Origin of the sequence: Fluviicola sp. (assembly GCF_039596395.1) — a bacterium.
Classification (GTDB): domain Bacteria; phylum Bacteroidota; class Bacteroidia; order Flavobacteriales_D; family Crocinitomicaceae; genus Fluviicola.
The window spans coordinates 57,672-157,228 of sequence record NZ_JBCNJT010000005.1 but is presented as its reverse complement, the minus strand read 5'-3'; the positions used below and the strand labels follow the sequence as shown (position 1 = coordinate 157,228).

The following is a 99,557-nucleotide window of genomic DNA, read 5'->3' as shown; positions in this document are numbered from 1 at the left end:
ATAGCTTTAGGTGTCTATAGCAACGAGGTCCACCTCTTCCCATTCCGAACAGAGAAGTTAAGCCCGTTAGCGCTGATGGTACTGCCCTTTTGAGGGTGGGAGAGTAAGTCGATGCCACTTTTAATAAGCCCTGTCAGTTTACTGATGGGGCTTTTTTGTTGTTAGTAACTTTGCTATTTAGATTAAATACCTAAATTCGATGAGATGAAATTTCAAAAGCTAAACGATGATTGTTCCTGGTTATGGGAACTGAATGGACTTAAAATCATGGTTGATCCGTGGTTTACTGCTTCTCAGATCGATGGACATCGTTTATTCAGTGAGCAATTTCATCAAAGTCCGCAACCACCCGTTTCAAGTTTACCTGCTGTAGATTATTTGTTCATTTCAAATCGGTTTACGGATCATTGCAACAAAGAAACCCTGCTTCAGTTTGATTCATCAGTTCCTGTTATAGCGAAGAAAAGTATTTTGAAAAAGATAGCAAAATGGAATCATTTTAAACATTTGATACCGTTGCAGGATGCTCCTTTACCAATCAGGGAATACAAACCGGGAAAATTATCGGACCTTGTACACAGCGCCTACCTATTCGATTCGAAAGAAGGAAGTGTTTTATTCGCTCCGCATGGTGCTAAAGCGGCCAATTTGCCGAAAGCGGACGTGTTGATCACTACTACAACCCGTTACCATTTACCATTTTGGCTGGGAGGTACCGTAAACCTGGGAATTAAACAAGCGGAATTACTTTACAAACAATGTGGAGCGAAATTATTCCTTTCAACACACGATGAACAAAAATTGGGAAAGGGTTTTGTAGAAAAACTGGCGGTGAAGCATTATGTAACGGATGCCGATTTTGTGACCTACCTGAAAGCCAATGAAAGTATTTCCTTTTAAAGCATTTCAGCAAGAAATCCATGGAATTCTTCTATCGATTTACTCTTCTTTAATTTGCGGTATAATTGTTTTCCGTCTGAAAGCCCGTCGGATAAATATTCCCAATAGGATCTCATTTTGCTTAAAGCATACCCTCTATCCGGGTTACATTCCAATAGACTATCGGTTAAATGTGCCGAAAAACGAGCTAATTTATCCCGGTAAAGATCTCCCGGATCTACTATCCCGAATCTTATTTCTTCAAACAAGCTCGGATTTTTCATCGCTCCTCTTCCGATCATCCAATGTTCAATTCCTTTAAATCTCACTTGCAAGTCATCAAAGTCTTCTTTTGACTCAATGTCGCCGTTGTAAGTCAATCGATGGTTCGTCAGGGAAATACATTCCAGGAAGCGCTCGTGATCACAGCTGCCATTATACAGCTGTTTCGCATAACGCGCATGAATAATGATCTCTGTTAGTGGATAATCATTTAAACGTGGAAGGATTTCCAGTATTTCTGAAGTACTTTCCAATCCCATACGCATTTTGATTCCTAGGCCCATTTTGAGCTTCGGGAAAATAGTGTCGAAGAGCTGAAAGATTTCAGAAGGTTTATTTAAAATTCCGGCACCGAGGTTTTTGTTGGTGACCATCGGATAAGGACATCCCATATTCCAGTTTAATTCCGTGTATCCCAGCGATTCGATGTAATCAGCCATGATAAAGAATTCGGGTTCGCTGCAAGCCATGAGTTGTGGAATAACAGCAACATGTGGGTTGTTCTTCGGAAGAATATCGATTTTCGGAGCGTTCTTAATCGTTCCGTCATTGTTTAATTTTAAATAGGGTGCATAGAATTTATCGACTCCACTAAAGACAGCAAGGTGTGCATTTCGAAAGTGATAATCGGTATATGTTTGCAAAGGCGCTAAGGCTAATTGCATAAGTTCTTAAGGATTGGAGACACTCACAGGAATAATTTTCCCATGAAAGTACTTTCCGTTATTCAGGGCGAAATCTACAATGAATGCTGCAATCTCATCCGGCTGATGCGGAGCTTTGTATCCCGGAAAGGCTTCTTCCATCATTTCGGTTTGAACTGCTCCCAAACATAAACAGTTGATTGCGATTCCCGAATTCTTGAATTCTTCAGCCAATAACTCTGTCAGTGAAACCAAAGCGGCTTTGGAGGTCGAATAAGCTGCTAATCCCGGGAATTTTGAGCTTCCCTGGAAACCTCCGATGGAAGAGATCATGACAATATGCCCGCCCGGTTTCATTTTCGGGATGCAGATCTGCGTAATTTCCATTACTGACATGACGTTTACCTGGTAACAATTGTGAATGTCTTCGCGGGTTAATTCCAGGAATGGTTTGACAGCTATAAAACCGGCATTGTGGATCAGGTAATCGATCTGATCAATTCCGGAAATAGCCTTTTCGAAATCCGATTTAACGGTCGGGCTCAAAAGGTCCAGATGAATGTAACGGATATTGTTTTCAGAACGGGTTTGCAGACTTCTGGCAAAACCAAATGTTTCAAGCCCCTTGTCGGCAAATTGCTTAACCAATTCTTTACCGATTCCGCGGCTAGCTCCGATTACGAGGACATTTTCAGACATCAAAATCCAATTTTAAAACTTCGCTGGTCGGATGTGCCTGGCAGGTCAAAATATACCCTTCCTTCACTTCCTCATCCGTTAAAGCGTAATTGATGTTCATCTGGGCACTTCCTTCCAGGATTTTTGCCTTACAGGTACAGCAAACACCTCCTTTGCAGGAATATGGAACATCCATTCCGGATTGATCCAAGGCATCCAGGATACTTTTTCCGTTTGTAGCCAACTCAATGCGCTGAATTTCTCCGTCGAGAATAGCGCTAATCTGGGAAACGCCGGTGAAAGTACCGACAACCGTAGTTTCTTCCTGCTTCATCAAAACAGGAGTCGTAAACAATTCGAAATGAATCTTTTCTTTTGGAACTCCAAAAACCCCCAATACTTCCTGGATTCCCATGATCATTTCTTCCGGGCCACAGATGTAGAATCCGTCGGCTCTCAAAAGGGGTAATTCTGCTTTAATCAATTCACTGACGTGGTGCTTGTCCAATCTTCCTTCCTGATGCCCTTCATTTTTCTCCTGACTGAAGAAAAAAGTAGAATTAACGTTCGGAAATGCCTTGATTTCATCCATGAAAAATGCCGTATCCATTTTGGAATTTCCGTAGATCAAACGCATTTTTTGGTTCTGTCCCAATGATTTGGCAAAAGACATAAATGGTGTAATACCACTTCCTGCTGCGAAACAGACAATGTTTGGAGCCTTTTGATCCAATTTGAAATTTCCCATGGGAAAATCCAATTCAATCTGATCTCCTGCTTTTAATTCGTTTACCAAATAGTTTGAAACCAATCCCTTGTCAATTGCTTTTACTGCAACTGCCAGGTTTTTCTCATTCGGTCCGCTGCAAATAGAATAGGAACGCGTGTGTTTTGTTCCGTTCAGCGTTACATGAACATTGATATATTGCCCGGGCTCATACACAAACTGATCTTTTAAATCCGCAGGAATTTCGAAATGAATCCGGCTTCCAACAGCTGTGATACGTTCGTTATTTGCTACCGTAACCATTCCCGAACGAACTTTTTTCGCCCCGGAATCTTTTTTGAATTTGGAAAATAACCCCATAATTAATCGTCAAATGATACTGTTAATTTTTCGGAGGTCGGGTGAGCCTGGCAAGTTAGGATGTAACCTGCTTCCACTTCATCTTTCTCCAGTGCATAATTGACATCCATTACTGCACTTCCTTCAATAATTTTCGCTTTACACGTACAGCAAACGCCGCCTTTACAAGCGAACGGCAGATCTGCACCTGCTGCATAACCTGCCTCCAGGATAGATGTTCCTGCAGTGTTCAAATCTACTTCGATACGGTCTCCATCCAAAATGATAGTCACTTTTGCCAGTACGTCCTGGTCTTTCGGCACTACAATTTTTGCCTGTGAACCGGCTGTTTTTGTTCCGAAAAGTTCAAAATGAATCTTGTTTTCCGGAACTCCGGATTCCATCATGGCGTTTTTAACAGCGTGGATCATTTCTTCCGGTCCGCAGCTGTATACCGCATCGATGTTTTCTCCGCGAAGCAAAGTCCGCCCGATCAATTCCACCTTTTCTTTGTCGATACGCCCTTTTTGCAAAGGATTTCCCAAACTTTCGCGGCTTAGAACATGGATCAGCTGAAAACGGTTGATGAATTTATTTTTTAATGCTTCTAATTCTTCTCTGAAAATGATGCTTGCAAAACCTCTGTTTCCGTAAACCAGTGTGACAGTACTCATCGGTTCGTTTGCCAGGATAGTTTTTGCAATCGAAATGATCGGAGTGATCCCGCTTCCCGCCGCAAAAAGTGCATAATTCCGGGTTGCCGCAATATCAGGAACCAATTGGAAATGTCCGCTTGGTGTCATCACATCCAACGTTTCCCCGACTTTCAAATCCGATGTTGCCCACGATGAAAAACGACCGTCATCTACACGCTTAACAGCAACTCTCAGTTCACCGTCATGCGGTGTAGCACAAATCGAATATGATCTTCTCAATTCTTCACCGTCGATGATTTTACGGATCGTAATGTACTGACCGGAAATAAATTGGTATTCGTCAGTCAGTTCGGATGGAATCTCAAATGCAATGGAAACAGTGTCATCAGTTTCCTTTCTGATATCTTGAACAACTAAAGGATGAAACTTCGGAGTCATTTCTGAATTTTTTGAATACAAAAATAGAATTTAATTCGGCTTGGAGGCCACATATTTCGAGTGACTTTCGTCATTTCGAGCCATTATAAGTTAAATTTTGGAATCCATTGAAAAGCTGTTGTTTATGAATTTCGTTCAATAAAAAATGTGAAAAATTTGTCGGTCTTAATTTAAGTTACTAACTTTCTTCGTCACAAGTCTTTAAATTATGACACAGATTACCGCGCTTACGGAAGGAGTTTTGATCCGGGTTTCGACTCAGTTTCGGGCAGATGTTTCTCAAACAACGGACTCAAGCTATTTCTTCAGCTATCGAATTGATATTGAAAACCAAAATCAATTCACCGTTCAATTGCTTCACCGCGATTGGTTTATTTTTGATTCTTTGAATCCTACCATGCACGTAAGTGGTGAGGGAGTTGTTGGTCAACAACCTATTCTGGAGTCGGGAGAATTATACCAATACACCAGCGGATGCGAATTGAAATCCGAAATGGGTTCCATGCATGGATTCTATACGTTCAAAAACATGGATACAGGCCAGCTTTTCAAAGTGGATATTCCTGTTTTTCAATTGAATTTCCCGGGAAAATTGAATTAAATCAAACGTTCAAAATAACCACTTAAACTTATTGAACCTCTTTGAGCATTTTTTATTCCCCGCTCTTCTTCAGCTTAAACACCAAAAGCACCACCGTAATTCCCAAAGCTCCTGCAAGAATTAAAAGCATGTAAACCCAAAAGGAAGATTCTTTTTTAATTTCTGCTGTCTTCTGTTCTTCAAAATCTGTTCGCCAGATTTCATGTTGCAGGTTGGTCAGGTCTTCGTCATCTGCATTTTGCCGCAGTTTCAGTTCGTTTGAAATTGCCAATGCTTTTTCCATGTATCCGGTGGCTTCGTCAAATTGTTGCAACTCTTTGTAAACCCTTGCCATTGCCAGGAAACCATCTTTTTCTTCCTTCAAAAGCCCGTCTTTTTTGGCGAGGTCCGCTGATTTCTGATACCAGGAAAGCGCTTTCTGATATTGTTCGATGTAAAAATGATAATCACCCATATTGTACAGGCTTTCGGAAATCGATTTCACATCATTGACCGATTCCCTTAATTCCAATGCTTTTTGAAAGTGCAGCCGGGCATTGGTCGTATCACCCTTTTCAAAATATACGATTGCCAGGTTATTCAAGGCATGTGCTTTCGGGGAAGTCAGGTTTGTTTTCTGTGCCATCTGGTAAGATACTTTGAAGAACTTCTCGGCCAAACTGAATTTTTCCGAAATGCGGTAAATGTCTCCCAAGCGCGCATAAGCCGTACTCAAACCGCGGTAATTTTTGGATTTGGAGGCTCGTGAAATGTAGTCTTTGTAAGTTTCAATGGCTTGCTTCTCCTTATTTTGAAGTAAATAAGCTTCTGCCAAAGAGATCATTCCTTCGGTTTTATCGCGTGATTCTGTATTGCTCCGGTTGTAAGTGATCGCTTTTTTCGCCCAGAGCATGGAGGAATTCCCGTCATCGAGTTTCCGGTAACCAGACGAAATAATCTTACAAACGTTGGTCAGAAGGGCCATATCTCCGCGTTCCTGTAGTCGTGGAAGCGTTGCTTTTGCCATCACGATTCCGTCGTTGATACGGCCGTTCATGACATAAAATTCGGCAAGGGTAATTTTTCCGAATTCAATAGCCGGCTGATAATGATTGTCGATCCCATAAAAGAAAAGTGTTTCACCGACCATTCTCAAAGAGTCGATGGATTCCGATTGATAATAAAGACTGAGTTTTTTTGCTGCTTCGATCCGTTCGGTTTCGCTTCCGTTATTCAGCAGCTTCCATTGTTTCCGTGAATCGCCGTAGGATTGGGTGAATGACCAAAAATGAGAACTGATGGTAAAAAGAATAATGGCAGCAGAAGTCTTCATAGTGTGTTTAAATAACAATCACCCAAACATAAGAACAAATCTTTTAAATAACGATGGAAGTTCAATAATATCGCATCAATCTGATTGTTGAACTCCGAGCATTATGCGTACATTTGTAATGCAAAAATGTATACTATGTCAAACGCGTTATTTACGGTTCCGAAAGCAATCAATGAACCGGTAAAGGCTTATGTTCCGGGAAGTCCAGAGCATACGGCTTTGATTTCTGAATATCAAAGAATGTTGAACCAGGAACCAATCGATGTACCGATGTACATTGGTTCGGAATTGGTTCGTACAAACAATAAAAAACCGATGTCACCTCCACACGACCACAAACACGTGTTGGGACATTTCAATTACGGAGATGCATCTCATGTTTCCAAAGCGATCGATGCTGCAATGGATGCGCGCGAGCAATGGGCAAACCTGCCGTGGGAACAACGTGCTGCTATCTTTTTGAAAGCTGCGGATTTATTGGCAGGGCCTTTCAGAAATAAAATGAACGCTGCAACCATGTTAGGGCAATCCAAAAACGTGATGCAGGCTGAAATCGATGCTGCATGTGAGTTGATCGATTTTTTCCGTTTCAATGTTCAGTATCTGACTCAAATCTATAAAGACCAGCCGGAATCTTTACCGGGAATGTGGAACAGATTGGAATACCGCCCGCTGGAAGGATTCGTTTTTGCTCTTACACCTTTCAACTTCACATCGATTGCTGCAAACTTATGTGCTGCACCGGCAATGATGGGGAACGTAATCGTTTGGAAACCTGCTGAATCTCAAATGTATTCTGCACAAGTGATTATGGAAGTATTCCGTGCAGCGGGTGTTCCTGACGGAGTGATCAATATGATCTCTGTTGACGGGCCAGTTGCAGGAGATGTGATCTTTAAGAACAAGCATCTGGCAGGATTACATTTCACTGGTTCTACAGGAGTTTTCCGTCATTTGTGGAAAGAGATCGGAAATAACATCGAAAATTACAGAGCATATCCGCGCATCGTAGGAGAAACAGGAGGAAAAGATTTCGTAATGGTTCACAAAAGTGCAAATGCTGCTGAAGTAGCAACTGCATTATCACGTGGAGCATTTGAATTCCAGGGACAAAAATGTTCTGCTGCTTCCCGTTCATACATTCCTTCTAATTTGTGGCCGGATGTAAAAGAAATCTTGGTAAACCAGGTGAAATCCTTCAAAATGGGGTCGCCGGAAGATTCTTCGAATTTCATCAATGCGGTGATCGATGAGCGCGCTTTCGACAAAATTTCAGGATACATTGATTATGTGAAGTCTCAATCAGATGCGGAGATCATCGTTGGAGGTTCTTACGACAAATCAAAAGGTTACTTCATTGAGCCTACGGTTGTCGTTACAACAAATCCAAAGTTCAGAACATTGGTAGAAGAGATTTTCGGACCGGTTTTGACCATCTATGTTTACCCGGAAAATGAATTCGAAGCAACTTTGAAATTGCTGGACGAAACTTCCGAATATGCATTAACAGGTTCCATCATGTCGAATGACCGTTATGCGATCCAGTTTGCTACTAAGGCGTTGGAAAATGCAGCAGGAAACTTCTACATCAATGACAAACCGACCGGGGCAGTTGTTGGTCAGCAGCCATTCGGAGGAGCAAGAGGTTCCGGTACGAATGACAAAGCAGGAGCGGCAATGAACTTGTTGCGCTGGGTATCTGCAAGAACGATCAAAGAAACGTTCGTTCCACCGACAGATTACAAATATCCGTTCTTAGGATAAAACAAAATAAATAGAAGAGAAGGGTGTCGAAAGATGCCCTTTTTTATTTTACCACATAGATCATATAGGTACATAGCACACACATAGAAAAAACTTTATCATAGAAAACTATGTGACCTATGTTGCTATCCTGAAGTATCGGAACAAGTTGTGGTCAAAATAAAATGAGAGCGGAGTGAAACAAGAGATCAGCCGCGGCTGATCGATAAATACCTGCTATAGCATATTACAACTCGTTTTGAAAACAGTTCCATTACATTTCCAATGCATCAAAACCTCTGTGTTCTATGTACCTATGTGGTATTATCACCAAAGAGAAGGATTATTCAACCGGTCATCCAGATTGAACCGCAGGAAAACCTCAAATCCTCCGCGCGATTTTGAAACCGGCGTCAAACGGGAAAGATTGAAATCATAAGCCAAGCCAACCGAGAACTGGTGGTACTGGAAATATCCCTTTGCTACGAAAGCATCTTTATAGCGGCTGAATAAACCAAGCGCTGCTGCTACAGGTTTGATTGAGCCGGTGAAATGCGAAGACTCCCGGATATTATAACGCAGGTAAGTTCCGAATAGGATTTCCGAATACTTAGCCTGCATCTGTACATAAACCGCAGGTTGCACTGCTAATGGGGTATTCTGAATATTGAAAGAACTGTTGATGAATCCCGAGATGCGCATAGCTAACTTGTCTTGCGGCAAAGAAATGAAAGAAGAAGAAGGCTGATTGGCATGGTAAACCGCCAGGCCGAAATTCACGTTGTTATTGATATTGTTGTTGACCGAATACTTCATCTTGCGGAACGTATAGACAATCCCTGCACCTGCATCCATAAATACGTGATTGTAGGAGCCGAAATTCTCTCCGCTGCCGATATTGGTATTAATCCCATCACCATCAAACTGGCTTGCCCAGTTTCCACGGTTCGGATCAAGAATACGTTGGTTCATTCCGCCGTAAAGACCAATTCGCAATACGCTATACCGGCCCATTTTGATGTGGTAAGCCAGATCCAGGTTAAACTGGTTTGTTGTAACCTTCATGTCTCCGGCAACATCATTGAAAAAGTTGATCCCCAAAGCAACAAAACTATTGTTGTCCGCATCTCTGCGCTGTAATCTCACATCAAAAGAAGCAGCGATCGTTTGGTAAGGAGAAGCAATGCTGTTCCATTGGTTCCGGTAATTTGCAATAAGCTGCATGTGTGAAAAAGCTCCTGTCAAAGCTGGGTTTAACAGCATCGGGGCATATTCCGTTTGAGCAAAATGATTATCCTGCGCTGAAGCGTTTTTAGCAACAACCTGTGTCAGAAGAAATAAGTAAACAAGTAGCTTTTTCATATTATCTGACTAAAGTAAGGTTACCGGATTTCTTCACTTCTTCACCACCTACCAGTTTCATATCCAACCGGTAGAAATAAACTCCCGAATTTTGAGGCTTCCCTTTAAAAGTTCCATCCCATTGCAAATCCGTAGTCTGTGTCTCAAAAACCTGTTCTCCCCATCTGTTGAATATCAGTAACTGGTATGTTTCCAGGCAGGGAAGTGTTCCCAATAATCCAAAAGTGTTGTTGACTTCCGGACCGGTGTTATTGGGAGAGAACACATTCGGCAAAGTCAAATTGTGACAATCTACATAAACGGTAACCAAAACAGTATCTGTTCCTGTACAGCCATTCGGGTCTGAGCCGGTTACGATATAGTTGTTTGAAGTGGAAGGAATACAAACCGGATTTTCACAATCCACACAGGATAAATATTCAGCAGGCGTCCATTCGTATGTAGCAGCACCGGTAGCCGTAAAAGGAATTTCAGTTCCGATATTAACACTGATAGCATCCGGCGTGGCTTCCACAGTCAGGTTGCCGTCTGTTCCTAAAGTGAGTGTTTCAGTGAGTACACATCCGTTTGAATCGGTAATGTTGACGGTATAATTACCGGCAGGAACTCCGGTAAGAACCTGTTCATTGCTATTGACAGCCGGCCAGAAATACGAATACGGGGCAACTCCTCCTGATGCAGAAACACTTATTATTCCTTCATTTACTCCCGAACAGTCTACCGGAACAATAGATGGAGAATCAATAAGTTCGGTTGGTTGATTGATCTTGAATGTGTCGGAAGCAAAACACCCATGTTTATCTGTAATGTCTACAAAGTAAACACCTGCGGTAGCGTTTGTTAAATTCTGGGTTGTTGTACCGGAACTCCAGTCAAATGAGTAGGGAGGAGCGCCTCCTGTCACGTTGAGAACAACTTTTCCGGTGTGATCTCCATAGCAAAGTACGTGTTTCAGTTCAACCAGATTGATATTGGGGATATTCGCACTTGCTTCTACATAGATCTGGACCGAAGAAGATGCTGTTTCAGGAGCACATGCGTTGTTACTTGCAACGGTCAGTGTGAGTGTTACGATCGTTCCTAAATCTCCCGGTCCGGCGGTATAAGTTGGAGAATTAGTGTTTGCGTTGGTCAATGTTCCGGTTCCGTTATGGGTCCAGGAAGGAGTTCCGTATTGGGTCGTGATTCCCCCGATTGTTTTAGTAGCTCCCGGACAAAGTGTATCTAAAATATGGGCCATTTGAATGGATGGCGGTCCGTCGATAGTAAAGGTATAAGTAGCGAAACTGGTTGCGGGAATGCAGGTATTATTGCTCGTGACTTCCATGGTCAGAGTTACCGTACTTCCTATCTCTGTTGCATTCGGAAAATAAGTCGGAGATGTGGTGGTCGGATCCGAAATAGAACCCAAACCGTCACTTGTCCAGTTGATGGTTCCGTTACTTGCAGAAGCACCGTCTACAGTTCCGCCGCCATTGGCACAAATGGTTGAAGATCCACCCGCAACAGCAACAGGCAACGGATCAATTTGGATAGTATAAGCCGCAGATGCCGTTTGAGGGGCGCAACTGTTTGTACTGGTTACGGTAAGTATCAATGTGATCGTATTTCCAACGTCGGACGCCACCGGTTGATAAACAGGGCCCAAGGTGGTTGGATTGGTAAGTATACCACCGCCATTGTGGGTCCAGTTTATAGATCCGAAAGTTGCTGTTGCTCCGGTTACAGGCGCATTGGAAGTCACACAAACAGTAGTACTTCCTCCTGCAAGCGCCACAGGTGCGTGTTGTATGGTCAAGATCAGCTGGCTGCTAGTGACAGTTGGTGCACAGGCGTTGTTACTCGTAACATTCAAAAGTAATATGACGGAACTTCCGGCATCAGCAGGGCTGGGAGTATAAGTCGGAGATGCAGTGGTTCCATTGGTAATCGTTCCGGAACCATTGTGGGTCCAGTTTGCTGTTCCGTAGTTGAATGAAGCCCCGGAAACGGTGTAAGGATTACTTTCGCAAATTGTTACGCTACTGCCTGCATTTGCTGTAGGCAAGTGGTTCACAGTTACCGAGTAAATGGCCGAAACCGATGAAGGCGCACAGGAATTGTTGCTCGAAACGGTGATGGTCAGCGAAACCGTGTTTCCGGCATCCAATACGGATGGCGTATAAGTCGGGGTTAAAGTAGTTGGATTTGTAATGAAACCGTTTCCGTTGTGCGTCCAGGAGATGTTTCCGTTGGAAGCCGTTACACCTGAAACTGTAACGGAAGAATTGGAACAAATCGTGGAAGAGTTAGCCACGGTAGCTGTTGGCAAGCCTTGCACGGTGATCGAAAAATCATCGGTGGCATTTGCCGTTCCACAGGCGTTGTTGCTCGTAACGGTTAAAGTAAGTGTGACGATATTTCCCAAATCACCGGCATTCGGAGTGTATGTCGGGCTAATGGTCGTTGAATTGGTTAACGATCCGGTTCCGTTGTGGCTCCAGCTGATTGTTCCATAATTGGCCATAGCACCTGTAACTGTCAGGGAACTGTTTTGACAAACCGTTGCGATACCGCCCGAAACAGCTTGTGGTAAGGGTGTAATATTTAAAACATGGAATGCTTGCGCGGTTGCAGGTGCACAGGCATTATTGCTGGTAACAGTAAGGGTTAGGATTACCGTGTTGCCATTATCCAATATACTTGGGGTATAAGTCGGAGAAGCGGTAGTTGCATTTGTCAATGTTCCGTTCCCGTTGTGGGTCCAGCTGATCGTCCCGTATTGGGCATTGGCTGTAGTGATCGTAAAGCTGCTGGAGGAACAGACGGAACTGGTAACTCCGTCGGTTGCGATGGGATTTCCCTCTACAATAATGTTGTAAGTGGCTTGCGCTGAAGCCGGCGCACAGGAATTATTGCTGGTTGTGGTCAGCGTTAAAACAACCGTTTGTCCCGCATCAAAAGAAGCCGGAGTATAAGTCGGGGTCAGGGTATTTCCGTTGGTAAGAGATCCGCTTCCGTTATGGGTCCAGGAAATCGTCCCGTTAGAAGAAGTTGCCCCGCTCACTGTAACCGAACTGTTTACACAAATGACCGAGGTTCCGCCGGCAGTTGCGGTAGGTCCCTGTTGAACGGTAATTACGGACTGAACCGTGTTTGGACAACCGATATCATCAGTCGCAGTTAATGAGTAAGTACCGGAATTGCTGGAACTCGCATTGTTAATGCTTGGGCTTGAGTTGGTACTGGTGAAGCTGTTCGGTCCTGTCCAGCTGAAAGTGAGGTTGTTTCCTGTTCCTCCTCCTGTCAATTGAATATTTCCGCCCTGGCAAATAATTCCGGTTGGAGCAGTACTAGCTGAGACGGTATTCAGGGTGAAATTTCCGGGAGTAAAATTGACACATATCGAATTATTGGACGCCGTAACCATGTTGTTAAACAAGGTTTTGGAAGGTACCCAGGTATTTCCCGATCCGCTGATGTATTGCGCGTCTGTCGGAGAAAAACTCTCCATCAAAACAGAATAGGAAAAGTTTCCGGTTACAGGTAAAACAAAAGTATTGTTCGGATAATAAATAACCGGGGAAGAAAAATTCACCGTGGCACGAACCGGAACGGAACCATTGGTCACAAACACGCTCGAAGTATTTTGATAACGGTAGCTGGTAGTACCGGTATAAACAATGATTCCGGCAGCAAGATTTGACATTCCTGCATTGTATACCAGGTTTGACATACCGCTGCACGGTCCTCCCGAAGGAGTTGCATTGAACCCGTTTATCGCACTGAATAGTGTGTCATTCAATGTAAATGCGTAACAATTTGTATTAAAAGCAGGCCAGGCAGAATTGGTGTACGAATAGGTCAATCCACCGGTTAAAGCATAAGCTGAAGGATTGGCGGAACTTAACGACACAGTTGTTCCTGCCGGCGGAGATGCCGGAACCTGAGCAAAGATCGAATGCCCCAGGAATAAGTAAAAAGCTGCTAATAAGAAACTTAATCTGATCATACGATGAAAAAATTAAGTCCGGAATGTGAATGCGTAATTGAGATGATTTGCCGATTGATGCCTGCCATTTTTTCGCGAAGTGATAACTTGCTCAATAACAATTCAATAGCTTGCGTACGGGTAAGTATCGTCATCATAAATGTGCAGTCGATTAATCAATCGGCGCAAATATACGCATTAATGATAATAAATATTTGATAATCCACTAGTTGAATATTGTCAGTTACGAAGCGTAAACCACAAATAACACATTGGTAAAAATGCTTTAATTTTTGAACTTATCTCAGGCATTTAAAATAGTCGAAAGGCTCCAGGCAGTCATTGCACTGATAGAGCGCTTTACAGGCCGTACTTCCGAATTGGCTTAGCATTTTGGTGTTTTCAGAACCGCATTGCGGGCACTTTACAACCGGCGCATCACCAAACAAAATCAACTTGTCTGCTTCATTTACCGGAGGAGCAATTCCATAAGCCAATAATTTTTCTTTCCCGGCTTCGCTCATCCAATCAGTAGTCCATGCAGGAGAAAGAACCGTATGAAAACGAACGGTTTCAATTCCTTTCTCATGGAGAACTTCCAGGATGTTTTTTTCGATGTAATTCATGGCCGGACAACCTGAATAAGTAGGAGTGATGGTTACTTCAACTTCGGTTTCCGAGAGCACTTTTACCGCACGGACAATACCAAGGTCAATAACCGAAAGTACCGGAACTTCAGGATCCGGTACTTCTTCTAAATAATTCCATATGGTCGTTTCATTTACCATTCCATGTTTGGATATGCGCGTTGCATGTATTGCATTTCTGCCAATAAATGTCCGAAATGTTCGGTATGTCTTCCCAGTCTTCCGCCATTCAGTTTCCACTTCGAATCCGGTAATGAAAGTGTTGCTTCCTGTAACACATATTGAATGCGCTCATTAAATGTCGGACGCAATGTTTCCAGGTCGATGGCAATTCCCTGTGCAATCAATTCCTGGTCCACATCATCCATGTAAAACAGTTCGTCTGAAAATTTCCAAAGCAGATTCAGAGCATCTGTTACCCGTTTGTTGGATTCTTCCGTACCGTCTCCCATACGAATGATCCATTCCGAAGAATGTTTCCAATGGTATTTCGTTTCTTTCAAAGATTTCTCAGCGATAGCAGCAAGTTGTTTGTCTGCAGAACGCTGTAAGGCCTCATAAAACGGAAGTCTGAAAGAGTCGAAGATCCATTGGCGGACAATTGTCACGGCGAAATCCCCGTTTTTTTGTTCCACCAATTGGGTATTGAAATATTGGTTTTCAAATCTTAAGAAAGCCAGGTCATCAGCACTTCTTCCCTTGTCTTCAACTTGTGCGGCGTACTCCAATAAGCTGGTAGCCTGTCCGATCAAATCCAGGGCAATATTGGTCAAAGCAATATCTTCCTCGATAATCGGTCCGTGGCCACACCACTCCGAAAGACGCTGCCCTAAAATCAAGCTGTCATCAGCTATGCGTAAGGTATATGTAAATAAGTTGTTCATATTTTGATTTTAAGATAGTAGGACTTTAGAATGTTAAGAAGAGACTTATGAAGTCCTGAGATCTTATTGTCTTAAAGTCTTAAAATCCAATAAATTACATGTGTCCGACACCATCAGGAACTTCATAGAAAGTAGGATGACGGTAGATTTTACTGTTAGCCGGTTCGAACAATGCATCCGAATCTGCAGGGTCAGAAGCAAATACCTGGGAAGACTCGACTACCCAAATAGAGATTCCTTCACTGCGTCTGGTGTATACGTCGCGGGCATTTTCCACAGCCATTTCAGCATCAGCTGCGTGAATACTTCCAACGTGTTTGTGGTTCAAACCCACTTTACTTCTGATAAAAACTTCCCATAAAGGCCAATCTTTTCCTGCCATTGCTTGATAATATTAAGATGCTTTTCTTGCTTTTTTCTTTTCTGCGTGAGCCATTGCAGCTTCGCGAACCCACATTCCGTCTTCTTTTGCCTTCAAACGGGTGGCGATACGTTCTGCATTGCAAGGTCCGTTTCCGCTGACTACCTGCCAGAACTCGTCCCAGTTGATTTCACCGGAATCATAATGTCCGCGTTCCTCATTCCACTTCAAATCCTTGTCAGGAATAGTTAGCCCGATCAATTCAGCTTGTGGAACAGTTGCATCGATGAACATCTGACGCAATTCATCGTTTGTATGTCTTTTGATTTTCCAGTCAATCGACTGCTGGGTATGCGTGGAAGCTTCGTCGCTTGGTCCGAACATCATCAGTGCCGGCCACCAAAAACGGTTCAACGCGTCCTGTGCCATTGCTTTTTGCTCTTCCGAACCTTTCATCAGGGTGCACATGATCTCGTATCCCTGGCGCTGGTGGAACGATTCTTCTTTACAAATGCGAACCATTGCGCGTGCATACGGCCCGTAAGAAGTTCTGCACAACGGAACCTGGTTCATAATTGCAGCACCGTCAACTAACCAGCCCACTGCGCCCATATCGGCCCAGGTTAAAGTCGGGTAGTTGAAAATAGAAGAATATTTTGCTTTGCCTGAATGCATGTCATCGATGCTTTCCTCGCGGGAAGCACCCAATGTTTCCATGGCGCTGTACAAGTATTGTCCATGACCGGCTTCATCCTGAACTTTAGCCAATAAAACAGCTTTGCGTCTCAAATTCGGAGCGCGTGTGATCCAGTTTCCTTCCGGAAGCATTCCCACAATTTCAGAGTGTGCGTGCTGCGAGATCTGGCGAATTAATGTCTTTCTATAAGCGTCCGGCATCCAGTCTTTCGGCTCAATGCGGATATCCTGCTTTAGTTTTTCATTAAACGCAGCCTCTAAATCTGCTAAATTTTGTTCTTTCATATTGCTAATTATGAGAATCAAAGATAGTGAATTTTGCGCAATTTTACGCTATTCTCCTTCACACTCACTCTAAAAGAAAAAGCTATGGAAAACAGGGTGAGTGTGAGAGTGCGTATTGAGGAAAAAAGAAAAGCGAACTACTATCGTAATTCGCTTTTTCTTTTGAGATTGGTTATTGGATCTAAATTTTGATGTTCACATCAAAATGGGTTTGTTTATTGTGCACTGACGTAGTCCTGCAATTCGCTGTAGCTGGAAGAGAAGGTAAAAGTTTCTCTCAGCAGAAAATAGTTTCCTTTGTCATAACAGCTGTTGTATGCTGCTTTTGCCCAGTCCAGGCGATTGCTGTCGAAAGTGAAAGTTGCAGCGATGTCTTTGATCTGGCTTGCAGACAAGTTTGTTTTTGAAGCATATACTTTCGCGTTTTGCAAACGGTTGCTGTCAAAGCTTTCTGATTTCAAACTGCTCAGGAACTGGTTGAAATATTGGTTGTTATTACTTTGTCCCTGGTTGTAATATCCATCGCCCTGGTAGTTCGGGTAAGTTCCGCAGTGATTGTTCTGGTAGCCTCCGCCATAATAACCGCCGCCGTAATACCCGTTTCCGTTGTTGCCGTAGTTTACATTTCCTACGTTTCCGTTTCCGCTCCATCCGCCGTTGGTGTATCCGAGCGGATTGTTGGCAACAATTGTAAGGGTTCCGTAACTATCCAGTTCAGCTACCATCTGGGTGTTATCAGGAATATTCAGATTGTTTTTGAAAACCACCTGGCCGCTCATTTTGTCAACCACTTTTACCTGCGTATTTCCACCGTAAAGGTTGTAGAATCTGTAAGTGTTTACATTGTTCATTTGCGTTTGGCTGGAAGCGCTGACAATGAATTGCCCATTTCTGTTAACCCGCAAAACTAATTCAGAAGCATGTGCGAGTGTACAAGATATAAGTACTAGTGCGAATGTGAAGTAGATCTTTTTCATGACTTTGAATTTTATATAGAGACCACAATAAAATTCGTGCCAAAAAAACGGGGTTAAAAAAAACAGGAGTGAAAAATTTCTCACCCCTGTTTTCAATTATTTTGATAATCAGTTTGTTATCTGTTAATCATTACCGGCATTACCAGCATCAAAATATCTTCGTTTTCGTTGTCGGAAGTATTCGGCATCAAAAGACCTGCTCTGCTTGGTTCACTCATTGCGATTTTTACTTCAGGAGCATCGATGTTGTTCAGCATTTCCATCAGGAAGCGGCTGTTGAACGCAATCTCGATATCTGTTCCGTCGTAATTACAAGTCAGGCGCTCGTTTGCTTCGTTGGAGAAATCCAGGTCTTCTGCAGAAATATTCAATTCACTTCCGGCAATTTTCAATTTTACCTGGTGTGTTGTTTTATTGGCAAAGATCGAAACACGTTTGATGGCTCCTAAGAACTGCAAACGGTCAACGATCAGGATATTTGGATTTTCTTTCGGAATTACCGCTTCGTAGTTCGGGTATTTCCCATCGATCAAACGGCACATCAAAACGATGTCGTTGAAGGTGAAAATCGCATTGGAATCCGTGTATTCTACCTGAACTTCTTCGTCACCACGCAAGTTGGATTTCAACAGGTTCAATGGTTTTTTCGGAAGAATGAATGCGGAACCTCCTGTTGCTTGTCCGTCTGTTCTGCGGTAGCGAACCAATTTGTGTGCATCCGTTGCTACGAACGTAATGTCTGAAGGGCTGAACTGGCAGTACATACCGCTCATTACCGGGCGTAAATCATCATTTCCTGCGGCAAAAAGTGTTTTGTTGATTGCGCTGGAAATAATTTCACCGGAAATACGGATACTCGTACTGTTTTCAATACCCGGAGTTTTCGGGAACTCTTCACCGTTGAATCCGACCATTTTGGATTTACCGTTGTCGTACACAATCTCCACTCCGAAAGATGCAGGATCGATCTTGAAAGTACACGGCTGATCCGGAAGGTTCTTCAATACATCCAAAAGCATTTTAGCAGGAATGGCCACTTTGCCTGAATCCGTTGCCTCCACTTCCATGGTTGTCTGCATGGTTGTTTCCAGGTCGGAAGCAGAAATGATCAATTGACTGTCCGAAATGTTGAACAAAAAGTTATCAAGGATCGGCAAAGTATTGCTAGTGCTTAAAACACCGCTGATGCTTTGAAGATGACGTAATAAATTCGTACTGGATACGATAAAATTCATACTGATTGGTTATTTACGAGAACAAATATACCAATTATTCAAGCGATGAATCTTTGAAAATCCAACTCTTTAACGACAGTTTTCAACGAGATATTAACCTATTGGGTGGTTGCGTACCTGTTCGGATTGAAGTAGATATGCCCCATGAGTAAAGGGTTGAAGACGAAATACTGGCATTTAACAACTTGTCCGTCCGGAAGTTCACACCAGAATCTGTTAATATCGTAGGTCACTTTGTCGCCAAAGTCGTCCACTTCCCCTTCGCCGGTTGCTTTGATGCGGAACATGCGCAATTTTTTCTTTTCTCCTTTGGTTGTACGAACCTTTAATTCGCAGAAAGGTCTGGATCTTTTCAGGCTGTCCAACTGCTTGTCATTCAGTTCGTAATTCGGATTTTCGAAGTTGATACGTTTGAAGTTCAACAGGTAACGGTAAACCATATTGGTATCCAGGCTTGTTAAATATTTGCCTCCGAATTTCACCAAGTATTGGTTCTTAATCTTGCGCACTTCGAAGCTTCTGTCCGGTCTTTCCGTAAACTTTACGTTCACTTCTGCGATTTCCTGCATTTGGTAGGCAAAAATTCCGGAACACTGCCATTTTCTAGGATCGGCAAAGAAACGCGGTTCAATGATTCCTTTCATTCCCTTGATCTCTGCAATAACCGGCAAGTCACTTTTTCCGGCTTCTTCGGATTCTACCAGCATGTAAGTTCCGTGGTGGTCGGAAGTTGATCCGCCGATATACCAGGTTTTGCTCCAGTCGTCGTTCTGGAAATACTGTACTTTGATACCAATCGTTGAGATGCGGTTGATAACCGTTTTCACTGAGTTTTCCGGAACATATCCTTTGAATCGTACGTTGTAAAGTGCTTCCAGGATATTGAATACCTGAACCGGCTGAACGCATCCTCCTTTGTCATCTGTCCAGGAGTTTCCATGGCGTACCAACGTCATTTCCATCCCGTTCGGCTCGGTAATGATAATCTTGTTTACGGATGCCGTATCTTTGATATCAAAGTTGAAAGCTGCCAGCTTTTCATCCGATTTTCCTTTTTTGCTGATTAACTGGGAAGTGAAAATTCCTAATCCCACTAACAGGGCGATCCCCAAAATAACGATGATAATTCTTTTCATATAACTAAGAACGTGCGTAACGGCGTTTGCGCAAGTAGAATAATAAAATTGCCAATAAAATAATGAACAGGGAAGGAACAACTACATTGATTAACATGTACTTGGTCCGCTGGTCCTTGATTTTTTCCTTGTCGATCGGGTGAATGTCGATTTGCTTACTGCGAATATCCAGTACGGAATTGTCACCCATCATGTAATCGACCATGTTCTGGAAGAATTCCTGGTTTCCGTAAATCAACGGCTGCATGCGCATTTGTGCCATTACTTCATCGTAGCGCAGGTTATTGAACGAGATCGGACGGTACATCATCTGACCTGTTTTACTTGGCATCGAATCGTAGTAATTGGCAATGAACGAACCGTTCGCAACTACCAGTACTTTTCCTTCTTCTTTACTGCTGGTCAGGAATCCGGATTCCGGGTTTTTGGCGAATTCATCCGTCAAACGGTTTTTGAAATGCGAATCGAATTTCCCTTCCGACATTCCGGCCAAACAGATTTTGTTGTTTTCCGATGTCGGATTATCTGCCAGGATCGGAACTTTTCCGTAGTTCATTGGCATGGCAAGACTGATCAAAGGTGCCATACCGGTAACGCGTGAATTTGTTGAACTGGTCAAAACCGGAGAAACCAGGCGTGTTTCATTCGGGATTAATTGGATCTGTGATGCGTAACGAAGCATAACCGGTTCGATATTCCGTGCGATCGGATGTTTGGTCGGTGTTGCAGCTACGTAAAAGAACCACGGCAATAAACTTTGCTTGGCAAATGGTGTTTGGATAGGAGCACAGCGAACATCCATGACGTAGTTGTCGTCTGTTTTAATTCCGTAATCAAACAGCAATTTATCCAGTCCGAGTTCTGTTCTGACCGTGCTGACCATTCCGGTTTTGTTCAAAGAATCCTGCGGGAAAGTCAGTTTGTCGAAGAAACACATCAGTCTTCCTCCACGCATCACGAACTGATCGATGATGTAAAGATCTTTATCTGTATAAGCGGTTCTCGGCCTTGCAATGATTGCTCCTGTGAATCCGTCCAAAGCTCTCAAAGAATCTTTCATCACCACATCTTCTACCGAGTAGTATGGCTCCAGCAATGCACGTACACGTTGTGTTTCCGCAAAACGTAACTCTCCGTGTCCGCCGATGAAAGCAATGCGCGGCTTTTGTTTTTGAATGGTTCTTCTCAATGCCGAGATCAGCATGTATTCCAGGTTGTTGATGGAGTTCTGGATCGTCGTTTCGGAGAATTCTTTCGATAATTGTGCAGGTTGTCCCTGAGGGGAACCCGGCAATAACTGGATCTGGTTTTTGGTAGCTCCTTCGTATTCGATGTATGCTCCCGGCCACAAAGTCATTTGCGTTTGGGAACCGTCTTTTTGGTAAACGATTTCCAGTGGAATGATTCCTTTTCCTTTGGCATAAAGATCCTGGAAAAGTGCATTTTGTTCCGCTTCTGTTCCGTCAAGCGGATCGATGAATTCGTATTCGATGCGGTCTCCTGCAATTTCTTTGAATTCCGCCAGTTTATCTTCAACGGCATTTCTGAAGCGTTTGATCTCTGCAGGAAGTTTTCCTTCCAGGTAAATCTTCAGGTATAAGCGGTTGACTTTGTTATTGTTCTTGCCGTCTTCCTTCATTTTTTCCAGGAATTCAATAGAACCGGCAGAAAGCGAATAACGCTCGTCCTCGGTCATATCAATCCGTGAATACAGGAATGTTCCGATAATGTTCAGGAATACAACAACTCCTACAATGATTGCCAATACGATCCAATTGTAGAACTTCTTTACTTTGTGATTACTTTCAGCCATCGGATTAACGTTTCAAAGATTTAACAACTGTAAGGGTTGCAGCTAAGAAAATTGCAATCATCCCGAAAAAATAAATGAGATCGCTCGTATCAATAACTCCTTTTTTGATACTTGCATAATGCGACCAAAGTCCCAGGTACTGGAATACAATATCGAAATCGCCCATCAGGTTGAAGGATCCCAATTGGTCGAATCCATCGTAGAACAACCAGCAAAGGAACATGGCGATAATAAACGAAACGATTTGGTTACTCGTAATTGCAGAAGAAAAAATCCCGATTGCAATCAGGCAGGAACCCAGTAAAATTAATCCCAGGTAAGAAGTGAAAGTGGCTCCTTCGTCGATCACGGTTTTTGCAACGCCGTCTTCGTCAAAAGCATCTGCACCTAGACTTACCATGCTGTAGTAGTAAATCAGCGTGGGAAGCAGGGAAATCAGTAACAGTGTTACGCCGGCAAGGTATTTGGCGGCAATAATCTGGAAATCGGTAATCGGCCTGGTGAAAAGCAATTCGATGGTTCCTGTTTTTCGCTCTTCCGCAATCATCCGCATGGTAATCGCGGGGATCAGTACGCACAATACATAGGGAGCAACGTTGAAAAACGGGATCATATCGGCTTCTTCACCTTCCATCAAATTGGAAGGGCCGCTGACAAGCCAAAGCATTATTCCGGTAAACACGAGGAAAATGACAATGAAGATATATCCGATAACCGAGCCTAAAAAACTCCTGATCTCTTTCCAGTAAAGTGCTTTCATATCTAATTAACTTCGGCAAAAATAAGAACAATATTGAGAATCTGTTTAAATTCTGTTCGAGTAGCTATAAACGTTTATTCAGGCAGATGGTTGGGTTCAAACGAGCCATCTTCAAAATAAGTGTTTACACTCCAGGCTTCCGGTTTGCCACCGAACCAGGGTTTGATGGTAGACCAGACTCCGCCGAACAAATCCGAATCCCGGTACTTGTTTAACGCTGCCTCGTCCTTCCAGTTACTGTAAGTGAAAACAATGTTCGGGTGATGAATATCCTGCATCAGACGCATGCCGTAACAATTCTCGAACGTACTTACCCGTGTGTTGATCGTGTCAAAAAAAGCAAGGAAATCAGCTGTTTTTTCTTCCTGGAAAGTCAGTTTCACAATTCGTGTCAACATTTCATTTGGTTTAAAGAGTTCAAAAGTTCAAAGTTCAAAAAGTTCTAAGTTTCGATAGGTATCTGAATCAAAATGTTTGTGCTAAAGCGATTTTCATTTCATTAAACTATTTAAACTTTTGGATCTCATTGAAACTTGTTTTGGAGTCAAAACAAAGAGTCTATGGTTTTTGCCGATCCGCGCGGAGTGAATTCTATACGCACCAGATCGTTCACGCGTAATCCGAACAGGGAATCTGCGCCGCCGCCGTTTCCTGTGGCGCCTTTGTTAATGGCAATTTCCAGCAGGTTATTGTCGTTGAAAAAAGCCAGGCGTTCTCCCGGAGCTACATCGTTGTAAGTACTTGATATCTCATCGATGTAGTATTCGCGTTTCCGGAACAGGATCGTGAATGGAGCATCATCGAACCGGTTGAATATTTCTTTGGTAATATTGGTAATCGCATTTCCGTAATGGTCAATGTGAACAATGGAACCTTTGATGAGGTTTTCCTCGATCACAGCGTTTACGGTATGTGCAATGCGCCACGAAGTTTCTTCCGAACCGATGTCATTTAATGCTTCCCCGTTAAGAATTCGTACAGCCGTGGGAACAAAAATATTCTTGACCGGAAAACGGAATCCTTTCGGATTGGAAAGCACATTATCGATCCGCCAGAAACCTTCCGGTCTTTCTTCCCGAAGGATCAGGGCAAAAATACCGTTGTCGTTCGAAATGAAATAATGCCCCTTAAAAAGCATGATGCTCGGATAAGCTCCGTTGCTGGAATTGATGATCGGTTCACTGTCTACCCCAATGATGTGGATGGTGCCTTCCGGAAATTCCCGGAACGAAGCCTGGATGTAGTAACTGGCGTCTGCAATGTCGAACGGACGGACCTGATGGGTAATATCTACAACGGATGCCTGGGGAGCCAACTTGAATAAGTTTCCCTTCAAAACCGCTACATAATAGTCGGTCAATCCCATATCAGTTGTCAAAGTGATAATTCCCATTTATAAATCGGTCTGTATCCGTTGAAAAATTAATTAAATTTGTTTCAAAAATAAGGGTTAATAATACAACCGGAACTTACAAACAAAAGATTTATTCACATTGACAGAGAAGAAAATTGAAATCACAGGCGCCAATGTTGCTGAACTATTTGGAGTTAACAATTCCAACCTGAAGCACATCCGGTCTTTTTTTCCGAAATTAAAGATCAATTCGCGTGGTAACGAATTAACGATTGTCGGTGATCCGGAGGTCGTGGAGGAATTCGAACGGAAGTTTGAACTGATCCTGGCACATTTTCACCAATACAATATTCTAACGGAGAACAACATCGACAACCTCATGCTGGACGATGGTTCTGCCATGCTTTCTTCCGATGGAACCGAAACGCTTGTTCACGGGAACGGAGGAGTGAAAATCAAGGCTAAAACGTTGAACCAGCGAAAACTGGTACAGGCGGTGAACAAAAGTGATATGGTTTTTGCGGTCGGTCCTGCGGGAACGGGGAAAACGTATACGGCTGTTGCATTGGCTGTTCGTGCCTTGAAAGCGAAAGAGGTAAAACGCATTGTTTTAACACGTCCTGCGGTAGAAGCCGGTGAAAACCTTGGGTTCCTTCCGGGGGATTTGAAAGAGAAGCTGGATCCGTACTTAATGCCTTTGTATGATGCCCTGCGCGACATGATTCCACCGGAAAAACTGGCTGATATGCTGGAATTCGGGATCATTGAGATTGCTCCTTTGGCATTTATGCGCGGTAGAACGCTCGATAAAGCTTTTGTGATCCTGGATGAAGCTCAGAATGCCACGATGATGCAGATGAAAATGTTCCTGACACGTATGGGACAAACAGCGCAATTCGTGATCACGGGAGATATGTCGCAGGTCGATTTGCCTCACCGTCAGCGCTCCGGGTTGTCTTACGCCCTGGATATTCTGAACGATGTGGAAGGAATTGAGATCATTCGCCTGACACAAAGCGATGTAATCCGTCACTCGTTGGTGAAGCGCATCATTGATGCCTTCGATAAAGCAGAAGCAATTGAAAAAGCGAAGAAATTCGAAAAAGAGTCCGAAGCAGATTCCAGGACTTCAGAAGAGGAGGAAAAGAAACCAAAATCAAGAAGAAAATAACCAATTTATAGTTTATGTTGAACGAAACAATAACGAGTACCAATTTTAAATTCCCGAAACAAACGAATGTTTACAGAGGAAAGGTCCGTGAAGTGTATACCATTGATAACGACATTATGGTGATGGTTGCTACCGACCGGATTTCAGCTTTCGACCACATTCTGCCGAAAGGAATTCCGTTCAAAGGCCAGGTGTTGAATCAGGTTGCAACCATGTTCCTGGAAGCTACTCGCGATATTGTTCCAAATTGGTTGATCGGAACGCCGGATCCTTCGGTAGCGGTTGGCTATGCCTGCGAACCGGTGCGCGTTGAAATGGTGATCCGTGGTTACCTGGCTGGTCACTCTGCCCGTGAATATGCATTGGGCAAGCGTGTTTTGTGCGGTGTTGCGCTTCCGGAAGGAATGAAAGAGAATGACCGTTTCCCCGAGCCGATTATTACTCCGGCAACTAAAGCAGACGAAGGCCACGACGAAGACATTTCGCGGGAAGATATTTTGAAGAAAGGAATTGTTCCACCCGATATTTACGAAAAGATGGAAGCGTATACGCGTGCTTTGTTTCAAAGAGGAACAGAAATGGCTGCGGAAAGAGGTTTGATCCTGGTGGATACCAAGTATGAGTTCGGGATCCGCAACGGGGAAGTGATTCTGATTGATGAGATTCACACTCCGGATTCTTCCCGTTATTTCTATGCAGACGGTTATGAAGAACGCCAGGCAAAAGGAGAAAACCAGCGCCAGCTTTCCAAAGAATTTGTGCGTCAGTGGCTGATCGAACACGATTTCCAGGGATTGGACGGACAGGTAATGCCGGATATGCCGGATTCGTTCGTAGAAACGATTACAGAACGTTACATCGAATTGTATGAGAAAATCACCGGAAATACCTTCGAAAAAAGCGATACTTCGAACATCAACAAGCGCATTGAAACCAATGTAGCGGTGTTTTTGGCGGAGAAAGGAATTATATAAGACTTCAGGACTTTAAGATTTTAGGATGTTAAGACTTGAATTTTCCAACTTAGTAGAACCAAGTCTTAATATCCTGATGTCCTGGGATCTTAAAATCCTAAGTAGCGCTTTGCTTCGCAATAATCTTCCAGAATAATTTAGGGAAAAAACGTTTCAGCGTTACCGCATTGATTTCCTTGTTCCCGATCAGGATTTCTTTTTTCTTCTTTTCAACGGCTTTCAACAGGATGGCTACACATTCTTCCACAGGCATTCCTGTCTGTTGGTTGTGGTCCATTTCTCCGTGAGCCTTCCCGTCTTTCCCAAGAGCACTCATCGAAATCGGAGTGTTGATCTTGCCCGGGAAAGCAATCGTTACGGAAATATTGTTTTTGGCTTCTTCCAGCAATAAACTTTCAAAAAATCCCTGGATAGCGTGTTTGCTGGCGCTGTAAGCCGAACGCAGGTAGAAACCGAATTTCCCGGCGATGCTGGAAATGGCGATGATGTGACCGGATTTTTGCTCCTGCATGTATGGTAAAACCGCTTTCGTAAGCGCCACCGTTCCGAAGTAATTGATTTCCATGATGCGTCTGTCCACTTCCAGCGATGTTTCGCTGGCTTCGGCCCGCTGGCTCAAACCTCCGCAATTATACAGGAAGTCGATTCGTTTGGTTTCTGCTAAAACCTGTTTGACAACCTCCGGAAAATGTTCCGAATGCTCCAGGTCAAGCGGAACGATGAGGTGTTCCTCCGAATCGGGCAGGGAATTCTTCAAGTCGATCAGTTTGTCTTCGCTTCTGCTTGATAAGATCAATTTTAATCCTTTTTGCGCCAATTGTCTGCAAATTTCTTCACCGATTCCCGATGAAGCGCCTGTAATCCATGCTATCTGTTTCATCCGGGTACGAAAATACGCAATTATCTACTTTAAATTTCAGACAGGTTTCTATAAATCAGGAAGTCACGAAAACAAGGTTTCCGGATAACATAATTTGATCGGCAGTTTTTCTGTCGCATTGGAAAATTTGAGTATATTCGATTCATACTGCTATCAATTGAGAACATTAGAATCTGGCTCTATTCCCGACGAGGTCGTAACGTACCTCGAAGAATTGCGTGTGAAGCTCGCTTTTCGCATGTCCATCCTGTTTTTATGCGTTTTTGGTATTCTTTCTTATACCCGCTATTTTGAATCTATGGAAAGCTTCAGCATGATGGCTGTTGCTACGGTTATAAGTGCTGTCTGTTTACTCATTATGAGAATGAACAGCGCCAATTACATGCTGGTTTTTTACATCTATTCGATATGTGGTTATATCATCGTTGCTTTTTCCCTGATGATGTATCACGTAAGGATCCATTTGGTGGATGTATTATGGCTGATGACAGTGGTTTTTCTGGCGTTTTTCACTTTGGGACGCAGACTGGGACTAATCCTGTTGTTTTTCGCAGTCAGTATTATCGGAGTATTTGTTTTTCTTTACCTGAACAGGCAAATCAGGATCCAACAGGAATTGACTTCTTACCAGCAGGTATCTTTGCTGATTGAATTCATTGCTGCGTTTTCATTAAACTTCTACCTGTTTTACCTGTTTTTGGAGTTGAACCGTTACTCGGTGAATAAACTGCTGGAATTCTTTGACCGGATAAAAGACCAGAATACGCGGATTCTTCAGCAGAATGATGAAAAAACAATCCTGATACGCGAGGTGCATCACCGGGTAAAGAACAACCTGCAAATTGTGGTGAGCCTTTTACGTATGCAAAGCCAGGAAGTGGAGAACCCTGAATTCCGGATGTTGTTCCAGGAGTCCGTTAACCGCATTATGGCCATGTCTTTGATCCATCAGAAATTGTATCAGAATGACAACCTGTCCCAAATCCGGGTTGGAGATTACTTCAATGAAATGGTGCGCGAGATTATGAACCTGAGTATTACAGGCCAGGAAGTAGCATACGAAATCCAAACGGAGGTCGACCGGATCGGGTTGAAAACATTAATTCCTGTGGGGCTTTTAGTCAACGAACTGGTTTCAAATTCCCTGAAGCACGCTTTTGATGAAAACCAGCAGGCGCGCATTGATATCCGTATCCGAAAGTGTGAAGAAGGCTGGCTGGATATTACCTATTCCGATAATGGAATGTGGAAACCGGTGCAGGAAAACGAGGCTTCTTTCGGATTGGTTCTCATTGACACTTTGGTGGAACAGCTTGACGGAACAAAAGAAGTAAGGATGGAGCAGGAGGGAACTTGTTATCAATTCAGGCTGAAGAACCAGGAAGAACAGGACGTTTGGGCATAAAAAAATCCTGACGATGAATGTCAGGATTCCAATTTCTTATATTGATTACAAATCATCCGGCAAGTTTGCCTGTTTGTATGATTTTGCTTTTGGCTTTAATTTGTCGATAAATACTACTCTGAATTTTTCTCCGTCTACAGTGAAGATCATTTCAGAAATTCCGTTGGTAACTACCGGGTTTGTCTTCTTTTGGTTGTAAAACTTCTTCTCTAACAAATAATAAGTTCCATCATCGTATTGAAGGAAAACAGAAACGACACATCCGTTTTCAACGCGCGCTTTACCTGTCAAACATTCAGTGCCCTCAGGTGTAAAGAAACTAACAATTACATTTCGGTGCATATCATCGGCAACTGTGTAAGAACCTCTTTTTGCAAAAGCATCTTCCAATTTCTTAAAACAGTCATCTTGTGCTGATGCGCTATATCCTAAAGTTAAAGTTAGAATGGCAAGTAGAATATTTTTCATAGTTGTTTTTGTGTTAAGGAGCCAACTCCGATTTCAAATATAACAAGTTTATCCAAAATGGTAACTGCACTCAATAATTATTTATTTTTGACAAACAATCCCATTTGCAGAGGCATGAAACAAATAGCAGACCATTTTAACGAAGCGCTCGAAATTTTGCTAAAATTTAACAACGAAGCGAATCACCAACTGATCCGTGAGGCAGGTAATTTAATGGTTTCGGCTATCCGGTCAGGAGGAAAGATCATTTCCTGCGGGAACGGTGGTTCGATGTGCGATGCCATGCATTTTGCAGAAGAATTGACGGGAAGATACCGGGATGACAGAAGAGCAATTCCTGCTTTGAGTATTTCGGATCCGTCCCACATCAGTTGTGTCGGGAATGATTACGGTTACGACTTTATTTTCTCCCGATATGTGGAAGCACTCGGGCAAAACGGAGATGTTTTGTTAGCCATTTCGACATCCGGGAATTCAAAAAATGTACTTCACGCTATTGAAGCTGCAAAAGCCAAAGGAATGAAGATCGTTGGACTTACCGGGAAAGACGGAGGGAAAATGGCAGAGCTTTGTGACGTGGAGATACGTGCGCCGCATTCGAATTACGCAGACCGTGCCCAGGAAATTCACATCAAGGTCATTCATTCGCTGATCGATTACATTGAAAACGGAGTGAATGATTGATTTTTTGAAAACCAATATTCGAAAGATCACAAACCTGGTCATCATCACTGTATTTACACTGAATTTTTCCGCCAAAATCAATGATGTAGCCAAAGGGGAGTCGACCTGTGTCTGCGCCTATGACGGATACGGGTATTACATGTATTTGACACAATTTTTCCAGTACCGGAATTTGTACCTGCAACAGGAAGAACTCCAGGCTGTGCAGAATACTTATTGCGGAGATGTTCCCGTTTATCAGCTCAAGACAATGGATAACGGGCACAAGTTGAATATTTACCACATGGGACAGGCTTACCTGGAATTGCCCGCTTATACGGTCGGCCATGTGTTCGCGAAAGTGCTGGGATATCCGAAAGACGGTTTCAGCAAGCCTTATCACATCACGTATTTGCTCAATGCGCTCCTGTTTATTTTACTGGGAATTTACTTCCTGAATAAGGTGTTGAAACTGTTTTTCACCGATCAGCTGACAGCCTTACTTTTGGTACTTGTCTATTTCGGTACGAATTTCTATTCCACAGCAACACTTGCTTACCAGTTGCAGCACATTTATTTGTTTGCGCTTGTGGCACTGCTGTTTTACTGCCTCTTGAAAGTCCGGGAATCAGGTAAAAGAAAGCATTTGCTGGTCGCTGCTCTGACTTTGGGGTTGATTTCTGCCATCAGGCCGACACATGTTCTGCTTGGAATTCTTCCATTGCTGATGCTGCGCAACGTGTATACTTCCAGGCTGGCTTACTGGAAATCGCTTTTATTGTTTCCGCTTGCGGGTTTATTATTCAATCTTCCCCAGTTGATTTATTGGAAATTACTGGGAGGAAGCTGGTTTATCCTGAACATGCACGTGGAAGAAGTGGTTATAGTGGATCCGCATGTGATCGACTTCCTTTTCAGCTATAAAAAAGGCTGGTTGCTTTATTCTCCGGTGTTCCTGCTGCTCATCCCGGGATTCGTTATTCTTTACAAACAACGGAAATCCCTCTTTTGGCCTGTGTTCGGAGCGCTTCTGTTATGCATGTGGATTTTTTCTTCCTGGGAATGCTGGTGGTACGCAGCTTCGTTTGGTTCCAGGGCGATGGTAGACTTATATCCGCTTTTATTGGTGCCGTTGGGATTTGCTATTCTGACCATCGGAAGGTCAAAAGCAGGAAAACCGGCCTTATTGGTATTTTTGGTGCTTACCACCGGGCTTTCGGTTTTTCAGTCCGCCCAATACTCGAAAGGTATTTTGCACCCGGATCGCATGACCAAAGCACATTACTGGTACATTTTCGGGAAGTTGGATATGCCTGAATACCAGACTAACAGGCTGGAACTGGATCGCTCCGATACGAACTGGCCGCAAACCATTCATGCGGAAAAACTGAAGTTCGGCCGGGTAGAAACGATTGATTTCAGTCAAACCGGGAAAGTGAGAATTCCCGGGAAGATCAGTAAATTAGTGGATAAAAGACTGCTTTTTCCGAAGTTGAAAACCGACGAAACCTTGTTTGATGCAGAGATTATTTACCGCAATGGAGATAGTTTAATTCCCTCAATCATCCATTTCGAAGTGTTCAGTAAATACAATACGTATAATTGGAAAAATTATCCGTTGACCACGCAAAGAAAATCCGGTGATGCCGATACCTTGAAAGTTCGTTTCAATCTGCCCATTATTAATCATTCCGATGACAGGATCCAGATTTACGTGGAGAATCCGTCTGGGAAAGAAACGGTGGTTGAATCACTGAAAATAAAGGCATACAGTTTGATCCGGGATTAAAAATAAGTTCAAAGAAGGTTCAAAAAGTTCAAAGGGTTCAAAAAAATTAAAGTGTGGAACATTTGGAACATTTGGAACATTTGGAACATTTGGAACATTTGGAACATTTGGAACATTTGGAACATTTGGAACTTATTAAACTATTAAACATTTTTACACTATAAAAAACACTACCATGAGCTCATTTTCGCATATTTTCGATTCAGGAGAACAGGCACGTCAAAAAGGACATTTCAGAAACCTGATCATGCTGGCACGCATAGACGGAAACGTCAGTTTTGCTGAGAACCAGCTATTGAAAAAGATCGCAACGAAACTTTCTTTGACTGAAGAACAGGTTACTGAGATTTGCGAAAATCCGGATGATTATCCGTTTATTCCTCCGGTTACACGTGAAGAACGTTACGAGCGTTTTATTCAGTTGATCCAGCTTTTGGGAATTGACGGGAATATGGATAACAATGAGACCAAACTGGTCAGAAGATTGGGCGTTGAATTAGGTTTTACCCCGGAACGCATCGATGAAAAATTCCCGATTATCCTGGAGCATTTACGAAAAGGAATGGACCGCGAAGAAGTGTTGCGAATTGTGATTTAATCAGCGCTTTTTCTTGAGTTGGTCTTCAATGCGTTTGGTCATGAGCTGGAACAGGAGTTTGGAATCCTGCTGATTCAGCTTTCTGCCGAAGCGGATCGTTTTTCCGAGGTAATCGAACTCAATGCGTTCACCTCCGCGTATCCACGGAGAGTTTTCCCATGCCGCCTGGAAAGAGTTTTCCTTCGGAACGGAAACACGCACTTTTTTGATGTTTTCCAGGTAGTATTCTTTAGCTTTGCCGTAAGTTCCGATACTTGTTTTGATCGTTAACGAGATTTTATCGACCTTGATATACTCACGGCCATACATGATCCACAAAAAAGTTCTTCCGACACGGATGAAGTAGTAAAGCCAGAAGACCATGAAAACCCCGAGGATCACTTGTTCCTGCTGTGTGAATTTGAAGGTGAAAAGTGACCAGATAATGGTTGCCCCGATCGCAAACCACATAAAACACCAGGCACCCATGAGTGCTTTTACAAATCCGATTTGTTCGGGTGTGATGATGAACGTTGTTTTGTTTTGATCGTCGAGATAACTAATTCGGTTTCCAATCCATTTCATGCAACAAAAGTAGTAAAAAATAGTAAGGGCGTCCTGGCTTAGCCAGGACGCCCTGCGTTTTATTTCCCTGAATGAATTATTGGATAATCACTTTTTTCTGGGTAACTGCGTTGTTCATTTTTACATTTACAAAATAAACTCCCGCAGGTGTGTTGCTTGTATTGATCGTAATCACGGAAGCACCGTTCATTTGACCGTAGTTTTTGCTGGAAATTTCTTTTCCTGCAACATCCGTTACGGAAATGGTCACATCGCTTTGTTCCTTGATTTGAAGGTTCACAGAAACGCTTGTTGTAGCCGGGTTCGGATAAACCTGTACCAAATCGTCAATTTGTACCAAATCGTTCAATCCAGCCGTAACATCTGTTCCTGCTACAAATCCGTTTGCTACTGCTTCTGTAATAGTCGCTTTTCCTGCGTTGTCGATTTGTCCCGCAGGATTGAACAACAATCCAACGATGTGGATCTTCGTTTCGTCCCAGGTAGCCGGAATAGTAAATGTAGCTGTGATTGTATGTGTTTCTCCGGCGTTTACAGTTGCCGGGAAGCTATTTGCATATCCTGTGAAGCTTGGTTCGATAGCTCTGGCAACATGGTCGTAAACCATCTGTGCTGCCGGTACCGGGTTTGGCAATGATTCAAAACCGCCCATTGCTCCCTGGCCACCACCTGCATACGCATTTGCCTGGTTGTAGTTGCTGGAAGTTCCCGTTACTTCGTCTTCCGTAAGAACAATTCCCAATTTGTAGGAGCTTGTTGCTGAAGATAAGAAGTTTGCAGATGTTGATACTTTTAATTCACGTGTTGTTGCATTCCAGGTAGCACCGTTTTCGATCAATGCTTTCGGAGCAACCTGCACACGCGTTAAGAAATCACCTTCCATTTCCGAAGGATCGATTACGCTCATACGGTCAACCAAAGCTGAAGGATAACCGGAAACCAATCCTCCGATTCCGTCATCGTAAACTGTAACTGTCATAGGATCGCCGTTATGAACTGCAATTCCTGCCCAGTACTGGTCGTATTTTGTTTCCATCATGTCCATGAACACAGCTCCTCTCGGACACCATTGACACCAGGTTCCTGTTCCTTCTTCTCCAACTACCATTTTACCCATGGCTGGTGTTAAAGGATTTAGATCAATGGAAAGTTCGTCGTCGTTTGCATCCATGTCTGCTCCTGCATTATTGACATTGCTTACTGTTGCTGTCATCGGCATGTTGCTTCCTGTTAAAGTCAGGGTTCCGGTCATGGTAACAGTAGTTGTTGCCAAAGAAGCCAGGTTCAATCCTGTAACGGTTTGATGAATGTTGTTTCCGTTGTAATCCACGTCCAATTCGAAAGAAGTGATCGGAGTGGTTCCCAGGTTTCTGACAACTACTTTCGGAGTCACAGCATTTCCTGCCAGCATTCCCTGGTCGAATGACAATCCGTTTGCCGCCGCGTTCAGGGAAGGAAGTGAGTACGGAGTAATTACCGTATGAAAATCATCCATGAAGTATCCGCAGCTGTAAGGAGCATTTTGATCCGTCGGGTAAATATCGATAGACGCAATCTGGTTTACCGGATTCGCAAACGAACCTACCGAAACGTTGTCAATAAAAACTTCCCAGTTGTTGGTGTTGAAATTGATCGCAATGCGGAAGTTAAACCAGGTGTTTTGCGGATAAGACGCCCCTGTGAAATTTAACCCGTTTTGATTGTTGATCGTAATTGTTCCGTTGTCGTTGAAAAAACAATCCATCGCCCACACCTGGCCGATCGTTGCATTTCGCTGGAAGTTGAAGTAACCTGCTTTCCCGGTTTCAACCTTCATGTTGAAATCCATGTCGAATTGCCCGGTATTCAAAACCCCGAAGTTGCGTACCAAATCTGTTGGCCCGCCTGTTGACGAAGAAGTGGAGAAGTACAGCGAGTTGCTTCCCGAAGCTGCATCGGCATTGGAAACCATGACGTCTTCTGTTCCCCCGGGAGCATTACTCCAGGTTGTCCATGCGCCACCACTTTGCGGACATAATTTTTGTCCTGCGGTATAAGAGTCAAAATTATCGGTGAATGTCTGACCAAATGCCACAATACTTGATAAGAAACCAAGAGTGAGTAATTGTTTTTTCATAAAGTAAGAGTATAGAATATGCCTAAATATAGGCAAAGAAAAAGAGAAGAAGGTGTCCTTTTTCTCTTTAACTATTGAAATCTTAATAAAAACGTTTTTATTTCTTAACAAACTGGATGGTAGACGATTCGTTCCCTAAATCCATAACAAAGCGGTAAACGCCGTTTTGAAGGTTGGAAACATTGATCGGTTTCAAAACAATTTTACTTTTCGTATCCTCCAAAGGTATTTGTTCAATAAGTCTTCCTACTGCATCAAAAATATGCAATGTTCCCGGTTGTTTTGAATAATACGTTAGGTTTGTCAACTCCGATGAAGGGTTTGGAGATAAGGTGTTTGGACTAATACCCGATTTGCAGGTTACTGATTTTAATTCGGAATAATCAGATTTACCGTTGGAATGAATTTCTTTCAACCGGTAAAAAATCAGTTTGTCCTTTTCAAGGTCATCTCTGAATACGAACTGTTTCGAATCGGAAGAACCGGATGGTTCAGTTACATTTCCTATAATTTCCCACGTTTCACCGGTATAACTTCGTTGAACTTCATAGGTGCTTGAACTTTCAGTCGGGGCTTCCCAGGAGAGGGTTGCCTGGGTTGTTTCACAATCTGTTTTTACAGTAAAATTGGCCATATTTACGCCCAATGCAGAACAGCCCACCGTTGCCGTACCGTTGAATGCAATAGGTACCGTTGAAGTAGCTGAACTATAGTTGGAGAAACAAATAATGTATTGAGAATTGGCCGTAACGGCTAACGGAGGTTCATAATTTCCCCAGTCTCCTCCCGCCGGCAATGTAGAAGCCAACCCGGTTCCTCCTGAATTCACGGCATTCCAGTTGCATCTGACAGGTGCAAGAGAATTGCTTGAGATCGCGCCGCAGGTTCCCGGTCCGGTGTAAGGATACATGATCCAGTCGTAATAACCCGCCTGTGAGCCGCCGGCTCCGAATGAAAAGGCTAAATTTCCGGCCGTGTACACATTGATAACCATCCAGGTACTGTTCGATTCGCCGATTTGCAGGCATCCCATGTTTCCGCCTCCCCAGGGACTTGAAGGCCCAAAAAACGGATCGTATATCGGGTTTCCCACGGAACCGGCTGCAGGAATTTCATTGATGGAACCATATCCGTTCGGATCGATCTGGAAACCCGCATTGCTGCAAATATTTACATAATTCGGGCAATCGGAAGCGACTACAGGACCTGAATAGGTGCTTTGAACGGCGCAAATCGTTCCATTGGTTGCCTGGGTCGGAGGACCGGTATTTGCAGCATTGGTAGCAAAAATAACGGCATAGTACGTTTGACCTGCTACTGTCGAAAAACTCACACTTTCATTCACCCCGTTCCCGGTCTGTGAACAGCCAAGAGCGGTAAACGTTCCTCCACAGGTTCCCGATACGATCATCAATCCGGGATTTGGCCCGTTTGCAGTAGCATCGGTAATGGTTACAGTTGTGTAGTTCGATGTTGCCGTAAATTGGTAAAAACCATCTACATCATCCCACCCGCAGGAAGGTTCCGAACTGAAATTATCGGAAAAGGAGGTGGGAATGGAATAATTGGTAGCTGTACAAGTTGCTCCTACGGTTAATGTTGGGACTGTTCCGGTACAATTGTCTGATTGTCCGAAAATACTTGTGAGTTGGCAAAGAGTGAGTAGTAATAGTAAATTTTTCATGATCAGCGGCAGTTATTTTTGGATAATTCTATCATGCTGCCTTCCACATACGCGGCATCATAATAACAGGTAACCTCATATCCACGATTTATAAACCAATTCAAAAAAGTTTGGTCCGAAAGATTTTCATTCGGCGTATAAATACCCAGATAAATTCCGGTAGAATTGTCCATTCTGGAAGTCCTGACTCCCGGCATTTGTTTAAATGCTTGTGAAATTTCTGATTGAGCTTCCGGAGTAATCTCGGAATCGAGAATGATTTTGATGTACCTTTTGGAGTCTTCCAGATTACTTTGTTGTGAAAAAGCAGTAATTTGAAACGCAACTAGTGCAAGAGTAATAGCTAGAGTTTTGACCATTTTGTAGTAATAAGTTAGGCATAAAGTTAGAGCTAATTTTTACATAGGTCGTTAAAAACAAGTGTTTTAACATTTTGAGTTTACAAAACAATACTTTGAGTTCATAAATCGGTAATGTTGGCGGAATAAGTTCTTTATCCTGTTTTCAGGATGAAAGCATGGTTCGAATGTTCAAGACTCAACCGGTGTAAACCGTATTAGCGAATAAGTGTCACGTTTCCTTTGATGATCTTCTGTTCTCCCTGCACGCAGGTTGCTTCCAGGTAGTAGTCGTAGGTATCCGGTTTCAGGAGTTTGTCGCGGAAAGTTCCGTCCCATCCAATGTTTTGATCGGTTGTTTCAAACACCATTTCTCCCCAACGGTCAAAAACACGGAAGAGGATTTTAGTGGCAATGGCACTTCTGACGTACAACACGTCGTTTTCCAAATCCCCGTTCGGAGAAAAGGCGTTCGGTACGTAAACATAGGTGCGGTCACAAACAACTTCCAGTACATTTACTTTGACAGAAGCGGATTTGGTGCAGATTCCGTCTGTGATGCTAACAGTATACAAGGTCGTTTGTTCAGGAGTTGCCTGAGTGATCTGACTGTTTGGACTGGATAATCCTGCCTGTGGATACCAAACGTACGAATATCCGGAAGGTGATGCGGTTAACGTAGTGCTGTTTCCGGGAACCACATATTCCGGGTTTGCCTGTGCGCTTACGGATCCGGATAATGTTCCGACAGCAATGTAAATGGAATCTCTGTCAAAACAACCGTTTGAACCGTTTGCATCCACATAGACCCATTGGCTAACTGGAGGATTTGCGATGACTACATTTTGCTGGGCGGTAGCTGTCAGGATGCTGGTCGGGCTCCAAACGTAATTGAAAGTAACGCCCGGCACCTGTATATCGGCCGTTAATGTTGTCGGCTCATTGAGGCAGATGGAATCATTTCCGGTGATGGTCAGGCTTCCTCCAATAAAATAAACGGTGACGCTGTCGATTTTCGAACAGTAGGCATTTCCCGCCCGGACATAATAAGTGGTTGTTGCGCCAGGAGTAATGTTCAATACGGAATCCGCTACTGTTGCATTCAACGTGTCGGTGAACTGATCAGTGGAAGACCAGACAAAGTAATCTGCCGAACCGAATGAATTTGCAGTAAACACCAGGGGCATCGGTGAACACAAAATCGTGTCGTTTGAAACCGCCAGTTGAATGTCCGGCAAAACAGTGATCGTAATCTGGTTCGTATCAGTCAATAAACACACCGAATCGGTAACGCGCAATTGCACATCGTAAACGCCCGGCTCCGTATAAGTGACAGTCGGTGAGAATATCGTGGAAGTAACACCGTTCCCGAAATCCCATTCGTAGGAATCGGAAGGTGAGCTGGTATTGGTAAATGTAACGGTGAAATCTTCACAGCCACCCAATCCGGAAGGATTAAATTCCGCCTTCGGCAATAACTGGAAATCAAATTTGAAGACCACGTTGTTGCAATTATTATTTGATCCGGGATTTAAATCGGTATCGTTCAGATTCAGGTTCGACCAGGCATTCGGAGTCGTTGGGAAATCACTGTTTACATTCGGACAACCCCCACAGGTGTTACAGCCTGCACAAACACTTTGGTAAACCACCCCGTTTTTGTCAAATCGGGAAGTTCCTCCATCCACATGCTCTTCTGCCGAAACTCCTCCCATATAGCTTCCGTAAAGTAATCCCGAAAAGTCACGTTTGTAAACAAACAAGTAAAAATCGTAACCGGTAGTGGTATTTTGATAGGCATCCGCACTTAACGGCATTCCGCTTAACGGCGTCGATTGCAGGATATTTGCTCCCCATCCTGAAACGTACATATTTCCGCAAATATCAACCAGAAATGCTGCAGGAGAAATGTTGATTCCCGGGTTTCCGTTTCCGAAAACAGTGGAATTGACAATGGATGTGAGCGTTGGGTTCAATTTGGCGATAAACTGGCTGCTGCCCGGATAGCTTTGTGAATTGACTACGGGAAAATTTCCTCCCACGGATTGGCCCAGGACAAAAATCTCATCATTCCGGTTGATCTCAACGAAAAATGCCTGGTCGTATTGATTAGCCCCCAGATAAGTGCTTTGCAGTAATGTTTGTCCGTTGGGAGTCAGTTTCCCGACAAATCCATCTGCTTTTCCACCCAGGTAATTCGGGTTTAATCCGCCGGTTGTTCCCGGAATATTGAGGCTGGATGTTCCGCCTGAAAAGACCACATTGTAGCTGGAATCGATTTTTACGGAATAACAAGCATCGTTATTGCTTCCTCCGAAATAGCTCGACCAGATCAAGGTGCTCAGGTTGCTGTTCAGTTTGAAAAGTACGCCGTCCTGTTGTCCTCCCAATGTTGGTTGGAAAGCATTTAAAGTAGGGAAGTTGTTGGATCTGCTGCAGGAAGCGACCAGGCAATTTCCCAGTGAATCGATCATGATCTCGCCCCGGAAATTATCCCCGTAATTAGTGGTTAATGAATCGTAACTGGCAACTGAGTTGTAAGTCCCCGATGTTACTTTGGTGTTGATACCATCGTTCAGTGAACCACCCATGTAGGTAGATGCCAGTAAGTTGTGGCCGTTTGCGCTCAGTTTGGCCACATAAATATCCGTTCCCTGGTTCGTGAAATAAACGCCGTTGAAGTAAAAGTTTGAAGCGGAAGAACCTCCCGCGTGTGCTGTTTGGTAACCGCCTACAATGGGAAAATCAGTGCTTGAAGTAGCGCCGTAAATATACAGGTTGTCGTTTTTATCGCAGATTAAACTATGTGCTGTTTCGGTTCCCTGTGTACCGTTTCCACCTCCCAAAAATGTGGTCCAGATCATGTCTTCACCGTCCGGAGAATACTTGGAAACATAGACATCCGTAATTCCGTAAGTTGGATTCGTTACAGCGGTGAAATTCGATGTTACATCATAGGCAGAATTGTCGGGAGTCGGATAGGCGTTTCCGAAAAGTGTTCCGGCTGAATAGGCCGAGCCGTCGTGTCCGTAGGTGGCTGTCATCCCGAAGTTGTCAGATGGCGAACCTGAATAGGTTGCGAATACTAAAACCGGATCAATGATGACACTTGCAAGCGGATCGAACTTTCCAAGTTTAAAGGAAACCACCCGGCCGTTCAATTTGAATGAACAGGTAACCGGTGTCAGTTTTCCATTGAGCATTTGCCAGGCAACCGGTTTTTGTTCGATGATTTCTCCCAGTTTGGTCTTAAGAACCAGGTCGCCGTTTTTGTTGATGGAAACCTGGTCGAAATTAACCAGGTCGATTTGGATTTCCTGGATCGGACTTCCGGGTGAACACCACAATTCGTATTTGAATTTTTCCGGGGTATCAAAAACCTTCAGATCAATCCCGTTGTAGAAATTCTTTAGTGTAACCTCCCGGAAACTTTTGACGTCAGAAGCCCATTTGGTGGAATCATTTCCCAGGAAATAATTGTAGTAATAAGGCAACGCTTTTTCTTTGACAATTTCGCTGACTTCGTTGGAATTCAGGAAATGGGCACCGGCTAAAACTCCCTGCAGCTGATCACTCACCAACGTATCTGTCGATTTCTGAGCATGTGCACGCCTCATGGGTGAATAATCGCGGATGTCGTAAATAAAACCGTGCTGCTGCACCCAGATATTGTTTCCCTGGGATTTAGACTGGAACAATACTTTGGAGTCCCATTGTCCTTTGTTTTCAATCAATGCATAATGCGACGGATGCTGATGTTCGATTTCCTGCGCATAGCATTGCACGTAAAAAACAAGGGCACAAAAGATTCCAAAAATCGGCTTCATATGTGAAAGATAGGAAAATGTTTAAAAAGGTTGCTTTTTTGAGTGTAACTTTTGCCAATCAAATTGCTCTGGTTATATTTGATATAAATTCGAGGCATTATGACAACTCAATGGGTCTTCAACGAAGTTGCAACAATTACAGAGAAAAATATCCAACAATTAAAATCGAAGTTTTCACATTATTCAGAGAACCAGTTGAACTGGAAACCCAACCCTGCAACCTGGAGTTTAGCCGAAATTTTTGCCCATCTGAATGCTTACGCGAAGTTTTACCATTCGACCTTAAACGACCGGATTGACAGAACCCGTTTTCGCATTCCACGGATTAATTATACCTCATCGCCTTTGGGAAAATCTGCCTGGATGTCGATGAAACTCGGAAACGCCCGGAATGTGAAACGAAAGTTCAATGCTCCGGGAGAATACAACCCTTCCGTGAATCCTTCTTTGGTGACCGGCCAGGAAATCAAAACACTGATGGACGGGCAGCACGAATTTCTGAACATTATTGAAAAATCGGTTGCCGTGAATCTGAAGAAGGTCAAGGTGCCGATCTCTATTTCCAAACTGGTACGCCTTCGTTTGGGAGATGCGTTGTTGTTTGTGGCTTATCACAACGAGCGGCACATCGAACAGGCTTTAAAACTGGCAAAAAATCCTCAATTCCCTAAAAAGTGAGCAGAATTCACGCATTTTGCAAAGCAAGTATTGCACCCGTTCGCGGAGATTCAAGTGACCGCGCAGAAATAGTTACTCAGCTTTTGTTCGGTGAGCTGGTTGAGATCATCGAAGTGTATAATCAGTGGGTGAAAATCCGTTCGTTTATGGACGGGTATGAAGGCTGGATCGATTCGAAACAAGTCCAGGACCTGAGAGAGAAGGAAGTTTCCCGCTGGTTGGATGGTTTGGTGGTGGAACACTCCGAATTCCGCATCATTGAAGGGCCGGAAGGAAGACAAACGCTGACCAAAGGCTTTTTTCGTCCCGGAGACGCAGAAGAAACCTTTCACATTGGAAAATCGGAGTACCGTTTTTTGAACGAAGAAGATACTTTCCCGAAATCTGTGATCGATTTTGCGAAAAGTTACCTGAATGCTCCTTATTTGTGGGGTGGAAAAACGATGTTCGGAATCGATTGTTCCGGATTTATGCAGCAGATTCACCGCGTATTCAATTACCAGTTACCGCGCAATTCTTCGCAGCAGCAGGAAGTGGGACAGGAAATTGATTTTGAGGACAGAGAGGCTGGTGATCTGGCTTTCTTCATTTCCGATGCCGGGAACATTCATCACGTGGGCCTGCTGGTCAATAAAGACGAGATTATCCACGCGCACGGCTATGTGCGGATCGATGATTTCAGTTCCAAAGGAATTACCCGGAAGATCGATGAAGTGCATTCGCATAAATTGCATTCTATTAAGCGACTTTAATTAATTGCGAATTGCGAATTGCGAATTGCGAATTGCGAATTTTGTTGGCTTAGGGATTTGTCTTCATCTGACACCAAAGGTGGAGTATCTATGCTTGATCCATGCCTGAAGCACGCTTTATAGAACCTTCTGACCCGTCCTAAATAATGTGAGAGATAATTTCGGAAAGTGAAGCCCTTCTGATGAAATCGAATTATATTTGCCGGACATTAAAGGTTGACTTTCCCGTAACTTCGGGACTCAGTCACGTTTAATCCAGGAGTTTTAAAAATGGAACTTTTGAACTTTTTAAACTGTTTGAACTAAATAAAAAATAAGCATGAAACGCGATCAGGAAGTATTTGACTTAATTGCTGCAGAAAGACAGCGTCAGGAACATGGAATTGAATTAATTGCGTCTGAAAATTTTGTCTCTGATGAGGTGATGGAAGCAATGGGTTCTGTATTGACTAACAAATATGCAGAAGGACTTCCGGGAAAACGCTATTATGGTGGTTGCGAAGTAGTAGATAAAGTGGAGCAACTGGCGATCGATCGTTTGTGCAAATTATTCGGAGCAACCTGGGCGAACGTTCAGCCACACTCAGGAGCTCAGGCAAATGCAGCGGTTTTCTTAGCTTGTTTGAAGCCGGGAGATAAAATCCTGGGATTTGATTTGAGCCACGGTGGACACTTAACTCACGGTTCTTCGGTAAACTTCTCCGGGAAATTGTACGAACCGCATTTCTATGGTGTAAGCCAGGAAACAGGATTGGTTGATTACGACATGATGGAAGAAGTGGCACGCCGCGAAAAGCCAAAAATGATTATTTGTGGAGCTTCCGCTTATTCCAGAGATTGGGATTACGCACGCATCCGCAAGATCGCGGACGAAGTAGGAGCATTGATCCTGGCAGATATTTCGCACCCGGCAGGATTGATCGCAGCCGGATTGCTGAATGATCCGTTGGACCATTGTCACATCGTTACTACAACGACACACAAAACTTTGCGCGGACCACGCGGAGGTGTCATCATGATGCGCCACAATTTCGATAATCCGTTCGGATTGAAGTGGAACAACGGAAACCCGAAGTCTATGGGAGCTTTGCTGGATGCAGCAGTATTCCCGGGAATCCAGGGCGGGCCGTTGGAGCACGTGATCGCAGCGAAAGCAGTTGCATTCGGTGAAGCGTTGAGTGATAATTACAAAACATACATGTCCCAGGTGAAGAAAAACGCTGCTTTGATGGCGGAGGAATTCACCAAATTGGGTTACAAGATCATTTCCGGAGGAACGGACAACCACAGCATGCTGATCGATTTGCGTTCCAAGGGAGTAACCGGAAAGGATGCTGAGAACAACCTGGTACTGGCAGACATTACGGTAAACAAGAACATGGTGCCGTTTGATACGGAATCGCCATTCATTACTTCAGGGATCCGCGTAGGGACTTCTGCAATTACATCCCGCGGAATCAAGGAAACTGAGATCCCAACGATCGTGAAACTGATTGACCGGGTGTTGATGAATATCGGTGATGAAGAGACGATTCGCTCGGTGCGTTCTGAAGTGAATGCCCTGATGAGCACACGACCGCTGTTTACGTGGTAAATAAGTACTAACTAGAATATAAAGGTCGCGGTTATCGCGACCTTTTTTATTGAACCACATAGGCACATAGGTCACATAGCGCTGTAGGGATTATAATTCTGAAGATGATCGAAGTTATAGTGTTTTTAAACTCGTTTTAAGGTCAACCTATTTAGTACCATAGGAAAGAGATAGGATATTATACCAATTTTTGTTATATTAAAGTATATAATCATTATTCCTATTTATGACAAAATCTTATTTAGATCAATTGAATCGAACCAATATTTGAGGCTCAACTTTTAAGCTATATGAAACTGCTGGATGCGCCTAAAGGAATTCTCATTAATTTTAATTGCATGAATATCTTTCGGGAAGGTCAGAAAACACTGGTCAATGAACGGTATCGAAACTTGCAGGAATAACCAACCGCTTTACCCGGTCAATACACCTCCTGTAGTACATACCAAAAAAGGTGTCTGTTTATAAATAACATAGGTAGGTCTATGTGACCTATGTACCTATGTTCAATTACCCTATCATAGTGTCCTTGGTGGTAAAAAAACTGAGAGCGAAGCGAAACCACCAATTACCTTCGTGAAAAACAGTGCGGATCAATCGTTTTCCCAATCACAACAAAAAAACTATGTGCTCTATGTGTCCTATGTGGTTTTTTATTAATCTATGTGGTTTTATCCTGTCGTGCCAGCAGCTTTGGGGAAACTTTATAGGATGCGGTGAATGTCAGTCCTTTTTGGCGCGTTGAAAAAGTCATCAATGCTTTTTTGTACCAGGACGAATCAGTAGCTTTCTTGCGAAATTTTTCATGAATTGCCGTATCGTGTAAAGCACCGTCGAGCCAAGCCTGGATTTCATAGATCGAAATTCCGAAGTATTCACAGCGATCCAGTACGATAGCAAAATCCCATTCATTGAAATGAAGGTTTCCCGACTTATCGAACCCGTCATTCAGGTTTTTCAAATCATTAAATACTTTTTGCTCTAAGAATTCAGCTTGTTCCATGTTATTGCTACTAATTTCTGCGAAGGTACGCAGAATAGTTGGTACAGTTTCCTTTACCGCTCCGGTGGTTGCTATTTGGTCCGCGTTCCAATGACCTAAAATACAGCAGGGGCGCTACTAAGTGCACCCCTGCCATTTATCTAAACCAGAACTAACGTATATGAGAACTTACATTTTGCATAGCGCATCCCAGGTAGTCCAGAAATGTGCGTTGATTGCTCCGATCGGCGGGTTGGTGCTGTCTGCAACGATACCAACCATGGATGAACACGTGCTGTTGCATCCGATTTCATTGGTGCTTCCTTGTTGCGGAGGAATCTGACGCCATGTTCCTGTGGAACCGCTCAATAATTCAACTTTGATATCAAAAATTCCGGAAAGGTTCGGTGTTTGTAATTGTTGCGTCGGGTTTTCGCTCGAAATTGTTCCGCTCCAGTCTCCTTGTGAGAAAGTTACTCTCCAGGTAGAGATCATTTTTGAAGTGTCGTTCACCGGGGATAAATAAACCCAGAATTGTGCACCGTTACCCAATTGGATTGTTTCAGGTGCATTTGCATTAGCTGTCGCTGTTGTCATAGTGAATAGTTTAAAGTGTGGTTCCTACTCTCAGGCTTTTCGGAAAACGCCAACTATTCATTTTTCCTCTCTCAGGACCGGCCGCGTCCGTCTGAAAGGTTATTGCGAATAGTGTGAAACGAATGTAGCGGGTTTAAGCAACCGAAAGCCGGCGTTTGTCATGAGCCGGTAGATTGGTGTCATGAATCCGTGGATTGGTTGCATGGAATTAATTGTTGATATATGGTTGAAACTTATAGCAGAACGGAAGTAGATTACGTACTTCAGATGATTAACTTTGTATATTAGATTAGAAATTATGTTCCAAGCAATAAAAAGCAAGAAAATAGAAGCCATTATTGATGAAATCATCGATCAGTACATGTATGCTCGTGATCTTCACCGGCCTTGGATTATTGGTTTCAGCGGGGGTAAGGATTCAACGGTTTTATTGACATTAGTTTGGATTGCGTTGCGTAGAATCCGCGAAAATCACGAAGCACCTTTTCAATTGAAGCGTCCCGTTTATGTGGTTTGTAACGATACCATGGTTGAAAATCCGATTATTGCGAATTACGTAGAAGGTGTTTTGGCTCAAATTACGGAATCTGCAAGAGATCAGAATTTACCGATCATAGTCAAAAAGACTACACCAAAACTCGATGAAACATTCTGGATTAATGTAATTGGAAAAGGATATCCGGTTCCGAATAACTCGTTCAGATGGTGCACGGATAAGTTGAAAATCAGGCCAACCGGTAATTTCTTGCTGGAACAAATTGACGAAAAAGGAGAAGCGATTGTCTTATTAGGTTCTCGTTATGATGAAAGTCAAACACGTGAGCGTTCTATCCGTAAGCATGAAGTAACTGGAAGCCGTCTTTCCAAGCATCAAACTACCGGAAATACATATGTGTATGCGCCGATTAAGGAATTGATGCTTGAGGAAGTTTGGTACATAATCAATGTGGTTCCTTCTCCATGGGGATTTGATAATTCGATTCTCTTCAAAATTTATGCAGATGCAAGCGCGGATGATTATGAATGTCCGACCGTTGTTACGAATAAAGAACATACATCTTGCGGGCAATCACGTTTCGGATGCTGGACTTGTACGGTTGTGAAGAGTGATAAATCCATGTCAGCATTGGTAAACAATGGCCAGCAATGGATGCAGCCGTTGATGGATTTCAGAAATCGCATGGTAGAAGGTCGCAATATTTCTGAGAATCGGTTGGATACAAGAAGAAATGGCCAGGGAGCGGTGAGAGAAGACGGAACCTTTTTCGGAAATTATACCCCGTTGTATCGTTATCAAATGCTTCGGGACTTGCTGACCATCCAAAAATCCATGCAGAAGGAGCGACCTTATTTGGTGTTGATTAACAACCAGGAATTGATTGCTATTCAGGTAACCTGGACACGCGAAGGTATTTTTGAATACAATGTGGGGAATTTGTACCGCGAAATTTATAACAAGGAGATTGAAACCAATACAATTCACGCGCTGGATGCAACAGAACGCAGAATTGTAAAAGAAGTTTGCGGTGATGAACCGGAATATTACGGCTTGATTGATAATTTGATTACGTTGCAAAAGACAAAATCATTATTGATTTCCAAATATGGATTGCACAACGATGTAGAGAATCGGATCGAAACATTTGTTAAAGAAATGGAGCTATGAAAATTCAACAGATTACGCTCACGAATTTTCGCGTATACAAAGACCGGAATGCGGTTTCTTTTGATCCGCAGCTCAACCGGAATATCAGTATTGTAGCCGGTAGAAACGGTTTTGGTAAAACTACCTTTTTGACATCGCTTGTTTGGGTATTTTACGGCAAAATGATGGCCGAAGTGGAAGAGAAGTACCGCAATGACATTCGCAATGCCGGAGGATACGATAAATTCCTGTTAACGTTGATGAATCGATCAGTTCGGAATTCCTTTGAACAAAAGGAAATTGACGGTGCGCGTTTTTCTGTAGAGATTGAATTACTGGATATTTCCGTTCCTTCAATTCCCTGCGAATCCATCGTGATATCGCGCTCTTATGATTTGAAAACTCATCAGGAAGACCTGAAAATATATATCGACGGACTGGAAAATGAATTGACCAAAGAAGTTGGATACGAGGTGTTTATCAATGACTTTATTCTGCCCCGAGAAATTGCCAAATTCTTTTTCTTCGATGCAGAAAAGATTGTTTCCTTGGCAGAAGCGAAGACCAATGAAGAACTGAAGAACTTAAGCCGTGCTTATTCGGAAGTGTTGGGAATCAAGAAATATGAGGATTTGAAAAAAAACCTGGAAACGCTGATCTCCAAATTGAAGAGAGACGGAGCTTCGGCTTCTCAACAGACCAAATTGATTGATTTGATTGATGATCAGGACGATTTGTTGAAAGAAATTGAGCGTTGTGAAGGAAATTTATCCGATACGGAGAATGAGATCCAGATTTTCAAAACCCGTTCCGAATCTATCCAGGAAAAGCTGATCCGTGAAGGGAATGCCATTACACTGGAAGAGTTGTTGGAATTGAAGCAAGAACAAGAAGAACTGAAACATGCTTCTGCTGAACTCAAAGGGAAATTGCGTAAGTTATTGGATATTGCTCCTTTGGTGATTGCAGGACCAGCCTTACTGAAATTGAAACAACAGGTGGATGCGGAGCATCATTCGGGTAATACAACGGTACACAAAGCAGTTTTGTTGGATGAATTACGTTCGTTTTCAGAAGTTTTATTGGCTAATTTCGATGCATTGACATTGGATGAATCTTTGAAAACAAACCTGCAAACAGCTGTTCAAAAACAATTATCTGAGAAAGAAGCATTGATGGGAGAAACTCAGGCGAACACACAGGTATTAGTAGATTTTTCAGAAGAACAATTCCTGAACTTTGAAGCAGTTCTAAATCACATCAAAGGAACTTTTTCCAACCAGTTCGAAGACGTTGTTCAGAAAGAAAAGATCAACCGATCACTTTTGAACCGTACAATGCATAAGATCAAACAGGCAGAGGCCCGCAAAGACAATCCGTTGGTGCAGCGTTTGCGTGACGACAAAAAGAATGCTGATTTCAAACTGGAAGAATTGCAAGTCGAAAAAGGGAAAATCCAGGCAGAATTGGATAGTTACAAGCAACGACTTGCCTCCACCAGTAAAGTACTCTCCGAATATGAGAAGAAGTTGAATGTAGCTGAAATGGACCGCAAGAAACACGGTGTGGCTGTTGCTGCGTTGGAAAAGATCCAGGCGATTATCAAACGAATCAAGGAAGACAAGAAATATGCGTTGCAGAAGTCTGTTTTACTTGGATTGAATAAAATTTTGCATAAAAATGATTTTGTACACGATGTTCGGGTGAACGTCCAGGATGAAATCATGGACATTGATTTATTGGATAAACTAGGGCAGGTTATAGACAAAGACTCGCTTTCGAAAGGAGAACAGCAATTGTATGCCACTGCTTTGTTGAAAGCATTGGTAGATGAATCCGGCATTAAATTCCCGGTATTCATTGACAGCCCGCTTCAAAAGTTTGATAAACTGCATTCCCGCAAAATCATCCGGGAGTTTTATCCGGCCATTTCCGAACAAGTGGTGTTGTTTCCATTGTTGGAAAAGGAATTGTCGGAAACGGAATACGAATACCTGAAACCGCATATCGACCAAGTGTACCTGATCGAGAACCGCGAAAATAGCTCTGTGTTCAAACAAGTAGCCGCCGGAGAATTGTTTCACACCTTAAAACTGGAAGACCATGTTCACGCAGATTAAAACCAGTTTGGAAAACAAAGAAACGATAACGCAGCTCACCCGCCGTTTGAATCTCGGAGCCGAAAATCTCATTGCGCGCATTGCCTTTTCCTATTCCTTGTCGAAAGGCGAAAAACTGGACCTAAAAGACATCGAGAACTCTTCCGGGAAAGAATATTCCAGGGCGGTATTGTTTGGTGAATACGCCGACATCTATGTAGGTATGATCTGTACGCACTACCAATTGTACAAAACGGACAAGGACATTGCCAAATACATCAAAATGCATGTAGACCATGGCTTGCGTTTGCTAAACCAGGAAGTGGAGGAACGCACGAATGTAGATGGGTTTGATTTTTTGAGTGAATTAATTAATAATGAATTAAAGATTTTAGTATGATCAATTCTTTACCAATAAATCCTGATCGCATTTGTGATGCAATTGCCCGAATCGGTTATAATCCAACTTCTGCAATAATGGATGTAATTGATAATTCGTTTATGGCTGATGCGACGAAAATATCTGTAAAGATCATCCTTAAAGACTCCGTTACCTTAAATAATCCTAAAAATATTGAGCGGATATTTGTTGTAGATAATGGAAAGGGTATGACAGAAGACGGTATTAAAAAAGCTTTAGAACTCGGTTCGGATGTAGAATACGGAAATAACAGCTTGTCTAAGTATGGTTTAGGATTAAAGTCAGCAGGGTTTTCTCTTGGAAGGAGAATAGAGGTCGTTAGTAAAGTAAAAGGATCGGCAATTTCTCAAAAATTTTTTCTTGATCGGGATTTGATAAAAAAAGAGGGCGTATTTGGTTATGCTAATGAAGATGCCGATGAAACACAAAAGCAATTTTTGGAATCCCCCGAGTCTGGAACAGTTATATCCTTTCATGATCTAATTTATACTAGTCGAGTTAGCGCCTCTAAGTTGATGGAGGATTTAATGAAAAAAGCAGGTGTTGTTTATGCTGAATTTTTAGATAAACCAGATGTTAGTTTTAATATACAAGTATTCGATTCCAATAGTACACTTCTGAAAGAAAATGAGATCAAATCAAAGGATATTCTATTTTGGAATGATGCTTATCAGAGTTTTAATCAAGAAACTTATGATTGTAAAAGGAATTGTAGAGTTTTGGACACTGAGTTTGAAAATCCGATAAATCCTACAGGGGAAAAAATTAAAATTCAGGCAACGATTTTCCCAAAAGACAGCATGAAAACTTTTACAGGATTTACTGCTGAGGAAAAGGCAAGAATAAAGGAATATGATGTAAGTCTGACTAATAGTGGATTCTATTTTTATAGAAATGGTCGTCTAATTAAATGGGGAGCAGGGCTATTTCTTAATAGAGAACTTGGGATTAGAGTTAGAGTGTCTTTTAGTACGGAACACGATGAATTATTTGATGTTGATGTTTCCAAACAACATCTTACAATTTCGGAAGAAGTTGATGCACTTCTAAGAACGTTAATCGCTGTACCAAGGTCACAATCCAAAACAGTTTTTGAGATGTGTGACATTCTAGTCAAGAGTTTGAAGCAACATGAAACCGAGGGCGCGGAATTTAACACAACGAATTCAACACTTGAAGAAGATGAGGATGAAAGTGTTCAGATAGATCCTGAAGAAAAGAAAAAACGTAAAAGCTTGATAGAAGATGATTCTAAAGATCTTGAATTACAAACTGAACCGAGATATGAGGATGAGGAGCAACAAGAGGGATTCAGAAGAGTAAGATATTGGGATGGAAATAAAAATAGAACCTTTTGGGACGTAGGTATGGATAGCTTAGAAGGGTCTTATGTCTTAATTGATAAAAATCACCCCTTCTATGATTTGGTTCTAAATAATTTAGAGGTCGATTCGCCATTAAGACAATCTTTTGAAGCTCTCCTGCACTCACTTGCAGTTGGGCAAAACCAAACGGTACAAAAATTTGCTGATGTTGATGGTGACGTAGTACTAAATATTTTTAAGAAATTCTTACGATCATCGTCACAGCAATTGGATAATTGGGTGAATAATAACTGGAATTTATTTAATAATGAAGGTTAGAGCCTTTATTAAAGACGATCTTGAAGGTTCTTTTGTTTACTTAATTTTCTCAAAGGACGTCTTGTACATTGGTGAAACTCAAAGAATTGCTATTTCTCGTTGGGTTCAGCATATCTATCAAAAAAGTAATTTTTATAAGAAAATTCAATTATTGGGACTTGATTTTGATGAGTATTCTGAGAATGTTCATTTTGTTTCAGTTGAATTAACAGAAATAAGAGAAAGTTTTCCAGAAAATAGGTGGAGGGTAATAACTCAAGCTGTTGAGCATGCATTGCATGAGAGATTATATTTGTCAAGATCTGAATTGCTTGAGGCTTATTACAAAAAGTACTATGATGATATTGATTATTATAGAATAATTTCAGATACAACGAGAACCGCCCCAGCGAAAATCATGGATTCGGATTGGCAATTTGCAAGGGGGTATGCTAAACAAGTATTAGATGATGTTTATTCTTTCATTTGATTGTTAAAATAGGTTCTTCTGGTAATTTTGGGACAAAAGATTATCAAGTTCATTCTATTATTTTACGTTTTTCAAATGAATTCCCCCAGATTTTCTCGCCAATGTCATTATATAGAATCGATTTTGTTTTTGAAGCATAAGGATATTTTTTAGGGGAATTGTTGTCTATAAAATCTAAGTCTTTCGCTTTGCTGAGAATTGATTCATAAACTTCTATTTTATCATTATCTTCTTCTTTAATTTTTTTAAGAGTTTCTTTAAGAATTCCTAATAAAGCTGTAAATCCTAAAGTAGTTTGTAAAATATTCATTGGTTTTCTGGTGTCATGTGTTTCAAAATCCCAAAGTGATTGGTTTTGATATGTGAAGGTGTTTCTCACGGCACTAAAAAAAGCAAAAATTATTCGAATTATTCTAACATCATTGTCGTTTGCATAGTATCTCCTAAATGGGTGTTCAGAAGTGTTGTTTTGTAGAAAGTATTTTCGATTCTGATGACGAGCGATTTCTTCTTCTCGTTTGCTAATACAAATTAATTCTAAAATTGATTTTACCATTGTGGCTTGTGATAAAACTGGATTACCGCTTGAGTAAAATTCAATTGCTTCTTTTGAACCGGATCCTGCTAATCTGATTCTCTTATAAAAAGGGGAATTTTCTCTTCCATTAAGAGTATTAACAATGCTTAAAACTGTTTTTTGCGGAGAGTCATTTTTAGTTAATCCAAAAAGACTATAAACTAAATCAGGGGGAACTTTTGTCTGGGTACGGTTAATTGTAGAAAATATCATTGCTTGATACTCTAAAACAGGATCGATAAAGAATGTAACCGGCAATTCAATCTTATTAATTATATTTAATTTTTTTCGTAACTCTAGAATAGATTGTTGATATTGGGTGTTATTCTTGCTTGTTCTTGAGAGATTTTCATTGAGTGTAATCTCTTTTTTAAAATACTCTATTGCATTTTCAATTCCTTTTATTCTATGTTGACCATCAATGATTGATAAGTAAATGTCTCCTTTACTAGAATTATTGATTTTATTTATTTCATTGAAAACTTTGGTGTCTAATGTAATTTCTACGATTCCTGTATTTTCATTTTCAACTTGACTAATAATTACGTGGTTAGGGATCGAAATTACCAGATTTGTTGGGAAAATTGCATTTGGATCATGAATAAGAAAATCGACTATCGAATTAATTTTAGAAGGAATTAATTTTCTTTGAACCTCTTCTCTTGTAATAGGTTTATTTTCATTGTTTTCATCGAATCCAAGAATCGTATATTCGGTATATCTTGTAAATTTTAGAATGTCTTCAATACAAAAAACTCCTAACAAAAACTCCTGATTGTTTTGTGAAACTCTTTGAGTTTTTAAAACATGATTATTATTTCTTGTCATAATCATCTAAACTATTGTTTAATTCTTTTGATCTATCACTTTGAATAACAAAGAAATCTTGTGTTAGATTTGCATTTTCAGCATTTGCGATCCACCAAATGAAAATTGAAAAAATGAAGAATGGAACGGCTAAAAAATAAAGATTTGGGTTGTGACTTTTAAAAAAGGCTAAATAGGTAAAAATTGATAATAAGGTTACTATCACGCTGATTATAAATAATAGGTTTTTGATGTACTTATTTCCTGCAAAAGCCATTTCAATGGAGCCAGTAGTAATTATAACTACTATAAAAGAAAAAATATTTGTCAATACATTGTTGTGATTGAATTCTTTATTATGAGATTCAATATATAAGGAGGCCCAAATACTAATCCCACCCATTATGACAACAAAAAAGATAAAGTATAATACGAATTCAGGATGCTGCCACGGCTCTTTGGATCTCGTTTTGAAAAATAGTCCTATTTCATTCCATTTGGAAACTTTTTCAAGTGGTGAATTTTCAGAAATGTTATCCATAATTTTCATTCGTAACAATAAGGTTTCGCTACGAATCTAATGAAAGGGATAATTAGTTGATCCTTTTGCCTTCATTTTCAGTATTTACCACATTGGTGGGATGTGGTTTTCCGCAATCGGGAGAGGGCAATCTGTGGGCACGCGATTAATCGCGTGCCCACTGTAATTCATCACTTGCCCACAGTGATGAATTTAGTTAATTGGATGTGTGATTTTTCGGATTGTCTTTGATGTATTGGCAAATACGATCATAGGCTTCGGTATCGCGGATGATGTGGTCGTGGTAGTTGGATTGCCATGTGAACGATGCATCCGATTTCCGGATTTCGAAGGTGCATCGGCCTTTGTACCAACGGATGATGCGGGATAGGTTTTGGTGAAGCATCGGGTTTTGATGGCCGGCGAAGCCGCCTGTTTTTTGTTCCGATTCTACAGGATCCTGGGGTTCATGGATAATAATGATCCCGTGGATATGGTCAGGCATTACCACAAATTCGTCCAATTCAACGAATGGAAATTGGGAGGGAATTTGTTCCCAAATGTTTTGCGTAAGGATTGCAGCGGTTGTCGAGTTTAATTTACCGGATTCAATATGTCCAAAAAACGGATACCTGTTTTTGGTACAGATCGTTATAAAATAGGCTCCGGCCTTGCCGTAATCGTAACCGTATAATCTTTTACTGCGGCTGCTTGGAATAGGGTAGTAATGCATTGGATTTGATCTTTCCTATATAAGTTAGGAAAAAAGATCATTGAAAAACAGTAGGCACGCGATTAATCGCGTGCCTACTGTGTGATTAAATGTCAATGCAAAGCAATATATTTCACCAAATCCAGCACCTTGTTCGAATAGCCCCATTCGTTGTCGTACCAGGCGATCAGTTTCACGAACCGGTCGTTCAGGGCCAGGGACGCACCGGCGTCGTAGATGGACGTGTGCGGGTTGCCCAGGAAATCGGAGGAGACTACTGCGTCTTCGGTGTAGGAAAGGATTCCTTTCAGTTCACCTGCTGCGTATTCTTTTATTTTGGCGTTGATCTCGTCGAGGGTTGCGGCTTTTTGCAGGCGCACGGTTAAGTCCACTACGGAAACGTCGGGTACGGGAACGCGGAAGGATGTACCGGTTAATTTTCCTGCAAGTTCCGGGATGACTTTCGTAACGGCTTTCGCTGCTCCTGTGGAGGCAGGAATAATGTTTTGCCCGGCGCCACGGCCTGATCTCCAGTCTTTCGCTGAGGGCGAATCGACGGTTTTTTGCGTGGCTGTGATGGCGTGGACGGTGGTCATCAATCCTTCTTCGATACCGAATGATTCGTGAATTACCTTGGCAAGCGGAGCCAGGCAATTGGTGGTGCAGGATGCATTCGAAACGATGTTCATTTCCGGTTTGTAGGTATGCTGGTTGACTCCCATGACGAACATCGGTGTGCTATCACTGGAAGGACCGGTCATTACCACTTTTTTTGCTCCGGCAACCAAATGTTTTCCGGCAGTTTCAGCGGTTAAAAATAAACCGGTTGCTTCTACCACATAATCCGCACCAACGGCTCCCCAGTTCAGTTCTTCCGGGTTTTTAACGGCGGTTACGCGTATTTTTTTGCCGTTCACTACCAAATGGTCGGCATGTGCTTCCACTTCTCCTTTAAATGCTCCGTGTGTGGAGTCGTATTTCAGCATGTAAGCCAGGTAGTCGGGTTCAACGAGGTCGTTGATAGCTACTACTTCCATATCTTCTCTGCTTGCCGCGATCCGGAAAACCAGGCGGCCAATTCTTCCGAATCCGTTTATTCCAATTTTGATCATTTGTAAATGGGTTTAAGTTATTTGACTAGCCACGAACCTCCGACTGCAAGCACATTGTCCAGCATCAGAAATTCTTTGTAATTGGCTTCGTTGATTCCGCCGGTAGGGCAGAATTTTGCTTCGCTGAATACACTGCCGTAAGTCTTCAATGCTTTGATCCCGCCGAAGAGGTCTGCCGGAAAAAATTTGAAGTATTTCCAGCCTGCTTCCAGTCCGCGGATGATGTCGCTTGGTGTAGCAACGCCCGGAAGGAATGGGATTCCGCAGGTGTTTAATGCAGGAATCATCGAGTCAGAAATTCCCGGGCTGACCAGGAAATCGACTTTCAATGCCTGGCATTTTTCTATGTCGACAACCGATTTAATCGTCCCGACCCCAACACTGAAGTGATCTCCGTAACGTTCTTTGAATAATTGAATAGCGTCCCAGGAAACGGCAGTTCTCAAAGTAATCTCAATGCACGAAATGTTGTTTGCCTTCAGTTGTTCATACACGCTGTCCACTTCGGATAAGGCGTTGATCGTAACAACAGGAATCAACTCATTCCGGTTCAGTATGTGTTCGATATCAAATTGTGTGCTCATTGCTTAAAGTATTCCGGCCCCTTCATCGCTGGAGGAAATGAGGCTTCTGAGGTTCTTAAATAACTGGCGGCCGTGACTGTCGTCGTGATAAACCACCGAGCGTGTTTCCCGGTCCAAAAATCCGGGTGTTTTACATTCCAAATGACCATTTGTTCCGTCCAGGGAAATCCAGTCTCCTGTTTGGATTTTTCCGATAGGCCCGCCATTTGCGGCTTCCGGTGTCACGTGAATAGCAGCGGGAACTTTCCCGGATGCTCCCGACATTCTTCCGTCGGTTACCAAACCTACTTTAAATCCTCTTTTCTGAAGGATTGTCAGGGTCGGTGTCAATTTATGCAACTCGGGCATCCCTTTTTGTTTCGGTCCCTGGAACGGGATTACCGCGATGAAGTCTTTTTCCAGTTCTCCTTTTTTAAATGCTGCAATCAGGTCGTCCTGGTCGTCAAATACGATTGCCGGAGCTTCTACATGATGGTGAGAAGGATCTACAGCGGATGTTTTGATGACCGATACTCCAAGGTTTCCGTTCAGGACTTTCAATCCGCCGGTTTCCTGGAACGGGTTTTCGGCACTTCGAACCACGCTTTCGTTGAGGGAAGCTTCCGGTCCTTCTACGTAAACAATGACTTTGTTGATCAGTTTGGGTTCTTTGGTGTATTTCGACAAGCCTTTTCCCAGGATGGTGTTGACATCTTCATGAAGCAAACCATTTTTCAACAAGGTCTTGATGACGAATGCCATTCCGCCTGCGGCATGAAAATGGTTAACGTCTGCGGCTCCGTTCGGATAAACGCGGCAAATCAACGGAATGACTTCCGAAAGTACGGAAAAATCGTCCCAGGTGATGTGGATCCCGGCTGCTTTTGCCATGGCGATCAAATGCAAGGTATGATTGGTGGAACCGCCGGTAGCCAACAGCCCGATAATTCCGTTTACGATGGCTTTTTCGTCGATGATATACCCGATGGAGCGTGAAATGTCCTTCAGCCGGATATTTTCAGTCAGTGTTTTCACGGCTGCGTGATTGAGTGCTGCCCGCATCTTTGTTCCCGGATTCACAAAACTGGATCCCGGAAGCTGCATGCCCATGATTTCCATCAGCATCTGGTTGCTGTTTGCTGTTCCGTAAAAGGTACATGTTCCCGGTGAATGGTAGGAATCTGCTTCTCCTTTCAATAATTCTTCGCGCCCGATTTTACCTTCTGCAAAATCCTGGCGGATGCGTGCTTTTTCATCGTTTGAAATACCACTCGGCATGGGGCCTGCAGGAACAAAAACCACCGGGTGATGGCCGAAGCTTAAATTCCCGATCATGAGTCCCGGAACAATTTTATCACAAATTCCGAAGTTGAAAACACCGTCAAACATGCTGTGCGACAATCCGATGGCTGCTGATAAAGCGATGACATCCCGGCTGAGTAATGACAGGTCCATGCCTTCCATTCCCTGCGTAACGCCGTCGCACATAGCCGGAGTTGCTCCTGCAACCTGCACGGTAGCATTGAATTCTTTGGCGTATTTGCGGAATTCTTCCGGGTATGTTTCATAAGGTTTGTGTGCAGATAACATGTCGTTATAAGCCGTGATGATTCCCATGTTCGGTTCGGTTCCGGCTGCGATTACGGCTTTTTCATCTGCCGCACATCCCGCAAAGCCATGCGCCAGGTTTCCGCAGCTTAAACCTCTGCGTCCCGTGTCCCGGTTAAAGTTTTTGTTCACCTGTTCCAGGTAGGTGTTCCGAGATGAAGCACTGCGCAATCGGATACGCTCTGTAACTTCCTGTATTATTGGATGAATAGTCATTTCGAATGATAAATTTTTAGTTCTGGATTTGCTTGTAATAAGTGATGAATGGGCAGGTTCAGCGTTGAATCCAGTAATAAGTCCAGTTTCTTTTCCCCGGTAATGACCAAATAGGCAGTTCGTGCCTGGCAGAGGCTTTTCAAATCCCAGGTAATGCGCTGATTGGGGTAATTGGGAGCTCTGGTGGAACGGATTGACTGATTACTTTCCTGCAATGCAAGCTCTGAGGCCGGATCATTGGGGAAAATCGAAGCAAAATGTCCGTCTTCACCCATTCCCAGCAAAACGATGTCTGTGCGCTCGGAAAAAATCCGGTATTCTTCGGCAACACGCCCGATATTTGCGTGTTCATCGTTCAGATCATAGACCATTCCTTTCAGTTTGCCCGAAACATTCATCAACTGCGGAAAACATTCCCGGATGAGGCGTTCGTTGCTGTATTCGCTTTCAAAAGCCACATAACGTTCGTCAACCAACCCGATAATTACCTGCAGGTTGCTTATATGCGTGTCCAATTCCTTATAAACCGGCCCGGGTGTACTTCCGCCGGAAAGCAGGATGCGGGCATCACCAAAGACATTGACGTAATGACGGATGTCTTCCAGGATGGATTGGGTTACTTGTTGGATCAAATCACTTTTTTGATCGAAAATATGGATGTCTAATGTGTTTGCCATCTTGTGCCGTTGTCTAAAATAAAATCTCCCGGGCCCCAGCTTCCGGATTCATACAAATGAATCGGAACCTCTTTTTGCCAATGTTTGTTGATGGATTCGATCCATTCCCAGGCTGCCATTAATTCATCGTGACGCATAAACAGGGTCTGATTGCCCCGGATCACATCAATGATCAATCGTTCATAAGCATCCGGCATCCGGTCTTTGAACGAATCCATGAAGTCTAGCTTTAAAGATATGGGTTTAAAACGATATCCGCCAGGTCCGGGAATTTTACTTAATTGCACCAGTTCGATCCGTTCTTCGGGTTGCAGGCGGATGATGAGTTTGTTTTGTAACGGGTATTTGGAATCCGGGAAAATGTTGTGAGGCAATTCCTTGAAGTTGATAACGATGTCGGAATACCTTTTTTTCATGCGTTTCCCTGTTCTCAGGTAAACAGGAGTGTTTTTCCAGCGCCAGTTGTCAATGTGCACTTTCATGGCTACAAACGTTTCCGTATCGGATTCGTAAGCGTCGATATCTTCCAGGTAGGAATGGATTTTTTTACCGTCTACTGTTCCTCGGGTATACTGTCCGCGAACAATTTCCGTGCGCAGCATTTCTTTGGTAAAAGGACGCAGTGATTTCAGGACTTTCAGTTTTTCATTGCGCACGGCATCCGGGTCCAGGCTGAAAGGCGGTTCCATAGCGATCAGGCAAAGCAGCTGCAACAGGTGATTTTGCACCATGTCCAGCAATGCTCCTGTTTTGTCGTAAAAAGCACCGCGTTTTTCCACTCCGATCGACTCTGCTACCGTTATCTGAATGTTTTCGATGTTTTCGGCATTCCAGGCACGTTCAAACAAGTGATTGGCAAAACGCAATACCATCAGGTTCTGCACAGTTTCTTTTCCCAGGTAGTGATCGATCCGGAAGATCTGGGATTCTTTAAATGCTTTTGAAATGACACTATTGATCTCGATACTTGATTTCAAATCATGGCCGAGCGGTTTCTCCAATACTACTTTGCTGCTTTCACGGATCAGATCAGCGGCCAGCATGGTGTCGCAGATTTCCGGGAATGCCGAGGAAGGCACCGAAAGGTAGAATATGCGCTGGAAATCGGGATTTTTATCCAGGGCGTTTTTCAGCACCGAATAATTTTCCACGTCATTTTGCGGAATGTGCATAAAAACCACCTGTTTCATAAACTTGTCTACAAGCTTATCCGGACCGTCTATGAATTCCAGCAGCTGTTTTTTAAACGCATTTTCATCGGAATGGCTCCTGGAAATACAAAACAGATTAAAATCAACCTGCAATTGATTGTCGGCAAACCGGTAGTAAAGTGCCGGAATAATTTTGCGGCGGGCCAAATCTCCATCGCCTCCGAAAATAACGAGGTTGAATGAAGTAATGTCCGCTGTGAGTTGATTTGCTGTCATAGTGAATTTCAAAATTTTCTATCAAATGTAAACACTTTTAGTAAAATTAACAATAACTATTAATTTTTTGTTACATTTGAGATATAAACCATGAAATATAATATGAAATGTTTATAGTTGTTGAAAGCGGATCAACCAAAGCCGATTGGATGGTGGTAGGTGATGGTGTTAAAATGGCGTACAACACGAAGGGGTTCAATCCTTATTTTCACAGTAAGGAAGATATCCTGTTGGAGCTGCACGATCACCTGGAACTGGATTTGATCAAGGAAAAAGTGGAACAATTGTTTTTTTACGGCGCAGGATGTTCCAGTCCTCATTTGAATCGGATCATAGAAAAAGGACTTGCAGCTTTTTTTACAAACGCTAAAATATATGTGAATCACGACCTTGCTGCATCCGCGTATGCCTGTTACAGCGGGAAACCAGAAATTGCCTGTATTTTGGGAACGGGATCCAATTCCTGTTATTATGACGGGGTCAGCGTGTCTGAAGAAGTGCCGGCATTGAGTTATATACTGGGCGATGAGGGTAGCGGCTGCTATTTAGGTAAAAAGTTGATTTCTGATTATCTGTACAAGCGCCTGCCGGATACGATTGCGCAGGACCTGGAGGCTCAGCAGATTACGAAAGAAGTCATTTTCGAAAATGTATACCGCAAGCCGGATGCCAATGTCTATATTGCTTCTTTTATGAAAACATTGGTTCACTATAAGAATTTGAGCTATTCACAGCGGTTGATTGAATCGGCTTTCCAGGATTTTATCGATGTTCACGTGAAATGTTATGAGAATTACCGGGATGTGGAGGTGAATTTTGTAGGGTCGGTGGCCAGCTTGCTCCAGGATGAACTGCATGAAGTTTGTGAAAAGAACGGGATTAAGGTGGGAAGGATTATCCGCCGTCCGCTGGAACATTTGGTTCAGTACCACGAGCGGTTGTCGGAACTGGAATTCAGTAAATCCTTCATTAAAAAAATGGGCTGAGTTCCCTGCACGCATTTAGCTATTAATCGAATTGAATACTATGAATAAGAGAATTGTTATTGCTACTTTATTTGGCCTGTCTGCTTTCTTTGGCTGGACACAAAAGGCACAAAGCATCAGCACCCCTGAAATCGAACAAAAAATTGAGGAGTTATTAAAATCCATGAGTGTGCATGAAAAGGTGGGGCAAACCTGCCAGGTCACACTGGATGTGCTGTTGAAAACCGACAGCGAAGGAAAAGTCATAGAGCCGGTTTCCGTGGATCCTAAAAAGGTACAGGAAGCCATTGTTCAATACGGGGTAGGTTCCGTGCTGAATGTAGGCTGGCACACTTTGTCCTTGAAAGAATGGGAGGAAGTGATGAAACTGGTTCACGATCCCTACCTGACAAAACAATCCAAATCACCAATTATTTACGGTATTGATGCCATTCACGGGGTCAATTATACGATCGGAGGAACGCTTTTTCCGCAGGAAATCGGGTTGGCAGCAACCTGGAACCCGGCATTGGCCGAGCAATTCGGTGAAATCGTAGCGTATGAATGCAGAGCTTCGGGAATCCACTGGAATTTTTCCCCGGTTCTGGACCTGGCACGTCAGCCATTGTGGTCGCGTACTTTTGAAACGCTGGGAGAAGATCCGTACCTGGCTTCCGTTTTGGGTCAGAAGATTATCAAGGGATACCAGGGAAGCCCTAAAATTGATGCGTATCACGTGGCTTCCTGCATGAAGCATTTTGTAGGATACAGCAGCCCGATTAGCGGAAGGGACCGTACTCCGGGATGGATCCCTGAAAAATACATGCGTGAATTGTACCTGCCGGCTTTTGAAGCAGCCACGAAAGAAGGTGCGCTGACTGTCATGATCAATAGCGGAACAGTGAACGGTATTCCCGGGCATGCCAACTATCATTTATTGACAGAAGTATTGAAGGGAGAATGGAATTTTGAAGGTTTTGCCGTGTCAGACTGGGAAGATTTCCTGATGCTGAATACCGTTCACCGCACAGCGGAAACCACCAAAGCCGGAATTGTTCAGGCGATCAATGCAGGTGTGGATATGAGTATGGTGCCTTACGCTCCGTACTACCAGGAATACTGCAAACTGATGACGGAAGCGGTCAATGAAGGAAGTATTCCGATGGCCCGTCTGGATGATGCTGTCCGACGCATTTTGAGAGTGAAAATACTGCTTGGATTATACGAGAAAAATATGAACCAGGCGAAGAAATACCCGGAATTTGCATCTGTGAAGCACCAGCAGGCTGCTTTGACTGCGGCACAGGAATCCATTACTTTATTGAAGAACAAGGAAGAAATCCTCCCGTTAAAAAAGAGTCAGAAAGTGTTGGTGAGCGGCCCTGCTGCCAACAACCTCATGTACCTGAACGGTGCCTGGACACATACCTGGCAGGGAGACAACCAGAGTTTTAATACTGCCGGAAGAACTTCTATTCTGGAAGAATTCCAAAAGGTATTGGGGAAAGAAAATGTGGCTTACAGCGAAGGATGCAAGCTCGTAACTGAAAATGGGTACGAAGCGGCTCACCTGGTTGGAATGGAAGACTTTAAGTCGAAAGCTGCAACCAGCGACGTTATTGTTCTTTGTTTGGGAGAATACCCTGCTACGGAAAAACCCGGAGATATCCGTTCCTTAAACCTGCTTCCGGAACAACAGCAGCTTGCAAAAGAGGCTTACGCTACCGGAAAACCGGTTGTGCTGGTGCTGGCGGAAGCAAGGCCGCGCATTATCCGGGATATCGTTCCGGATGCTTCGGCGATCGTGCAGACTTACCTGCCGGGAGATTTCGGGGCGGAGGCGTTGGTGGATTTGCTTTACGGGGAAGTGAATTTCTCCGGGAAGTTGCCTTATACTTATCAGAAATACGACGGACAGGTTGAATTCTACGACCATCCGAGAAGTGTGGACCGCCATAAAAACGGATTTGATGCCTACGATCCGCAATGGGATTTCGGTTTTGGATTGAGCTACACGTCGTTCGAGTATTCCAACCTGGTTTTAAGTAAGAAATCGGTGACAAAATCAGAGAGTATCACCGTTTCCGTTGAAGTTAAAAACACCGGGAAGGTTGCCGGAAAAGAAGTGGTGCAGTTCTACCTTTCAGACGAATTTGCATCCCTTGTTCCAGCAGGAAAATCCTTAAAAGCATTCCAAAAAATAGAATTGGCACCCGGAGAAACAAAAACCGTTCAATTCCAGATTAAGCCGGATGATTTAAAATTTGCGGACACGGATGGGAAGTGGATTTCCGAGCCGGGAACATTTAGTGTGAGAATCAATAAACTAATTTCTAATTTTGAATTAAATTAGTCCGATGTCATATAAAATCAAGTTTGATAATTTTTTCTCCTATTCCTTTTCGTTGGATTGTGTCATCTTCGGGTACCGCGAAGGAGAAATTAAAGTTCTGTTGATCAAGCGTGCCATGGAGCCTTATCTGGGTGAATGGGCTATTCCGGGAGATTTGGTTTATCCGGATGAAGACCTTCCGGATGCTGCATCGCGGATATTGACGGAGCTGACTAAACTGAATGGCATCGAATTGCACCAGGGTGAAACTTTCGGGAAACCGAACCGACACCCGCAGGGACGTGTCATTACCAGTGCTTATTTTGCATTGGTGAAAATTGACGATTTAAATGTGGAGGCTGCTTCCTGGGCGGAAGAAGTGAGATGGGTGTCTATTAAAAAATTACCCCAGTTGGCTTTCGACCACAATCTGATCCTGGAATCTACTTTCGACATGCTGAAACAAAAGCTGCAACGCGAACCGATTTGTTTCGATTTGCTTCCTGCTAAATTTACCCTCAACGAAATGCAGCAATTGTATGAATATGCCTTTGATGTGGAGATGGACAAAGCAAATTTCAGAAAGAAAATCAAGCCGCTGCCGTTGGTGAAACTGCATGAAAAACAGATCAATGTCAAGCATCGTCCGGCTACTTTGTTCCGATTCGACTTTAAACGCTACAAGGAGTTGACGGAGGAAGATGATTTCTTCTTTAGAATCTAGTACAAAAATTAGAATTAGCGTAAAAATTAATGTGTTTTTTTGCTTATTGTAAAAAATACAATTATATTTATTTCATACTAAATTAATATGTTATGAAAAAACTTTATGCTATTCTATCGATCTCCATGATTTCCTCTGCCGGTTTGGCACAGAACAACGTCACGTTCAGCGCAAATGATTCGTGGGTTGGCTATGTAAATGTTTTCGAAACTCCTGCAAACGGAGGAGGTTATTTATGGGGTTCTCAGTGGGGAATTGCAGATTTGCAAACCACTATTAATACAGGTGCAAATACCATGACTTTGCAACCGAACTTTAACTTATATGCAGCAGATCCTACGGATGCTTACTGGGTAGACCAGTCAACAGGTGAAGGTGCGAAATATATCAGTGCTTCTACGTATGTGGAGCCGGGACCAACATTTAACGGTAATGCTTTGACGTTCCAGGGAGACGTGCTTTCCAATAACCTGGACCTTACAAAGTACGAAGCGAAATTTTACATCAACGCATTGGATTCTACAAACGGATATGTAAATACCATTCCGGGAAAAACGTTCAATATTCCGGCTAGCGGGCATTTTACTGTAAGTGCAACAGCAGGAGAATTACCGGTTGGAATGATCATTCAATACGGATTTACGATCTACGGAAGAAATGCAAATCCGGCGAATGAAGCTGCTTTGGGAAGTATCGTAATCGGTGTTCAAAGTACTGCAGGAATCACTGAAGGAGAGAAAAATTCCATCCGCGTTTACCCGAATCCTGCAACGGATCTGGTTTACGTTGCCAGTGATGCTGCTGTTGATGGTATTACAATTACGGATATTGCCGGTCATACGGTTTATAGCAGCAACCAGGTTTCAGCCAATGGTATTGATGTTTCGGGGTTGACATCAGGCGTTTACATGCTACATGTTACGACAGGTTCGGACATGAAAACTTCACGATTTACGAAAAAATAGTCATTGCCAATTACAGCGATTACTGAACGAACGGGGAGAATATTCTCCCCTTTTTTATAAACGCTTATGAAAAAATTACTACTCATTTTTGGATTCATTCCTGCCGTTTCTTTCGGTCAGCTATGGAATTTGGTTTGGAGCGACGAGTTTTCAGGAAGTTCCTTGAGCAATGCCAACTGGCAGTATGAAATCGGTACGGGTACCGACGGCTGGGGAAATTTTGAATTGCAGTATTACACCGCCAGTCCCAACAATATTTTCGTCGACACGGGTTATTTACACATCAAAGCATTGCATCAGCCCTACAACGGATCTGATTATACTTCCTCCCGGATTAAAACACAAGGTCTTTACGATGTGGAATACGGTAAGATCGAAGCGCGCATGAAATTGCCTTCCGGAAAAGGGATTTGGTCTGCTTTCTGGATGTTGGGGGCTAATATTACCAGTATAGGCTGGCCTGCCTGCGGAGAAATTGATATCATGGAACGCGTCAATACAGAATTGAAAGTGCATGGTACTTATCATTACGACAACAACGGTCATGCTTATGAAGGCGATTATAAATACGTGGATCCTTCTGATTTTCATGTCTACGGGGTAGAATGGGATGAAAGTGAAATGCGCTGGTATGTAGACGGAGTGGAATATTTCTCCAAGAATATCGGGCCGGGTTCTGTTTCCGTGGAAGAATTTCACCATCCGTTCTTTATCCTGTTGAACATTGCAGTGGGCGGCAACTGGCCGGGAAGCCCGGATGCGAATACGGTTTTTCCTGCTACCATGCTGGTCGATTATGTCCGTGTTTACAAAGAAACGTCGCTTCACCTGGATGAAACAGCTATTTCCGGGTTAGTACTTTCTCCGAATCCTGCTCACAACGAACTGCTTGTGAACAGTGAAACACCGATTGAATCGTATGTGATCTATAGCGTGGACGGAAATGAAATCAAGCGCGGGACTTCAGCCGTTGTTTCCCTGGAACAGCTGCCTGCAGGAACTTACCTGATTGAAGTGAAAACCGCTGATAACCAGATTTTGCGGGAGAAATTTATTCACGATTAACTACAGTCAAATATGTATTTGCGTCCTTTCCTCGTGATCGCCTGCATTTTTCAGTTTGGTCAGGCCTATACTCAGAATTATTACCTGGTCTGGCAGGATGATTTTAACAATCCGGTTTTGGATACCTCCAAATGGACGATTGAAACCGGTACAGGAGTAAACGGAGATTGGGGTACGGGGCAGATTGACCGGGCAACGGACAGGCCGGAAAATATTTCGATAACGGACACTGTTTCGGGCGCTTCCGGATCTTGTTTGGTCCTTACTTCCCGCAAGGAAAATTACATAGATAGGGAATATACCAGCGGAAGGATCAATACAGCAGGTAAATTTTCCTGGGGGCCCGGACACCGGATTGTTGCGCGGGTAAAGCCCAAAGATGTCCGTTTTATGGGGCAGGGTTTTGCCTTTTGGATGCTTCCGGATGAAACGCCGGCAGATACGAATTACATCATGTGGCCGCAGGGCGGTGAAATTGACATTATGGAATATGTAGGAGCAATTCCTTATCACAACCTGGGAAGCGTTCACTATGCCTACGACTGGGCCAACAACGAATGGCAATCCTGGAACCATGCGCACCAGGGATTTTACTACAGTTATGAAACAGAGCAGGTACCGGATCCTTCGGAGCCCGGATATGGCAATTATCCACCGCCTTTGGGAGCAATGTTTGCAGGCAGTTCGGCATTTCATGACTACGGAATTGATTGGTTCGACGATCGCATCGAATTTTTTATCGATTCCACGGTTTATCACATTCATTATTTCGAGGACGGTTCCGAGTTTGCACTGGATGGACAGGATGAGTCTGACATTTCCGTTATCGGAGGAAAACGGGTTGGAGAATCCGAATATTCCAATCATTTTCCGGAATGGCATCCGTTTGAACACCAGATGTACCTGATTTTAAGTACAGGTGTCGGAGGAAGTGCCAATACATATGGCGGTCCGATCCAATCGAATGCAGACTTTCCCTGCTCAATCTTCATTGATTGGGTAAAGGTTTATTCCACAGAGCAACCGAATACAGCTACAATTGCAGAAATAGCTGTTACTCCGGATTTTACACTGGTTCCCAATCCGGCGAATACGAGCATGCAGATCAGAGGTGATAAATCGGTTGCGCATTTCCAGATACTCGACGCGGCCGGAAAACCGGTCCTGGAGGGCGATAAAACCAATGTGGCTGTTTCTTCCCTGGAAAACGGCCTGTATTTTATACAAATTACAACCAGCCAGGGAATTATTCAAACAAAGACATTTATCAAAGACTAATTGCCTGCAAAGGATATTAGGTTTTAGCTAAAAATCGATAACAGCATGAAAACAGGTTCTTTAATCGCAATGCTTTTTCCGGCATTTGTGATGTATGCCCAACCCGGAAAATTGGTTTGGGAAGAAAACTTCAACTCGAATAAGATTGATACTTCCGTGTGGAATTTTGAGACCGGAACAGGAGTGAACGGTGATTGGGGAACGGGGCAGCTGGACCGGGCCACGGACCGGAAACAGAATGTGGCTATCAAAAAAGGAGTGAAAGGTGCCGATTCCAGCTGTTTGGTCATTACCACGCGCGCTGAAGAGTTTATGGACAGGAAGTATACCAGCGGGCGCATCAATACCAAGGGAAAGGCTTCCTGGGGTCCGGGACATAAGATTGTTGCACGTGTTTACGCCCGCGATGTAAAATCAATGGGGCAGGGTTTCGCCTTCTGGATGCTGCCGGATGAAAAACCGGTCGGACAAAAACACATGATGTGGCCGCAGGGCGGAGAAATCGATATCATGGAATATGTGGGGTCGATTCCTTTCCACAATTTGGGAAGTGTGCATTATGCCTGGTCTTATGAGAACAATGAATGGCAATCCTGGAACCACGCGCACCAGGGATTTTACTACAGTTTCAAGGATCAGGAGGTACCAAACCCGTCAGAACCCGGGTACGGCAATTATCCTCCTGCAAAAAATGATACCATCGCCGGCAGCTGGGGATTCCATGATTATGGTATCAACTGGTATCAGGACCGCATTGAGTTTTTCGTGGATTCGACAGTGTATCACATCCATTACCTGAACGACGGAGCAACGCTGAATTTTGCTAAAGACGGTGAAAATGAAGATGCCATTGAAGAAATCAACGGTAAAAGAACAGGAGTTTCCGAATACTCCAATCATTTCCCGGAATGGCATCCTTACGAGCACAACATGTACATCATTCTAAGTGCCGGAGTAGGAGGAAGCAAAAATACCTACGGAGGCCCGATCAGCGATGCCGCTAAATTTCCCTGCTCCGTATTTGTGGATTGGGTAAGGGTTTATGAATTATAATTTCATGAATTTGCCCTGTTGTTTTCCACAACGTACCAGGTAATATCCTGTTGCCAGTTGTGAAACGTTTACCAGCAAATGATCTTTGGAAACGTGCACGGTAGATACATCATCAATCACCTGCTTACCGGATACATCGTACATGAAGAAAGCGTCTGTTTCAGCATTGATCCCGACCACGTGAAGGTATTGTCCCGATACAACCGGATTCGGGAAAAGAATCATGTCGTTTCCGAAATCCCTGTCTAAAGGGATAAAAATCATATTGGAAGTGGAAGAATTGGCATTGAAATCCACCTGGATCAACCGGTAATAATAACCCGCAACCATCCAGTCGATATCCGTATCTATCAGCATGTAGTCCAGCAGACCGCTGTAATTCCCGGCCCCGTCAACATGACCGATTGCACTCCAATTCAGAGCATCCACCGAACGCTCCACGATAAAATAGTCGTTATTGATCTCATTTTCTGTTGTCCAGAACAGATCAATTTGCCGGTCGTTCAGAACGCCGTCAAAATACAGCAATTCGATCGGTAATGGAGTGCAATCAACCGTAATGGTAAAACTAAGCTGCGTTTGTCCCAAACACGGATCAGGGATTGTTAAGGTGTAAGTTGTAGTAGTTGTAGGGCTGAAAGTAGGATTGGCACTGGTGGTGTCACTCACCGTACCGTCATTCGGTGACCAGGCGTATTGCGGCGTACTGTATACTTCAAATTCCCACAGGGAAAAGCCGTAAGGTGTTCCGCGCTGCAAACCATACATACGAACATAACGGCCGGTACCAGTGAAATAAATCTTATCTATGCCGCCATTTCCGGCATATTCATGGTATTGATCGGTCCAGGTAACATTGTCCATAGAGGTTTGGATAATGTATTCACTTCCGTAAGCGCCTTCCCAATACAGCACCACACTGTCTATATCAGTTGGTGCGCCCAGATCTACGGTGATCCATTGTGGATTGGAAAAAGCACTCGACCAGCGTGTTCCCAAATTGTTGTCAAATGCATTTGCCGCGACAAAGGGCCCTTCAACGGAACTTGCTGTTGCCGGGTGATTGAATGCCACGTTAACGGCATCCAAAGGTGCTAAACTAACACTTTGCGTACCGGCACAAATAGTCCGGTCATCGAGTGTTAAAGCGGTAACCGAGGTAATAGCAACTCGGTTGTCTGCCCAGCTTCCACCGGTTGCGGATGTGAATCCCCAATATGCATAGTCGTCTCCGTGTAAAATGTTGCCGGTAATGTCAATGTTGTAAGAGAGGCGCAGGTTTCCCCCGAAATAGACATTCAGGGTCGTTGTAGCGGGATTGTAAGTGATCTGAAAAGAATGCCAGTTGTTGTCTTCCACGTTGGCAGCTGCTGCATCCATCTGAACTGGGCCTGCCAGGTTGGTTAAGTGATCGATGCTTCCGTCGCGTAAAATGGCCACGTGATCGTATACCGGGTCGTTTGAAGGTGCTCCGATGTTCTGGTAGGTATCAAATTCTACACCGAGTGAATATCCCGGAAAGTTCTGGTATCCGATTCCACCTCCGGCAGTACCTGCAACCAGGCATTTATTCTGGATCACGAAGACAATTCCGTCTGCTCCGTCATCGAAGTCGCCGAAAAACATGCTTCCGGTGATGGAAAAAGCGGAGTTGAAATTGTGTTTCAATTTATACCAGACAGCCCCGTTTTGCCAGGGAGCATCAGGTGTAAGCAAAAAGGTGTCGGGATTTAAAGCCGCGGCGTTTCCCGAAACCTGATACTGTGCATACGAACGGGTATACATCACACCTGTGAAAGCCAGAAGAAGAACAAAATACTTCATAAGTGTAGAGGTTTTACTTCGTTACAGAACTAAATATTGTAAAAAGTACCATAACTTATTCAAAATTAGTGTTTTATATTATGCTTTCCAAATAATTATCGGATTAATGTGTGAATAATTTGACTGTAAATCAGTGTTTTAGTGATATTCCAGTGTTCCCCACAGGGAAGGGTTGGAATTAAAGCCTTCCTGGCTTTTACTGTTCCATTTTTCCTGGAGCTGCCGCCCTGATTTGTTTCCTTTGTCGACCACCACTTCCAGGCCGGTTTTCATGCCTTTAGCCGGAACAAAATTGCGGAACAAACGCAGTGGAATCTGACATTCCAATTGGTAGCCTTCAGGTGTTGACTGGAATGCCACTTTCCCTTCTTTGATGACCTGGTTGAGTTTCCAGTTCCACAGATATGAATCGGTACCGCAATTGATACCGATATGCTGGTCGCTCAACAAGAGGAATTTGCGTTTAGGATCTGCCGAAGCGTTGGTTGAAAAGGCGATCTCAATGGCGTCACCGTTCCAGAGATTTCCTTCGGTTTGTCCGTTTTGACGGGGACTTTCATCCTGTACCTTTACTGCAAAGTAGAGCAGGCTATCCGAATATGCAACGCTAAATGAGTTGTTGGTGCCAAATGGTGTGAACGGCTCTGTCCAATCGCTTAGATCGCCATCTGTCCGGATATTCATTTTCGGGGCGGCTACTTGTTCTTTCAGTTTACCGGAAAAAGGAACCAGTTTGATGTACTTGATTTGAAGGGTCCCGGATGCAAAAACCTGGATCATGAATTGTTTGATACTGGTGGTATTCACGTCGTAATCCCGGAAGGGAAATAAGGAAAGGGGAATTTTCACTTTTGTCCATTTATCGGAGATTGCCTCCGCCTGAATGAACGAATTCATAAATCCGATCCATGCCTGTCCGCCCGAATAATCTTCCAGGCACAATGCCCAGGGCAAGTTTTTAACTGCACCTTCCTTGCATTTTACCAGCATTTCGATGGACAGGGTGTCAATCACATAAGAAATATCTTTTCCGGCCCAGTTGTCCCATCCAAAGCCCATTCCAACCCAATCGCACCCATTCTGGTCTTTGTTCCATTTAAGGTCCAGGTAAGGCCCGTCCTGGTTAGACAATGATCCGCTAATACATTCTTTTCCTTCAGAAGTCCAAAAGTCCGTTAAGCTTCCGTTGAAAATATCCAGCTGGGTATATCCGCGGATGTTTTCATCTTCTTCAAATGCTCCGTCGTAGAGTTTGACTTTCTTGAACCCCGCTTTTTTTCCGTAAACCTCCACTTCATCCAATATCAAAGTATCCTGGGCAAACGTTTGTCCAAGGGAAATTACGGATAGGAGGATCAGGAATATATTAAGGGTTGAGTGGCGCATTTTCTGTAAAAATTAAGTAATCAATTCCCGATTTGGCAAAACCGGATGTAGGGTTAGCCAGGTGAAGCACACTTACTTTGTTTAATCTGTCGGGATTGTGTACACCATTTCCGTTCCCTGTTCCTTCCAGGTCTGAATATTTCACGGAAACCAGTTTCCATCCGACCCAATTCACAGGTACTTCCAGGCTGTATTGGTCTTCGGAAGCGTCTGTAAAGGTTCCGTTTTGGTTTTCATCTTCATCAAAACGAAGTAATACCAGACTGTTCGGATAACCCGACGCACCATAGATCAAGACATTGAAGTACAGGTTTCCGGCATTGTCCGTCAAAGGAAGAGTAGGGCTTCCGTAAGCAGAAGCTTTAAAGTCAACCAATCCGATGAGCCAGTCCCAGTTTACGGTTCCCTGCATGTTGTAGTAGGAATCGGCCTGCGGTGCTGTTCCGTCTGTCTTAATGTTGAAATCCATGTTGGCCCCCGATTGGATGAATGTGCTCCATCCGCTGTTCCACCCGGTTTCAAAATCGGCGATCAGAAATCCCGGATTGGTTTTCGGTGCTGTCACAGTCACAGTGGTGTGCAAAGTATCCGCTTCTCCGGCAAAGGTCAGCATCACATCACAGGTTTCTGCTTTGAACATCGGGAAATTGGTGGTGCTTCCGTTCCAGGTAGCATTCGAAATATCCAATACTTTTCCTGTTCCGGTAATGATTTTATTGGCACCGCTCGTTTGCCCGGTAATGGAAATCGTCCATTCTTTGATGATAGATGTTTCGCAGGTGAAATACACCGATTGGCCGGCACTGAAATCCACACTGGACTGACTCGCGGCCAGAGTGGTTACTACTTCAAACGTACCGTAAATATCATTCAGATCCGGTCCGTCCATTTTGCCGGCTTCTTTTTTGCGGCAGGCAGACAGTAGGAGTGTTCCTGTAATTAGTAAGAATGTTAACTTTTTCATCGCTTAAAATTTCATAACGTAAAGGATGGATAATTGCTTGTACTGGTAAGGGTTATTTACCACAAAGTTGTTTTGGTTATATTCGTATAAAACTGCAAAAAGGATTTTATCCGAGAAATCAAACCGGATTCCTCCGGAAATATTGGTTTCCATGCCGTTCACGTTAAACGGTGTGTAGTTAATAATCACTCCGTCGGCGTCACGAACCGGAGACTGCTCGTTTCCTTTTCCCTGAACCATCATTACATTTCCCATCAGGAATAATTTTTTGATGATTTCGCCTTCAATTCCTGCACTCAGCGTGGTTGAATTGAGTTTTACCTGCTGGAAAACAAGTTCACCGCTGCGTGAAGTGTTTTGGTAGCAAACACCGGCGTTCACGACCAATTTCTTTTTCCATCCTGCCAGGTTTTCGATATGCAGGCTTGCATTCGCTTGCCCCATCATAAATTTACGAAGATTGGTTGTTCCCTGTCCGCGGATTTCCGACAGGTAATAGAATTTTCCGTTGGTTTCGATGATCTTTTTAGGATCCGAATAGCTGATTCCCAAATATCCTCCCTGGCGGTTAAACGTAGCAATTCCGTAAGGAAGTACATTGTTTATTACCGGATTGTAATTCATGATCCCGGCAGTAATTCCTTTGTTGTAAAGCATCGGGTCGTTGTAGAGGTCAAACATGGATACCGGGCGAATGATCTGCTGATTGGTATACCGGTTGTAGAAATTGTTTAACAGCGAGTAATCTACACGTTTGGATTGTGCCCCGAAACTTCTGAAATCCGCCCCGTTATTCATATAGCCTAAATCCAGTTTCAAATCTTTTTTAGTCAGGTTGAAATAAGCACGGGCATGAACAAAGTAATCGTTCAGGTCTTTTTCCGGGAATAAGCTTTGCTGCGTTCTTGAAAAACCGGATTCTCCGTCAATTCCCACAACAAACTTTTCTTTCGGTAAACGCAGGTCATACGTGAAAGAAGTCACACTATTGGCATACACATTGCTGTCCAGCGCCGTTCCCTTAAGGTCGAAAATACTTACGTAATTCACGCCCAGATCGAAGTATTTGCTTTGCTTGAAAACAACATTTCCTCCACCGAACAAACGTTCCAATACATTTGTACTGCTTGGATTTAACCGGGTAATGAACCCGTTGAACTCAATTTCCTTGACAACTTTCGGGAATTGCAGCGCAAAATTAACAGAAGCTCCCTGCTGACGCCAGGTGTGGTTTCTGTAGAACGATTCGTAATTCACCACGCCTTCTTTGATTCCCATGGTCCCGGTGTTAGGAACCAGCATATCCGGGTTGTGATTGTAGAAGGTATACGGCGTTAGCTTGTAATCAATATTCCCGATTTGGTAGCGTACGATGTCGGCAACAACTCCGCGTACATATAACTGACGTACATCGAAGCTTACACCGCCTCCCCAGAATCCGCCGAAATCATTCCGGATACGTACCATGCCCAGAATTTCGGTTGCCTCATTCGGATTGATTTTAAAACCCAGGTCCAGCAAGGCATATCCGCCCGTTCGTTTCGGTGCGGTAACGGTGTCATCTGCCGAATGGAAATCAGAATGAGCGAGTAAGGATCGTGCTCCACCTACAAACTGGACTTTCTTTCCAATTTGAGCAAATAACTGAGAGGTGAACAGCGTAATCACACATAAAAGAGCTATACGTTTCATATTTTAGAAAAAGATTTTTAATTCAACTGTTGTTTCCATTCCTTTGTAAGTATCCAGGGAATAACTGAAATCCTGGTACCTCATCCACCGGTGGCGGACATATAATCCGGTGTTCCGTGCCAATTGGATGTCCAGGCCAAGGGAATAACTCATTCCCATCTGATTTTTGGGTGCGTCGGAAACAGTGTCCCGCTGTGTATTGATCCCCCCGAAAATGCGGTCGAAACCAAAATAATTACAGATGGTAATCCGGTCTGATAGCGCGTAGTAAAACTCTAACTGGTTGTTATAGCTTTGCAAATAGGATTTTTTTGAGAATTGCGGAATGGCAGAAGCATGGCGCTGAACAGAATGGAACCCACCCAGGTAAAAGACCATCAATTGACGGTTGAATAATTTGAAGTAAGTTTTGTAGCTGATTTCAATGGAGTTAAATCCTTTTGCGCTGATCGAATCGGTGATGTACATGGTTTCGTAAACACTGCGGTAAACCTTACTGATGTTTCCGTAAGGACCGACATTCGTGGGGAAGCCCCAGCGCCAAAAACGCGACAATGCAAGACTGTTGGCCGGGTGGCCGTAAGTGATTTTGTTGGAAACTCCGGTAATCTCGCCCGCAGCGCTGTAACCGATGGTTACTTTGTTCCGTCCGAACTTCAAATCTGTGTTCAGAATAAGCCCCTGGCGGTTATTGGTCATCTGACCGATGTTTGTCAATGAGCTTGAAAAAGGGAAGAGAAGGGGACTCTGCCCACCACCGGCAACGGCTGTTGCAGTTGGGTTTTGATATTCGTAAATGGAAGTGTTCCAGAAAATACCGTTGTTGTTCAATACATTCGGGCTGATGCGGAAATACCTCACTTCAATCGGGAAATGCGTTAATTGCTCGCTGAATTTCAGCCTTACATCCAAAGCTTCGCCCCATTTTCCGGTTGCATCCGGTGAAAAATAATTCCCGGCACCAACCTCGCCGTTAAGCGTTAATTTGTCTTTGTACAGGTCCACATCAAATTCACTGGTGTACAAATTAAAACCAACCGTGTTTCTGTTCAGACTGTCGGAATAGGTTTTGCTGTACAAGCCATTCAGGCTCACGTAGTAGTTCCCGAAGTTCTTTTGAACTCTTCCTCCTGTCAGGGTATTCGGAATAAGGGGTGTTCCTCCGTTCAGCTGCGATTTTCCGTGCATGGCAATAAAGGAAAAGTTCTGAGGTAAATCCACACCGTCTACAATGACACCCTGGAAAGCCTGTTGTCCCCAGCGTACATCTTGTGTCAATGCACCGTTTTTGTAGAACGTTTCGTAGCGCTCAAAGGATTTCTTGGTGTTCGGGTCCCACGGATTCCGTTCAAAAATACTGTACCGGTTATATCCGGTGTTGGAAGCGAAGGTCAGCGGACTTAATCTTACCCAGTGAATACCTCCGGTTTTTACACCGAATGTTCCGTACTCGGTTGAGTGTGATCCGTATAGGTTCATCCCCAGCAAAAGTCCTTTTACATAGTCTTTTTCGCTTCCGGTCAGGGGAGTCCATAAGTACAAGTCGGTAGAAATGGACGTGTTTTTGGTCGGAGTAACACTAAGTGTTAAGCTTAATTGGGGCAAGTTACTGTCATCACCGATAAACAGGCGGTTGTTTACTTTCCCCATTTCCGGATATTGTTTCGCCATGGTTGAATAACAAGCCAAAAAGCGGTAATACCCCGAAACAGAAATGTTCGATAATCCCTTGAGGAATTTCTTGGGGTCTGATCCTCCGTTGTCCGGTTTAAACATACTTGAATCTGGTCTGGATTGACCAAAAGCAGTTGCTGCAACCAAATGGAAGATACTCCAGATAAGTAGTATTCTAGTATTCAATCGGTTCAAGTTTTTGTTTTTTTAATTGCATTTTGCTAATCTGTCCGGTGGTGGCTTCCACGTAAAAAGGAATATTCATGTAAGCCACTTTCTGACCATCGTCAATGAATACGAAAAGCCGGTACCGTCCTTCAGTCATGGGTGTCCGAAGCACAATTTTATTGGTTTTCCGGCCTTTGATCCGCCCGGAAATGATCGGTGGTTTGCCTTCGGTGTCTCCACCTGTTTTGAGGTCGGTACTTTCCGGGTACAATTCCCAGTTATAATTCAGGACATCTTTGTTTTTATCGGAGGCAAAAAGTTCAACGCTTTGTTTGCTTCCGGGTTCCAGTACCAGGTCGAGAAGCTGGCTTTTTCCGGAGAAAAGAATACTGTCGATAGTCGGAGCGCGGTTTTCGGGGTAACTGCCTGTGAAGGAGTGCTGCAACTCATCGACTGCTTCCGTCGGTTTTCCGTCTTCGGTAAATAAACCATACCAGGTGCTGGTATATTCCTGTTTCTGTCCCCAAAGGAAAGCAAAGGAACCGATACACTGCTGAGGATATGCTGCAATATACTTTTCATAGCGTTCGCGGTAAGTGGTTGCCTTTTCGGTGCTGGTCTGTTCAACGGAAGTTCCCCACATCGTTTTCAGGATTTCCCAGTGTCCTGTCGGGCCCCATTCCGTAATCATGTAAGGTCCTTTGTAATTTCCTTTTTCCAGGACTTTGTGAACATTTCCGATATCGCCGTATGTATTGATGCCGTAAATGTCAACTTCCGTCAGTTCGTTCATCACAAACGACAGTTTTTCATCGTTTGTACCCGCAGTTACAGTTGCTACCGGGTGATTTGGATCTTCCTGATGGATCATCCGGGCAATGTCATTGACAGCTCCCCATACTTTCGGATTGGTGTAGTTCAGTTCGTATTCGTTACCGACGCACCAAATAAGCAGAGCCGGATGATCTTTGAACTTTTTAATAGATCTGCGAAAAGTTTCCAGTTGGGATTTTACACGGGCCTCATTGTCGTAGTCGAATCCGTGGCGCTCGTGCTGAACCCAAAGTCCCATCATGACTTTCAGGCCGTTTTTCTGAGCTGCGTCCAGGATCTCCTGGGCATTATCAACGCTCCACGTTCGGATGGTATTTCCCCCGATTTGTTTCAGTTCTTCCAATTGGGAAGATCCGCCGGCTCCTTTTATATAATAAGGACTTCCGTCGACCAGTAATTTCCAGGCGCCCTGGTTTTCTGACAGGGTGACCTTTGACGGTTGCGCACCAGCACTAAAGGCTAGTATCATGAAGGGCGTACTAAGTAGTTTAACGTTAAAACGTAAGTGTATTAGTAACAATAGGATTAATAGCATATAAAGATATTGTAACTATTACAATAATAGAGTTTTTTTAACTAGAAAAACAACCAGCACTAAAAATTAACAAGCCTGTTCGCTGGAATTTTGCTGAAACACTAGAAATGACGGCGTTTTTCAATTTGATTTTTTTTTAACATTTTTTTCAGATCGATTGTTAATAATGCTAAAAATCAGGATTTCTCTTCCTGTTTTTTGAATTTACTTTTGGTATTTATTACAAAAACTAAAATTAAAATACTATCTTCACTTTTTAAGAAGAGTGAAACTGTTTTTTCGAACGAACAAATAAAGTATAATACATGAAAATGAAAGAATTAATCGATGGATTTTCATCTCAGTTAGAAGAGTCCATTCACATTTCCAATAAGTACGAACTAAAGGCCGACCGGGAAATTACCAGCTGCGTAATCTGCGGTTTAGGCGGGTCCGGGATTGGCGGTGAGATTGTCAAACAATGGGTCCGCAGTTCTGTTTCTGTTCCTGTGGAGGTTTGTCACGGATATATACTTCCGGGATATGTTGGTAAGAACACGCTGGTTATTGCTTGCTCCTATTCCGGAAACACCGAAGAAACATTGACAACCGTGCAGGAAGCCTTGAGCCGGGAAGCATTTATTCTGGCGATATCCGGAGGAGGTGAATTGGAACAAATGGCGCAGTCAAAAGGATTCCAATGGATCAAAGTTCCCGGTGGACTTCCTCCGAGAGCGGCATTGGCTTACCCGTTGGTACAATTGGTAGAGATTTTCGAGCAATTGAAATTAACCACGACCTCCATTAAAAAGAGTATCCTGAATAGCATTCAGCTGATCCGCTCCCAGGAAACAGGGATAACGCGGCTGGCAAAAACCATTTTGGAGCAGGCTTCCGGGAAGCAGATTTTGTTTTACAGTGAAGACCAGTTCGCACCGGTTTTACTGCGTGCCTGCCAGCAAATCAATGAAAACGGGAAGGAATTGGCAAATTACAATGTCATTCCTGAAATGAACCACAATGAAATCGTAGGTTGGGCAAATTCGAAAGCCAATCTGTTCGTAATTGTGGTGCGCAGTTCTCTGGAATACATCCGCAACAAACAGCGTTTGGATATTACTTCAGCGCTTGTCCGGGAAAAAGCTCAAAGCATTGAAGTGTTTGCTGAAGGAACCGACCTGGTAGAGCAAAGCTTGTTCCTGGTTCATTTGTTTGATTGGTTGTCTTACTTTCTGGCAGAAGAAAAAGGCATAGACGTAATTGAAGTGAAAGTAATCGATTATTTGAAAGATTCATTGGCAAAATCAATTCAGTAAGATGGAAATAGCAATTATCGCTCATGATGGAAAAAAAGCCGAAATGGTGCAATTCCTGAATGAACAAAGAGATATTCTTCATAAAAATGAAATCACACTCGTGTCAACAGGAACAACCGGTTCGAAAGTTGAAAAGGCCGGATTCCAAGTCACCAAGTACCTTTCCGGTCCAAAAGGAGGAGATGCACAAATTGCTGCCCGTGTGGCAGAAAGAAAGTGTCAGATGGTGATTTTTTTCCGCGACCCGCTTGAAAAGCACCCGCACGAACCCGATATTTTTATGCTGATGCGTTTGTGTGATGTCCACGATATACCTTTGGCAACCAATCCGGCAACGGCTACGCTGCTATTCCAGGATTGTTGAATAATTTCAATGACGAAACCGACTAGTCCAGATCAATCGGCTTAAAATTAAACGATAGGATGTTCTGCATCAGCAGAATGTCCTGCTTGCCGGTTTTAGGAACTCTTACGGTTTTGTACTTTTACTTTTTAGCTTCGAACATATTTTTCCTTATTTTCAGCCTGTAAAATGCTATTCACACAGTCATGGAATCAGGTAAAATCATTGAGTTTCTAAATCACATAGGAATTCCGGTTATTGAAACGACGTTGCCGGATAATTGCTTTCTGCCGGGTTTGATGATCCGTGGAAATTCTATTCTGATGGATCCTGAACAATTGAAATTTCCGGGAGATTTGCTTCATGAAGCGGGACACATTGCAGTTACGGAAGCACATTTGCGCCCGTTGATCGGAACGGCAGAAATGGATCCTGCCTGGCCCGTCGATGGAGATGAACTGGCTGCAATCTTATGGTCTTTTGCTGCTTTGAAGCATTTGGAACTGGAACCGGAAGTGGTTTTTCATCCGGAAGGCTACAAAAAAGAATCAGGGTGGCTCATTCAGCAATTTGCAGCTGAAAATTATATCGGACTTCCTTTACTGGAATGGATGGGATTGTGTACCACCACGGAGAAAAATGGAATCAAACCTTTTCCGGACTTAATAAAATGGCTGAGATGATTAAAAAAGAAATCACGAAATACTTAAAGTTCCCCTTGCAATTCGACGAGCAGCGTTTGGTGGAAGACCTTTCGCAAGCAATGGAATCGCAATGGATCCCGCATTTCAATACGGGCGGATATACCGGGAACTGGAACGCCGTTTCACTGTATGCGAAAAACGGGAACGAACAAAACATTTTTGCGCTCTCACCGGATCATTCGGAACTTTCCGAAACTCCCATGATGAAGCAATGCGGCTATTTTAAGGAAATCCTGGATACCTTTCAATTCCCGGTACTTTCCGTGCGTTTACTCAGACTGGAAGCAGGTGCGGAAATAAAACCGCACACCGATCACGAACTGGGATACGAAGACGGACAATTCCGCCTGCATATTCCGATTGTCACCAACCCCGACGTTGAATTTATTCTGGATGGCGAACGTTTGACGATGCTTCCCGGTGAATGCTGGTATACGAATGTGAATCTGGTACATTCGGTGGCAAACCGCGGAACAGTCGACCGGGTGCATTTGGTCATCGACGGGGAACGGAATGCCTGGACAGACGAACTTTTTTTCGCTTTGGCTCCCGAATCCAGTTTTGAAGCTAACGGGGAAGAAGAACTTTCGGATGAAACAATTATTCGCATGCTGGAAGAACTGAAAAATAACCCGCAAATGGCTGGCCATCCGATCATTGAAGAGCTTGAAAGGAAGCTAAAAAGATGGAGTTAAATCCCAAAAATCATTAAAAAAAAGATTCGCTTTTGTAACTGAAGTATGTTTGCTGACTTTATTCGGAATAAACGGCAGCATGGCAGAAAACACAATTGAAACAAAACGAAAAAAAGACTCCGAACCCGAAAGAGATCAGATGTCTGAAGTGCTGTGGTGGTTTTCCACGGCAATCAAAGAATTGATCCAGGATTGCACGGTAGACAGAAACCGCTACAAAATCCTGGGATCTGCGATGCTTTTCACCTGGTTGTACGCTACTCTGGCCTGGGGATATTTCTGGAGCACAAATTCGGATTCTCCGTTCCTGTTCATTTCACTGGGGATTTTTATGGGAGGTTTTGTACTTTCTATCGACCGCGTGCTGGTTTCCTCCATCAATAAGAAACGAACCAATATTGTAGCAATCGGATTGCGGGTGATTATGGCATTGTGTATCGGTGCTTTCCTCGCACAGCCAATCATTCTGTTTATTTTCAGTTCCGATGTAGACCGCGAAATTCCTATTTTACTGGATAAAAAACTGGCAGAGAAAAAAATCGAAGTAGAGCAGGTTTACCAATCGCGCAAAGACGAATTATTGGCCAATAAAAAGAAACTGGACGATGAGTTGAAGCAAAAAAGCGATTTGGCGGTCGAAAAGCAAAATGATTATCTGAAAGAAATTGACGGAACGGGTGGATCCGGAAAATTTGGTATTGCTGGAATTGCAAAAGCCAAGCAAAATGGTTACTTAATCGCGAAAAACGACCTGGATCAGCTGCAAAAGAATTCAAAAACGGAATTGGAAAAAATCACGACGGAATTGGATGAGATCAACACCAAGGTGACCAAAAGTGTTGCCGATTTCGAAAAAACACTCGATGGAAAAGGTTTCCTGATTAAGAAAGAAGCACTTCAATCCCTGTTTGACAAAGACAAAACACACGGACTTCAAAACCAGTATTATTTGTTGATGGTGATTTTAACCTTGTTCGAACTAATCCCGATCATCAGTAAGCTGTTTATGCCTGCGGGCGCTTATGATACCAAAGTGGCTTTACGGGATGATTTTGAAACGAATGTTTCGACGCTTGAATCTGAAAAGGAGTTCAGAGAGAAGGAACGCGAGTTGATCTGATTATCAACGGAGGAATGATCAATTATCAAGAGTTTTTAAATGGAAGAACGAAAAAACTCTTGATAATTATGATAGTGATAATTGATCATTTTTTGCAATGAACTATCTTTAGGTTCAAAATAGTCAAAAAATCAGATCATGAAACAACTCATTCTTTTAGCAGTGCTTTCTATCACGGGATCCGCTTTCTCACAAGTATTGGATTCTGTCAATTACTCCATCAACGGACAACAATTCACGGCATTTTACGCGAAACCTTTAAAAGTCAGCAAGAAAACAAAAACTGTTCTGATCGTTCATGAATGGTGGGGATTGAACGAATACCCGAAAGAAAGAGCGCTTCAGATTGCCAAAGAAGGAAATATCGGTTTCTGTATCGATATGTATGGAACCGGAAAAGTGGCGAAAAATCCGCAGGATGCACAAGCTTTGGCCATGCCATTTTACCGCGACCCGGAATTTTCCTACGGAAGATTTATGGCAGGCTACAATGAAGCACTGAAGATCCAGGGAGTGGATGCTTCGAAAATCATTGCAATCGGTTATTGCTTTGGTGGTTCGGTAGTTTTGAATGCCGCTAAAAAAGGAGCGCCGGTAGATGCAGTGGTTAGCTTTCACGGAAACCTGGATGGAATTCCTTTAGACAAAAGCAAATTGAAAGCAGCCGTTTTAGTGTGTAACGGTGCTGCCGATTCATTTGTTTCCGATGAAAGCATCAAAGAATTTAAAAAACAAATGACCGAAGCAGGTGCTGACATGACTTTTATCAATTACCCGGACGCCACGCACGCGTTCACTAATCCGCATTCAACGGAAGTCGGGAAGAAATTTTCCATGCCGATTTCCTATAACGAAGCAGCGGATAAGCAAAGCTGGATCGACTTTAATAAGTTTATGAAGGCGAAGGTGAAATAAAACCGAAAGAATATAGAGCCAGTAGCCGGGATTGATGAAGTCCCGGCTCTTTTTTTGATATTTTTCGGGTTCATAGAAAACCTGAAATCCCTGCAATACGTATCTGAATCATGAAATGGACCGGAAATACCGTTGGATTCGTGATGGCTTTATCATTGGCCGCATGTTCAACTTCCCAAAAAGGCATGTCATACCTGGCATTGGGAGATTCTTATACGATCGGGGAAAGTGTTCCCACATCCGAAAATTTCCCGTATCAACTGGCCGATTCGATCCGTAAAAAAGGAAAAGAAATCGAAAGCCCTGTGATTATTGCGCGAACCGGCTGGCGTACCGATCAGTTGATGACTGCCATTGAATCCGCTCAACTGAAAAAAGAATACGACCTGGTCACCTTACTGATCGGAGTGAACAATGAATTCCAGGGAAGGTCCTTGCAGGAATACGAACGCGATTTCAAACTTTTATGTAAGAAGTCTATAGAACTTGCCGGAAATAAAAAGAAACGGGTAGTGGTGGTTTCCATCCCGGATTACGGATACACTCCTTATGGAAAACCGGATCAGGAACGTATTTCGGGGCGCATCAACCAGTTTAATGCTTCCAATAAGCGCATTGCGGATTCGTTGCAGCTGAAGTATGTAAACATCACCGAAATTTCAAGAAAAGGAATCGCCCAACCGGATTTGGTAGCTGAAGACGGTTTGCATCCCAGTGCGAAAATGTACGGGCTCTGGGTGAAAGAGATTTTAAAGTAGGCGAAAAATTTTTCGTCCCTCCCAGGTTTTGTCTAAAGTCTTATCTTTGTTTCTCTAAAAAATCAAAGAAATGTCACAAATTCCTGCAAATAATCCTGCTTTGAAATCATGGATAGAAGTTCCTTCAAATTCAGATTTTCCCATTCAGAATATTCCTTTTGGAGTCGTTAGAAGCGAAAATTTAAAACCGCATGTAGCTTCCCGTATCGGAGATAAAGTGATCGATTTGAAAACATTGCATGTATTGGGTTATTTGGAGAATTTGCCTTTCGAGTTGAGTGATTTCGATACGGATTCATTGAACCCGATGATGAAAAAAGGAAAAAAGGCAGTGCGTGATTTGAGAAACCGCTTGTCCAAATTGTTTGACGTGAACCAGCCGGATTTGCAGCAAAACGAACAGCATGTTGCACAGGTATTGCTTCCGGTTGAAAGCGTGAAGATGTGTATGCCGGTACAAATCGGAGATTACACGGATTTTTATTCCAGCCGTGAGCACGCTACGAACGTAGGAATGATGTTCCGCGACCCTGCAAATGCCTTATTGCCGAACTGGTTGTGGTTGCCTGTGGGATATCACGGAAGATCGAGCTCCATCATTATTTCGGGAGAACCGGTTGTGCGCCCGAAAGGACAGATCAAACCGAATCCGGAAGAACCACCGATTTTTGCTCCTTGCAGAAACCTGGATTTCGAATTGGAAACGGCATTCATTACATTTGACGGAAAGCCGCTTGGAGAATCCATTTCTACCGAAGAAGCGGAAGATTTCATTTTCGGGATGGTGTTGTTTAACGACTGGTCGGCACGCGATATTCAAACCTGGGAATACGTTCCGCTAGGGCCATTCCTGGCGAAAAACTTTGCATCTTCGATCTCTCCGTGGATTGTGACCCTGGATGCACTTCAGCCGTTTAAAGTGGACGGGCCGAAACAAGATCCGGAAGTGCTTTCCTACTTAAAATACGAAGGACAATTATCCTACGATATTCAACTGGAAGTGTACATTGAGCCCGAAAACGGCGAGGAAACCAAAATCTGTACTTCCAACTTCAAATACATGTACTGGAACATGGCGCAGCAATTGGCACATCATACGGTAAACGGGTGTAATATCCGCTGCGGGGATATGCTGGGTTCGGGAACAATTTCCGGTCCGACACCTGATTCTTACGGATCAATGCTTGAATTGGCGTGGAAAGGAACAAAACCATTGAAAATGAACGACGGAACAGAGCGTAAATTCATCCAGGACGGTGACAATGTCATTATGCGCGGATTCTCTTCCAAAGACGGTGTTCGCATCGGTTTCGGAGAAGTTTCCGGGAAGATTTTACCTGCTAAGAATTAATTTCACCAGGATATAAGGAAACGTCAGCCGGTTGGTTGGCGTTTTTTTATGCCTGAAAATCCACCGAAAGGTTGATTTTTTTGTTTGACCGGGAATGTACTTTTGTGGCAAAAATTAATCCACAGTTCCATGAAAATGTACACCAAAGTTCTCTCCCTGCTTATTGTTTTATTGATCGGTTTCAGTTCTTGTTCCAAAGAGAAACGCATTGAAAAGCAATTGATCAAAAAAGACGGCAAATGGAAAATCACTTCCATCGATTACAAGTATTACCAAAACAATGAGTTGGGATTTTCTGAAAATTATCCGAATGCCGGAACTATTGAGTTCGACAAAAAAGGAACGTGCGTCCTGACGATTACTTTAAGCGGGTCGCCTGAAGCAAGTGCGGGGACCTGGACTAATTCGGAAGATAACATTACCATTACTGCGAATGGCGAAACGACCGTGATGAAAATTATGAGCGGTCCGAAAAAGGGAAAAATGACCCTGGAGGAAACAGATTACTATAACGACACCGCAGAGAAAGAAACGTATACTTACTACCTCGAAAGAGCGGATTAACCATAGTCCCAGTTCTAATAAATGAAATCCCGGTCCCTCATGTAAGGAATCGGGATTTTTTAGTTACTAAAAAATGCTTAGAACTAATCATTTTTCGATATGCTTTTCCAGGTAACTTTGCCGGAAATTTTTAAATCGATTTATGAGAAATGTAACCGGAATCCTGTTTTTAGCCTTTGTTTTTGCGATGGGACTTGCAAGCTGCTCCAAAGAGAAACGCATTGAAAAGAACCTGGCTAGAAAAGATGGCAAGTGGGATGTGGAAAGCTACGAATACAAGTATTATTACAATGGAACCTATTATCCCTATGATTCATTTACTTACACCAATGCTGGTAGTTTTGTGTTTGAGAAAAACGGAACATATACCTGGACGTTCATTGCAGATGGTGAGAGTGATATTTCCACCGGAACATGGTCCAATTCCGGAGATGAATTAACCCTGGTACAAAATTCCTCGACAGTGAAGTTTAAGATTCTGGAAGAATCTAAAAAGAAAATCAAAATCGAATATACGGAGACAGACGGGGTCGAAAAAGAAACATACACCATGACCTTGACAAGAGACTGATACGTCTTATCAATGATCCAAAAAAGCTGTTCTGAAAGGGACGGCTTTTTTTACGGACTTTTCCTATATTAGTTGGAATCAAAACCAATCCGATATGAAACAGCATTTGAATACGGTCATTATTGCGCTGGCAGTGATTATTGCGGGATTTCTGTTGGCAAACGGGTATAAGAACCGTTCCAAAACAGCCGATGCAATAAGCGTTACAGGTTCCGGGGAAGAGAATTTCACCAGCGATCTGATTGTTTGGAGAGGAAGTTTTTCCAAAAAGAATTACGACCTGAAAACAGCTTACAGTGAATTGAACAGAGACCAGCAGGCCATTCGCAAATACTTGTCTTCGAAGGGTATTAAATCCGATGAACTGATTTTCGAAGCGGTCGATATTCAAAAGGATTTCTTTTATGAATACGATAATAACGGACAGTTGCGAAACACCGTTTTTAACGGATACCAATTGACTCAGAATCTGAAAGTACAGTCGAAAAATGTGGATATGGTTGAGAACGTTTCCCGTGAAGTGACCGAATTAATCGATGCCGGAGTAGAGTTGAATTCCTTTCCGCCGGAATATTACTACACGAAATTGGCGCAGCTGAAAGTGAAAATGATCGAAGCAGCAACAAAAGACGCAAAGAACCGGGCAGAAAAGATTGCGTTGAATGCGGGAGGAAGCCTTGGGGAACTGAAAACCGCCGATATGGGGGTGTTCCAGATCACTGGAGAAAACTCTTCTGAGCAATTTTCCTGGGGAGGAAATTTCAACACGAGTTCCAAGAAGAAAACAGCAAATATTACGATCCGTTTGAAATACGAAGTAAACTAGGTTTAAAGAGTTCAAAAGGTTTCAGCCGTGGCTGATTCAAAGGGTTTCAAATCTGGAAACTCTTAAATTTGGTTCCATTGAACCTTGACCTTTTTAACTTTTGAATCTTTCCTTGAATTAACGTTCTACTGTTAACACTTCCTAAAACCAATGAAAAAGACGGGATATTTTCGGCTATTTTTGTATTTTAAAATGATTGATTCCGCTTGGGTATGGAAGCTCAGATAGATTTAGAAAAAGAACGACTGGAAATATTAAGCGCCTTTAAAGGACTTTTAAGGGCGACAAAGAACAGGACCCGCCAGGATACTGCTTACATTCGAAAAGCTTTTGACGTTGCAGTAGAGGCGCATAAGGATATGCGCAGGAAATCCGGTGAGCCTTATATTTACCACCCGATTGCCGTGGCGCGTATTTGTGCCGAAGAAATGGGATTGGGAGCCACTTCTATCGCTTGTGCGCTTTTGCACGATACGGTGGAAGATACGCACATCACTTTGCAGGATGTGGAAGATCTGTTCGGAGAAAAGGCTCGCAGAATTATCGACGGTTTAACCAAAATTCCGGATGTTTTCGACCAGAATACATCGATCCAGGCTGAGAATTTCCGGAAGATGATCCTGACGATCTCGGATGATTTGCGTGTGGTTTTGATCAAGCTGGCTGACCGTTTGCACAACATGCGTACGCTGGAAAGTATGGCTCCGGATAAGCAGATCAAAATTGCTTCCGAAACCAAATTCTTGTATGCTCCTTTGGCACACCGCCTGGGCCTTTATTCCATCAAAACGGAATTGGAAGACCTGGCAATGAAATATACGGAAACGGAAGTTTACAGGGATATTCAGCTGAAACTGAAATCTACGGAAGATGTCCGTAACCGTTTCATTCGCCGTTTTGTAAACCCGATCCGTGAAGCCCTGAATAAAGAAGGCTACCATTTCGACATCAAAGCACGTACAAAATCCATTTCCTCCATTTGGAGAAAGATGCAAAGCAAAGACCTGCCTTTCGAGGAGGTGTTTGACTTGTTCGCGATCCGTATCATTTTGGATACGCCGGTCGAAATGGAAAAAGCAGATTGCTGGCGTGTTTACTCCATAGTAACCGATTTTTACCAGCCAAGTCCGGACCGTTTGAGAGACTGGATTTCCACTCCGCGTGCCAATGGTTACGAATCCCTGCATACAACGGTGATGTCTCCGCAGGGGAAATGGGTGGAAGTGCAGATCCGCACCAAGCGCATGGATGAAATCGCTGAAAAAGGATTGGCTGCACATTATCGCTATAAGGAAAATCAGAAAGACGACAGTAAATTTGATCGCTGGATTTCAGAAATCCGCGACTTGCTTGAAAATCCGGATGTGAATGCAATGGATTTCGTGGAGGAATTCAAGATGAACCTGTTCCACGAAGAAATCTATGTGTTCACCCCGAAAGGAGATTTGCGTGTGCTTCCGGTTGGAGCTACGATCCTGGATTTTGCCTACGACATTCACAGCGATATCGGGAATAAATGTATCGGCGCTAAAGTAAATAACCGCCTGGTTCCGTTGAGCTACCAGCTGCAGAATGGCGACCAGTTGGAGATTATCACTTCTGCCAAGCAAAAACCATCCGAAGATTGGCTGCGTTTGGCCGGAACAGCACGAGCACGTCAGAAGATCAAGTCAGCACTGAACGAAGAGCGAAAGGAAATTGCAGCCGACGGACGTGAAATCCTCGAGCGGAAATTCAAACAACTGCACATCCGGTTCAAGTCGGAAAATATCACGGTATTGGAACGCTTCTATGGATTTTCTTCTGCAACGGATCTCTATATCCGTATTGCTAAAGGGAAAGTGGATCTTACCAAATTGCGAGAACTTGAAAATGTGAACGGTTTGCTTCAGCCGGAGAAAAAAGCGGCTACCAACAAAGACAAGCACGAACTGGATGTTTACCCGAAAATCAATAAGAAAGACGATACCATTATCATCGGGGAAGATTTCAAGAACATCCAATACCAGATGGCACGTTGCTGTAACCCGATTCCGGGAGATCCTATTTTTGGGTTCATCACCATTTCGGAAGGAATCAAGATCCATCGTAACAATTGCCCGAATGCCGAGCATTTGCAATCCAAAATGGCTTACCGTTGTATCAAAGCGCGCTGGAGAAGCCAGGATCTGGTGGCTCGCGTAGCCGCTATCCGTTTGATCGGTATTGATGATGTGGGAATCGTAAACAAGATCACAGAAGTCATTTCGAAAGAATTGAACGTGAATATGAAATCCATTTCGTTTGAAGCGAATGACGGTTTGTTTGAAGGGAAGATTCATGTGTTGGTTTACGATACGGAACATTTGGATACACTGATGCGTAAGTTCGAACAGGTAGAAGGTGTGAAGCGGGTAGAGCGCTACGATACGAAGGAAGATTAGCTTGTCGATGAGAGTTTCGGCATAAGATCCTCCTTCCTAAAAAATACGCATAGACATGTGTCTATTTGAGTAGTGGTGGTGCAGGTTGTGTGAGTTTTTTCGGGGTGGCCGGCGGTGATTTTCGCCGATCCTGTTAAAAAGCACTCTGTTTCGTTGAAAACTTCTTTGCAGGGGCATTTTTGATCGTGCTTGAATAGAAAAAAATAACTACTTTTGCCCTTTCAACTTTGTCAGATGCAACAACAAGATCTGCAGTTAACGGTAAGGAATATTTTTTCAGCATATCTGGAGCAGAACGGGCACCGGAAAACTCCCGAGCGCTTTGCTATTCTGGCTGAAATCTATAACTACATGGGGCACTTTGATATCGAGTCTTTGTATATCAAAATGAAGAACCAGAATTACCGGGTTTCCAGGGCAACTTTATACAATACCATCGAACTATTGCTGGCTTGTAACCTGGTCAGAAAGCATCAGTTCGGTAAGAACCTGGCACAATTTGAAAAATCTCACGGATCCAAACAGCACGATCACGTTATTTTGACCGATACCGGCGAAGTGATTGAGTTTTGTGATCCCCGCATTCAAAGTATCAAAGCAACGATCGAAGAAATTTTCGGAGTTAAAATTCAACACCATTCGCTTTATTTCTACGGAGTTAGAAACGAAGAGAATGAACAAAATCAATAATGAGCGCTCAGTTTGAAATAACGAAGTCATCGAATTTTGTATTGGCCAAAATTTCAGGAAGAATTATTTCCGACGAAGGCCTGGCAGACGCACTTGACACGATCGAAAAGTCATTGGCTACCGATTTGAAAGCTGTATTATGTGATTGCTCCAAACTGGAATACTGCAACAGTACCGGGTTGAATTTCTTTGTACGCATTTTAACAAGATCACGAAAAGCCGGATTGGATTGTGTGCTGGTAAACCTGCAGCCATCCGTCAAAAAGTTGTTCGAAATATCCAAGTTAGACGAAATTTTTAGCTGTTTCAATTCCACAGATGAGGTTGAGGCAAAATTTAATAAAGTGAAATGAAAGTAGATGTTCTTTTAGGATTACAATGGGGAGATGAAGGAAAAGGAAAGATTGTAGATGTCCTTACTCCGCAATATGACATTATTGCCCGTTTTCAGGGTGGACCGAATGCCGGCCATACACTGGAATTCGAAGGTGTAAAACATGTACTTCATACGATTCCATCCGGAATTTTTCATGGAAATGTGATTAATTTGATCGGAAACGGAGTGGTGATCGACCCGGTAGTTTTTCAAAAAGAATTGGAAAAGCTGGCACCGTTTAACATTGACATCAAGCAACGCCTGGTTGTTTCCAGAAAAGCACACCTGATCCTGCCAACGCATAAATTATTGGATGCGGCGTCTGAAGCTTCCAAAGGAAAGAATAAGATCGGAAGTACGCTGAAAGGAATCGGCCCGACATACATGGACAAAACCGGAAGAAACGGGTTGCGTGTAGGAGATATTTTCCTGCCTTCTTTCAAAGAGAAATACAATGCTTTGGTGGAGAAGCATTTGAACATGTTGAAACATTACGAAGGATTTGAATACGATTTGGCGGAACTGGAAGGTCCGTGGATGGAAGGAATAGACATTTTGAAAGGATTGACAGCTGTTGATAGCGAACAATACCTGAATGATGCGATGAAAGCCGGGAAGAAGATTTTGGCTGAAGGAGCACAGGGAACCATGCTGGATATCGATTTCGGAACGTACCCGTTCGTGACTTCTTCCAATACGGTTACTGCAGGAACGTGCACCGGTTTGGGAATTGCTCCGTCAAAAATCGGGGATGTGATCGGGATTTTCAAAGCATATTGTACACGCGTTGGTTCAGGACCTTTCCCCACCGAGTTGGAAGACGAAGTGGGCGAGAAAATCCGCCAGGAAGGAAGAGAATTCGGTTCTACGACAGGAAGGCCACGCCGTTGCGGATGGATTGACCTTCCGGCAATGAAATACGCGATCATGATCAACGGTGTTACCGAATTGGCTATGATGAAAGCAGACGTATTGGATACATTTGATACGATCCGTGCATGCACCAAATACAAAGTAGATGGAGTAGAGCAAGATTACATGCCTTACGATATCGACGGAGTAACGATTGAACCTGTTTACGAAGACGTTCCGGGATGGAACAAAGACCTGACAGGTTTGTCTTCTTTTGCAGATGCACCGGAAGCGTTGAAAAATTATGTGAACTATTTGGAACAACATTTGCAAGTGCCCGTAACAACTGTATCGGTTGGTCCGGACCGTAAGCAAACATTGGCAACGAGATAATTGAAGTTATTCAACACATATCTTTATCGAATTGCGCTTTTTTTAAGCGCAATTTTTGTGTATGCGCAATTGTCATACGGCCAGAGCTCATGGCTGGAATTGTTACCGGGAGCAAAGAAACTTTCCTATGACGAAAAAACAGGAAAGCAACGTTTGACCGGTTTCCTGAATTTCAAGTACCAGGGAAATATCATGTTCTGCGATTCTGCGCATTACCGGGAACGGACAGATGAAGTCTGGGCTTACGGAAAAGTGCAGATCAACAAGGCAGATACGCTAAACCTGTTTTGCGATTCCATGTATTACAACGGGAGAACGCGCCTGGCAAAATTATGGGGGCATGTACGCATCCGCGACCGCGAATACAAACTGACCACCGATTCCCTGGAATACGATGCAAGGAGTTCAAAAGCTATTTACCGCAACAAAGGCCGCATTGAAAACATTACCACCAATGAAGTGCTCACCAGTCAGTACGGTTATTTCTATCCGAATACGGAAGAAAGTTTCTTCAAAGGAAACGTGGTTTATAAAAGTGATGAACTGAAGCTGACAACGGATACGATGCATTACAATTACCTCGTCCATAAAGTCTTTTTCTACGGCCCTACGGTCGGAACGACGAAAGACTCCAAATTCTATTGCGACAAGGGCTGGTATCATGTTCAAACAGAAGAAGGCTTGCTGACTAATAACGCGAAGATCGAACAAGCTCCGAGGGTTATCACCGGCGACAGTTTGTTTTACGCTCCGAAAAAGAAATATGCAGAAGGCCGGGGAAATGTGCAAATGCTCGATACTGCTCAGCAAGTGCAATTCAATGCGGGTTATTTTGTTTCAGACGGTAAGACCCTGACGGATGTACTGACCGATTATCCGCTGATCCGGATGATGAAGTCGAAAGATACGCTTTTCCTGAGGGCAGATACCTTGATCCATTTAAGGGATACACTGGAGAAATCGTTGAGAATACGCGGAGGAAAAGACGTGCGTATTTTCCAGAATAAGATCCAGGGAGTTGCAGATTCCCTCGATTACAGAAAGCAGGACAGTATTATGGATTTGTGGGGAAATGCCCATTTCTGGAGTTACAATTCGGAATTGATCGGTGATACGATCCGGGTATTTATTAAAAACGATACGCTGATCGATAAGGCGCATTTATTCCCGCATGCTTTTGCCGCCAACGAACTGGATTCCGGAAGGTATTACAATCAGCTGGCCGGGAAGGAAATCTGGTCTTATTTCAAAAACAATGAATTGGTGCGATCCGATGTGAAAGGCCAGGCGAAAACCATTTTCTACCCGGAAGAAGAGCAAAAGACCGATACGGCCGTTGTTATAAAGCGTATGGGATTAAACCGTATTTTTTCCACGGATCTGAAAGTCTACATGGATAGCGGCGAAGTCGTGGGAATTACCTATATCAATCAGCCCGACGGGAAATTCTATCCCATAGACAAAATCAATCCGGAAGAACAGTTCCTGAAGGAATTCAAGTGGAATCCGGTGCTTCGTCCCAAGACCTGGCAGGAATTATTGGAACCCCGAAAAATTCCGGCAGAAATGGTGGAAGAGAAGAAAGAACCGGGAGCACGGAATAAGTAATCTTAATCGATTTTAGTCAGTTTTCCGCTCGGGTCAACACGATAATTCACAAATCCGTTTTCAGTTTCCTCCACCACAATTTTTTCCTCGGGTTTTACTTCGAAAAAGCGGTATTCACTCAGGATTCGGCCATTTCCGTCCATTAGAGCAAAATTGTAATTGCTGTTTGCATTTTCCTCATCCGATTTCTTTTGAACCGCATATAACTGTTCCGTTCCTTCGGAATGGATGTGAATGACTTGCGTGAACTCGTTTCCACCTACCAGTTGACCGAGCGCATTCAATACGCCCATAAACTTTTCGCCCATTTCCGAATCAATTTCCGAGTCCATGGTAGTAATGATGGAATCGTATTGGGAAAGTTCATCCGGTTTTTGAGCGATCTTCAGTTGTGGAAGTGTAGTAACCAGTGTGTTGCGCAGGTTTTCACTCGTTTCAAAAACAAACTGCCCGTTTCCGACTGCATGAATGCTTTTAAAAATAAAAGGAAACAAAATTTCTCCTGCCGGATTCACAACGCTGGTTTGGTTGTAAAAGAATACCTGCGCATAACCGTAGGTAAAATCATCTGCAGAAGTAAATCGCTCTTTGATCTCAAAATCTCCGCGGCGGTTAATAAAACCGATCAGTTTGGATTTGCTTGCAGCAGCCAATCCTTCCGAGAACGGGCTTGCATAAGCAAATTTATGATCGATCACCGTATTATTCTTTTTATTGATGAAACCGTATTTTTCGCGCACTTTGGTCAGAAACAATCCTTCGCTGGGCGCGGCCATTTCATCGTATTCAAAAGGAATAATAATGCGCCCGATCGTATCGATCAAACCGAATTTTTTGTCCGAATTCTGAGAGGCAATAATAAATCCGTCTTCCAGGGCTAATAAGCTGTTGTATTGGCAGGGAAGGATTTGCTTGAATTGTTTGTTGTAATATCCTAAAGAATAGGAACGTTCGTACCCGTTGGATTTGTTGACCTTAAAAACAAACAATCCCAGGTGATTCTCGATAATCTTATTGTAAACAAAAGGAACCACTTCTTTTCCGTCTTTGGATTTGATCCCGACTTGTCCGGCTGCGTTTTTTGCAATGAAGTTTGTTCCGCCGAAGACGGTTTTGTTCTCTGTTTCATCGTCAAACTGAGCGACAGAAAACAAAGAAAACAGTAAGAAATATGTTATCAGAAACCCCTTCATTAATGTTCAATTTCTCCTCTTTCCGAAAGAATAACAGCTATTCCGCGGGTTGATTTAAACTTCGAGAAAACAATCACCATGATAACGGTAATAGGAACACTGAGGAACATTCCCGGCAATCCCCAAATGAATCCCCAGAAACCTAATGCGAGTATAACAACCAACGGGCTTACGTTCATCGTATTTCCCATGATTTTGGGTTCGATGATATTTCCGGCAATAAACTGTACGGACCCGACACTGAATAAGATGATCAGTGACTCACTGTATCCGGCAAACTGAATAATTGCAAAGATAGCGGGAATGAAAGAACTGATCAAAACCCCGAAGAACGGAATAAAGCTGAACATGAAAACCAGTAATGCCCAAAAGAACGGAGCATTTAATCCTGCCAGTGTAAAAATGGAATAGGAAATGGTAGAAGCAACCAGTGCGATCAATGATTTGATGCCCAGGTAATTCGTGATTGCTTTTTCAATTCTGCGAATGACCTGCATGCGCTCGTCGTAGGTGACACGATCAGGGAACAAAGCTCTTATTTTGAACTTGAAAGAAGATTCTTCCATGATGATGAAAAGCATGTAAATCAGGACAATGATCACATTGGAAATAATGGTCTGCAGCGAAGCAATTACGGAAGTCATGTATTTGCTGATCAGATCATTGGAGTTGAAACTTTTGGCAATGTCTTCCACTTTGTAGGAAGAAAAACTGTCGAAGTCGTTGAGGATTTTCGTGAGGTTTTTTCCGTAAGCATCCGAGTATTTGATGAGTTCCTGGATATTGCGCTCGAAAATCATCCCGATGACCCAAACCGTTGAAAAAAGAATGGCAGTGCTTAAAAGGGTTTTCAGCCATTTGGGGAACCATTTATCCCTTAGCCCGACCTTGTAAAAAAGCGAGCGCACCTTCCGCATCATTAGCCAAAGAATAATCCCGAAAATTAGCGGGATAATCAGGCTTCGGCCTAAATAAAGAATCACAACCAGGATCGAAGCGATGATTAACGAATGACTCGTTGTATGTACTTTCGCTATTTTCTGTGAAGTGTTTTCCATATTTCTTTCGAAATTAAGAAAAAGCTCGGTGGAAATTCGATTTTATGGAATTATAACACGAAAAACGCCATTTATCATCCGGCCGGAGATAAATGGCGTTGAAATTAGTTGAGACGTATTATTTCAGAAGTTCGATCACACCTGCGGCACCTTGTCCGGTTCCGACACACATGGTTACAACGCCGTATTTTTCGTTTCTGCGGCGCAATTCGTTGATCAGTTGAACGGTCAGTTTTGCTCCGGTACATCCAAGCGGGTGGCCCAAAGCAATTGCTCCGCCGTTAACATTCACGATATCCGGGTTCAAACCAACTTCACGAATAACTGCCAATGATTGAGATGCGAATGCTTCGTTCAACTCGAATAAGTTGATGTCGTTCAAGCCCAGGCCAGCCTGCTTCAGTGCTTTTGGAATGGCATCAATCGGTGCTACACCCATGATTCGCGGTTCAATTCCTACAACTGCGTAGCTATGCAAACGTGCTATCGGCTCAATGTTCAGTTCCTTCATCATTTTTTCAGACATCACCATCACGAAAGCGGCTCCGTCGGAAGTTTGTGAGGAGTTTCCTGCAGTTACACTTCCCATGGCATCGAATACCGGCTTTAATTTTGCCAATCCTTCAATAGTTGAAGCACGTGGGCCTTCATCCGTGTCGACAATAAATGTTTTGGTTTGTCTTTTTTCGTTTTCATCCAAAAAGATGTGTTCCACTTCAATCGGCACGATATCTTCCTTGAATTTCCCTTCAGCGATTGCTTTCAAGGCTTTTTCATGCGATTTCAACGAAAATAAATCCTGGTCTTCCCGGCTTACGTTGAATTGGGTTGCAACCGCTTCTGCAGTCAATCCCATTCCCCAGTACCAGGTCGGATTTTCTTTTCCGACTTTTGGGTTCGGAACAATTCGCCAACCACCCATTGCCATAACCGACATGGATTCGACACCACCGGCAATGATACAATCGGCCATTCCGGCTTCAATTTTTGCCTGTGCCAATGCGATTGTTTCCAAACCGGAAGAACAATAACGATTGACGGTCATTCCGGGAACTTTATCGGTTTTTAATCCCATCAAAGAGATCAAACGCCCTACGTTCAATCCTTGTTCTGCTTCCGGAGTAGCATTTCCAACGATAACATCGTCTATGCGTGTTTTTTCTACTTGCGGAACGCTAGCAACCAGGTGTTCGATGACACGTGCTGCCAGGTCGTCAGGACGGTAGAACCGGAATCCTCCTTTCCCTGCTTTTCCAACTGCTGAGCGGAATCCCGCTACGATATATGCTTTGTTTGACATGTTTTTTAATGTTTAATTTCTCAAGATTTTCCCTGATTTCACCAGACTCTCCAATCGCTCAAGCGTCTTGCGCTGCTGGCACAATTCCACGAATGCTTTTCGTTCCAGGTCCAGTAAGTATTGTTCGGAAACAACTGTGTTTTCACTCAGATCGCCGCCGCACATTACCCAGCCTAGTTTTTCTGAAATTACCTGGTCGTGCTCCGACATGTAATGCCCGGATTTCATGGAGTTTGCTCCCACGTAAATAATTCCAAGGCCCTCCTGTCCGAGAACAGTGATGTTCTTTTCTCTTTTCGGAGCGATGTATCCTTTGTTTGCCAGTTCGAGAGCAGCGTCTTTTGCCCGTGTCAATTGATATTCGCGTGAAACGATTACTTCATCCGTTCCGGGACGTAAATACCCCAAATCAAATGCTTCGTAAGCAGAAGTAGAAACTTTCGCCTGACCGATTGAAAGGAAACGCTCGCGTAATCGGTTGATTTTGATATCACCGTCTTTCAATTCTTCCGAGAAGCGTTTTGCGAATTCTTTTGAACCGCCTCCTCCCGGTATCAGGCCAACACCGAATTCAACCAATCCCATGTAAAGCTCCGCATGTGCAACGACTTTATCCGAATGCATGGATAGTTCACAGCCACCACCCAAAGCCATATTATGCGGAGCTACAATTACAGGGATATTGGAGTAACGGACACGCATCATTGTATCCTGGAATGCTTTTACAGCGAAGTTCAATTCATCGTAGTCCTGTTCTACAGCCATCATGAAGATCATCCCGACATTTGCACCTGCAGAGAAGTTTCCACCCGTGTTCGAAATCACCAGACCTTTGTATTCTTTTTCCGCTAAGTCAATTGCTTTGTTGATTCCTTCAATAACGCCGCCGCCGATCGTATTCATTTTAGTATGGAATTCCAGGTTCAGGATTCCGTCGCCTAAATCTACCAACGTGGTATCTGAATTTCCCCAAACTTTATTGGTTTCACGCAAGGCATCCAAAATAACCAGGTGCTCCGTTCCAGGAATCACTTTATAGGATTTTGAGGCAATGTCGTAGAAGTATTTCTTACCGCCTTCGGATTTGTAGAATGAATTATTTCCCGCTGCAACGAATTCTTTGACCCATTCCGCAACGGTATATCCTTCGCTTTCTGCCAATTCGATTCCTTTCTGAACACCGATCATGTCCCAGTTCTCAAAAGGACCGTAAGTCCAGGCATATCCTGAACGAATGGCGTCATCGATACTGAAAAGTACATCCGAAATTTCAGGTACTCGCTGAGAAACGTAAGCAAATAACGAAGCGTAGTGTTTTCTCAATAAATCTCCTGCTTTTGATTTGTCGAGCAATAACATTCCCAAACGTGTTTTCAGGTCCGGGGCCTGTTTTGCCATTTCCAATACCGGGAATTTGGCTTTCTGCATCGGCCGGTATTCCAGTGTTTCCAGGTCAAGCGCGAATCGGTTTACATTCCCGGAAGGATCTTTTTCCTTATAATAGAATCCTTTTTTGGTCTTGTCTCCCAGGAATTTATGTTCGATCAGGAAGTTTAAGACTTTCGATTCTTTAAGTTCCTTAACCATTTGATCGTTTGGCAAATTGGCCTGTAAACCTTTGGTAACGCTGTAGGCCGTGTCCAGACCTACCAGGTCTCCCAACTTAAATGTTCCGGTTTTCGGACGCTCCAGAATAGCGCCTGTCAGTGAGTCGGCTTCTTCGATCGTCAAACCAAGCTCCTGTGCCAACTCCATCACTTTTGCCATGGAATAAACCCCGATACGGTTTCCGATAAATCCGGGAGTATCTTTACAAAGTACTGTTTTCTTTCCAAGAATTTTGGAACCGAACGACATGTAAAAATCAATAATCTCCGGAGCTGTTTCAGTGGTTGGGATAATTTCCAGTAAAGACAAATATCTTGGAGGATTGAAAAAGTGCGTTCCCGCGAAGTGTTTTTTGAAATCATCCGTTCTTCCTTCCAGCATCAAATGGATAGGAATTCCGGAGGTGTTTGTGGAGATCAGTGTTCCCGGTTTACGGAATTTTTCTACGTTGGCAAACACTTGTTGTTTGATGTCCAAACGTTCGATTACTACTTCAATGACCCAGTCCACATCGGCAATTTTTGCCATGTCATCTTCAAAATTCCCGGTTTGAATGCGGGAAGCAAAAGACTTCCGGTAAATCGGAGAAGGGTTGGAAGTCAATGCAAATTGCAAAGCTTCATTTACAATGCGGTTCCTTACGGGCTTACTATCAATTGTGAGTCCTTTGGCTTTTTCGGCATCATTGGGTTCTTTCGGAAGGATGTCAAGCAGCAGGACTTCACACCCGACATTGGCAAAGTGGCAGGCAATTCTGGAACCCATAACTCCGGATCCTAAAATCGCTACCTTTTTGATGTGTCTGTTCATAATTGATTTTTTATTGAATTCTTTTTGTTTACTATTCAAAGACTGATTATCGTATCACTCCGAAGGATTGGAGTCCTCTTCATCCAAAATTTCCTGGATTTGATTGACAACCGATTCGAAAATGTCGATGTGTTCTTTCGGGATACGTTCGATGACTTTATTATTGAACTCGAAAACCACGTCGCGGGCAATGTAGCGCGCCTTCAGTCCTTCTTCCGTCAGGAAAATACGAACAATGCGTTTATCGAGTTTATCTTCTTCCCTGCGAATGAATCCTTTTTCTTCCATCGTCTTCAAGGTTCTTGAAAGACTGGTCGGTTCCATTCCCATTCGCGGGCCTAATTGTGTACTTGGAGTTCCTTCGCGGTCAATGTGAAGGAGGATGAAACCAACGGACATACTAATCCCATAGCTATTTGCTCGCTGGTTGTACATGCGCGACATTTTGTGCCATGTTAATCGAACATCTAAGTCGATGAGGTATTGGGGCTTATTTTGCATACTGTGAACTTGTCACGAATATACAAAATAATATTATGTATGCATAATAAAATGAATACTTTTTTTGGAAGAATTACCAGAGGTCAGGGTGGCGAAAGACGGTTCCGTTAAATTTAGCAATTATTTTTTGATTTTGGTTATAAACAATTGATTCATAACGTCCAATTGTTTTTCCGCAGTTGATTTCCTTGCAGATTACAAGTAATTCGTCGTTTACAGCAACCGGTGCAATGTGTGCGATGGCTGTTTCGATGCTTACGGCTTTTTGTCCGCGGCTATTGGCTGCGAAAGCCAGGGCAGAGTCTGAAATAGCATAGGAAATTCCGCCATGAGCGGTTTGATGTCCGTTTACCATTTCGGGGCGAACCGTCATGGATAATTTGCAATATCCCGGTTCAATTTCAAGAATTCGGATGCCTAGCCATTGTGAAAAGGCATCCTTACTCATCATTTCACTGACAATATCCTGTGGTGTTCTCATTGTTAATCCAATGATCTGGAAAGCAATGAAATCATCGCCAAAATAACAATAAACAATTGTGTTGCGGTTTCGTCGTCCAAAGTAACTCCTTCGGCATCTTCCATCCCGATTTCCATAGCCATGAATTTTACCAGGTCAGGCTGATCGGAGAAATCTTCCAGAATCGTTTCATCTTCATTTTCGAAATACTCATCCAATAATTGGAAGTACGGTTCTTCGAATTCGTCGATCTGTTCGTCGGTTACGCTTTTCGGATGTAATCCGGCTTGAGCATAAGCTTCCAAAACCACTGTGAAGTAATAAATGAG

General features: G+C 43.2%; 89 protein-coding genes and 1 rRNA gene (1 of these 90 only partly in view). 42 read left to right on the top strand and 48 right to left on the bottom strand.

All coding sequences use genetic code 11. From position 1 onward, the window contains the following. Positions 1-6 precede the first annotated feature (6 nt). Positions 7-120: ribosomal RNA gene (rrf, locus tag ABDW02_RS20140) — 5S ribosomal RNA — on the top strand. Between the two features lie 84 nt (positions 121-204). Next, the gene (locus ABDW02_RS20135) at positions 205-900 is read left to right on the top strand and encodes an MBL fold metallo-hydrolase (protein WP_343637874.1); all 696 of its coding nucleotides are present in this window, start codon (positions 205-207) and stop codon (positions 898-900) included. Here ABDW02_RS20135 and ABDW02_RS20130 read toward each other — a convergent pair. Genes ABDW02_RS20130 through paaE form a run of 4 tightly spaced genes read right to left on the bottom strand, consistent with a single transcriptional unit; the run spans position 897 to position 4,643 of the window. Beyond that, on the bottom strand, positions 897-1,826 hold the full coding sequence (locus ABDW02_RS20130) for a tRNA-dihydrouridine synthase family protein (RefSeq protein ID WP_343637872.1): 930 nt from the start codon (positions 1,824-1,826) through the stop codon (positions 897-899). The two genes, ABDW02_RS20135 and ABDW02_RS20130, sit on opposite strands and share 4 nt — an antisense overlap. A 6-nt stretch (positions 1,827-1,832) precedes the next feature. Beyond that, the gene (locus tag ABDW02_RS20125; protein ID WP_343637870.1) at positions 1,833-2,504 is read right to left on the bottom strand and encodes an SDR family oxidoreductase; all 672 of its coding nucleotides are present in this window, start codon (positions 2,502-2,504) and stop codon (positions 1,833-1,835) included. Next, on the bottom strand, positions 2,497-3,570 hold the full coding sequence (locus ABDW02_RS20120) for a 2Fe-2S iron-sulfur cluster-binding protein (protein ID WP_343637868.1): 1,074 nt from the start codon (positions 3,568-3,570) through the stop codon (positions 2,497-2,499). Before ABDW02_RS20120 ends, ABDW02_RS20125 begins: the two co-directional genes overlap by 8 nt. 2 nt (positions 3,571-3,572) lie before the next feature. Next, positions 3,573-4,643: a 1,2-phenylacetyl-CoA epoxidase subunit PaaE gene (paaE, locus tag ABDW02_RS20115; protein ID WP_343637866.1), complete on the bottom strand. Its 1,071-nt coding sequence runs from the start codon at positions 4,641-4,643 to the stop codon at positions 3,573-3,575. A 208-nt stretch (positions 4,644-4,851) separates the two neighbouring features. On the opposite strand from paaE, the gene apaG reads away from it, so the two are divergent. Then, positions 4,852-5,244 carry a Co2+/Mg2+ efflux protein ApaG gene (apaG, locus tag ABDW02_RS20110; RefSeq protein ID WP_343637864.1) on the top strand — a complete coding sequence of 131 codons (393 nt, stop codon included), beginning with the start codon at positions 4,852-4,854 and terminating at the stop codon, positions 5,242-5,244. Between the two features lie 52 nt (positions 5,245-5,296). Here apaG and ABDW02_RS20105 read toward each other — a convergent pair whose 3' ends face one another. Further along, positions 5,297-6,556 carry a tetratricopeptide repeat protein gene (locus ABDW02_RS20105; RefSeq protein WP_343637862.1) on the bottom strand — a complete coding sequence of 420 codons (1,260 nt, stop codon included), beginning with the start codon at positions 6,554-6,556 and terminating at the stop codon, positions 5,297-5,299. A gap of 135 nt (positions 6,557-6,691) precedes the next feature. On the opposite strand from ABDW02_RS20105, the gene pruA reads away from it, so the two are divergent. Continuing rightward, positions 6,692-8,320 (top strand): L-glutamate gamma-semialdehyde dehydrogenase, encoded by a 1,629-nt coding sequence (pruA, locus tag ABDW02_RS20100; RefSeq protein ID WP_343637860.1) that lies wholly within the window; start codon positions 6,692-6,694, stop codon positions 8,318-8,320. A gap of 306 nt (positions 8,321-8,626) precedes the next feature. Here the strand turns inward: pruA and ABDW02_RS20095 are convergent, their stop codons facing one another. The 13 genes from ABDW02_RS20095 to ABDW02_RS20035 all read right to left on the bottom strand — a co-directional run bounded on the left by ABDW02_RS20095 (position 8,627) and on the right by ABDW02_RS20035 (position 23,818). Then, positions 8,627-9,661, bottom strand: a complete 1,035-nt coding sequence (locus ABDW02_RS20095) for a PorP/SprF family type IX secretion system membrane protein (protein WP_343637858.1) — start codon at positions 9,659-9,661, stop codon at positions 8,627-8,629. Between the two features lies 1 nt (position 9,662). Beyond that, complete coding sequence (locus tag ABDW02_RS20090) at positions 9,663-13,652, bottom strand: gliding motility-associated C-terminal domain-containing protein (RefSeq protein ID WP_343637856.1); 3,990 nt, start codon at positions 13,650-13,652, stop codon at positions 9,663-9,665. A 278-nt stretch (positions 13,653-13,930) separates the two neighbouring features. Beyond that, the gene (gene paaD / locus ABDW02_RS20085) at positions 13,931-14,419 is read right to left on the bottom strand and encodes a 1,2-phenylacetyl-CoA epoxidase subunit PaaD (protein ID WP_343637854.1); all 489 of its coding nucleotides are present in this window, start codon (positions 14,417-14,419) and stop codon (positions 13,931-13,933) included. Next, complete coding sequence (gene paaC, locus ABDW02_RS20080) at positions 14,413-15,162, bottom strand: 1,2-phenylacetyl-CoA epoxidase subunit PaaC (protein ID WP_343637852.1); 750 nt, start codon at positions 15,160-15,162, stop codon at positions 14,413-14,415. Before paaC ends, paaD begins: the two co-directional genes overlap by 7 nt. Positions 15,163-15,256: 94 nt before the next feature. After that, on the bottom strand, positions 15,257-15,544 hold the full coding sequence (gene paaB, locus ABDW02_RS20075; protein ID WP_294674846.1) for a 1,2-phenylacetyl-CoA epoxidase subunit PaaB: 288 nt from the start codon (positions 15,542-15,544) through the stop codon (positions 15,257-15,259). Between the two features lie 12 nt (positions 15,545-15,556). Beyond that, the gene (gene paaA / locus ABDW02_RS20070) at positions 15,557-16,504 is read right to left on the bottom strand and encodes a 1,2-phenylacetyl-CoA epoxidase subunit PaaA (RefSeq protein ID WP_343637846.1); all 948 of its coding nucleotides are present in this window, start codon (positions 16,502-16,504) and stop codon (positions 15,557-15,559) included. A 215-nt stretch (positions 16,505-16,719) separates the two neighbouring features. Then, positions 16,720-17,481 (bottom strand): DUF4476 domain-containing protein, encoded by a 762-nt coding sequence (locus tag ABDW02_RS20065; protein WP_343637844.1) that lies wholly within the window; start codon positions 17,479-17,481, stop codon positions 16,720-16,722. A gap of 116 nt (positions 17,482-17,597) precedes the next feature. Then, a complete protein-coding gene (dnaN, locus tag ABDW02_RS20060) occupies positions 17,598-18,716 on the bottom strand; it encodes a DNA polymerase III subunit beta (protein WP_343637842.1) in 1,119 nt (372 codons plus the stop codon). 98 nt (positions 18,717-18,814) lie between these two features. Then, positions 18,815-19,852 (bottom strand): hypothetical protein, encoded by a 1,038-nt coding sequence (locus ABDW02_RS20055; protein WP_343637840.1) that lies wholly within the window; start codon positions 19,850-19,852, stop codon positions 18,815-18,817. A gap of 4 nt (positions 19,853-19,856) precedes the next feature. Beyond that, positions 19,857-21,665, bottom strand: coding sequence for a Gldg family protein (locus ABDW02_RS20050; RefSeq protein ID WP_343637839.1), 1,809 nt, complete (start codon positions 21,663-21,665; stop codon positions 19,857-19,859). A gap of 4 nt (positions 21,666-21,669) precedes the next feature. Continuing rightward, a complete protein-coding gene (locus tag ABDW02_RS20045) occupies positions 21,670-22,425 on the bottom strand; it encodes an ABC transporter permease subunit (protein ID WP_343637836.1) in 756 nt (251 codons plus the stop codon). Between the two features lie 74 nt (positions 22,426-22,499). Then, positions 22,500-22,823 carry an antibiotic biosynthesis monooxygenase family protein gene (locus ABDW02_RS20040; RefSeq protein ID WP_343637834.1) on the bottom strand — a complete coding sequence of 108 codons (324 nt, stop codon included), beginning with the start codon at positions 22,821-22,823 and terminating at the stop codon, positions 22,500-22,502. A 146-nt stretch (positions 22,824-22,969) separates the two neighbouring features. After that, the gene (locus ABDW02_RS20035) at positions 22,970-23,818 is read right to left on the bottom strand and encodes an SAM-dependent chlorinase/fluorinase (RefSeq protein ID WP_343637832.1); all 849 of its coding nucleotides are present in this window, start codon (positions 23,816-23,818) and stop codon (positions 22,970-22,972) included. A 100-nt stretch (positions 23,819-23,918) separates the two neighbouring features. On the opposite strand from ABDW02_RS20035, the gene ABDW02_RS20030 reads away from it, so the two are divergent. Together ABDW02_RS20030 and ABDW02_RS20025 are read left to right on the top strand one after the other, a co-directional pair. Next, the gene (locus tag ABDW02_RS20030) at positions 23,919-24,950 is read left to right on the top strand and encodes a PhoH family protein (RefSeq protein WP_343637830.1); all 1,032 of its coding nucleotides are present in this window, start codon (positions 23,919-23,921) and stop codon (positions 24,948-24,950) included. Positions 24,951-24,967: 17 nt separating this feature from the next. After that, the gene (locus ABDW02_RS20025) at positions 24,968-25,924 is read left to right on the top strand and encodes a phosphoribosylaminoimidazolesuccinocarboxamide synthase (RefSeq protein WP_343637878.1); all 957 of its coding nucleotides are present in this window, start codon (positions 24,968-24,970) and stop codon (positions 25,922-25,924) included. 97 nt (positions 25,925-26,021) lie between these two features. Here the strand turns inward: ABDW02_RS20025 and ABDW02_RS20020 are convergent, their stop codons facing one another. Beyond that, positions 26,022-26,804: an SDR family oxidoreductase gene (locus ABDW02_RS20020; RefSeq protein ID WP_343637828.1), complete on the bottom strand. Its 783-nt coding sequence runs from the start codon at positions 26,802-26,804 to the stop codon at positions 26,022-26,024. Positions 26,805-26,961: 157 nt separating this feature from the next. Here ABDW02_RS20020 and ABDW02_RS20015 point away from each other — a divergent pair, with 157 nt between their 5' ends. Next, the gene (locus tag ABDW02_RS20015; protein WP_343637826.1) at positions 26,962-28,209 is read left to right on the top strand and encodes a sensor histidine kinase; all 1,248 of its coding nucleotides are present in this window, start codon (positions 26,962-26,964) and stop codon (positions 28,207-28,209) included. A 45-nt stretch (positions 28,210-28,254) separates the two neighbouring features. On the opposite strand, the gene ABDW02_RS20010 is transcribed toward ABDW02_RS20015, so the two are convergent. Continuing rightward, positions 28,255-28,677 (bottom strand): hypothetical protein, encoded by a 423-nt coding sequence (locus tag ABDW02_RS20010; protein WP_343637824.1) that lies wholly within the window; start codon positions 28,675-28,677, stop codon positions 28,255-28,257. Between the two features lie 114 nt (positions 28,678-28,791). Between ABDW02_RS20010 and lpcA the strand changes: the two genes are divergently transcribed. The 3 genes from lpcA to ABDW02_RS19995 all read left to right on the top strand — a co-directional run bounded on the left by lpcA (position 28,792) and on the right by ABDW02_RS19995 (position 31,727). Next, entirely contained in the window at positions 28,792-29,361 is a 570-nt protein-coding gene (gene lpcA / locus ABDW02_RS20005; protein WP_343637822.1) for a D-sedoheptulose 7-phosphate isomerase, read from the top strand. Continuing rightward, entirely contained in the window at positions 29,354-31,129 is a 1,776-nt protein-coding gene (locus ABDW02_RS20000) for a hypothetical protein (RefSeq protein ID WP_343637820.1), read from the top strand. Before lpcA ends, ABDW02_RS20000 begins: the two co-directional genes overlap by 8 nt. Before the next feature lie 175 nt (positions 31,130-31,304). Beyond that, positions 31,305-31,727, top strand: coding sequence for a hypothetical protein (locus ABDW02_RS19995; RefSeq protein WP_343637818.1), 423 nt, complete (start codon positions 31,305-31,307; stop codon positions 31,725-31,727). On the opposite strand, the gene ABDW02_RS19990 is transcribed toward ABDW02_RS19995, so the two are convergent. The 5 genes from ABDW02_RS19990 to ABDW02_RS19970 all read right to left on the bottom strand — a co-directional run bounded on the left by ABDW02_RS19990 (position 31,728) and on the right by ABDW02_RS19970 (position 40,256). Next, positions 31,728-32,291, bottom strand: a complete 564-nt coding sequence (locus ABDW02_RS19990) for a hypothetical protein (protein WP_343637817.1) — start codon at positions 32,289-32,291, stop codon at positions 31,728-31,730. Between the two features lie 76 nt (positions 32,292-32,367). Further along, positions 32,368-34,407, bottom strand: coding sequence for a T9SS type A sorting domain-containing protein (locus tag ABDW02_RS19985; protein ID WP_343637815.1), 2,040 nt, complete (start codon positions 34,405-34,407; stop codon positions 32,368-32,370). 97 nt (positions 34,408-34,504) lie between these two features. Beyond that, positions 34,505-36,091 carry a T9SS type A sorting domain-containing protein gene (locus tag ABDW02_RS19980; RefSeq protein ID WP_343637813.1) on the bottom strand — a complete coding sequence of 529 codons (1,587 nt, stop codon included), beginning with the start codon at positions 36,089-36,091 and terminating at the stop codon, positions 34,505-34,507. Between the two features lie 2 nt (positions 36,092-36,093). Next, positions 36,094-36,450: a hypothetical protein gene (locus tag ABDW02_RS19975; protein ID WP_343637811.1), complete on the bottom strand. Its 357-nt coding sequence runs from the start codon at positions 36,448-36,450 to the stop codon at positions 36,094-36,096. Positions 36,451-36,647: 197 nt separating this feature from the next. After that, the gene (locus ABDW02_RS19970) at positions 36,648-40,256 is read right to left on the bottom strand and encodes a T9SS type B sorting domain-containing protein (RefSeq protein ID WP_343637809.1); all 3,609 of its coding nucleotides are present in this window, start codon (positions 40,254-40,256) and stop codon (positions 36,648-36,650) included. Between the two features lie 99 nt (positions 40,257-40,355). On the opposite strand from ABDW02_RS19970, the gene ABDW02_RS19965 reads away from it, so the two are divergent. From ABDW02_RS19965 to ABDW02_RS19950, 4 genes are all read left to right on the top strand, one after another. Continuing rightward, a complete protein-coding gene (locus ABDW02_RS19965; protein WP_343637807.1) occupies positions 40,356-40,934 on the top strand; it encodes a DinB family protein in 579 nt (192 codons plus the stop codon). Then, positions 40,931-41,686 carry an NlpC/P60 family protein gene (locus ABDW02_RS19960; RefSeq protein ID WP_343637805.1) on the top strand — a complete coding sequence of 252 codons (756 nt, stop codon included), beginning with the start codon at positions 40,931-40,933 and terminating at the stop codon, positions 41,684-41,686. The genes ABDW02_RS19965 and ABDW02_RS19960 overlap by 4 nt, the downstream gene beginning before the upstream one ends. Before the next feature lie 319 nt (positions 41,687-42,005). After that, positions 42,006-43,280, top strand: a complete 1,275-nt coding sequence (gene glyA, locus ABDW02_RS19955) for a serine hydroxymethyltransferase (RefSeq protein WP_343637802.1) — start codon at positions 42,006-42,008, stop codon at positions 43,278-43,280. Positions 43,281-43,534: 254 nt separating this feature from the next. After that, positions 43,535-43,684 carry a GxxExxY protein gene (locus ABDW02_RS19950; RefSeq protein ID WP_343637876.1) on the top strand — a complete coding sequence of 50 codons (150 nt, stop codon included), beginning with the start codon at positions 43,535-43,537 and terminating at the stop codon, positions 43,682-43,684. 257 nt (positions 43,685-43,941) lie between these two features. Here the strand turns inward: ABDW02_RS19950 and ABDW02_RS19945 are convergent, their stop codons facing one another. Both ABDW02_RS19945 and ABDW02_RS19940 read right to left on the bottom strand, forming a co-directional pair. Continuing rightward, positions 43,942-44,283, bottom strand: coding sequence for a hypothetical protein (locus tag ABDW02_RS19945; RefSeq protein WP_343637800.1), 342 nt, complete (start codon positions 44,281-44,283; stop codon positions 43,942-43,944). Positions 44,284-44,451: 168 nt separating this feature from the next. Continuing rightward, on the bottom strand, positions 44,452-44,859 hold the full coding sequence (locus ABDW02_RS19940) for a hypothetical protein (protein WP_343637798.1): 408 nt from the start codon (positions 44,857-44,859) through the stop codon (positions 44,452-44,454). A gap of 298 nt (positions 44,860-45,157) precedes the next feature. Here ABDW02_RS19940 and dndC point away from each other — a divergent pair, with 298 nt between their 5' ends. The 5 genes from dndC to ABDW02_RS19915 are packed head-to-tail and all read left to right on the top strand — an operon-like array spanning position 45,158 to position 51,136. Beyond that, the gene (gene dndC / locus ABDW02_RS19935; RefSeq protein ID WP_343637796.1) at positions 45,158-46,525 is read left to right on the top strand and encodes a DNA phosphorothioation system sulfurtransferase DndC; all 1,368 of its coding nucleotides are present in this window, start codon (positions 45,158-45,160) and stop codon (positions 46,523-46,525) included. Then, the gene (gene dndD, locus ABDW02_RS19930) at positions 46,522-48,624 is read left to right on the top strand and encodes a DNA sulfur modification protein DndD (protein WP_343637794.1); all 2,103 of its coding nucleotides are present in this window, start codon (positions 46,522-46,524) and stop codon (positions 48,622-48,624) included. Before dndC ends, dndD begins: the two co-directional genes overlap by 4 nt. Then, a complete protein-coding gene (locus ABDW02_RS19925) occupies positions 48,608-49,003 on the top strand; it encodes a DndE family protein (RefSeq protein WP_343637792.1) in 396 nt (131 codons plus the stop codon). Before dndD ends, ABDW02_RS19925 begins: the two co-directional genes overlap by 17 nt. Then, positions 49,000-50,667 carry an ATP-binding protein gene (locus ABDW02_RS19920; RefSeq protein ID WP_343637790.1) on the top strand — a complete coding sequence of 556 codons (1,668 nt, stop codon included), beginning with the start codon at positions 49,000-49,002 and terminating at the stop codon, positions 50,665-50,667. Before ABDW02_RS19925 ends, ABDW02_RS19920 begins: the two co-directional genes overlap by 4 nt. Beyond that, positions 50,657-51,136 (top strand): hypothetical protein, encoded by a 480-nt coding sequence (locus ABDW02_RS19915; protein ID WP_343637788.1) that lies wholly within the window; start codon positions 50,657-50,659, stop codon positions 51,134-51,136. The genes ABDW02_RS19920 and ABDW02_RS19915 overlap by 11 nt, the downstream gene beginning before the upstream one ends. A gap of 49 nt (positions 51,137-51,185) precedes the next feature. On the opposite strand, the gene ABDW02_RS19910 is transcribed toward ABDW02_RS19915, so the two are convergent. From ABDW02_RS19910 to zwf, 8 genes are all read right to left on the bottom strand, one after another. Then, entirely contained in the window at positions 51,186-52,547 is a 1,362-nt protein-coding gene (locus ABDW02_RS19910) for a DGQHR domain-containing protein (protein ID WP_343637786.1), read from the bottom strand. Then, entirely contained in the window at positions 52,528-53,070 is a 543-nt protein-coding gene (locus ABDW02_RS19905) for a hypothetical protein (RefSeq protein WP_343637784.1), read from the bottom strand. Before ABDW02_RS19905 ends, ABDW02_RS19910 begins: the two co-directional genes overlap by 20 nt. Before the next feature lie 187 nt (positions 53,071-53,257). Next, positions 53,258-53,773 carry a transposase gene (locus tag ABDW02_RS19900; RefSeq protein WP_343637782.1) on the bottom strand — a complete coding sequence of 172 codons (516 nt, stop codon included), beginning with the start codon at positions 53,771-53,773 and terminating at the stop codon, positions 53,258-53,260. Between the two features lie 92 nt (positions 53,774-53,865). Next, a complete protein-coding gene (gap, locus tag ABDW02_RS19895; protein WP_343637780.1) occupies positions 53,866-54,864 on the bottom strand; it encodes a type I glyceraldehyde-3-phosphate dehydrogenase in 999 nt (332 codons plus the stop codon). A 17-nt stretch (positions 54,865-54,881) separates the two neighbouring features. Continuing rightward, positions 54,882-55,448 (bottom strand): bifunctional 4-hydroxy-2-oxoglutarate aldolase/2-dehydro-3-deoxy-phosphogluconate aldolase, encoded by a 567-nt coding sequence (gene eda / locus ABDW02_RS19890; protein WP_343637778.1) that lies wholly within the window; start codon positions 55,446-55,448, stop codon positions 54,882-54,884. 3 nt (positions 55,449-55,451) lie between these two features. Continuing rightward, positions 55,452-57,251 (bottom strand): phosphogluconate dehydratase, encoded by a 1,800-nt coding sequence (gene edd, locus ABDW02_RS19885; protein ID WP_343637776.1) that lies wholly within the window; start codon positions 57,249-57,251, stop codon positions 55,452-55,454. Next, the gene (locus ABDW02_RS19880) at positions 57,248-57,928 is read right to left on the bottom strand and encodes a 6-phosphogluconolactonase (RefSeq protein ID WP_343637774.1); all 681 of its coding nucleotides are present in this window, start codon (positions 57,926-57,928) and stop codon (positions 57,248-57,250) included. Before ABDW02_RS19880 ends, edd begins: the two co-directional genes overlap by 4 nt. Then, positions 57,913-59,355, bottom strand: coding sequence for a glucose-6-phosphate dehydrogenase (gene zwf / locus ABDW02_RS19875; protein WP_343637772.1), 1,443 nt, complete (start codon positions 59,353-59,355; stop codon positions 57,913-57,915). Before zwf ends, ABDW02_RS19880 begins: the two co-directional genes overlap by 16 nt. Before the next feature lie 107 nt (positions 59,356-59,462). Between zwf and ABDW02_RS19870 the strand changes: the two genes are divergently transcribed. The 7 genes from ABDW02_RS19870 to ABDW02_RS19840 all read left to right on the top strand — a co-directional run bounded on the left by ABDW02_RS19870 (position 59,463) and on the right by ABDW02_RS19840 (position 67,737). After that, complete coding sequence (locus tag ABDW02_RS19870) at positions 59,463-60,341, top strand: ATPase (RefSeq protein WP_343637770.1); 879 nt, start codon at positions 59,463-59,465, stop codon at positions 60,339-60,341. A 40-nt stretch (positions 60,342-60,381) separates the two neighbouring features. Beyond that, positions 60,382-62,673 (top strand): glycoside hydrolase family 3 N-terminal domain-containing protein, encoded by a 2,292-nt coding sequence (locus ABDW02_RS19865; protein ID WP_343637768.1) that lies wholly within the window; start codon positions 60,382-60,384, stop codon positions 62,671-62,673. 4 nt (positions 62,674-62,677) lie between these two features. Then, positions 62,678-63,376 (top strand): NUDIX domain-containing protein, encoded by a 699-nt coding sequence (locus tag ABDW02_RS19860; protein ID WP_343637766.1) that lies wholly within the window; start codon positions 62,678-62,680, stop codon positions 63,374-63,376. Between the two features lie 92 nt (positions 63,377-63,468). Further along, positions 63,469-64,341 (top strand): T9SS type A sorting domain-containing protein, encoded by an 873-nt coding sequence (locus tag ABDW02_RS19855; RefSeq protein ID WP_343637764.1) that lies wholly within the window; start codon positions 63,469-63,471, stop codon positions 64,339-64,341. A 66-nt stretch (positions 64,342-64,407) separates the two neighbouring features. Further along, positions 64,408-65,406 (top strand): family 16 glycosylhydrolase, encoded by a 999-nt coding sequence (locus ABDW02_RS19850; protein WP_343637762.1) that lies wholly within the window; start codon positions 64,408-64,410, stop codon positions 65,404-65,406. A 12-nt stretch (positions 65,407-65,418) separates the two neighbouring features. Further along, positions 65,419-66,684, top strand: coding sequence for a T9SS type A sorting domain-containing protein (locus tag ABDW02_RS19845; protein ID WP_343637760.1), 1,266 nt, complete (start codon positions 65,419-65,421; stop codon positions 66,682-66,684). A gap of 45 nt (positions 66,685-66,729) precedes the next feature. Beyond that, on the top strand, positions 66,730-67,737 hold the full coding sequence (locus ABDW02_RS19840; RefSeq protein ID WP_343637758.1) for a glycoside hydrolase family 16 protein: 1,008 nt from the start codon (positions 66,730-66,732) through the stop codon (positions 67,735-67,737). On the opposite strand, the gene ABDW02_RS19835 is transcribed toward ABDW02_RS19840, so the two are convergent. The 6 genes from ABDW02_RS19835 to ABDW02_RS19810 form a co-directional block, all read right to left on the bottom strand. Beyond that, complete coding sequence (locus ABDW02_RS19835) at positions 67,732-69,561, bottom strand: discoidin domain-containing protein (protein ID WP_343637756.1); 1,830 nt, start codon at positions 69,559-69,561, stop codon at positions 67,732-67,734. The genes ABDW02_RS19840 and ABDW02_RS19835 overlap by 6 nt on opposite strands. Before the next feature lie 138 nt (positions 69,562-69,699). Continuing rightward, positions 69,700-70,947 carry a sugar-binding protein gene (locus ABDW02_RS19830; RefSeq protein ID WP_343637753.1) on the bottom strand — a complete coding sequence of 416 codons (1,248 nt, stop codon included), beginning with the start codon at positions 70,945-70,947 and terminating at the stop codon, positions 69,700-69,702. Next, positions 70,928-71,911 carry a hypothetical protein gene (locus ABDW02_RS19825; protein ID WP_343637751.1) on the bottom strand — a complete coding sequence of 328 codons (984 nt, stop codon included), beginning with the start codon at positions 71,909-71,911 and terminating at the stop codon, positions 70,928-70,930. Before ABDW02_RS19825 ends, ABDW02_RS19830 begins: the two co-directional genes overlap by 20 nt. 3 nt (positions 71,912-71,914) lie before the next feature. Next, positions 71,915-73,603, bottom strand: coding sequence for a hypothetical protein (locus ABDW02_RS19820; RefSeq protein ID WP_343637749.1), 1,689 nt, complete (start codon positions 73,601-73,603; stop codon positions 71,915-71,917). A 3-nt stretch (positions 73,604-73,606) separates the two neighbouring features. After that, on the bottom strand, positions 73,607-75,463 hold the full coding sequence (locus ABDW02_RS19815; protein WP_343637747.1) for a hypothetical protein: 1,857 nt from the start codon (positions 75,461-75,463) through the stop codon (positions 73,607-73,609). Beyond that, entirely contained in the window at positions 75,453-76,748 is a 1,296-nt protein-coding gene (locus tag ABDW02_RS19810; protein WP_343637745.1) for a glycoside hydrolase family 2 TIM barrel-domain containing protein, read from the bottom strand. Before ABDW02_RS19810 ends, ABDW02_RS19815 begins: the two co-directional genes overlap by 11 nt. A 377-nt stretch (positions 76,749-77,125) precedes the next feature. Between ABDW02_RS19810 and ABDW02_RS19805 the strand changes: the two genes are divergently transcribed. From ABDW02_RS19805 to ABDW02_RS19730, 16 genes are all read left to right on the top strand, one after another. Next, positions 77,126-78,109 (top strand): bifunctional phosphoglucose/phosphomannose isomerase, encoded by a 984-nt coding sequence (locus ABDW02_RS19805; RefSeq protein ID WP_343637743.1) that lies wholly within the window; start codon positions 77,126-77,128, stop codon positions 78,107-78,109. Between the two features lies 1 nt (position 78,110). Then, entirely contained in the window at positions 78,111-78,473 is a 363-nt protein-coding gene (locus tag ABDW02_RS19800; RefSeq protein WP_343637741.1) for a methylglyoxal synthase, read from the top strand. A gap of 185 nt (positions 78,474-78,658) precedes the next feature. Then, complete coding sequence (locus ABDW02_RS19795; RefSeq protein WP_343637739.1) at positions 78,659-79,135, top strand: hypothetical protein; 477 nt, start codon at positions 78,659-78,661, stop codon at positions 79,133-79,135. Continuing rightward, positions 79,132-79,851: an aspartyl/asparaginyl beta-hydroxylase domain-containing protein gene (locus ABDW02_RS19790; protein ID WP_343637737.1), complete on the top strand. Its 720-nt coding sequence runs from the start codon at positions 79,132-79,134 to the stop codon at positions 79,849-79,851. The genes ABDW02_RS19795 and ABDW02_RS19790 overlap by 4 nt, the downstream gene beginning before the upstream one ends. 79 nt (positions 79,852-79,930) lie before the next feature. Next, positions 79,931-80,971 (top strand): DUF4407 domain-containing protein, encoded by a 1,041-nt coding sequence (locus ABDW02_RS19785; RefSeq protein ID WP_343637735.1) that lies wholly within the window; start codon positions 79,931-79,933, stop codon positions 80,969-80,971. 138 nt (positions 80,972-81,109) lie between these two features. Further along, the gene (locus ABDW02_RS19780) at positions 81,110-81,886 is read left to right on the top strand and encodes a dienelactone hydrolase family protein (RefSeq protein WP_343637733.1); all 777 of its coding nucleotides are present in this window, start codon (positions 81,110-81,112) and stop codon (positions 81,884-81,886) included. A gap of 110 nt (positions 81,887-81,996) precedes the next feature. Then, positions 81,997-82,644 (top strand): SGNH/GDSL hydrolase family protein, encoded by a 648-nt coding sequence (locus ABDW02_RS19775; RefSeq protein ID WP_343637731.1) that lies wholly within the window; start codon positions 81,997-81,999, stop codon positions 82,642-82,644. Positions 82,645-82,714: 70 nt separating this feature from the next. Beyond that, positions 82,715-83,995 carry a fumarylacetoacetase gene (fahA, locus tag ABDW02_RS19770; protein ID WP_343637729.1) on the top strand — a complete coding sequence of 427 codons (1,281 nt, stop codon included), beginning with the start codon at positions 82,715-82,717 and terminating at the stop codon, positions 83,993-83,995. Positions 83,996-84,124: 129 nt separating this feature from the next. Continuing rightward, positions 84,125-84,559 carry a lipocalin family protein gene (locus ABDW02_RS19765; protein WP_343637727.1) on the top strand — a complete coding sequence of 145 codons (435 nt, stop codon included), beginning with the start codon at positions 84,125-84,127 and terminating at the stop codon, positions 84,557-84,559. Positions 84,560-84,701: 142 nt separating this feature from the next. Further along, positions 84,702-85,130, top strand: coding sequence for a hypothetical protein (locus tag ABDW02_RS19760; protein WP_343637725.1), 429 nt, complete (start codon positions 84,702-84,704; stop codon positions 85,128-85,130). A 94-nt stretch (positions 85,131-85,224) separates the two neighbouring features. Then, positions 85,225-85,956 carry an SIMPL domain-containing protein gene (locus ABDW02_RS19755; protein ID WP_343637723.1) on the top strand — a complete coding sequence of 244 codons (732 nt, stop codon included), beginning with the start codon at positions 85,225-85,227 and terminating at the stop codon, positions 85,954-85,956. A gap of 212 nt (positions 85,957-86,168) precedes the next feature. Further along, positions 86,169-88,379: a bifunctional (p)ppGpp synthetase/guanosine-3',5'-bis(diphosphate) 3'-pyrophosphohydrolase gene (locus ABDW02_RS19750; protein ID WP_343637721.1), complete on the top strand. Its 2,211-nt coding sequence runs from the start codon at positions 86,169-86,171 to the stop codon at positions 88,377-88,379. A gap of 234 nt (positions 88,380-88,613) precedes the next feature. Further along, the gene (locus ABDW02_RS19745) at positions 88,614-89,069 is read left to right on the top strand and encodes a transcriptional repressor (protein WP_343637720.1); all 456 of its coding nucleotides are present in this window, start codon (positions 88,614-88,616) and stop codon (positions 89,067-89,069) included. Continuing rightward, a complete protein-coding gene (locus tag ABDW02_RS19740) occupies positions 89,069-89,422 on the top strand; it encodes an STAS domain-containing protein (protein WP_343637718.1) in 354 nt (117 codons plus the stop codon). Before ABDW02_RS19745 ends, ABDW02_RS19740 begins: the two co-directional genes overlap by 1 nt. Beyond that, entirely contained in the window at positions 89,419-90,690 is a 1,272-nt protein-coding gene (locus ABDW02_RS19735) for an adenylosuccinate synthase (RefSeq protein ID WP_343637716.1), read from the top strand. The genes ABDW02_RS19740 and ABDW02_RS19735 overlap by 4 nt, the downstream gene beginning before the upstream one ends. Positions 90,691-90,747: 57 nt before the next feature. Further along, positions 90,748-92,298 carry an OstA-like protein gene (locus ABDW02_RS19730; protein ID WP_343637714.1) on the top strand — a complete coding sequence of 517 codons (1,551 nt, stop codon included), beginning with the start codon at positions 90,748-90,750 and terminating at the stop codon, positions 92,296-92,298. 2 nt (positions 92,299-92,300) lie between these two features. Here the strand turns inward: ABDW02_RS19730 and ABDW02_RS19725 are convergent, their stop codons facing one another. From ABDW02_RS19725 to ABDW02_RS19695, 7 genes are all read right to left on the bottom strand, one after another. Further along, on the bottom strand, positions 92,301-93,491 hold the full coding sequence (locus tag ABDW02_RS19725) for a WG repeat-containing protein (RefSeq protein ID WP_343637711.1): 1,191 nt from the start codon (positions 93,489-93,491) through the stop codon (positions 92,301-92,303). After that, complete coding sequence (locus tag ABDW02_RS19720) at positions 93,491-94,549, bottom strand: AI-2E family transporter (RefSeq protein WP_343637709.1); 1,059 nt, start codon at positions 94,547-94,549, stop codon at positions 93,491-93,493. Before ABDW02_RS19720 ends, ABDW02_RS19725 begins: the two co-directional genes overlap by 1 nt. Before the next feature lie 118 nt (positions 94,550-94,667). Further along, positions 94,668-95,849, bottom strand: coding sequence for an acetyl-CoA C-acyltransferase (locus tag ABDW02_RS19715; RefSeq protein ID WP_343637707.1), 1,182 nt, complete (start codon positions 95,847-95,849; stop codon positions 94,668-94,670). A gap of 12 nt (positions 95,850-95,861) precedes the next feature. Next, positions 95,862-98,267 (bottom strand): 3-hydroxyacyl-CoA dehydrogenase/enoyl-CoA hydratase family protein, encoded by a 2,406-nt coding sequence (locus ABDW02_RS19710; RefSeq protein ID WP_343637705.1) that lies wholly within the window; start codon positions 98,265-98,267, stop codon positions 95,862-95,864. Between the two features lie 54 nt (positions 98,268-98,321). After that, positions 98,322-98,768 (bottom strand): MarR family transcriptional regulator, encoded by a 447-nt coding sequence (locus ABDW02_RS19705; RefSeq protein ID WP_343637703.1) that lies wholly within the window; start codon positions 98,766-98,768, stop codon positions 98,322-98,324. A gap of 73 nt (positions 98,769-98,841) precedes the next feature. Then, a complete protein-coding gene (locus tag ABDW02_RS19700) occupies positions 98,842-99,249 on the bottom strand; it encodes a hotdog fold thioesterase (RefSeq protein WP_343637701.1) in 408 nt (135 codons plus the stop codon). Positions 99,250-99,251: 2 nt separating this feature from the next. Further along, positions 99,252-99,557, bottom strand: partial view of a hypothetical protein gene (locus ABDW02_RS19695; RefSeq protein WP_343637699.1) — the 3' portion only. 171 nt of this gene lie beyond the right edge of the window; the window shows 306 of its 477 coding nt (coding positions 172-477); its start codon lies off the right edge, out of view; the stop codon is at positions 99,252-99,254.

Coding starts and splice junctions, on each gene's coding strand:
- ABDW02_RS20135 (WP_343637874.1), top strand. CDS start 205: ATGAAATTTCAAAAGCTAAACGATGATTGTTCCTGGTTATGGGAACTG.
- ABDW02_RS20130 (WP_343637872.1), bottom strand. CDS start 1,826: ATGCAATTAGCCTTAGCGCCTTTGCAAACATATACCGATTATCACTTT.
- ABDW02_RS20125 (WP_343637870.1), bottom strand. CDS start 2,504: ATGTCTGAAAATGTCCTCGTAATCGGAGCTAGCCGCGGAATCGGTAAA.
- ABDW02_RS20120 (WP_343637868.1), bottom strand. CDS start 3,570: ATGGGGTTATTTTCCAAATTCAAAAAAGATTCCGGGGCGAAAAAAGTT.
- paaE (WP_343637866.1), bottom strand. CDS start 4,643: ATGACTCCGAAGTTTCATCCTTTAGTTGTTCAAGATATCAGAAAGGAA.
- apaG (WP_343637864.1), top strand. CDS start 4,852: ATGACACAGATTACCGCGCTTACGGAAGGAGTTTTGATCCGGGTTTCG.
- ABDW02_RS20105 (WP_343637862.1), bottom strand. CDS start 6,556: ATGAAGACTTCTGCTGCCATTATTCTTTTTACCATCAGTTCTCATTTT.
- pruA (WP_343637860.1), top strand. CDS start 6,692: ATGTCAAACGCGTTATTTACGGTTCCGAAAGCAATCAATGAACCGGTA.
- ABDW02_RS20095 (WP_343637858.1), bottom strand. CDS start 9,661: ATGAAAAAGCTACTTGTTTACTTATTTCTTCTGACACAGGTTGTTGCT.
- ABDW02_RS20090 (WP_343637856.1), bottom strand. CDS start 13,652: ATGATCAGATTAAGTTTCTTATTAGCAGCTTTTTACTTATTCCTGGGG.
- paaD (WP_343637854.1), bottom strand. CDS start 14,419: ATGGTAAATGAAACGACCATATGGAATTATTTAGAAGAAGTACCGGAT.
- paaC (WP_343637852.1), bottom strand. CDS start 15,162: ATGAACAACTTATTTACATATACCTTACGCATAGCTGATGACAGCTTG.
- paaB (WP_294674846.1), bottom strand. CDS start 15,544: ATGGCAGGAAAAGATTGGCCTTTATGGGAAGTTTTTATCAGAAGTAAA.
- paaA (WP_343637846.1), bottom strand. CDS start 16,504: ATGAAAGAACAAAATTTAGCAGATTTAGAGGCTGCGTTTAATGAAAAA.
- ABDW02_RS20065 (WP_343637844.1), bottom strand. CDS start 17,481: ATGAAAAAGATCTACTTCACATTCGCACTAGTACTTATATCTTGTACA.
- dnaN (WP_343637842.1), bottom strand. CDS start 18,716: ATGAATTTTATCGTATCCAGTACGAATTTATTACGTCATCTTCAAAGC.
- ABDW02_RS20055 (WP_343637840.1), bottom strand. CDS start 19,852: ATGAAAAGAATTATCATCGTTATTTTGGGGATCGCCCTGTTAGTGGGA.
- ABDW02_RS20050 (WP_343637839.1), bottom strand. CDS start 21,665: ATGGCTGAAAGTAATCACAAAGTAAAGAAGTTCTACAATTGGATCGTA.
- ABDW02_RS20045 (WP_343637836.1), bottom strand. CDS start 22,425: ATGAAAGCACTTTACTGGAAAGAGATCAGGAGTTTTTTAGGCTCGGTT.
- ABDW02_RS20040 (WP_343637834.1), bottom strand. CDS start 22,823: ATGTTGACACGAATTGTGAAACTGACTTTCCAGGAAGAAAAAACAGCT.
- ABDW02_RS20035 (WP_343637832.1), bottom strand. CDS start 23,818: ATGGGAATTATCACTTTGACAACTGATATGGGATTGACCGACTATTAT.
- ABDW02_RS20020 (WP_343637828.1), bottom strand. CDS start 26,804: ATGAAACAGATAGCATGGATTACAGGCGCTTCATCGGGAATCGGTGAA.
- ABDW02_RS20010 (WP_343637824.1), bottom strand. CDS start 28,677: ATGAAAAATATTCTACTTGCCATTCTAACTTTAACTTTAGGATATAGC.
- lpcA (WP_343637822.1), top strand. CDS start 28,792: ATGAAACAAATAGCAGACCATTTTAACGAAGCGCTCGAAATTTTGCTA.
- ABDW02_RS20000 (WP_343637820.1), top strand. CDS start 29,354: ATGATTGATTTTTTGAAAACCAATATTCGAAAGATCACAAACCTGGTC.
- ABDW02_RS19995 (WP_343637818.1), top strand. CDS start 31,305: ATGAGCTCATTTTCGCATATTTTCGATTCAGGAGAACAGGCACGTCAA.
- ABDW02_RS19990 (WP_343637817.1), bottom strand. CDS start 32,291: ATGAAATGGATTGGAAACCGAATTAGTTATCTCGACGATCAAAACAAA.
- ABDW02_RS19985 (WP_343637815.1), bottom strand. CDS start 34,407: ATGAAAAAACAATTACTCACTCTTGGTTTCTTATCAAGTATTGTGGCA.
- ABDW02_RS19980 (WP_343637813.1), bottom strand. CDS start 36,091: ATGAAAAATTTACTATTACTACTCACTCTTTGCCAACTCACAAGTATT.
- ABDW02_RS19975 (WP_343637811.1), bottom strand. CDS start 36,450: ATGGTCAAAACTCTAGCTATTACTCTTGCACTAGTTGCGTTTCAAATT.
- ABDW02_RS19970 (WP_343637809.1), bottom strand. CDS start 40,256: ATGAAGCCGATTTTTGGAATCTTTTGTGCCCTTGTTTTTTACGTGCAA.
- ABDW02_RS19965 (WP_343637807.1), top strand. CDS start 40,356: ATGACAACTCAATGGGTCTTCAACGAAGTTGCAACAATTACAGAGAAA.
- glyA (WP_343637802.1), top strand. CDS start 42,006: ATGAAACGCGATCAGGAAGTATTTGACTTAATTGCTGCAGAAAGACAG.
- ABDW02_RS19945 (WP_343637800.1), bottom strand. CDS start 44,283: ATGGAACAAGCTGAATTCTTAGAGCAAAAAGTATTTAATGATTTGAAA.
- ABDW02_RS19940 (WP_343637798.1), bottom strand. CDS start 44,859: ATGACAACAGCGACAGCTAATGCAAATGCACCTGAAACAATCCAATTG.
- dndC (WP_343637796.1), top strand. CDS start 45,158: ATGTTCCAAGCAATAAAAAGCAAGAAAATAGAAGCCATTATTGATGAA.
- dndD (WP_343637794.1), top strand. CDS start 46,522: ATGAAAATTCAACAGATTACGCTCACGAATTTTCGCGTATACAAAGAC.
- ABDW02_RS19925 (WP_343637792.1), top strand. CDS start 48,608: ATGTTCACGCAGATTAAAACCAGTTTGGAAAACAAAGAAACGATAACG.
- ABDW02_RS19920 (WP_343637790.1), top strand. CDS start 49,000: ATGATCAATTCTTTACCAATAAATCCTGATCGCATTTGTGATGCAATT.
- ABDW02_RS19915 (WP_343637788.1), top strand. CDS start 50,657: ATGAAGGTTAGAGCCTTTATTAAAGACGATCTTGAAGGTTCTTTTGTT.
- ABDW02_RS19910 (WP_343637786.1), bottom strand. CDS start 52,547: ATGATTATGACAAGAAATAATAATCATGTTTTAAAAACTCAAAGAGTT.
- ABDW02_RS19905 (WP_343637784.1), bottom strand. CDS start 53,070: ATGAAAATTATGGATAACATTTCTGAAAATTCACCACTTGAAAAAGTT.
- ABDW02_RS19900 (WP_343637782.1), bottom strand. CDS start 53,773: ATGCATTACTACCCTATTCCAAGCAGCCGCAGTAAAAGATTATACGGT.
- gap (WP_343637780.1), bottom strand. CDS start 54,864: ATGATCAAAATTGGAATAAACGGATTCGGAAGAATTGGCCGCCTGGTT.
- eda (WP_343637778.1), bottom strand. CDS start 55,448: ATGAGCACACAATTTGATATCGAACACATACTGAACCGGAATGAGTTG.
- edd (WP_343637776.1), bottom strand. CDS start 57,251: ATGACTATTCATCCAATAATACAGGAAGTTACAGAGCGTATCCGATTG.
- ABDW02_RS19880 (WP_343637774.1), bottom strand. CDS start 57,928: ATGGCAAACACATTAGACATCCATATTTTCGATCAAAAAAGTGATTTG.
- zwf (WP_343637772.1), bottom strand. CDS start 59,355: ATGACAGCAAATCAACTCACAGCGGACATTACTTCATTCAACCTCGTT.
- ABDW02_RS19870 (WP_343637770.1), top strand. CDS start 59,463: ATGTTTATAGTTGTTGAAAGCGGATCAACCAAAGCCGATTGGATGGTG.
- ABDW02_RS19865 (WP_343637768.1), top strand. CDS start 60,382: ATGAATAAGAGAATTGTTATTGCTACTTTATTTGGCCTGTCTGCTTTC.
- ABDW02_RS19860 (WP_343637766.1), top strand. CDS start 62,678: ATGTCATATAAAATCAAGTTTGATAATTTTTTCTCCTATTCCTTTTCG.
- ABDW02_RS19855 (WP_343637764.1), top strand. CDS start 63,469: ATGAAAAAACTTTATGCTATTCTATCGATCTCCATGATTTCCTCTGCC.
- ABDW02_RS19850 (WP_343637762.1), top strand. CDS start 64,408: ATGAAAAAATTACTACTCATTTTTGGATTCATTCCTGCCGTTTCTTTC.
- ABDW02_RS19845 (WP_343637760.1), top strand. CDS start 65,419: ATGTATTTGCGTCCTTTCCTCGTGATCGCCTGCATTTTTCAGTTTGGT.
- ABDW02_RS19840 (WP_343637758.1), top strand. CDS start 66,730: ATGAAAACAGGTTCTTTAATCGCAATGCTTTTTCCGGCATTTGTGATG.
- ABDW02_RS19835 (WP_343637756.1), bottom strand. CDS start 69,561: ATGAAGTATTTTGTTCTTCTTCTGGCTTTCACAGGTGTGATGTATACC.
- ABDW02_RS19830 (WP_343637753.1), bottom strand. CDS start 70,947: ATGCGCCACTCAACCCTTAATATATTCCTGATCCTCCTATCCGTAATT.
- ABDW02_RS19825 (WP_343637751.1), bottom strand. CDS start 71,911: ATGAAAAAGTTAACATTCTTACTAATTACAGGAACACTCCTACTGTCT.
- ABDW02_RS19820 (WP_343637749.1), bottom strand. CDS start 73,603: ATGAAACGTATAGCTCTTTTATGTGTGATTACGCTGTTCACCTCTCAG.
- ABDW02_RS19810 (WP_343637745.1), bottom strand. CDS start 76,748: ATGATACTAGCCTTTAGTGCTGGTGCGCAACCGTCAAAGGTCACCCTG.
- ABDW02_RS19805 (WP_343637743.1), top strand. CDS start 77,126: ATGAAAGAATTAATCGATGGATTTTCATCTCAGTTAGAAGAGTCCATT.
- ABDW02_RS19800 (WP_343637741.1), top strand. CDS start 78,111: ATGGAAATAGCAATTATCGCTCATGATGGAAAAAAAGCCGAAATGGTG.
- ABDW02_RS19795 (WP_343637739.1), top strand. CDS start 78,659: ATGGAATCAGGTAAAATCATTGAGTTTCTAAATCACATAGGAATTCCG.
- ABDW02_RS19790 (WP_343637737.1), top strand. CDS start 79,132: ATGATTAAAAAAGAAATCACGAAATACTTAAAGTTCCCCTTGCAATTC.
- ABDW02_RS19785 (WP_343637735.1), top strand. CDS start 79,931: ATGGCAGAAAACACAATTGAAACAAAACGAAAAAAAGACTCCGAACCC.
- ABDW02_RS19780 (WP_343637733.1), top strand. CDS start 81,110: ATGAAACAACTCATTCTTTTAGCAGTGCTTTCTATCACGGGATCCGCT.
- ABDW02_RS19775 (WP_343637731.1), top strand. CDS start 81,997: ATGAAATGGACCGGAAATACCGTTGGATTCGTGATGGCTTTATCATTG.
- fahA (WP_343637729.1), top strand. CDS start 82,715: ATGTCACAAATTCCTGCAAATAATCCTGCTTTGAAATCATGGATAGAA.
- ABDW02_RS19765 (WP_343637727.1), top strand. CDS start 84,125: ATGAAAATGTACACCAAAGTTCTCTCCCTGCTTATTGTTTTATTGATC.
- ABDW02_RS19760 (WP_343637725.1), top strand. CDS start 84,702: ATGAGAAATGTAACCGGAATCCTGTTTTTAGCCTTTGTTTTTGCGATG.
- ABDW02_RS19755 (WP_343637723.1), top strand. CDS start 85,225: ATGAAACAGCATTTGAATACGGTCATTATTGCGCTGGCAGTGATTATT.
- ABDW02_RS19750 (WP_343637721.1), top strand. CDS start 86,169: ATGGAAGCTCAGATAGATTTAGAAAAAGAACGACTGGAAATATTAAGC.
- ABDW02_RS19745 (WP_343637720.1), top strand. CDS start 88,614: ATGCAACAACAAGATCTGCAGTTAACGGTAAGGAATATTTTTTCAGCA.
- ABDW02_RS19740 (WP_343637718.1), top strand. CDS start 89,069: ATGAGCGCTCAGTTTGAAATAACGAAGTCATCGAATTTTGTATTGGCC.
- ABDW02_RS19735 (WP_343637716.1), top strand. CDS start 89,419: ATGAAAGTAGATGTTCTTTTAGGATTACAATGGGGAGATGAAGGAAAA.
- ABDW02_RS19725 (WP_343637711.1), bottom strand. CDS start 93,491: ATGAAGGGGTTTCTGATAACATATTTCTTACTGTTTTCTTTGTTTTCT.
- ABDW02_RS19720 (WP_343637709.1), bottom strand. CDS start 94,549: ATGGAAAACACTTCACAGAAAATAGCGAAAGTACATACAACGAGTCAT.
- ABDW02_RS19715 (WP_343637707.1), bottom strand. CDS start 95,849: ATGTCAAACAAAGCATATATCGTAGCGGGATTCCGCTCAGCAGTTGGA.
- ABDW02_RS19710 (WP_343637705.1), bottom strand. CDS start 98,267: ATGAACAGACACATCAAAAAGGTAGCGATTTTAGGATCCGGAGTTATG.
- ABDW02_RS19705 (WP_343637703.1), bottom strand. CDS start 98,768: ATGCAAAATAAGCCCCAATACCTCATCGACTTAGATGTTCGATTAACA.
- ABDW02_RS19700 (WP_343637701.1), bottom strand. CDS start 99,249: ATGAGAACACCACAGGATATTGTCAGTGAAATGATGAGTAAGGATGCC.